This window comes from Methylobacterium sp. ARG-1, from assembly GCF_001262595.1.
Taxonomy (GTDB): Bacteria; Pseudomonadota; Alphaproteobacteria; order Rhizobiales; family Beijerinckiaceae; genus Methylobacterium; species Methylobacterium brachiatum.
Window position 1 is genome coordinate 56,178 of sequence record NZ_LHCD01000012.1, and the last position, 83,163, is coordinate 139,340.

Annotated in this window: 77 protein-coding genes (1 of these 77 cut by a window edge); 35 read left to right on the forward strand and 42 right to left on the reverse strand. The window is 69.9% G+C overall.

All coding sequences use genetic code 11. From position 1 onward, the window contains the following. From AKJ13_RS13440 to AKJ13_RS13450, 3 genes are all read right to left on the reverse strand, one after another. Positions 1–315, reverse strand: partial view of an MFS transporter gene (locus AKJ13_RS13440; RefSeq protein ID WP_050733796.1) — the 5' end (the start) only. 1,011 nt of this gene lie to the left of the window's left edge; the window shows 315 of its 1,326 coding nt (coding positions 1–315); its start codon is at positions 313–315; its stop codon lies off the left edge, out of view. A 144-nt stretch (positions 316–459) separates the two neighbouring features. Further along, positions 460–1,857, reverse strand: a complete 1,398-nt coding sequence (locus tag AKJ13_RS13445; protein WP_050733797.1) for a sigma-54 dependent transcriptional regulator — start codon at positions 1,855–1,857, stop codon at positions 460–462. Then, positions 1,842–3,314: an ATP-binding protein gene (locus AKJ13_RS13450; protein WP_050733798.1), complete on the reverse strand. Its 1,473-nt coding sequence runs from the start codon at positions 3,312–3,314 to the stop codon at positions 1,842–1,844. The genes AKJ13_RS13445 and AKJ13_RS13450 overlap by 16 nt, the downstream gene beginning before the upstream one ends. A 166-nt stretch (positions 3,315–3,480) precedes the next feature. On the opposite strand from AKJ13_RS13450, the gene AKJ13_RS13455 reads away from it, so the two are divergent. Then, on the forward strand, positions 3,481–3,843 hold the full coding sequence (locus AKJ13_RS13455; RefSeq protein WP_200905632.1) for an Hpt domain-containing protein: 363 nt from the start codon (positions 3,481–3,483) through the stop codon (positions 3,841–3,843). On the opposite strand, the gene AKJ13_RS13460 is transcribed toward AKJ13_RS13455, so the two are convergent. The 8 genes from AKJ13_RS13460 to AKJ13_RS13495 all read right to left on the reverse strand — a co-directional run bounded on the left by AKJ13_RS13460 (position 3,830) and on the right by AKJ13_RS13495 (position 13,855). After that, on the reverse strand, positions 3,830–5,071 hold the full coding sequence (locus AKJ13_RS13460; protein ID WP_050733799.1) for a PAS domain-containing sensor histidine kinase: 1,242 nt from the start codon (positions 5,069–5,071) through the stop codon (positions 3,830–3,832). The two genes, AKJ13_RS13455 and AKJ13_RS13460, sit on opposite strands and share 14 nt — an antisense overlap. Positions 5,072–5,328: 257 nt before the next feature. Continuing rightward, on the reverse strand, positions 5,329–6,960 hold the full coding sequence (locus AKJ13_RS13465) for an AarF/UbiB family protein (RefSeq protein WP_050733800.1): 1,632 nt from the start codon (positions 6,958–6,960) through the stop codon (positions 5,329–5,331). Between the two features lie 131 nt (positions 6,961–7,091). Next, positions 7,092–8,453, reverse strand: a complete 1,362-nt coding sequence (locus tag AKJ13_RS13470; protein ID WP_348270937.1) for an MFS transporter — start codon at positions 8,451–8,453, stop codon at positions 7,092–7,094. Positions 8,454–8,549: 96 nt separating this feature from the next. Further along, entirely contained in the window at positions 8,550–9,251 is a 702-nt protein-coding gene (locus AKJ13_RS13475; RefSeq protein WP_050733855.1) for a substrate-binding domain-containing protein, read from the reverse strand. 29 nt (positions 9,252–9,280) lie between these two features. Then, a complete protein-coding gene (locus AKJ13_RS13480; protein ID WP_050733802.1) occupies positions 9,281–10,120 on the reverse strand; it encodes an NAD(P)-dependent oxidoreductase in 840 nt (279 codons plus the stop codon). A 16-nt stretch (positions 10,121–10,136) separates the two neighbouring features. Further along, entirely contained in the window at positions 10,137–11,432 is a 1,296-nt protein-coding gene (locus tag AKJ13_RS13485) for an MFS transporter (RefSeq protein WP_050733803.1), read from the reverse strand. A 40-nt stretch (positions 11,433–11,472) separates the two neighbouring features. Further along, the gene (locus tag AKJ13_RS13490) at positions 11,473–12,534 is read right to left on the reverse strand and encodes a lactonase family protein (protein ID WP_050733804.1); all 1,062 of its coding nucleotides are present in this window, start codon (positions 12,532–12,534) and stop codon (positions 11,473–11,475) included. Positions 12,535–12,547: 13 nt separating this feature from the next. Next, positions 12,548–13,855, reverse strand: a complete 1,308-nt coding sequence (locus tag AKJ13_RS13495; RefSeq protein ID WP_050733805.1) for an alpha-hydroxy acid oxidase — start codon at positions 13,853–13,855, stop codon at positions 12,548–12,550. Between the two features lie 178 nt (positions 13,856–14,033). Between AKJ13_RS13495 and AKJ13_RS13500 the strand changes: the two genes are divergently transcribed. The 3 genes from AKJ13_RS13500 (at position 14,034) to AKJ13_RS13510 (ending at position 16,645) form a co-directional block, all read left to right on the forward strand. Continuing rightward, positions 14,034–15,077 carry a LacI family DNA-binding transcriptional regulator gene (locus AKJ13_RS13500; protein WP_244471596.1) on the forward strand — a complete coding sequence of 348 codons (1,044 nt, stop codon included), beginning with the start codon at positions 14,034–14,036 and terminating at the stop codon, positions 15,075–15,077. Between the two features lie 95 nt (positions 15,078–15,172). Next, complete coding sequence (locus AKJ13_RS13505) at positions 15,173–15,844, forward strand: aspartate/glutamate racemase family protein (RefSeq protein ID WP_050733807.1); 672 nt, start codon at positions 15,173–15,175, stop codon at positions 15,842–15,844. A 3-nt stretch (positions 15,845–15,847) separates the two neighbouring features. Next, entirely contained in the window at positions 15,848–16,645 is a 798-nt protein-coding gene (locus tag AKJ13_RS13510) for a TIM barrel protein (protein ID WP_050733808.1), read from the forward strand. Positions 16,646–16,657: 12 nt separating this feature from the next. On the opposite strand, the gene AKJ13_RS13515 is transcribed toward AKJ13_RS13510, so the two are convergent. The 3 genes from AKJ13_RS13515 to AKJ13_RS13525 all read right to left on the reverse strand — a co-directional run bounded on the left by AKJ13_RS13515 (position 16,658) and on the right by AKJ13_RS13525 (position 21,294). Further along, positions 16,658–18,760 carry a TonB-dependent receptor gene (locus AKJ13_RS13515; RefSeq protein ID WP_064774623.1) on the reverse strand — a complete coding sequence of 701 codons (2,103 nt, stop codon included), beginning with the start codon at positions 18,758–18,760 and terminating at the stop codon, positions 16,658–16,660. A gap of 286 nt (positions 18,761–19,046) precedes the next feature. After that, the gene (locus AKJ13_RS13520) at positions 19,047–20,084 is read right to left on the reverse strand and encodes a hydroxyacid dehydrogenase (RefSeq protein ID WP_050733809.1); all 1,038 of its coding nucleotides are present in this window, start codon (positions 20,082–20,084) and stop codon (positions 19,047–19,049) included. Positions 20,085–20,088: 4 nt separating this feature from the next. After that, on the reverse strand, positions 20,089–21,294 hold the full coding sequence (locus AKJ13_RS13525) for an amino acid aminotransferase (protein WP_050733810.1): 1,206 nt from the start codon (positions 21,292–21,294) through the stop codon (positions 20,089–20,091). Between the two features lie 230 nt (positions 21,295–21,524). Between AKJ13_RS13525 and AKJ13_RS13530 the strand changes: the two genes are divergently transcribed. From AKJ13_RS13530 to AKJ13_RS13540, 3 genes are all read left to right on the forward strand, one after another. Next, complete coding sequence (locus AKJ13_RS13530; protein WP_050733811.1) at positions 21,525–22,664, forward strand: branched-chain amino acid ABC transporter substrate-binding protein; 1,140 nt, start codon at positions 21,525–21,527, stop codon at positions 22,662–22,664. Between the two features lie 212 nt (positions 22,665–22,876). After that, positions 22,877–23,152 carry a translation initiation factor IF-1 gene (gene infA / locus AKJ13_RS13535; RefSeq protein WP_007561169.1) on the forward strand — a complete coding sequence of 92 codons (276 nt, stop codon included), beginning with the start codon at positions 22,877–22,879 and terminating at the stop codon, positions 23,150–23,152. Then, positions 23,149–24,114, forward strand: a complete 966-nt coding sequence (locus AKJ13_RS13540; RefSeq protein WP_050733812.1) for a DMT family transporter — start codon at positions 23,149–23,151, stop codon at positions 24,112–24,114. The genes infA and AKJ13_RS13540 overlap by 4 nt, the downstream gene beginning before the upstream one ends. Here AKJ13_RS13540 and AKJ13_RS13545 read toward each other — a convergent pair. Next, a complete protein-coding gene (locus tag AKJ13_RS13545; protein WP_050733813.1) occupies positions 24,084–24,389 on the reverse strand; it encodes a hypothetical protein in 306 nt (101 codons plus the stop codon). The genes AKJ13_RS13540 and AKJ13_RS13545 overlap by 31 nt on opposite strands. 163 nt (positions 24,390–24,552) lie before the next feature. On the opposite strand from AKJ13_RS13545, the gene AKJ13_RS13550 reads away from it, so the two are divergent. Together AKJ13_RS13550 and AKJ13_RS13555 are read left to right on the forward strand one after the other, a co-directional pair. Beyond that, positions 24,553–25,158 (forward strand): sulfite oxidase-like oxidoreductase, encoded by a 606-nt coding sequence (locus AKJ13_RS13550; RefSeq protein ID WP_050733814.1) that lies wholly within the window; start codon positions 24,553–24,555, stop codon positions 25,156–25,158. Next, positions 25,133–25,870 carry an FAD-binding oxidoreductase gene (locus AKJ13_RS13555; RefSeq protein ID WP_244471597.1) on the forward strand — a complete coding sequence of 246 codons (738 nt, stop codon included), beginning with the start codon at positions 25,133–25,135 and terminating at the stop codon, positions 25,868–25,870. The genes AKJ13_RS13550 and AKJ13_RS13555 overlap by 26 nt, the downstream gene beginning before the upstream one ends. On the opposite strand, the gene AKJ13_RS13560 is transcribed toward AKJ13_RS13555, so the two are convergent. Continuing rightward, positions 25,871–26,962 (reverse strand): calcium:proton antiporter, encoded by a 1,092-nt coding sequence (locus AKJ13_RS13560; protein ID WP_050733815.1) that lies wholly within the window; start codon positions 26,960–26,962, stop codon positions 25,871–25,873. Between the two features lie 299 nt (positions 26,963–27,261). Between AKJ13_RS13560 and AKJ13_RS13565 the strand changes: the two genes are divergently transcribed. After that, a complete protein-coding gene (locus AKJ13_RS13565) occupies positions 27,262–29,034 on the forward strand; it encodes a DEAD/DEAH box helicase (protein WP_050733816.1) in 1,773 nt (590 codons plus the stop codon). A gap of 51 nt (positions 29,035–29,085) precedes the next feature. Here the strand turns inward: AKJ13_RS13565 and AKJ13_RS13570 are convergent, their stop codons facing one another. After that, entirely contained in the window at positions 29,086–29,973 is an 888-nt protein-coding gene (locus tag AKJ13_RS13570) for a hypothetical protein (RefSeq protein ID WP_050733817.1), read from the reverse strand. A 282-nt stretch (positions 29,974–30,255) separates the two neighbouring features. On the opposite strand from AKJ13_RS13570, the gene AKJ13_RS13575 reads away from it, so the two are divergent. The 7 genes from AKJ13_RS13575 (at position 30,256) to AKJ13_RS13605 (ending at position 35,621) form a co-directional block, all read left to right on the forward strand. Next, entirely contained in the window at positions 30,256–31,731 is a 1,476-nt protein-coding gene (locus tag AKJ13_RS13575) for an ATP-binding protein (RefSeq protein WP_082316946.1), read from the forward strand. Then, positions 31,728–32,402 carry a response regulator transcription factor gene (locus tag AKJ13_RS13580; RefSeq protein ID WP_007561188.1) on the forward strand — a complete coding sequence of 225 codons (675 nt, stop codon included), beginning with the start codon at positions 31,728–31,730 and terminating at the stop codon, positions 32,400–32,402. The genes AKJ13_RS13575 and AKJ13_RS13580 overlap by 4 nt, the downstream gene beginning before the upstream one ends. A gap of 26 nt (positions 32,403–32,428) precedes the next feature. Further along, on the forward strand, positions 32,429–33,115 hold the full coding sequence (locus tag AKJ13_RS13585) for a TenA family protein (protein ID WP_050733818.1): 687 nt from the start codon (positions 32,429–32,431) through the stop codon (positions 33,113–33,115). Between the two features lie 16 nt (positions 33,116–33,131). After that, positions 33,132–33,914: a DJ-1/PfpI family protein gene (locus AKJ13_RS13590; protein WP_244471598.1), complete on the forward strand. Its 783-nt coding sequence runs from the start codon at positions 33,132–33,134 to the stop codon at positions 33,912–33,914. 108 nt (positions 33,915–34,022) lie between these two features. Continuing rightward, positions 34,023–34,484 (forward strand): TerB family tellurite resistance protein, encoded by a 462-nt coding sequence (locus AKJ13_RS13595; protein WP_050733819.1) that lies wholly within the window; start codon positions 34,023–34,025, stop codon positions 34,482–34,484. A gap of 15 nt (positions 34,485–34,499) precedes the next feature. Further along, positions 34,500–34,901 (forward strand): CidA/LrgA family protein, encoded by a 402-nt coding sequence (locus AKJ13_RS13600; RefSeq protein ID WP_050733820.1) that lies wholly within the window; start codon positions 34,500–34,502, stop codon positions 34,899–34,901. 3 nt (positions 34,902–34,904) lie between these two features. Beyond that, positions 34,905–35,621 carry an LrgB family protein gene (locus tag AKJ13_RS13605; protein WP_050733821.1) on the forward strand — a complete coding sequence of 239 codons (717 nt, stop codon included), beginning with the start codon at positions 34,905–34,907 and terminating at the stop codon, positions 35,619–35,621. A gap of 3 nt (positions 35,622–35,624) precedes the next feature. Here AKJ13_RS13605 and AKJ13_RS13610 read toward each other — a convergent pair whose 3' ends face one another. Then, entirely contained in the window at positions 35,625–36,722 is a 1,098-nt protein-coding gene (locus AKJ13_RS13610; protein WP_050733860.1) for an NAD(P)/FAD-dependent oxidoreductase, read from the reverse strand. A 304-nt stretch (positions 36,723–37,026) separates the two neighbouring features. On the opposite strand from AKJ13_RS13610, the gene AKJ13_RS13615 reads away from it, so the two are divergent. Then, positions 37,027–37,434 carry a MucR family transcriptional regulator gene (locus AKJ13_RS13615; protein WP_050733861.1) on the forward strand — a complete coding sequence of 136 codons (408 nt, stop codon included), beginning with the start codon at positions 37,027–37,029 and terminating at the stop codon, positions 37,432–37,434. Between the two features lie 39 nt (positions 37,435–37,473). Here AKJ13_RS13615 and AKJ13_RS13620 read toward each other — a convergent pair whose 3' ends face one another. The 3 genes from AKJ13_RS13620 to AKJ13_RS13630 all read right to left on the reverse strand — a co-directional run bounded on the left by AKJ13_RS13620 (position 37,474) and on the right by AKJ13_RS13630 (position 41,467). Then, complete coding sequence (locus AKJ13_RS13620) at positions 37,474–40,125, reverse strand: glucosidase (protein ID WP_050733822.1); 2,652 nt, start codon at positions 40,123–40,125, stop codon at positions 37,474–37,476. Positions 40,126–40,481: 356 nt separating this feature from the next. Next, positions 40,482–41,147, reverse strand: coding sequence for an HAD family hydrolase (locus AKJ13_RS13625; RefSeq protein WP_050733823.1), 666 nt, complete (start codon positions 41,145–41,147; stop codon positions 40,482–40,484). Between the two features lie 83 nt (positions 41,148–41,230). Continuing rightward, on the reverse strand, positions 41,231–41,467 hold the full coding sequence (locus tag AKJ13_RS13630; protein WP_050733824.1) for a hypothetical protein: 237 nt from the start codon (positions 41,465–41,467) through the stop codon (positions 41,231–41,233). 189 nt (positions 41,468–41,656) lie between these two features. Here AKJ13_RS13630 and trpA point away from each other — a divergent pair, with 189 nt between their 5' ends. The 4 genes from trpA to AKJ13_RS13650 all read left to right on the forward strand — a co-directional run bounded on the left by trpA (position 41,657) and on the right by AKJ13_RS13650 (position 45,906). Then, positions 41,657–42,496, forward strand: coding sequence for a tryptophan synthase subunit alpha (gene trpA, locus AKJ13_RS13635; protein WP_050733825.1), 840 nt, complete (start codon positions 41,657–41,659; stop codon positions 42,494–42,496). A gap of 72 nt (positions 42,497–42,568) precedes the next feature. After that, positions 42,569–43,465 carry an acetyl-CoA carboxylase, carboxyltransferase subunit beta gene (gene accD / locus AKJ13_RS13640; protein WP_050733826.1) on the forward strand — a complete coding sequence of 299 codons (897 nt, stop codon included), beginning with the start codon at positions 42,569–42,571 and terminating at the stop codon, positions 43,463–43,465. Positions 43,466–43,474: 9 nt separating this feature from the next. Beyond that, complete coding sequence (locus AKJ13_RS13645) at positions 43,475–44,800, forward strand: folylpolyglutamate synthase/dihydrofolate synthase family protein (protein WP_007561216.1); 1,326 nt, start codon at positions 43,475–43,477, stop codon at positions 44,798–44,800. A gap of 206 nt (positions 44,801–45,006) precedes the next feature. Continuing rightward, positions 45,007–45,906 (forward strand): porin family protein, encoded by a 900-nt coding sequence (locus tag AKJ13_RS13650; RefSeq protein WP_050733827.1) that lies wholly within the window; start codon positions 45,007–45,009, stop codon positions 45,904–45,906. 119 nt (positions 45,907–46,025) lie between these two features. Here AKJ13_RS13650 and trxA read toward each other — a convergent pair whose 3' ends face one another. Together trxA and addA are read right to left on the reverse strand one after the other, a co-directional pair. After that, positions 46,026–46,349, reverse strand: a complete 324-nt coding sequence (gene trxA / locus AKJ13_RS13655; RefSeq protein ID WP_007561219.1) for a thioredoxin — start codon at positions 46,347–46,349, stop codon at positions 46,026–46,028. 245 nt (positions 46,350–46,594) lie between these two features. Continuing rightward, positions 46,595–50,080 (reverse strand): double-strand break repair helicase AddA, encoded by a 3,486-nt coding sequence (addA, locus tag AKJ13_RS13660; protein WP_050733828.1) that lies wholly within the window; start codon positions 50,078–50,080, stop codon positions 46,595–46,597. A 211-nt stretch (positions 50,081–50,291) separates the two neighbouring features. Between addA and minC (AKJ13_RS13665) the strand changes: the two genes are divergently transcribed. The 5 genes from minC (AKJ13_RS13665) (at position 50,292) to AKJ13_RS13685 (ending at position 54,386) form a co-directional block, all read left to right on the forward strand. Further along, on the forward strand, positions 50,292–50,948 hold the full coding sequence (gene minC, locus AKJ13_RS13665; protein WP_047170773.1) for a septum site-determining protein MinC: 657 nt from the start codon (positions 50,292–50,294) through the stop codon (positions 50,946–50,948). 486 nt (positions 50,949–51,434) lie between these two features. Further along, positions 51,435–52,163: a septum site-determining protein MinC gene (gene minC, locus AKJ13_RS13670; RefSeq protein WP_050733829.1), complete on the forward strand. Its 729-nt coding sequence runs from the start codon at positions 51,435–51,437 to the stop codon at positions 52,161–52,163. 28 nt (positions 52,164–52,191) lie between these two features. After that, the gene (gene minD, locus AKJ13_RS13675) at positions 52,192–53,007 is read left to right on the forward strand and encodes a septum site-determining protein MinD (protein ID WP_007561227.1); all 816 of its coding nucleotides are present in this window, start codon (positions 52,192–52,194) and stop codon (positions 53,005–53,007) included. Next, positions 53,004–53,342: a cell division topological specificity factor MinE gene (minE, locus tag AKJ13_RS13680; protein ID WP_007561229.1), complete on the forward strand. Its 339-nt coding sequence runs from the start codon at positions 53,004–53,006 to the stop codon at positions 53,340–53,342. The genes minD and minE overlap by 4 nt, the downstream gene beginning before the upstream one ends. A gap of 159 nt (positions 53,343–53,501) precedes the next feature. After that, positions 53,502–54,386 (forward strand): alpha/beta hydrolase, encoded by an 885-nt coding sequence (locus AKJ13_RS13685; RefSeq protein WP_050733862.1) that lies wholly within the window; start codon positions 53,502–53,504, stop codon positions 54,384–54,386. Here the strand turns inward: AKJ13_RS13685 and AKJ13_RS13690 are convergent. The 3 genes from AKJ13_RS13690 to AKJ13_RS13700 all read right to left on the reverse strand — a co-directional run bounded on the left by AKJ13_RS13690 (position 54,367) and on the right by AKJ13_RS13700 (position 59,613). Continuing rightward, complete coding sequence (locus AKJ13_RS13690) at positions 54,367–55,812, reverse strand: cytochrome P450 (RefSeq protein WP_082316947.1); 1,446 nt, start codon at positions 55,810–55,812, stop codon at positions 54,367–54,369. The two genes, AKJ13_RS13685 and AKJ13_RS13690, sit on opposite strands and share 20 nt — an antisense overlap. A 120-nt stretch (positions 55,813–55,932) precedes the next feature. Continuing rightward, positions 55,933–58,581, reverse strand: coding sequence for an ABC transporter ATP-binding protein (locus AKJ13_RS13695; RefSeq protein WP_050733830.1), 2,649 nt, complete (start codon positions 58,579–58,581; stop codon positions 55,933–55,935). Between the two features lie 330 nt (positions 58,582–58,911). Next, the gene (locus AKJ13_RS13700; protein ID WP_082316948.1) at positions 58,912–59,613 is read right to left on the reverse strand and encodes an SDR family oxidoreductase; all 702 of its coding nucleotides are present in this window, start codon (positions 59,611–59,613) and stop codon (positions 58,912–58,914) included. Positions 59,614–59,981: 368 nt separating this feature from the next. On the opposite strand from AKJ13_RS13700, the gene typA reads away from it, so the two are divergent. Then, positions 59,982–61,808 (forward strand): translational GTPase TypA, encoded by a 1,827-nt coding sequence (typA, locus tag AKJ13_RS13705; RefSeq protein WP_050733831.1) that lies wholly within the window; start codon positions 59,982–59,984, stop codon positions 61,806–61,808. A 430-nt stretch (positions 61,809–62,238) separates the two neighbouring features. Here typA and AKJ13_RS32275 read toward each other — a convergent pair whose 3' ends face one another. The 5 genes from AKJ13_RS32275 to cysK all read right to left on the reverse strand — a co-directional run bounded on the left by AKJ13_RS32275 (position 62,239) and on the right by cysK (position 65,022). Beyond that, positions 62,239–62,391: a hypothetical protein gene (locus tag AKJ13_RS32275; protein WP_200905633.1), complete on the reverse strand. Its 153-nt coding sequence runs from the start codon at positions 62,389–62,391 to the stop codon at positions 62,239–62,241. After that, positions 62,384–62,701, reverse strand: a complete 318-nt coding sequence (locus AKJ13_RS13710; RefSeq protein ID WP_050733832.1) for a hypothetical protein — start codon at positions 62,699–62,701, stop codon at positions 62,384–62,386. The genes AKJ13_RS32275 and AKJ13_RS13710 overlap by 8 nt, the downstream gene beginning before the upstream one ends. Then, complete coding sequence (locus AKJ13_RS13715; RefSeq protein ID WP_050733833.1) at positions 62,701–63,039, reverse strand: hypothetical protein; 339 nt, start codon at positions 63,037–63,039, stop codon at positions 62,701–62,703. Before AKJ13_RS13715 ends, AKJ13_RS13710 begins: the two co-directional genes overlap by 1 nt. 125 nt (positions 63,040–63,164) lie before the next feature. Beyond that, entirely contained in the window at positions 63,165–63,575 is a 411-nt protein-coding gene (locus AKJ13_RS13720; protein WP_244471599.1) for a hypothetical protein, read from the reverse strand. 472 nt (positions 63,576–64,047) lie between these two features. After that, on the reverse strand, positions 64,048–65,022 hold the full coding sequence (gene cysK, locus AKJ13_RS13725) for a cysteine synthase A (protein WP_050733835.1): 975 nt from the start codon (positions 65,020–65,022) through the stop codon (positions 64,048–64,050). Positions 65,023–65,304: 282 nt separating this feature from the next. On the opposite strand from cysK, the gene AKJ13_RS13730 reads away from it, so the two are divergent. Next, positions 65,305–66,267, forward strand: coding sequence for a TAXI family TRAP transporter solute-binding subunit (locus AKJ13_RS13730; RefSeq protein ID WP_050733836.1), 963 nt, complete (start codon positions 65,305–65,307; stop codon positions 66,265–66,267). Between the two features lie 11 nt (positions 66,268–66,278). Here the strand turns inward: AKJ13_RS13730 and AKJ13_RS13735 are convergent, their stop codons facing one another. Further along, positions 66,279–66,809 (reverse strand): GcrA family cell cycle regulator, encoded by a 531-nt coding sequence (locus tag AKJ13_RS13735; RefSeq protein WP_007561252.1) that lies wholly within the window; start codon positions 66,807–66,809, stop codon positions 66,279–66,281. Positions 66,810–67,236: 427 nt separating this feature from the next. On the opposite strand from AKJ13_RS13735, the gene AKJ13_RS13740 reads away from it, so the two are divergent. Further along, positions 67,237–68,424, forward strand: coding sequence for a patatin-like phospholipase family protein (locus AKJ13_RS13740; protein ID WP_050733837.1), 1,188 nt, complete (start codon positions 67,237–67,239; stop codon positions 68,422–68,424). A 54-nt stretch (positions 68,425–68,478) separates the two neighbouring features. Here AKJ13_RS13740 and AKJ13_RS13745 read toward each other — a convergent pair whose 3' ends face one another. The 3 genes from AKJ13_RS13745 to AKJ13_RS13755 all read right to left on the reverse strand — a co-directional run bounded on the left by AKJ13_RS13745 (position 68,479) and on the right by AKJ13_RS13755 (position 70,740). After that, positions 68,479–68,607, reverse strand: a complete 129-nt coding sequence (locus tag AKJ13_RS13745; protein WP_007561257.1) for a hypothetical protein — start codon at positions 68,605–68,607, stop codon at positions 68,479–68,481. Positions 68,608–68,690: 83 nt separating this feature from the next. Continuing rightward, positions 68,691–70,103 (reverse strand): pyruvate kinase, encoded by a 1,413-nt coding sequence (gene pyk, locus AKJ13_RS13750; protein ID WP_050733865.1) that lies wholly within the window; start codon positions 70,101–70,103, stop codon positions 68,691–68,693. 139 nt (positions 70,104–70,242) lie between these two features. Then, positions 70,243–70,740: an SRPBCC family protein gene (locus tag AKJ13_RS13755; RefSeq protein WP_050733838.1), complete on the reverse strand. Its 498-nt coding sequence runs from the start codon at positions 70,738–70,740 to the stop codon at positions 70,243–70,245. Positions 70,741–71,025: 285 nt separating this feature from the next. Between AKJ13_RS13755 and AKJ13_RS13760 the strand changes: the two genes are divergently transcribed. Next, entirely contained in the window at positions 71,026–72,324 is a 1,299-nt protein-coding gene (locus AKJ13_RS13760; protein ID WP_050733839.1) for a lytic murein transglycosylase, read from the forward strand. On the opposite strand, the gene AKJ13_RS13765 is transcribed toward AKJ13_RS13760, so the two are convergent. The 6 genes from AKJ13_RS13765 to AKJ13_RS13790 all read right to left on the reverse strand — a co-directional run bounded on the left by AKJ13_RS13765 (position 72,325) and on the right by AKJ13_RS13790 (position 77,926). Next, the gene (locus tag AKJ13_RS13765; RefSeq protein WP_050733840.1) at positions 72,325–73,113 is read right to left on the reverse strand and encodes an aldolase; all 789 of its coding nucleotides are present in this window, start codon (positions 73,111–73,113) and stop codon (positions 72,325–72,327) included. Between the two features lie 102 nt (positions 73,114–73,215). Further along, a complete protein-coding gene (locus tag AKJ13_RS13770; protein WP_050733841.1) occupies positions 73,216–74,232 on the reverse strand; it encodes a biotin-dependent carboxyltransferase family protein in 1,017 nt (338 codons plus the stop codon). Further along, positions 74,229–74,966: an allophanate hydrolase subunit 1 gene (locus AKJ13_RS13775; RefSeq protein WP_050733842.1), complete on the reverse strand. Its 738-nt coding sequence runs from the start codon at positions 74,964–74,966 to the stop codon at positions 74,229–74,231. The genes AKJ13_RS13770 and AKJ13_RS13775 overlap by 4 nt, the downstream gene beginning before the upstream one ends. After that, positions 74,963–75,724 carry a 5-oxoprolinase subunit PxpA gene (locus tag AKJ13_RS13780; protein WP_050733843.1) on the reverse strand — a complete coding sequence of 254 codons (762 nt, stop codon included), beginning with the start codon at positions 75,722–75,724 and terminating at the stop codon, positions 74,963–74,965. The genes AKJ13_RS13775 and AKJ13_RS13780 overlap by 4 nt, the downstream gene beginning before the upstream one ends. 190 nt (positions 75,725–75,914) lie before the next feature. Further along, positions 75,915–76,316: a DCC1-like thiol-disulfide oxidoreductase family protein gene (locus AKJ13_RS13785; protein ID WP_050733844.1), complete on the reverse strand. Its 402-nt coding sequence runs from the start codon at positions 76,314–76,316 to the stop codon at positions 75,915–75,917. Further along, entirely contained in the window at positions 76,313–77,926 is a 1,614-nt protein-coding gene (locus AKJ13_RS13790) for a hypothetical protein (protein WP_244471600.1), read from the reverse strand. Before AKJ13_RS13790 ends, AKJ13_RS13785 begins: the two co-directional genes overlap by 4 nt. A gap of 618 nt (positions 77,927–78,544) precedes the next feature. Between AKJ13_RS13790 and AKJ13_RS13795 the strand changes: the two genes are divergently transcribed. Then, positions 78,545–79,234, forward strand: a complete 690-nt coding sequence (locus tag AKJ13_RS13795; protein ID WP_050733846.1) for a class I SAM-dependent methyltransferase — start codon at positions 78,545–78,547, stop codon at positions 79,232–79,234. Between the two features lie 297 nt (positions 79,235–79,531). On the opposite strand, the gene AKJ13_RS13800 is transcribed toward AKJ13_RS13795, so the two are convergent. Further along, the gene (locus tag AKJ13_RS13800) at positions 79,532–80,851 is read right to left on the reverse strand and encodes an O-antigen ligase family protein (protein ID WP_082316949.1); all 1,320 of its coding nucleotides are present in this window, start codon (positions 80,849–80,851) and stop codon (positions 79,532–79,534) included. Between the two features lie 668 nt (positions 80,852–81,519). Between AKJ13_RS13800 and AKJ13_RS31365 the strand changes: the two genes are divergently transcribed. From AKJ13_RS31365 to AKJ13_RS13810, 3 genes are all read left to right on the forward strand, one after another. Then, positions 81,520–81,738, forward strand: a complete 219-nt coding sequence (locus tag AKJ13_RS31365; RefSeq protein WP_144426244.1) for a hypothetical protein — start codon at positions 81,520–81,522, stop codon at positions 81,736–81,738. Between the two features lie 15 nt (positions 81,739–81,753). Further along, on the forward strand, positions 81,754–82,392 hold the full coding sequence (locus AKJ13_RS13805) for a hypothetical protein (RefSeq protein WP_050733848.1): 639 nt from the start codon (positions 81,754–81,756) through the stop codon (positions 82,390–82,392). Positions 82,393–82,465: 73 nt separating this feature from the next. Next, a partial coding sequence (locus AKJ13_RS13810) for an IS630 family transposase (protein WP_144426245.1) occupies positions 82,466–83,163 on the forward strand: 698 nt, incomplete at its 3' end.

The following is an 83,163-nucleotide window of genomic DNA, read 5'->3' on the forward strand; positions in this document are numbered from 1 at the left end:
ACTCGCGGTCACCGCGATGGCGCCGCCGATCACCACGGCGCGCTTGTGATTGGTGGCGTCGATGAGCGCGCCGGCCGGCGTCTGAGCCACGAGGCCGAGGATACCCGCGATAGTCATGACCAGGCCGGTGGTGGCCTCGTTCCAGCCCTGGTCCGGCCCGCGCACCGCGATCAGGTAGATCGCCAGATAGGGCCCGAGCCCGTCGCGCACGTCGGCCAGGAAGAAGTTGAGGGCGTCGAGGCCGCGCAGGGCCTTGGCGGAGGGAGCCCGGACGGTCGCGCCGCGCGCCGCGGCTCCGGTATCGGTCCTGTCCATCCTGCCCTGGCCTCCGCATGCATGCCGCCGCGGCCCACCCGCCCGGGCCGGCACGTGACGAGCTTGACGCCCACTTAATCCGTCAGTTCCCTGGAATCGTTCAAGATTGCGCGTTTCGGCGTGATTCTCAGGCCGCCGAGGGGTTTACCCCCTCCCCAGCGCGTCCGATGCGTCGGGATTTGCGACATGCACCGTCGTTTCTGCGGACAGATCCGTCCCCGGGCTCGCCAGCCCGTAGCGCTCGATCTTCGCGTAGAGGAGCTGTCGCTGGATACCGAGGCGGCGGGCGGCCCGGGCGCGGTTGCCGTCCGCCTCGCGCAGCGCGAGGGCAATCATGGTGCGCTCCAGGCGCGCGACGGCGCCGGGCAGGTCGCCGTCGAGCCAATCCGCGGGCAGGCCGGCCTCCTCGATCCGCGAGGCCGGCCGCTCGGCCGGCAGGTCGATGGCATCGGGGGCGATTACCCCGCAGCGGACCAGCACGGCCGCGCGCTCGACGACGTTGCGCAATTCGCGGACGTTCCCGGGCCAGCCATAGGCGAGCAGCCGCGAGGCCGCGCCGGCGCTGAGACGCTTGCCCGAGGGCGCGAGGAAATGCTCGGCCAGGGGCACGATGTCGGCCAGTCGCTCGCGCAGGGGCGGCAGCAGCAACGGCACGACGTTGAGGCGGTAATACAGGTCGGCGCGGAACAGGCCCGCCTCCACCAGGGCGGGCAGGTCACGGTGGGTCGCGGCCACCAGGCGGACATCGACCCGGGCGGCGCGGCCGCCGAGCGGCGTGACCATCCGGTCCTGGATCACCCGCAGGATCTTGGCCTGCATCGGCGGGGGCATGTCACCGATCTCGTCGAGGAACAGGGTGCCGCCCTCGGCCTGATGGAAGGCGCCGGCCCGGTCGCCGACCGCGCCCGTGAAGGCGCCGCGGACATGGCCGAAGAGCTCGCTCTCCAGGAGCTCGGGCGGGATCGCCGCGCAGTTGATCGGCACGAACGGCCGGCCCCGCCGGGCGGAATAGGCGTGGAGTGCCCGGGCCACCTCCTCCTTGCCGGTCCCGGTCTCGCCCTGGATCAGCACGGTGGAGTCGGTGTCGGCCACGAGCCCGATGGTCTTCAGGACCCGGCGCATGCCGGCGCTCGACCCGATCAGCCCGCCCTCCGGGCCCGTATCCCCCGGATCCGGGCGTGCGCTCGACAGCATGGAGTCGAGGTTCGCCGCGAGGTCGGCGCGGCCGACCGGCTTGGTGAGATGGTCATGCGCGCCGAGCCGCATCGCCTCGATCGTGTTGGCCGGGCTCGCGAAGGCGGTGAGCACGGTCACGGGCGGCCGGCCCGGCAGGGCGCAGATCCGCGCCAGGGTGGCCATGCCGTCGAACTCGCCGGGCATCCGCAGGTCGAGCAGCACCGCGGCGACCGGCGTCTCGCGCAGGCGCGCCAGGGCCTCCGCCCCGGAGGCGGCCGGCAGCGGGTGATGGCCGAGATCGGCGACGGTCTCGGCCAAACCCTCGCGCAGGGCGGAATCGTCGTCGACGATCAGGATGGTCGCCATGGCAGGTCCAGCACGAAGGTGGTCTCGGGCTCACCGTCGATGAGCCTGACCGCGCCACGATGCGCCAGAGCGATCTCGCGCACGATTGCGAGACCCAGCCCGGTCCCGTCCGGTCGGCCGGTCACGAACGGCTCGAACAGGCCGCCTCGGATCGCCGGATCGATGCCGGAACCGGTGTCGGACACCCGCAGGTGCAGGCGCACCGCGCCGTCGACGGTCACCCGCTCGGCGGCGAGGCGGACCCGACCGCCCGGGGGCGTGTGCTGAAGGGCGTTGAGCAGCAGATTGTCGAGGGCGCGGGCGATCTGAGGCCCGTCGATCTGCGGTCGGTCCCCCCGGGGCAAAGATTCCGCCGCGATCGCGATCCGGACGTCGCGAGCGCTCGCCAGATCCTCGTGCAGCCGGGCGCAATCGGCGAGCAGCGCGGCGATGTCGGTGGGGGTGCGGTTCAGCGTCCGGGCCTGGGTGAGACTGAGCAGGTCGCGCAGCAGGTGGTCGACCCGGGCGATCTGGCCGAGCACGCTCTCCAGAGCCACCGTGGCACGGGCCGGATCGCCGCTGACCAGGGCGTTCTCGGCCTTCAGCCGCATGGCCGCGATCGGGTTGCGGATCTCGTGGGCGATGCTGGCGGCGAGGCGGCCGACGGCGGCCAGGCGCTCGGCGGCGACCATTCGGGCGCGGGCCTCCCGCAGGCGCCCGCCCGCGGCGTTGAGGGTGTCGACCAGACGGTCGAGCTCGCGCTCGCCGGTCGGGTCGAGATGCGGCAGGTCCTCGCCGTCCGGCCGCGGCGCCGCCAGGGCGGCCTCCAGCCGGGCGATCCGGCCCGAGAACCCGTACAGGAACCACCCGAGGAAGGCCGCCGAGCCCAGCACCGTCACGGCCAGGAATCCGAGGCCTGCCAGGAAGCGGGTATAGGCCGGGCCGTCATTGACATGGGCGCGGCCCATGGTCCAGGCGGTCAGCCCGGCTTCCGGCCCGTGCAGGGGGCAGCCCTGGATCAGAAGGACCTGCGTGCGGCTCGGTCGGCGGAGCGACACCGCGTGGTCAACCCGCAGCGCCTGGGCGTTCACCCCCGCGATGCTCTCGCGCTCGGCCTCGGGCAGGTCGGTCTTCGGCCCGGTGCCCTCGTAGGTCGGATAGGCGTAGGCGACCGGTCCCTCCACGGAGCTCCAGACCCCGCCCTCGATGCCCGGATAGAGATCGAGCGCGGCTGCGACGGTGGGGCGGAGCTGGGCCCGGGCGATGCCGCCCTCGCTGCGGCGCGCCAGGGCGGCGTAGCGGTCGATGATCTCTCGGCAGGCGCGATTGACCGCGACCTCGGCCTGCGCAACCTGGACGGCGGTGGATTGGCTGTAGAAACCAAACATGAGGTAGGCCGTGGCCGCCGCCGAGGCCAGCAGCAGGAACCACAGGGCGAGCAGCCGGGCGCGCAGGCTATAGGCCGTATAGGCTGTCACGGCTCAGGGTCCTCCGGGGCGCCGGCCGCCCCCGGCCAAGCGGATATCCGGGTGGGCACGCTGTGGAAACGGTGGCAGAGAGGTGCGCGATTGAAATCGGCCGCTGGACCTCGCGGCGTTTGCGCGCTTCTGTCAAAGCGTTCTGCCAATCGGCTGCCGGAGACGGATGGTGTCACAATCCCTCGTCGATCGGGCCGCGCTCGACGAACTTGAAGGTGTCATCGGCACCGAGAAGCTCGCCCGCCTGCTCGACCGTTTCACCGCGAGCCTCGCCACGGCCTTCGACGGCGCGGAGCGGGGCGAGGCGGATTACGCCCGCGAGGCGCACACCCTCGTGTCGATGTCGGGCATGCTGGGCTGCGCCGAATTGAGCCGGGCGTGCCGGGATTTCGAGCAATCCGCGAAGGGCGGCGGCGATTTCGCGGCCGCGCTCGTGGACCTCCGCAAGCTGCGCGACGCCACCGTGACGGCCCTGCGCGATCTGCGCGACGACAAGCTGGCCGCCGAGAAGGACCTCACCCGGCCGTGACGGCGGCGAGCGGCGCCTCAAAGGTCAGCACCGCTCCGGTTGGTGGATAGCTCAGCTGCGCGGTGCCGCCGAAGCTGTGGGCGAGGCTCCGGGCGATCAGGCGCGTCCCGAACCCGGTCCGGGTCGGCGGGCTGACCGGCGGGCCGCCGACCTCCTCCCAGCGGAAGCGCAGGGTCGCGCCCTCGCCGGCGCCGGTGACGGCCCAGGCGATGACCACCTGCCCGGTGGGCACCGAGAGCGCGCCGTACTTGGCAGCGTTGGTGCCGAGCTCGTGCAGCATCAGCGCCAGGACCATGCCGTGGCGCGGGCCGAGCGTGACGTCGGCACCCTCCACCCGGAATCGGCCGGCGACGCCGTCGCCATGGAGCGACACCGCCCCCTCGACCAGCCCGACCAGGGAGGCCGCTGCGAAGGAACCCTGAAGCAGAACGTCATGGGCCTGGGCCAGTGCCAGAAGCCGGGCGGCCAGCGCCTCGCCGGCGGCTTCAAGCGAGCCAGCGTTGCGCAGGGTTTGCGCCGCCACCGCCTGGACCATGGCCAGGGTGTTCTTCATCCGGTGGGACAGTTCCTGCATCAGCAAGGTCTGGCGCGCCTCGGTGAGCTTCAGCTCGGTGATGTCGCGCGAGGCCGCCAGGATGCGGTCCGGGCGACCGGGCCGGCCGCCGACCGGGCTCACCGCGATATCCCACCAGGTCACGGTCCGGCCGGACTCGAGTTTGGCCTGGAAGCGGCTCGCGCCGCCGAGCCGCGCCTTGGCGAGTGACGCGGCGACCGCCTCCCGGTCCTCGTCGCGGATCCAGAGGTCGATCCAGGGGCGGCCGATCAAGTCCGCGAGGTTCCGGCCGCAGAGCCCGGCCGGACCGTTCTCGCCCGCAGTGATCAGGATGCCGTCGCAATCCAGGATCTCAAGGACATCGGCCGCGACCTGCAGCATCCCGGGGGCGGTCAGCGCGCCCGCCCAGGAGGGCGCGGACCAGGTCTCGACGCGTCCGGATTCCGGGTGATGTAGCGGTGGCGGCGCCGGAACCGGCTCACGCTCGAGGCGCCCGGATTCCAAGCGGCTCGCGGCCTCGATGATGCGGCCGAGCCGCCGGCTGCGCTGCCGCTCAGCATCGGCCTGTTTGGTCGCCTGCATCAGCAGGTCACGCAGACGCAGGTTCTCGGCTTCCAGCGCGGCGAGGCGTCGGTCCGTCCCGTCCGCCCGCGGCAACACGAGGCCCGCATCCATCGCTCGCCCCCGTCTCGGCTACCATTCCCCCGCGACGCAGGCGCCGCAAAAAACCCTTCGACGGTGTGGCGCGGCGAGGAGATGTCGAAGCGCGGGCGCGCCGGCGGATCGAACCGCTTCTGGTGACGCGCTCCGCTCGCGACCGCACGAAACGAAGGGTAGGCGAGGCTAGCACGATATCTGAGATAATCAAATGAGCCGTGTATTCGCCGCCGCCGGGCGACCAGAAGATCAAGTTCGGGTGGCGACGAAATTCGTCACTTGTTCCGCATCAATAGGACCAGCCAGCCGATCCCGAGGATGAAGATCACCAGGCCGATCGAGACGAAGACCGGCGTGCCGAGGTCGATCAGCCGCGGCGCCAGCTGGGTGGCGAAGGCCGCCACCACCAGGGCCACCGCGACCCGGGCCGCGGCCCGCTCGATGCCGCGGGTCACCTTGTCGAGGCCCTTCACCTCGATCTCGACGGTGACGCGGCCCTGTTTGAGGCGAACCAGCATCAGGTGGATCAGGGTCGGCAGCTCGGAGGCGGCGCCGTAGAGGCCGACGCCCAACGCCTCGGCCTTCTGCTTGAGGGCCCCCAGCGAGAACTGCGTCTGCATGCTCGCCTTGACCGTTGGGCCGGCCGCCGCGAACAGGTCGAAATCCGGATCGAGGTGGCGCATCACGCCGTCGGCGGTGACCAGGCCTTTGAACAGGATCGCCAGGTCGGTCGGCATGGCGAGGTCGTTCTCGCGGGCCATGTTCATAAAGTCGGTGAGCACGAGCCCGAGGTTGAGCGGGATTGAGGAGTGGCTCTCCACGAAGGACTGGGCCGAGACCTGGAGCCGGGTCAGGTCCGGGTTGCTGGTGCCGGTCCAGTCCAGCAGCACGGCCATCAGGCCGTCCGCGTCCTGCTTGAGCATGGCGCCGATCAGCACCAGCAGCTGCGAGCGCCGCCGCTGCGACAGCCGCCCGATGATGCCGAAATCGATGAAGCCGATCTTGTTGCCCGGCAGCGCCAGCATGTTGCCCGGGTGCGGATCGGCGTGGAACACGCCCTCGATCAGCGCCATCTGCAGGAAGGCGTCGGTGCCCTTCTGGGCGAGCAGCTTCTTGTCGAGCCCGGCCGCGCGGAGCGCCGCCTCGTCGTTGGGCGGGATGCCGTGGATGAAATCCTGCACCAGGACCCGCTCGGAACAATACTCCCAGTGGATCTTCGGGAAGACGATATCGTCGCGGTCCTCGAAGATCTGCGCCAGGAGCTCGCAGTTGCGCGCCTCGTTGAGAAGGTCGAGCTCGCCGTTCAGGCCCTCGGCCAAGTGCCGCATCTGCTCGCGCGGCTGGTAGCGGGCCATGTCCGGCCACTCGTTCTCGACGATCCGGGCGCCGTGGGCCATCAGGCGCAGATCCGCCTCGATAATTTTGCGCAGGTTCGGCCGCAGGACCTTGACGATCACGTCCTCGCCCGAGTGCAGGCGCGCCCGGTAGACCTGGGCGATCGACGCGGAGGCGATCGGGTTGGTATCGAACTCGGCGAACACCTCGTTGGGCGGCCCGCCGATATCCAGTTCGAGCTGCGGGCCGATCTGCTCCCACGGCACCGGCACGACCTGGCTGTGGAGCTTCTGCAGCTCCTCGGTCCAGGCCGGCGACAGCAGGTCTGGCCGGCTCGCCAGAACCTGTCCGAACTTGATGAAGGTCGGGCCCAGGGCCTCGATCGCCCGGCGCAGGCGCTCGGGCTCGGACAGGCGGGTGACGTCGACCCGGGGCCGGCGGCGCGGCAGCAGCGGCAGGTAGCGCAGCCCGAGGCGGTCCACGACGCGGGTGACGCCGAAGCCGATCAGGATCGTCGCGATCTCCGACAGCCTCTGACGGTCGCGGGCGGCAACGAAGGCTGTCTTCAGCATGAAAGGGGCGATCCGTTCGGACACGATTGGGCGTCCGGACAGCACGAGCATAAGGACTTTTTTGCGGTCGCGAAGCCCCGGATGCGTCCCACGGCGACATTAGAGCCGCCGGGGCCGTCAGCGTACGCGCGTTACGTTCGCGGCGCCGCCGGAAGGGGCAGGACGACAGCCGGCCGCCGCGCGTCGCCGAAGCGGGCATTGACCACCAGCAGCGTCACGACCACGGCCGAGAGGGCGAGCGCGGCCAGGAAGTACAGGCCGGCCTCGAAGCTGCCGGTGGCCTCGCGGATCCAGCCGACCATCGACGGGGCGACGAAGCCGCCGAGATTGCCGATGCAATTGATCAGCGCGATCCCGCCCGCCGCGGCGCTGCCGCTGAGGAACACGGAGGGCAGCGCCCAGAACGGCGCCTTGGCGCCGTAGAGCCCCGCGGCGGCGAGCGCCATGAAGGCAACCGCCCAGAGCGAGCCGGTGGCGAGGCCGGCCAGCGCCAGCCCGGTCGCCGTGAGGCCGAGGGCGGTCGCGAGGGTGATCCGGCGGTCGTCGTAGCGGTCGGAGATCCAGCCGACGGTGATCCCGCTGACAACGCCGAAGAGGTAGGGCACGGCGGTCATCAGGCCGGTCTGCATGTCCGACAGGCCGGTGCTCTTCAGGATCTGCGGCAGGAAGAACGCCAGGCCGAGATTGGCGCCGGTGTTGGCGAAGTAGATGAACGACAGCGCGATCAGCCGCGGGTCCGAGAGCGCCGTCCGCAGGCTGGTCCCGTGAGTGCCGGCGACGCTGCTCTGCTCGGAATCGATCAGGGTCTGCAGGGCGGTGCGGTCCGCCGGGGCGAGCCACAGCGCGTCCTTGGGCCGGTCTGGGATCAGCGCCAGGAACACGAAGCCGAACAGGGTGGTCGGGATGCCCTCCAGCAGGAACAGCCATTGCCAGCCCTTGAGGCCCAAGGCCCCATCGAGCTGCATGATCGTTGTCGAGAGCGGCGCGCCGATCGCCAGCGAGACCGGGATGCCCACCGCGAAGGCGCCGAAGATCCGGGCGCGATACGCTTTCGGGAACCAGTAGGTCAGGTAGAGGATCACGCCGGGATAGAATCCGGCCTCGGCCGCACCCAGCAGGAAGCGCAGGATCAGGAAGCTGGTCGAACCCTGCACGAACATCATCGCGGCCGAGAGCAGGCCCCAGGTGATCATGATCCGGGCGATCCAGCGCCGCGCGCCGACCTTCTCGAGGATCAGGTTGCTCGGCACCTCGAAGAGGAAATAGCCGATGAAGAAGATCCCGGCGCCGAGCCCGAACACCGCCGGCCCGATGCCGAGATCGGCGTTCATTCGCAGGGCCGCGAAGCCGACATTGATCCGGTCGATATAGGCCATGACGTAGCCCACGAAGAGCAGCGGCATCAGGCGAAAGAACACCTGCCGGACGATCCGGTCCTGTTCGCTGGCGACCATGGTGTCCTCGCTGTTTGGGTTGTTTTTGGCGGCTGTCATCGTGAGCGATGTGGCAGGCTACGGCGCGCAACCCCGAACGATGTGTGTCCCCGGGTTGCTTCGCTGCGCGCGCAAGGACGGCGGCCTCATTCCGTCTCAGAAAGCCGGCTCGAGGCCGCTGGCGCGGTAGGCGGCGGCGGCCTCCGGGGTGGTCAGCCCGGCGAGGAAGCGCAGGGCGCCGTCCCGGTCGGCGGCGCCGCGCAGGATCGCGGCCGCGAAGGTCGTGACCTCCTGGACCGGCTCCGGGAACGGCCCGACCACCTCGATGCCCGGCACCACCATCAGCTCACTGATCTGCTGGACCGCGATGTCGGCCTCGCCCGAGACCAGCTTCTCGGCGGTGAAGCCCTGCGGAATGATCGTCGCCCGGGCGTTGACCGCGTCTTCGAGGCCGAGCTGCGGCAGCAGGCCGGCGAAGTAGATCCCGCTGGCACCGGTGCGCGAATAGGCCACCGAGCGCGCCTCGGCGAGCGTCCGCTTAAGCGCCTCGACGCTGCCGATATCGGGATGCGCCGCCCCGGCCTTCACGGCGATGCCGTAACGGGAGCGGACCGCATCGATCCGGGTCTCCGGCTCGACCTTTCCGGCGGCGATCAGCCGGTCCATGGCGTCGGAGAGCACGAACACCGCGTCGGCGGTTTCGCCGGCCTCCAGCGCCTTCATGATCACCGCGGTGGGCGCCCAGTCGATCGCCGCCCAGCCGCCCGCCGCCGCGAAGGCGGGGACGACATGGGCGTCGAAGGCGCCCCGCACCACCAGGGCGCATTTCAGCCGCGTCGCTTGCTGCTCGTCCGCCATGCCGGCTCCCATCGTCTCGGAGGCTGTGATCACCGGGCGGTCGGCTCGGTGCGGGAATAGTCGAGGGCGGTGAAGCCGCCGCCCTGGTAGCGCTCGATCACCGGGTTGCCGCTGGTCTTGCCTTCCAGCGCCGGGGCGTAAGAATCGGCGCTGTCTTGCGGCGCCCAGCCGATCACGTCGCGGCCGTCCCGGCGCCACCAGGTCATGCGGCTGTTGTTCGAGGCACCCCAGATCACCACCGATCCCTTCGGCCCGAGGCTCGGGGCCAGGGTGGCGCGGGTGATCAGCCGGGTCAGGTCGGCATAGGACAGCCAGGTCGCCAGCATCCGGGCGTCGATGGGCTCCGGAAAGCAGGAGCCGATGCGCAGGAAGACGCTCTCGACCCCGTGCTTGTCGCGGTACAGGCCGCCCATCATCTCGCCATAGGCCTTGGACAGGCCGTAATAGCCGTCCGGCGCCAGGGCACAGTCGTCGTCCAGCACCTCTTTCCGCTCGTGGAACCCAATCGCATGGTTCGAGGAGGCGAACACCATCCGGGCGCGCTCCCGCCGGGCCGCCTCGTAGGCGTGGTAGAGTCCGCGGATGTTGGGGCCGATCACGGTCTCGAACGGGTGCTCCACCGAGATCCCGCCGAAATGCAGGATCGTGCCGCAACCCTCCGCCAGGCGCAGGATCGCCGGGCCGTCCTCGAGGTCGGCGAGCTGGAAGCGCGCGCCCTCGGGCAGCGGGTCGGGGAAGGGCACCCGGTCGGTTAGGCGCAGCGTCCAGCCCTGCGCGCCGAGCGCCTTCGTCAGAACCCGTCCGAGGGCGCCCGAGGCACCGGTGAGCAGGACGGGCTTTTGCGGGATCGTATCGGGGGATGCGCTCATCGGGTTCGCTCCGGGTTCAGGCGGTCTTCACCGCGTTGAGGGGAGGAGCCGCCTGCGGGCGGCGCGGACGTTTCACGAAGATCGCCATGGCGATGACGCCGGCCGCGGCGATCAGGGCGGCGATGACGAAGGCGCTGGCATAGCCCCCGAGATACTGCACGGCGAATCCCGTCGCGGTCGGGCCGATAATGCCCGAGATGTTGCTCAACAGGTGGATGAAGCCGCTCACGCCGCCGACCCGCGCCTCCGGCACCAGCTCGTGGATCGTCGCCCAGCAGGATTGCACCGAGCTCGTCAGCATCAGCACCGCGAGTGCGATCAGCGAGACGGCCACCGCGGCGTTCGGCGCGGCGTTGACGGCGATCAGCGCGACGCCCGCGATGGCGAGCGGCACGATCGTGGTGATCTTCCTTGCCGCCAGCTTGTCGTCCATGCGCTTGTACAGCAGGTCGGCGACGATGCCGCCGCCGACATAGCCGACGAAGCCGCAGGCCCAGGGGATCGAGGCCACGAACGCCATCTGCTGCACCGGCATGTGCAGGGCGTCGGTGAGGTAGCTCGGGAGCCACGAGAGGAAGATGTAGAGGGTATAGTTCACCGCGAACATGCCCAGCCCCAGCGACAGCGTGCTCGGCAGGAACAGGTAGTCGCGCAGAGACCGCTCGTGGTCGGAGGCGGCGAGGTGCGACACGGCCCGGCTGCGCTCGACCAGCGCGATCTCCTCCGCGGAGACCCGGGGATTGTCCCGGGGCCGGTCGGTCATCAGGATGCGCCAGGCCACTACCCAGACCAGGCCGACGGCTCCGATCACGATGAAGGCCACGCGCCAGCCGTACTGGATCGCCAGCAAGCCGACCACGGGGGCCGCGATGGCGCTGCCAACCGTCTGGCCCGAGAAGGTGAAGCCGATGGTCCGGGCCGTCTCCTCGCGGGGAAACCAGGTGGTGATGGTCCGGTTCGTGGTCGAGTTCATCGGCCCCTCGGCGAAGCCGAACAGGGCGCGGACCACGAACATCTGGGCGAAGCCGGTCACCGCGCCGGTGAGCATGCACAGGACCGACCAGGCGGTCGCCGCCCAGGTGTAGACGCTGCGTGGGCCGTAGCGGTCGGCGAGCTGGCCGCCCACGAAGGCGAACAGGGCGTAACCGAAGAAGAAGGTGCTGAAGATCACGCCCAGCTCGGAGGGCGACAGGTTGAGGTCCTGCTTGACGAAGGGCGCGGCCACGCCCAGCGCGGCGCGATCCATGTAGTTGATGATCCCGGCGATGAAGAGCAGCGTCGCGATCAGGAACCTGTATCGTTTGGCGAACATCGGGTTTCCTCCGGGATCATCATGTTTTTGTTTTGTATTTTTAAAGGAACGCGATCGTGCAGGGGCTCGGGCTCTGGCGTGAGCCCGTCTGGGTGAGGCCGCCGCTGCCGGGGTCGATGGCGAATTCGACCAAGCCGTCGCCCTGCTCGTTGGCGACCAACAGGTGGCCGCCCTCCGGCGCGAGCGTCATGAATCGCGGGTCCCGGCCGCCCGAGGGCGTCCAGCCGGCCGGTTCGAGGCGGTCGCCCTCGACCCGGAAGCGCGCGATCCCGTCCTGCCCGCGGTTCGAGGCGTAGACGAAGCGCCCGCAGGGTGTGACCACGATCGCCGCCGCCGTGCTCGCGCCGAAGAAGTCCGGCGGCCGCGTCGGGACGAGGTCAAGCGGCGTGAGCGTCCCGGCCTGCGCATCCCACCGGCAGGTCGCGACGGTGGAATCCAGCTCGTTGACCAGGAAGGCCAGCGCCCCGCCGGGGTGGAACGCGATGTGGCGCGGGCCGGCGCCCGGGCGCAGGACGGCCTCGGACACGATCTCCAAACGGTCGCCGTCGAGGCGCAGGATGAAGACCCGGTCGAGGCCCTTGTCGGGGACCAGAACGTGGCATCCGTCCGGCGACAGGACAACGTGGTGCGGGTGTGCGGCCGCCTGCTCGGTCCGGTGCGGGCCGGGCTCGCCCGGCATCGGCAGGACCTGTGTGGCCGGCTCCAGGCCGCCATCGGAGCGCAGGGGCATCAGGGCCACGGTGCCGCTGGCGTAATTGGCCACGATCAGGAACCGCCCGCTCGGGTCGATCGCCTGGTGGACGCTGTTGGTGCCGCCGGTCTCCGCGCTGCCGAGGTTGGGCAGGGAACCGTCCGGCGCGACCGCGAAGGCGGTGGCCGCCGCGCCGTCGCCCTGGACCGTGTAGAGCACCGAGCGGGCCGGGTCGGTGACTAGGAAGGACGGGTTGTCCAGCCCGTCGACCCGGCCGAGATGCGTCCAGCCCTCGAGCCCGGCCCCGACCCGGTAGATGTCGATGCCCCGGCCCCGGGCCCGGCGCCGCGCGGTGGTGAAGCAGCCGACGAAGGCGAGGCCGAGGGGGGAGCGGAGCGCATCGTCGGTCATGCCATTCTCCGGGTCAGCTTCGCCGCGGGACGCGGCGCAAGAAGTCCGGGTTGAGCTCGGACAGGCGGTTGATCCCGATCAGCGCCATGTCGCGGTTCAGCTCCTCCTTGAGGATCCGCATGGCGTGCTCGACGCCCGCCGCCCCGCCGAGCGCGGCGCCGAACATGAACGGCCGGCCGAGCAGGACGAAGTCGGCACCGAGGGCCAGGGCCTTCATCACGTCGGTGCCGCGGCGGATGCCGCTGTCGACGATGATCTTCAGGCTGCCCTTCTTCGCGGCGATCTCCGGAAGCACGTCGAGGGGCGCGATGGCGTGGTCGAGCTGGCGGCCGCCATGGGTCGACAGGATGACCCCGTCGGCGCCGCAGCCGCGGGCGATCTCGACATCTTCCGGGGCGAGCAGCCCCTTCACCACCAGGTTGCCGGACCACCGTTTGCGGATCGCCTCCAGGTTTCTCCAGGAGAGCTGGTCCCGGGCGATGGTGTTGCGCACCGCGCCCTGCGACATCATCGGCGGGCCGCGCTCGGCTTCGGTGTTCTCGAAATGCGGGGCGCCGTGCTTGAGGAAGGTCCGGGCGACGGTGCCCAGCAGCCAGCGCGGGTGGGTCGCGCTCTGCCACGCGACCTTGGGCGTGACCTTGATCGGCATCGAGAAGCCGCTGCGGGTGTTGTGCTCGCGGTTGCCCAGAGTCGGGGTGTCGGCGGTCACGACGAAGATGCGGTAGCCGGTGGCCGCGACTCGGTCGAGCAGGCGGTCGATCCGGGTCTGGTCCCCCGGCAGGTAGCCCTGGAACCAGGCCTGCGGGTTCTGGGCGTAGACGTCCTCCAGCTTGATCAGCGAGGAGGCGCTGAGGATCATCGGCAGGTTCATCCGCCGCGCCGCCTCGGCGAGCACGATGTCGCCGCGATAGGCGATGAACGCGGCCCCGCCGAGCGGCCCGACCCCGAAGGGTGCCGCGTAGGTCTGGCCGAAGAGCTCCGTGGCCGTGTCGCGCCCTGACGTGTCGCGCATCAGCCGCGGCACCAGAGCGTAATCCGCATAGGCGCCGCGGCTATGGGCCAGCGCCGCTCCGGTCTCCGCACCGCCGGCGACGTACTGGAAGATCATGTGCGGCAGGAGCCGCCGGGCGTGGCGCTCGAAATCGTCGAGCGCGAGCAGGTCGCGGAACCGGTAGGGCGTGACCGCGTCGCTGCGCTTGAGGCTGGTGACGAGGGCCTGCGGGCCGGCAATGCCGGGCGCCTCGGCATCCGCCCGCCCCACCGTGGCCGAGTCGCGCATCGTCGCCCCCGGGCCGGAAGCCGGCTGGTCGAACGTCGCCATCCGCTCCTCCCTGGATTCCGCCGCCGTTCGAATAAACCGGCGTCGTGCGGTTCTTGAAAGCGCTTTCAGATAGCCAACGCCAGACCGGAGTGTCAATATACTGCCAGTCGCTATCGCTGGCCGCGGAGGCATAGCGGCGATAGGGTGTCATGGGGACAGTCGGATTTCAGTGCTGGGCGTGCCGGAAGAGATCCTCGAACCCCTGTCGCGCGGCCCGGTGGCGCGGGACGTGGCCCATCGGGCCGGGGTCTCCACCGCGACAGTCTCTCGGGTGCTGAACGGCTCGGCCGGGGTCCGGGCCGACAAACGCGCGGCCGTGATGCGGGCCGCCCAGGATCTCGGCTTCGTCGCCAACGGCGCCGCCCGGGCCCTCTCGACCCGCCGATTCATGGCGGTGGGCGCCGTGGTGCCCAACATCGAGAACGAGGCCTTCGTCCGCGTCCTGTCGAGCTTCCAGGAGCGGCTGCGGCAGGCCGGCTACACTCTGGTCGCCGCCAATGCCGGCTACGACCTCGAGGACGAGCTGCGCGAGGCGACCTTCCTGCTGGAGCGCGGCGTCGACGGGCTGATGCTGGTGGGCGACATCCACCATCCGGATCTCCATGCCCGCATCGCCCGGCACGGCATCCCGATGGTGCAGACCTTCAGCCTGTCGCGGGAGCGGCCGTGCGTCGGCTTCGACAACGCCGCCTCCGCGGCCCGGGCGGCGAACTACCTCGCGGATCTCGGCCACAGGCGGATCGGCGTGATCTCCGGCCTGCGCAAGGACAACGACCGCGGCGGCGCCCGCGTCACCGGCATCGCCCAGGCGCTGGCGGCCCGCGGCCTGCGCCTCGCCCCAGAGCACGATATCGAGATCTCCTACGGCATCGGCGGCGGCCGCGACGGCTTCCGCCAGATGCTGGCCGGCGGCCCGCCGCCCACCGCGATCATCTGCGGCACCGACCAGATCGCCTTCGGCGCCATGATTGAGGCCCGGGCCCGGGGGCTCGACGTGCCCGGCGACCTCTCGGTGATCGGCCACAACGATTCCGACTTCGCGCCCTTCCTCGACCCGCCGCTGACCACGATCCGCATCCACTCCGCCGAGATCGGCCACGCCGCCGGCGACCACCTCATCGCCCGGATGCAGGGCCGCCCGGTGGTGCGTCTCACCCAGATCGACGCCGAGCTGATCCTGCGCGCCAGCACGGCGCCGCCGCGCAAGCCCAACGGCGCCTGATGCGGATCGGCGATATCTTGCCACCGTTTTGAAATCGCTTACAAGACGCTGAACGGCGACCGGACGCCCAACCGCGCCACATCCCGGGAGACAGCATGGCCCCCCGCATCGTCCTCCTGCACGCGACGCCGGTCGCGATGGCCCCGATCCAGGCGGCCTTCGCCGAGCGCTGGCCCGAGGCCGAGACGGTCAACCTGCTGGATGACGGCCTGTCCCTCGACCGGGCCAAGGAGCCCGGCGAGATTTCCACGGGCATGGTCGACCGGTTCGTCCGGTTCGGGCGCTACGGCCACGACATGGGCGCCGACGGCATCCTGATCACCTGCTCGGCCTTCGGGCCGGCCATCGACCGGCTGAGCGAGACCGTGCCGGTGCCGGTGCTCAAGCCCAACGAGGCGATGTTCCGCGCGGCCATCGCGCAAGGCCAGCGCATCGGCATGCTGGCGACCTTCGGCCCCTCGATCGGAACCATGACCGATGAGTTCGAGGACTTCGTCGGCCAGTCTGGCCGATCCGCGACCCTGCGCACGATCCTGGTGGACGACGCCATGGCGCGCCTGCGCGCCGGCGACGCCGAGACGCACAATCGGCTCATCGCCGAGCGGGCACCGGAACTCTCCGATTGCGACGCGATCATGCTGGCGCATTTCTCGACCTCCCGGGCGGCCGAGGCCGTGCGCGCCGCCGTCGCTATTCCGGTCCTGACCGCGCCGCACGCGGCGGTGGACCGGATGCGCGCCATGATCGAGACGGTTGAGAGGGCCTGATCCATGAAGCTCGGTGCCTTCTCCGACCGCCTGAGCGGCCATTGCGGCTTCCTGTTCACGGAACTGCCCTTGTCCGAACGGTTCGCGGCCGCGGCCAAGGCCGGGTTCCGGGCCGTGGAGCATCCGAACCTGTTCGCGACACCGGCCGCGGAGGTTGCGGGCTGGCTCGAGCGGGCCGGCGTGCCCCTGGTCCAGACCGGCTTTCCGGCAGGCGACGCCTCCAAGGGTGAGAAGGGCTTCGCCGCCCTGCCGGACAAGGTCGCCTATTACCGCTCCACTATCGCGCCGACCCTGGACTATGTGGAGCAGCTCGGCTGCCGGATGGTCCACCCGATGGCCGGCGTCCGGCCAGCCGGGGCCGAGCCCACGCGGCTGTGGGAGACCTATCTCGACAACCTCGCCTTCGCGGCCGACGCCGCCAAGGCCCGGGGCATGACGGTAATCGTCGAGCCGATCGGCCCGGGCTCCATCGCCGATTACGTGATCGACGACCCGCTCAAGGCTGTGGAGGCGATCCGGGCGATCGGCCGGGACAACGTCAAGCTGCTGTTCGACGCCTATCACTGCGTCTGCCTCGGCCACGACCCGGCCGCGCTGATCCGGGCGCACGCGCCGCTGATCGCCCATGTCCAGATCGCCGACAATCCGGGCCGTCACGAGCCCGGCACTGGCACCATCGCGTTCGACCCCATTTTCGAGGCCCTGGAGGCGGTGGGCTATGCCGGCTTCATCGGCTGCGAGTACCACCCGGCCGCCGGCACCGAGGCCGGCCTCGGCTGGATGCGGGCGGCATCGGTGTAGGGCCGGCAGCTCTCAGAACCGTGCCGCGACGCCGCCCATGATGGTGCGCGGCTGACCCGGTGTGGCGTAGCGGTTCTGGAAGGCGCGGTCGTAGTAGGTCTCGTCGAGCAGGTTGTCGACGTTGAGGTAGACCCGGACGTCCGGCGTGATCTGATAATACGAGATCAGGTTGACCACCGTGTAGGCGGGCATCGTGAAGGTCGACAGGGCCGTTCCGGCGGCGCGCTTGCCGACGACGTTGAGCCCGCCCCCGAAGCCGAGCCCCCTCAGGTCGCCGCCCTGGATCTCGTAGACCGCCTGCATGGCGAAGCTGTTGGCCGGGATGTTGGCGAGCCGGGTTCCGACCGGAATCGAATTGTCCCGCGCCACCGCCGCGTCGACATGGGTGTAGGTCCCGATCGCGCGCAGGCCGGGTGCCACTTCGCCCGCCACGGTCAGGTCGAACCCGCGGCTCTGCACCACGCCGGCGGCGACGCTGAAGGCGGAATCGACCGGATCCGTGGTCGGGACATTGGTGCGGCGGATGTCGAACACGGCCGCGGTGGCGTTGAGCCGCCCGTCGAGCAGCCCGACCTTCACGCCCGCCTCGTAGCCCTCGCCCCCCTCGAATGCGAGGGGCTGGCCGCGCCGGTCCACGGCGGTGCTGGGCTTGAACGAGCGCGCGTAGTTTCCGTAGACCGAGACCGCGTCGGACAGGTCGTAGACGAGGCCGAAACGCGGCAGCGCCTCGGTGCCCCGCAGGTTCGTGGTGCGGTTTGTGATGTAGGACGTCGAATCCTGGCCGACATCCTCGACCCGGACCCCGACCAGGGCATGCAACTGCGGCGTGATGTCGATCTGGTCCTGGACGTAGCCCGCGAAGCTCTCGGTGTGCTGCAGGAAATTGGTTATGGTCGGCAGGCTGCGCGGCAGGGCCTGGCCGTAGCGGGGCGCCAGCAGGTCGAGCAGGAAGGGATAGGTGGCGGCGTTCGAGCGGTCGAAGCGTTCCCGGTAGCGGTAGCGGTCGTATTCGAGGCCGAGCAGCAGCGTGTGGTGCAGGAAGCCGGTATCGAACTTGCCGGCCAGGTTGACCTGCAGATCGGTGTCGGACCAGTTGAGGTCGCGCCATTCCAGGTTCCGGCGCAGGGTGCGGCCGTCCGGCAGGAAGCCGTTGGCCGCAGCGCCGACGCCCCAGCTCTTCAGGCTCCCGCCCAGCACTTGACCGCCGGCCGTCAGGACCCAGTCCTGGTCAAACCGGTGCTCGATCCGCAACTGGCCAAGGGCGTCCTGGACCACACTCGGCGGCAGGCCGGGCTCCCCGAGGAAGCGGGAGCGCGGCACGTTGCGCAGCCGGCCCTGCAGGGGGACGATACCGCGGTCGAAGGTCGTGCCGGTGCTGACGAACGCCCCCTCCAGCGTGATCGTCGTATCCGCGCTGGGCTTCCACGCGATGACGGGGGCGACGTGGTAGCGGTCGCCGCTCACGTAGTCGCGGAAGCTGCCGTTGTCCTCTACCGCGCCGGTGATGCGGGCGAGCACCTGGCCGTTCTCGTCGAGCGCCCCGGTGGCATCGAAGGTGCTGCGCTTGGCGCCGTAGCCGCCGTACTGTGTGCCGATTGCCAGCGAGCGCTCGGCCAGGGGCTGCTTGGTCACGATGTTGAAGGTGCCGCCGGGATCGCCGCGGCCGTACAGGAAGGCCGACGGCCCCTTGAGCACCTCGATCCGCTCGATCGCCACGATATCGGGCGTGTTCGGGTAGCCGCGATTGATCGGGAAGCCGTTGCGGTAATATTCGAATACGGAGAAGCCGCGGATCGTGACTTCGCTCAGGCCGAGGCCGCCGAAATTGTTGGAGCGGCCGACGCCGGCCAGATCGAGGGCGGTGTCGATCCGCGTCGCGGCGGCGTCCTCCAGCACCTGCCGGGTCACCGGCACGATTGTCTGCGGGACATCGCGCAGGGGCGTGTCGGTGCGGGTGGCGCTGATCGTGGTCGCAGGCGCGTAGCCTTCCGGAGCCCGGGCGGGGCCGCCTTGGCCGGTGACCGAGAGTTCCTCGAGCTGGACCTCATGATTCGCGTCGACGGCAGGTTCCGCCCAGGCTTCTTGCGCGCCCAATAGAACGGAACTTCCGATCATGATAGCGAAAGCGGCGAGCTTTGTTATCCAATACGGTGTGTTCAGTTCAAATCGAGTAAGTTCTGTCGACACGTTCGCAAGCCAAGACACTGCCAGGCCGCCGAGATGGTCGAGCGGGGCCCGTGCGGTCAAGCTTGCCGGCTGAGATGCCGGGTATCGAAAACTTGGAATGACTTCGATCTAGTAGGCGAACAGCTTACAACGACTCAAAGCTGCTGCACGCCGTCACCGCTCTGTTGCTGCTGAGCAACAAAGCGGAAGGCCGCTGCGCGCGAGTCCGGCTTTGCTACGGGGTGCCGAGCAGCCGCGCCCGGCGCTCCAGCACCGCCGGCCAGACCTCCGGATTGACCAGCCGCGGCGGAATCTCGCCCCGCAGGAGGCCGATGATCTGCTCGGCGCCCCAAGAGGCCACGTTGCGGCGCGCCTCGTGGGTGACGCCGGCGGTGTGGTAGGTCGCCACCACGGTGTCGAGCCGGAGCAAAGGCGAGTCCAGAGGCGGCGGTTCGGGCGCCCAGACATCCAACCCGGCCCCGGCGAGATGGCCGGAGACCAGAGCCTCGGCGAGCGCGGCCTCGTCGTGGATGCCGCCGCGCGCCGTGGTGATGAACAGGGCCCCGGGCTTCATGGCCGCGAAGGCTTCGGCGTCGAAGCTGCCCCGGGTCGTGTCGTCGAGCGGGCAGTGCAGGGACACGATGTCGGATTCCGCCAGGAGCCGCGCCCGGTTCACCGGCTCGGCGCCGCGCGCCCGGATCTCGTCCGGGGAGAGCAGCGGGTCGTAGGCCAGGACCTGCATGTCGAAGCCCTGGGCGAGCTTGGCGACCTCCCGGCCGGTATGGCCGATGCCGACGAGCCCCAGGGTCGCGCCGCCGATCTCGTGGCCCATCAGCGATTCCCGCGAGAAGCCCCGTTCCGTCCGCAGCAGCCGGTCCGAGACGCAGATCTTGCGGGAGATCGCGAGCATCAGGCCGATGGCCAGCTCCGCCACCGAGCGGGCATTGCCGCCGACCTGGTTGACCACCGCGACGCCGGCGCGCGTGCAGGCAGCCGCGTCCACCGTGTCGAAGCCCGCCCCGCCCGAGGACACTGCGAGCAGGTTCGGGCAGCCGGCCAGCAATTCATCCGTCACGTGCCAGCGGCGGGGCAGCTCGTCCCTTGCCGGCGAGACGTGGAAGACATGCGCCTGCGCCAGCAGGGCCTCGAGCGTCTCCGCCGGGCCCTGCAGGTCGCCGACCTGCAGGTCGATGTCGGGCTCGGCCCTCAGTCGCGCATCGAAGACCGGGTTGATCCAGAGATTGAACCGGCAGACGCGCTTGAGGGCCGCCACCGGGTCAGCCCTTCACGACGGCGTCGATGGCATCGACCACGTGGTCGATGTTGTGGGTGTTGACCGCCGCCACGCAGATCCGGCCGGTCTCCAGGGCGTAGACCTCGTGCTCCTCGCGCAGGCGCGTGGCCTCCTCGGGGCTGAGCCCGGTGTAGGAGAACATGCCCTTCTGCGCCTTGATCGCGTCGAAGCCGCGCTCGGGATGGCGCTGCTGCAGGCTGTCGGCCATGCGCACCCGCATCGAGCGGATCCGCTCGCGCATCTCGGCGAGCTCCCGCTCCCAATCGGCGCGCAGCTCCGGATCGGTCAGCACCATCTCGACGATGGCCGCGCCGTGAGTCACCGGGTTCGAGTAGCTCGCCCGCACCAGCCGCTTGGCTAGGGCCTCGACCTTGGTCTTCATGGCCGGGTTTTCGGCCACGATCGTCAGGGCGCCGACGCGCTCGCCGTAGAGCGAGAACGACTTCGAGAACGACGAGGCGACGAAGAATTCCTGGCCGGATTCGGCGAACAGCCGCACCGGCGCGGCATCCGCGTCGAGGCCGTCGCCGAAGCCTTGGTAGGCGATGTCGAGGAACGGGATCAGGCCGCGCTCGGCCAGCAGGGGCGCGAGGTCGCTCCACTCGTCGGGCGTCAGGTCGGCACCGGTCGGGTTGTGGCAGCAGGCGTGCAGCACCACGATCGAGCCCTTCGGCAGATCCTGGAGGTAGGCGCGCATCGCCGGGTAGTCGACGCCCCCGGTCTCGGCCGAGAAATACGGGTAATCGACGACCGTGAAGCCGGCCTGGGTGAACAGCGCCTTGTGGTTCTCCCAGCTCGGGTTGCTCACCGCCACGGTGGCACCGGGATTGAGCCGGGCGAGCACGTCCGCGCCGGTCTTGAGGGCACCGGTGCCGCCGATGCTCTGGAGCGTCGCGGTGCGGTTCTGCTTCAGGATCGGGGCGCCCTCGCCGAACAGCAGGGCCTGGACCGCGTCGCGGAACGGCTTGGTGCCCTCGATCGGCCGGTAGGTCTTCGGCAGGCCCTTCTCGATCCAGCGCTTCTCGGCGGTCTGGACGGCGCGCAGGCGCGGCACCTTGCCGTCGGCATCCGTGTAGACCCCGACCACGAGGTTGAGCTTTTTGGTGCTCGTATCAGCGTTGAAGGCCTCGAACAGGCGCATGATCGGGTCGAGCGGCGCGTCCTGGATGCCGGCGAACAGCGAGGTCATGATCGTCAATCGTCCCAGAGGGGCTTCGATGCGGCGCGTGCGGGCGGTTCTATCCAAAGTCGCGGGCCGGCCGACGCCCTTATTTCCCACATCGCGCCTGCCCGCCAGCGCTCTTACGCGCGGCAGCATCCCGATCCGTTCAACGATGAACGGGTTCTGAAACCGCGGGGCGTCCGGACCGAGCCCGATGAGTGCTTCCCGCGGCGGCCGCCCGACTTTAACGTGGATCGATGAAGCACGCTCTCGCCCCGATCCTCGCCGGCCTCCTGATGACGGCGCCGGCCGCCGCTCAGGCGCCGGTGCGGATCGGCCTGTCGGCGCCGCTCTCGGGGCCGGATGCCGCCTTCGGGCTGGGGCTGCGGCAGGGCGCCGAACAGGCGGTGGCCGACATCAACCGCGCCGCGGGCGGGCGGCCAAGATTCGCCCTCGTGCCGGCCGACGATGCCGGCGACGCCCGGCAGGCGGTCGCGACCGCGAAGAAGTTTGCCGCCGACGGCGTGCGGCTCGTCATCGGGCCGTTCGAATCCATCGCGGTCGCCGCCGCGACGCCAGTCTACGAGGAGGCGGGGGCCCTGCTGGTCACGCCGGGGGCGACCTACACGCCGCTGACCGGCCGCGGCGCGTGGAACCTGTTCCGGTTGGCGCCGAGCGATGCGCAGCAAGGCCGGGCGGCGGGAGCCTATCTCGCCAAGGCGTTTGCCGGACGGCGCATCGCGATCCTCAACGACCGCTCGACCTTCGGACGCGGGCTCGCCGAAGCGGTGTCGGCGCGCCTGAAGGAGGCCGGCGCCCCGGAGGTGCTGTTCGACGGCTTTCCGCGCGGGACCCGCGACCTCGCCGATCTCGTCGGCCGTCTGAAGGCGGCCCGGGTCGAGGCGGTGTATTTCGGCGGCCTCGCGCCGGAGGCGGCGACCCTGCTCCGTGCCCTGCGTGAGGCCAATCTCGGCGCCACGCTGGTCGCCAGCGACGGGATCCTCGACCCCGCCTTCGCGGCTGCGGTCGGGCCGGCCGGGGAGGGGACCGTGATGACCCTGCCGCCCGATCCGCCGCGCCTGCCCGACCCCAAGGGCAAGCCACCGGCGCGCGGGCCCGAGGCCGAAAGCGTGGCGGCGTCGGGCTACGCGGCGGTCGAGCTGCTCGCCCAGGCTTTGGAGCGCGCCCGCGCGGCCGATCCGAAGGCCGGCCGGGTCCCGGAGGGTCGCAAGCTCGCCGACGCCCTGCGCAGCGCCCCGCCGCTGCGCACGATTCTCGGTCCGGTGGGGTTCGACTCCCGCGGCGACCGCACAGGCGGCACCGTCGCCCTGCGGATCTGGCGCCGGACCCCGGAGGGACGCCTCGATTACGCCGGCAACGACGTTCCGGGACCTTGAACACCGACGAATCATGTCCACGACTCAGGGCACGGATGAGAGCATGACTTGCAGCGGGATCGTGTGACGACTACATGCGGGCGGCGTCGCTCAGCAGGCGCGGACCGTCCGTCGGATCGGATCCGCGCCCTGCGGCGTTTCCCGAGCTTGATGACAGCCGTAGAAGTTTTGCCGGAACGCCTGCTGCCGGACGGTCCGACTGGAGAAGGTGCATGGCGAAAGAAGAATTGATGCAGTTCGACGGTCTCGTGATTGAGATCCTGCCGGACGCGCGCTACCGCGTGCAGCTCGACCAGGGCCACGAGATCGTGGCCTACACGGCCGGCAAGATGAAGAAGAACCGCATCAAGACGCTGGCGGGTGACCGGGTCACGGTTGAGATGTCGCCCTACGATCTGGAGAAGGGCCGCCTCGTGTTCCGGCACAAGGACGAGCGCTCCGCAGGCCCGCGGCCCCAGGTCCGGGGCGGCCAGTTCCGCCGCCGTTGACGTCCGCGCGCGCGACCTGGGTCTCCTCGGTCGCGCCGGCCTATCTGCTTCTCACACTTACTTCCCTGCTCTGGGCCGGGAACGCGGTCAGCAGCCGCTGGGCGCCGGGCCATGTCTCCCCCCAGGTCATCACGACCCTGCGCTGGGCGGTGGCCTGCACGGTGCTGGCACCGTTCGCGGCCCGCCGGCTCGCCGCGGAATGGCCGCTCCTCCGCCCGCACTGGCTGCGCATCCTGCTGATGGGCGGCCTCGGCTACACAGCCTTCAACTGCCTGTTCTACGCGGCCGGCGTCCATACCGGCGCCGTCAACCTGGCCCTGTTCCAGGGCGCGATCCCCGTCCTGGTGATCGTGCTGAACCGGCTGGCCTACCGGGTGCCGGTGACCCTCGGGCAATTGCTCGGCGTGGTCCTGACCCTGATCGGCGCCGGGATCGCGGCGACCCACGGCGACTGGACGGTCCTGACCCGCCTCGACTTCAACCGCGGCGACGTGCTCGTGTTCGGGGCCTGCCTGCTCTACGCGGGCTACACGATCTTCCTGCCGACGCGCCCGAAAGTCTCGGCTTTGGCCTTCTTCGCCGCCATGGCGATCGCCGCCTTCGTGACCTCGCTGCCGCCGCTCGCCGTCGAATGGGCCACCGGGCACGCGGTCTGGCCGGGGCTGGAGGGCTGGGCGATGGTCGCCTTCGTAAGCCTGGGGCCGTCGCTTCTGGCGCAGTTGTTCTTCATGCGGGGGGTCGAACTGATCGGCCCGAACCGGGCGGGCCTGTTCGTCAACCTCGTGCCGATCTTCGGCGCGATCCTCGCCGTCCTGCTGGTCGGCGAGCCGTTCGGGGCGGTTCAGGCCGTCGCCCTGGCTCTCGTGCTTGGGGGGATCGCCTGTGCCGAGCGCCTGAAGCCGGCGCTGGCCGCGGCGACCCCAGAAGCCGCTTATTCGCAGACGCGCACGCGTCGGATGTAGACGTCGCCGTAGGGATCGATGGTGCGGCGGCGCTCGAAGTGGCAGACCGGGCCGTAATCCTCTTCCACGTAGACCGGCGGCGGGGCGCGGTAGACCGGGCGACCCGGGTAGTACCCGTTGTTGGCCGACGACGCGATGGCGCCGCCGACCGCGAGGCCGCCGAGCACGCCGAGGGCAGCCGCGCCGCCAGCGCCGATCCCGTCACGGGCCTGGGCGGCCGGCGCGAGGGTGGCGAGGCTCCCGACGACTAGGCTCGTCGCGAGAAGGTACTTCATGACATTCCCCCTGTTGGGTGCGATTCGGTCGGACATAGGCTGACTACCACATCTCAGCTTTGGGGCGTTTGTTCGGCCGCAGATCCCGACTTGACGTGGGGTGTTCCGACGCACCAAACCCGGGGCCGGCGCGTCAGAACAGCAACCGAGAGTGGGGGCCGGCATGGTGACACGAGGCTTCGTCGGGCGCAGGCAGGCGCCCGAGGCGGGTGCGCGGATCCCGCCCGGCCAATATCTCACCGAGGATTTCCCGATCCTGCAGATCGGCCCCAACCCGACCGTGGATCTCGCCACCTGGCGGTTCACGCTGCGCGAGGGCTCGCGGCCGATCAAGACGTGGAACTGGGCGGAATTCGAGGCGCTGCCGCGGACGACCTGGCAGGGGGACATCCACTGCGTCACCAAGTGGTCGAAATTCGACACCGCCTGGGAGGGCGTGAGTTTCGACGACCTGCTGGCCGATGCCGGCATCGCAGCCCCGACCGCCTTCCTGCTGGCGGAATCCTTCGATGACTACACCACCAACGTGCCGGTGGCCGACCTCGTGAACGGCCGGGCTATGGTGGCGACCCGCTATGCCGGCCAGCCGATCCACCCGGATCACGGCGGCCCGGCGCGGCTCCTCGTGCCGCACCTCTACTTCTGGAAGAGCGCCAAATGGGTGAAGGGCCTTCGCTTCACCCAGACCGACACCGCCGGCTTCTGGGAGCTGCGCGGCTACCACATGTACGGGGATCCCTGGCGTGAGCAGCGCTACACCGGTGACTGAGCCGATCGTCTTCCGCTGGCACCAGGCCGAGATCACCGCGATCGCGCCCGTCACCCCGCAGGTGAAGAGCTTTCGGCTGCGCTCCGAGCTCGCCCAGGCCTACCGTGCCGGCCAGCACGTTGACGTCCGGCTGACCGCCGAGGACGGCTACCAGGCCCAGCGCAGCTACTCGATCGCCTCGGCGCCCGACGGCAGCGGCACCCTGGAGCTGATGGTCGAGGCGCTGCCCGACGGCGAGGTCTCGGGCTGGTTCTCGCAGGCCGCCGAGGTCGGCGATCGGATCGAGCTGCGCGGGCCAATCGGCGGATCCTTCTCCTGGGACGGTCCCGATGGCGGCCCGCTGCTGCTGGGGGCCGGCGGTTCCGGCGTGGTGCCGCTGCTGGCGATGCTGCGCAGGCGCGCTCTGGTCGCGCCGCAGATCCCGGCGGCCCTGATCTACTCCGCCCGCACCCGCGAGGAGGCGATCGCGCTCCCCGAGCTGGAGCGCCTCGCCAACGACGGCACTGGCTTCTCCCTGCACCTCACCACCACCCGGGATGCCGGCGGCCGGCGGATCGACGCCGCCCTGGTGACCGGTGCCCTGGCGCGGGTCGGACGCCCGGAAAAGGTCTTTCTCTGCGGCTCGAACCGCTTCGTCGGGGCAGCCTCGGACCTGATCCTGGCAGCGGGCGTCCCGGCAGGGGTGATCCGCACCGAGCGGTTCGGCAGCTGATCAGGGGCTGAAGATCAGCACGAGGTAGACGAAGAACACCACGAGGTGCACTGCGCCCTCCAGCACCGTGGTGCGCAGGCCCGAGAAGGTCTGGGTGCTGAGGATCAGCGTCACCGCGAGCAGCGTCATCTCGGTGGGCTTGAGGCCGAGCACCACGGTCTGCCCGGTGAGCAGGCCGATCGTGAGGATCGCCGGCACGGTGAGGCCCACCGTCGAGGTCGCCGCGCCCAGGCACAGGTTGATCGCCCGCTGCAGCTCGTTGCGGGCGATGGCCCGCAGGGCCGAGATCGCCTCCGGGGTGAACACGATTGCGGCGATCAGCACGCCGCCGAGCGCCGAGGGCGCGCCGAGGGCCGCGATGCCGTGATCGAGGATCACCGCGAGGCTCTTGGCCAGCAGGACGATCGGCACGACGTTGGCGAGCAGCAGGACCACGTGCTTGCCGATGGCGCCGGCTGAGCGCGCCCCCGCGGCGGCCTCCGCTTCCGCTGCCTCATCGGCATCTTGGAAGAAATCGCTGTGCCGGCTAGTCTGGATCAGCAGGAACACGCCGTAGAGCGCCAGGGTGAAGACCGAAAAGGCCACCGCCTGAAGGGTGGTCAGCGTGCCGTCGGCGGTGGAGCTGGTGAAGTTCGGGATGATCAGCGCGATGGTGGTCAGCGGAATGATCACCGACAGGAAGGCCGAGGCCCCCTGCAGGTTGTAGCTCTGCTGGTGGTGGCGCAGGCCGCCCATCAGCAGCCCGAGGCCGACCACGCCGTTCAGGACGATCATCAGCACCGCGAACATCGTGTCGCGGCCCAGCGTCGGCGCCTCCTTGGCCGAGAGCATCACGGCGGAGATCAGCGCCACCTCGATGATCACGATCGACAGGGTGAGGACCAGGGTGCCGAGCGGTTCGCCCAGCCGGTGCGCCAGGTCCTCCGCCTCGTGCACAACCCCGAAGGCTGACCAGACGATCACGGCCAGAAGCCAGGCGAACAGCCCGCCCGCGAACCAGGGCTGCGCCAAATCGCCGAGCCAGCCCTTTCCGAACCACGCGAAGGCGAGAACCGTCGCCCACGCCACCGCCAGCCGCAGGGCTCCCGTCATGGTCTTGGTCGTCTCCGCTCGGATCGCCTTGATGCGGCAATGCGCACAGTCAGGCCGTGTCTTAGGTCAGACGAACGGCACGGCCAGGGTGGGCGGAGCGCGACCGGCATTTTGACGTGGACGGCGACCGCTCGCCCGCCGGACTCAGTCCGCGCAACCGGCCCATGCCGTGGCGGGAGTGGTCAGCGGGCCCGGTTGGCGCTACCATCTAGGAACCCGAATAAAGTCCGGTGCCTGATTCCTCCGCCGCGCGATGGCGCGCTGCCGGGCGCGGCGCGGCCGTTGAGAGTTTCCGTCACTTGCCCTTCCCGACCCTGCCCGCCCCCCTCGCGCGGGCCCTGTCCGAGCGCGGCTACGCCGATCCCACCCCGGTCCAGGCCGCGGTGCTGGAGGCGGCTGCCGGCGCCCGCGACCTCCTTGTCTCCGCCCAGACCGGCTCCGGCAAGACCGTGGCCTACGGCCTGGCCATGGCCAACATGCTCATCGGCCCAGAGGCCGGCGAGGCCGAGATGCTGCCGCCCCCCGGTGCGCCGCTCGCACTGGTGATCGCTCCGACCCGCGAGCTGGCCCTCCAGGTCCAGCGCGAATTGCTGTGGCTCTATGCTCCGGCCGGCGGGCGGGTCACCGCCTGCGTCGGCGGCATGGATCCCCGCCGCGAGGCCCGGATGATGGCCGACGGCACCCATATCGTGGTCGGCACCCCCGGCCGCCTGCGCGACCATCTCGAGCGCCGCAACCTCGATCCGACCAACCTGCGGGCCGTCGTCCTCGACGAGGCCGACGAGATGCTCGATCTCGGCTTCCGCGAAGACATCGAGTTCATCCTCTCGGCCACCCCGCCGGAGCGGGCAACTTACCTGTTCTCCGCGACCCTGCCCAAGGCGATCGAGGCCCTGGCCGAGCGCTACCAGCGCAACGCCCTGCGGCTGGCGATCAAGGGCGAGAGCAAGGGTCACGCCGACATCGCCTATCGGGCGGTGCGGATCATGCCCCGGGAGACCGAGCACGTGGTGCTCAACCTCCTGCGCGAGGCCGACGCCCCGACCGCGATCGTCTTCTGCAACACCCGCAACGCGGTTCGCCATCTCCAGGCGAGCCTCACCGAGCGCGGCTTCTCGGTGGTGGCGCTCTCGGGCGAGCTCGGCCAGGGCGAGCGCAACGCCGCCCTCCAGGCGCTCCGGGACGGCCGGGCCCGGGTCTGCGTCGCCACGGACGTCGCCGCCCGCGGCATCGACCTGCCCTCGCTCAGCCTCGTGATCCACGCCGACCTGCCGCACGATGCCGAGGTGCTCCAGCACCGTAGTGGGCGCACCGGCCGCGCCGGCCGCAAGGGCACCTCGGTGCTCCTGATCCCGAATTCCCGGCGCCGCCGCGCCGAGCAGATGTTCGCCATCGCCAAGGTCAGCCCGGATTGGTCCGGCCCGCCCTCGGCCGACGACATCCGGAAGCTCGACGGCGAGCGCATGCTCTCCGACCCGCTCTTCTCCGAGCCGCCGGCCGAGGAGGATGTCGCGCTCGCCGGGACCCTTCTCGCCAGCAAGACCCCGGAAGAGCTCGCCGCCCTGCTGGCCCGGGTCTACCGCACCCGCCTGCCGGCCCCGGAAGAGGTCAGCGATCCGGGCGAGGGCCGTGCGCCCCGCGGCACCAACGAGCGCCCGCCCTACGATCCGATGAATCCCGAGCAGATCGCCGCCCTTGGGCCGGCCGTGTGGTTCCGGCTCAACCTCGGCCGGCGCGACAATGCCGATCCGCGCCGCCTGCTGCCGATGCTCACCCGCCGGGGCGGCATCGGCCGCCAGGAGATCGGAGCGATCCGGATCTTCGACCGAGAGACCAAGTTCGAGATCCGCGGCAACGCCGCCGCGCGCTTCGCCGAGGCCTTCGCCCGCAACGGCTCGCCGGAGATCCAGGTCGAGGCGCTGGCGGGGGACGCAGCCCCGGCCGAGCGCAAGAGCGCGCCGGGCGGCCCGAAGGGGTTCGCCAGCCCACGGGCCGGCAAGCATCAGCGCCACGCCGAGCGGTCCGGTCCCCGGTCCGAGTCCAAGCCGGGCCGGAATACCGGCCGCAGCTGACCCTGTTTGGATCGACTTGCGGGGGCATCGACGCCCCCGCTGTCGATGGTCTCAGAAAACTTTCTTGACCGCGTCGCCGAGCGCGTCGACGCTTTCCCGCAGCTTCCGGCCGGCGGGCGCCAGCGACGGCAGCTTGATGCCGAGCACCTCGGTCTCCTCGTCCGCTGTATCGGCCTGCGCGACCGTCGCGGGTGCAGCGCCGGGTTTCACACTGGGCTTGGCAGCGTCCGCGGCCTTTGCGGCGGCGGGCGGCTTGTGCGCCGCGACCGCCTTGCGGGCGGGTTTCTCCGGCGGGGCTGCGGCCGGAGTCGCGGCAACCGGCTTGGCCGCGGGGGCAACCGGGGGCACGGCGACGTCGCGCGCCTTGACGGTCTCGGAAGCGCGCGGAGGCTGGAGCGCCGCGGTCCGGGTCGGCGGCAGCGGCACGACCACCTGACGGGTGGCGATCGGCGTCACCGGGGTCGGAGTGGGAATGCGCTTGGTCGGCACCTCGGGCATGGCCACGCTCCGGGCCGGCGTCGCTGCGGCGACGGGCGCGGCAGAGGGCGTGATCTTGGCGGGCGCCGGGACGACCGGGCTGGCGGGGGCGGGCGATAGTGCGGGCGCCAATGCCTCCGGCAACGCCACCATGCGCAGGGCCGGCTTCTCCGGTTCCGCGGGCTTCGAGGCGATGGGCGCCGCGGGGGCGATCCCGGCGACGGCTGGCAGGCCGTCCTTCAACTCGGGCCAGTCGGCGGCCCGGCTCATCGGTGCGCGCTTGATCGGCGTGGGGGCGGCCAGTCCGGCCATCAGGTTCGAGGCGGCGACGCCGAAGCCTGCAATCGCACTTGCGCCGATGAGCCCGGCGAGGACGAGCTTCAAGCCGGGCTTGCGGCCGGGACGTGGCTCCGGCGACCGATGCGGTCTTCTGTCGGACGGGTCCAGGGCGAGATCGTTCATGATCCGGGGTCTCTGACACGGTGCACGACACGCGCGACCGGGCCCCCCATGACCGGCCGCCGCTCTCCATCACGCTGGAGATGGATCGACTCTGCCGTCGATAGAGAAACCGCAATACGGCGCAAAGATGTCGCCGCCCATTGCAGGCCCGGCCAGTCGAGGCTCGGCTATCCACAAGATAAAGCGAAGCCGCTTAAGAATCCGTATTCGGTTCCGCCCTGCTGGCGCGACCGGGAAGGGGTGGCGGATCGGCCTTCCCGATGCCGGGCGGGATGGGGCGGCATGGACTTCGACGGAGCGCTCGTTATGCGTCTGCCGGTGGATACAAGAGCAACCGTGATTTCGACGCCTGACGCCGCGCCTGCAAGTCGACGGGCCGGCTTCCGGCCCTGGGCCGATTGGTCGACCCGCGCGCGCCTCGTCGCCGTGGTGCTGTTCATCGATGCCTTGGCGGCGCTGATCTCCTGCGGGGTGATCGTGCTGAACGCCCGCAATGCGGTGCGCGTGGAGACCCGTGCCTCGCTGGCCACCGTCGAGTCCCTGGTCGCCGACACGATCCGCCTGTCCGACGCGGCCTCGCCCGACACGCTGCTGCAGACGCTGGACCTGCGCTTCAAGACCCTGCGCCACGTCCGCGTCGCGGTGCTCGACGCGGATGGCGATCAGGTCGGCAGCCCGATGTCGCCGCACCGGTCCGAGCGCGAGGCACCCCGCTGGTTCGCCGAGCTGATCATGCCGCCGATCGAGCGCCATACGCTGCCGATCGTCGTCAACGGCCAGAGGCTGGGCACCGCGCAGATCACCACCCAGCCGATGGACGAGATCGACGAGATCTGGGGCTATGCGAGGGCGCTCTCGATGACCACCCTGGCGATCAACGCGGCGATGCTGATCGCGCTCTACCTGGCGCTCGGCCGAATCCTGGCGCCGCTGCAGGGGCTCGGCGACGGCCTGACCCAGCTGGAACATCACGATTACACCGCGCGCCTTGAGACCCCGGGCGCCCGCGAGCTGGCGGTGATCGCCGCGCGGTTCAACAAGGTCGCCGAGGCCCTGAGCGAGGTCCGCGCCGCCAACGGGCGCCTCAACCGCCAATTGCTCACCGCCCAAGACGACGAGCGCCGCCGCACCGCGCTCGAGCTGCACGACGAGTTCGGCCCCTGCCTGTTCGCCCTGGAGGCCAACGCGGCCTCGATCGCCCGGATCGCCTCCGGGCCCGCCGAGCCCGATCGCGAGAAACTCGCCGCCCGGGCGGCCGAAATCAGCGCCATCGTCGGGCAGGTCCAGACCGTCAACCGGGAATTGCTGAACCGCCTGCGCCCGCACGGGCTCGGGCAGGCGCCGCTGGCCACCTGTCTCGACCTGCTGCTGCGCGGCTTCGGCCAGCGGCATCCGGGCACGACCTTCGTGGGGACGTTCGACGGCCTAGCCCGCGGCTACGGCGACCTCGTGGATCTCACGGTGTTCCGCTGCGTGCAGGAGAGCGCGACCAACGCGGTCCGCCACGGTGGCGCCACCCGGGTCGAGGCCGAAGCCACCGAGGTCGAGGGCCAGCTGCGCGTCACGATCCGCGACGACGGCAGCGGGATCCCGGCCGAACACCGCACCGGGCTCGGTCTTTCGGGGATGCGCGAGCGTGTCGAGGCGTTGGATGGTACCTTCGGCCTTGACAATGACGGCCCCGGAGCAATCGTCCGGATCATGATCCCCGTTCCGCCCGAGCGGGTCGACGAGAACAACAACGCGCCGAGCGCATGAACGCCATCGCCTCCCAGATCGACGCCGCCGCGACACGCTTGCCGGTCCTCGTGATCGACGATCACCCGATCGTTCTCCAGGGCTGTCGACGGGTCCTCGAGGATTCCGGGGTCGAGACCATCGCGGAGGCGACCACGGTGGTCGGCGGCTACCGGATCTTCCACCGGCTGCGGCCGCCGGTGGTGATCTGCGATCTGACCTTCCAGGGCAGCGGCATGGCCGGGCTCGGCCTGATCCGACGCATCCGCGCGGTCGCCCCGGAGACGCGGATCCTGGTCTTCAGCATGCACAACGATCCGGTGATCGTCGCGCGGGCGCTGGAGGCCGGGGCGCTCGGCTACGTGCTGAAGGACCACGCCTCGGCCGAGCTGTTCGAGGCGTTCGGCAAGGTCCGGGTCGGCGAGGTCTATCTCGACCGCCGGCTCGCCACCGAGGTGGCGATGCTGCGCGCCGACGCCCGCCGCACCCCGGAATCCCAGCTGACCCCTCGGGAGCAGCAGATCCTGGCGCGTCTCGCGCAAGGGCGCTCCTACGGCGCCATCGCGGCCGACCTGTCGGTGAGCTACAAGACCGTCACCAATGCCTGCTCGCAGATGCGCCAGAAGCTCGGCGTGCGGACCCTGGCCGAGCTGATCCACGTCGCCGTCACGCACGCGCAGCGGCAGGGATAGCGTCCGCGATTGAGGAGGATGCGCCTTTGACCGACGGTGACGGTGGCCCGAATGCCTTCTCGCAGGCAGCCTGGGCGCGCAACGCGGCGGCCTACGAGACGATCCGGACGATGCCGTTCAACGCGGAGCTCGCCGCCGGTACGCTGCCGCAGGCCACGTTCCGACACTACATAGTCCAGGACGCGCATTACCTGATCGGCTTCGGCCGGGCGCTGAGCCTCGCCGCCGCGAAGGCCCCGGACCCGGACGGGATCGTCCAGTTCTCCCGCGCCGCGCAGGACGCCATCGTGGTCGAGCGCGCGCTGCATGGCGGCTTCTTCCGCGATTACGGGATCGGCCCGGAGGCCTTCGCGGGCACGCCGCTGACCCCGGCCTGCCACCACTACATTTCCTACTTGGTCGCCACCGCCTATGCCGAGCCGTTCGAGGTCCTGTGCGCGGCCCTGCTGCCGTGCTTCTGGATCTACAAGGCGGTGGGTGACGACATCTTCGCCCGCGCCGCGCCAGACAACCGGTATCGCGCCTGGATCGACACCTATGCGGGCGAGGATTTCGCCGATGCCGTGGCGGGCATGATCGCCGCCACCGACCGCGCGGCGGACTCGGCCTCGCCGGCCCTGCAGGCGCGCATGCACGGCGCGTTCACGCAGGCGACGCGGCTCGAATGGCTGTTCTGGGACAGCGCCTACCGGGATGCGTCTTGGCCGTTGTGAAGCGCCCGGCCCAGGCGTGACTTCGCCGGACCTCAGCCGCCGGGCCATGGTCGCGGCCGCCGCGGCCGCTGCCGCCTTCGGGCCGGTCCGCTTGGCGGCCGCCGACGCGCCGGGCCCGATCCCGCAGGATCGTCCGGTCCGAATCGCCATGGTGCTGTATCCGGGCATGACCGCCCTCGATCTGGTCGGTCCGCAGGCGCTGCTCGCCGGCCTCGCCCCCGGCAGCCTTTACCTCGTTGCAGAGGCCGAAGGTTCCGTCGCCAGCGATACGGGCCTGAGCCTCGTGGCGACGCATACCTTCGCGACCTGCCCGCCCGATCTGGACGTCCTGTTCGTCCCCGGCGGCGACGGCACGCCCGACCAGATGCGCGACGCCGCGCTGCTGGCCTTCCTGCGCGCGCGTGCGCCGCGCACCACCTGGGTGACGAGCGTCTGCACCGGGTCGCTGATCCTCGGGGCGGCCGGCCTGCTGAACGGCTACCGCGCCACCTCGCACTGGTGCGTGCGCGACGCCGTCCTGCCGCTGCTCGGCGCCGTGCCGGTGGCCGAGCGCGTCGTCTTCGACCGCAACCGCGCCACCGGCGCCGGCATCTCGGCCGGGCTCGATCTCGCTTTGGCGCTCGCCACCCGCCTGCGCGGCCCCGACTACGCCCGCACCGCGCAGCTCGTCGCCGAATACGCCCCGGAGCCGCCGTTCCAGGCCGGGACCCCCGCGCAGGCCGGGCCGGCGATCCTGCGCGCGGCGGACGCGATCCTGGCGTCGCTCGTCGCGGGGGCGACCGAGGCGGCGCGGGGCTGAGACCGCCAAAACGATGCAGCTGTGCCACGCTGGCCGACGACGTGATCCGGCATCCTTGACGGCGTGTCCCACGAACCGAACTGTGCATCAGGAACCCCCGGAGCCGACATGTCCCTGATCGCACGCCTGCGCGCCTACGCGACCGAGGCCCTCGGCGTCGGCGCCACCGAGCCGGTGGACGACACCCACCTCGCCGCGACTGCGCTCCTCGTGCACGTCGCCCGGGTCGACGGCATCCTGGCGCCCGCCGAGAGCGAGCGCCTGTCCCGGCTGGTGCAGGGCCACTATGCCGAGGGGCCGGATGCCGCCCGGGCGCTGATCGCGCGCGCCACCGCGGTCGATGCCGAGACCCGCGACCTGGCGAGCCTGGTCGAGATGATTCCCCACGAGGCCAACAAGGCCGAGCGGCAGGATCTCCTGACCATGGCCTGGTCGGTCGCCGCCGCGGACGGGAACGTCGACGAGTTCGAGGAGGCGCTGGTCGAGCGCCTCGGCCGGCTGCTCGGCTTCGACGAGGCGGCGATCGCTGCGTCCCGTCGAACCGGGCAGCGGGGCGTCGGCGCCGTCTAGCGGCCCGGTCGGACGATGATCGCGAGCCTGGCGCTGATCCTGCTCGCCCAGCTCCTGGGCGAGATCCTGGCCCGGGGCGCCGGCGTGCCGGTCCCGGGGCCGGTGATCGGCATGGGTCTGATGTTCGGCTTTCTGCTCCTGCGCGACAGCCGCCTCGGCCTGCCCCGGATCCTGCCCAAGCCCCTCACCGACGGCACCCTCGAGACCACGGCCCGGGGGCTCCTGATGAACCTGTCGCTGATGTTCGTGCCGGCGGGCGTCGGCGTGGTCGGCCGCCTCGACCTGCTCCGGGCCCAGGGGCTCAAGCTCGCCATCGTGCTCGTGGTCTCCACCGCCCTGTCCCTGCTGGTGACCGTGCTGGTGTTCCGCGCGGTCGCGTCCCGGGTCGAGCGGCGCCGGCCCGACGGGGAGGCCTGAGCGGTGCACGGCGACTTCTCGCTCTGGGTCTATCTGGCCGGCACGCCGCTGCTGTGGCTGACCGTGACCCTAACCTCCTACGTCCTGGCCGACCGGATCGCGGCCGCCACCGGTCGGCACCCGATCGCCAACCCGGTGCTGATCACGGTGATTTTGGTCGGCACCGTCCTGGCGGTAACAGGCACGCCCTATCCGACCTATTTCGAGGGTGCGCAGTTCGTCCACTTCCTGCTCGGGCCGGCGACCGTGGTGCTGGCCATGCCCCTCTACGAGCGCCGGGCCACGGTCCTGCGCGCCCTGGTGCCGATGCTGGCCGCGCTCCTGGCCGGCGCGGCCACGACGCTGGCGGTCGTCATCGCGCTGGCGCGGCTCCTCGACATCCCGCAGCCGATCCTGATCTCGCTGGCGCCGAAATCCGTGACTTCGGGGGTGGCCATGGGCATCGCCGAGGCGCTGGGCGGCGACCCAACGCTCACCGCGATTCTGGTGATCCTCACCGGGATCATCGGGGCGATCCTGGTGACGCCGCTGATGAACCTCCTGCGGATCCGCGACATGCGCGCCCGGGGCTTCGCGGCCGGGCTGGCCGCCCACGGTATCGGCACGGCCCGGGCCTTCCAGGTGAGCGAGACCGCCGGCACCTTCGCGGGCATCGCCATGGGGCTCAACGCCTTCCTGACCGCGATCCTCGCACCCCTGGCACTACACCTGCTGTTCTGAGCCTCAGGCGTCGAGCCGCCCGGCCACCGCCTCCGCCAGAGACAGGCTCGAGGTCAGCCCCGGGCTCTCGATCCCGAACAGGTGGACGATCCCGGGCAGCCCGTGCTCCTCCGGTCCGTCGATCCGAAAGTCTGCCGCCGTCTCGCCCGGGCCGGTGAGCTTGGGGCGCAGCCCGGCATAGTCCGGGTAGAGCGCCCCGTCCGGCAGGCCCGGCCAGTAGCGGCGGATCGCACCGTAGAAGCTGTCCGCGCGGGCCGGGTCGACCCGGTAGTCGAAGCCCTCGACCCATTCCACGTCGGGTCCGAACCGGGTGCGGCCTGCGAGATCCAGGGTGAGGTGGATGCCCAGGCCGCCGTCGATCCGCGGCGCGGGATAGATGAGACGCGAGAAGGCCGGCTTGCCGGTGCAGCCGAAATAATTGCCCCGCGCCAGGCGCAGCACCGGCACGCGCTCGACCGGATAGCCCTCCGTGCGTGCGGCGAGCGCGGGCGCCCCGAAGCTCGCGGCGTTGACCACGGCGTCGAAAGCCAGCTCGACCGGCTCGCTGCCGCCGAAAGCCGCGAGCCACTGTCCGTCCCGGTGGGACAGGCGCTCCACCGGCGTGCGCAGGGCCAGGGCGCCGCCGTGATCCTCGAACACCCCGAGCAGCGCGAGCATCAGCGCGTGGCTGTCGACGATCCCGGTATGAGGCGCGTGCAGCGCCAGGGTGCAGGCGAGGTTGGGCTCCAGGCGCTTCGCCGCTGCGGCGTCGAGCAGTTCGAGCCCGCGGACGCCGTTGGCCTCGCCCCGCTGCCGGATCGCCGCGATCGTGTCGGCTTCGGCATCGTCGCCCGCGACGATCAACTTGCCGCAGGCCCGGTGCGGCACCCCGTGGTTCGCGCAGAAGTTGTATAGCTTCTCGGCGCCATCGACGCAGTGTTGGGCGCGGGCAGAACCGGACGGGTAATACATGCCGCCATGGATCACCTCGGAGCTGCGGGCCGACACGCCGGTCCCGAACGCCTCCTCGGCCTCCGCTACGATGACAGCGTGCCCGCGCAGCGCGAAGGCCCGCCCCACGGCCAGGCCGACCACGCCGGCGCCGACGACCAGAACCTCCATCTCCGCCACCCTCGATGATCGCCCCAACAGGGCCGGTGGGTCCTCAATACCGCACCCATGCCGTCTCTTAGGCCCGCATGTTGATTCGGCGTTGACCGTATTCATCAATTCTAAGTAGAAACCTGCGCCAATTAGATGCTCGCAGTGGTTGTAAGCGTAGCGAGCGGGCGCATAATGCCGCCACGCGCTGCCCGGAGGCGGACCGGATTTCTGTTCCGGGCTCCGTCATCGGCCGCCGACAGCACAGCAGCCTAACGACCCGACAAAGCCGCATCGTCCGACCGAGAAACCTTAGGAGATGACCATGCAGACGACCTCGCCGAGCGTCGAACTCGCCGCAAAGATCCTAAGCGCCTACGTCACCAAGAACAGCGTGCCGGCGGGTGCCCTGCCCAGCCTTCTGTCCGAGGTGCACCGCTCGATCACCGCGCTGGATGCGCCGGTCGAGCGTCAGGTCAAGCGGCCGACCGAGGCGCAGATCCGCGCGTCGATCCGGCCCGATACGATCATGAGCTTCGAGGACGGCAAGTCCTACAAGGCCCTGCGCCGGCACCTGACCCTGCGCGGCCTCACCCCGGAGGCGTACAAGGCCAAGTGGGGCCTGCCGGTGGATTACCCGCTGGTCTCGGCGGCCTACAGCGCCCGGCGCTCGAAGATCTCCCGCGAGATCGGGCTCGGCCAGAAGCTGCGGATGCAGCAGGCGGCCGAGTAGGAGCGGGGCCCATCGGGTCGATCGAGCCGGCCGTGCCCGTCACGGCCGGCTCTCTGCTGTCGAGACCTCCTGGATCAGGAGCGCCACGAGGCCGGACCAGCCGGTCTGATGCGAGGCGCCGACGCCCCGTCCGTTATCGCCGTCGTAATACTCGTAGAACAGGACCAGATCGCGGAAATGCGGGTCCTCCTGCTCGATCCGGCTCGTTCCGTAGACCGGCCGGTGCCCGTCCGGGCCGCGGATCGAGAGGCTGATGAGGCGCAGGGACAGCGTCTCCGCGATCTCCCGGAGCGAGTAGGTCCGCCCCGAGCCGGTCGGCGCCTCCACACGGAAATCCGGGCCGTAATAGGCGTAGAACTGCCTCAATCCGGCGATCAGCAGGTAATTCACCGGCATCCAGACCGGCCCGCGCCAGTTGGAATTGCCGCCGAACAGGCGTGAGCGCGATTCCGCCGGCTCGTAGGCGAGCCCCATGTCCCGGCCGTTCCATGGGAAGCAGAACGGTGTGTCCGCGTAGCTGCGCGAGACCGCCCGCAGACCGTGCTCGGACAGGAACTCCGCCGGATCGAGGGCTCGGTGCAGCAGCGCCTTCAGCCGGTGGCCGCGCAGCAGCGACAGCAGCACGGTCTGGCCTTCGCCGGGCTCATTCCAGCGCGAGACCAGGGCGGCCAGATCGGGGCGGTTCCTGAGGAAGAACGCCATCCGGTTCCGGAGGGAGGGCAGCTTCTCCAGATGGCGCTCGCTGATCGTCGTGACCGCGAAGATTGGGATCAGCCCGACCATGGTTCGCACCCGGATCGGCAGGCGGTTCCCGTCGCGTGCCTCGATCACGTCGTAGAAGAAGCCGTCCGCCTCGTCCCAGACGCCGTCGCCGGTCGCCGCGGCGATGAGCAGGAAATGCTCGAAGAACTTCTCCGCCATGTCCTCGTAGGTCGGGTCCTGCATCGCCAGCTCGATGGCGATGCGCATCAGGTTGAGCGCGTAGGCTGCCATCCAGGCGGTCGCGTCGGACTGGGTGAGGGTGGCGCCGTCGCCGACCGGCTTCGATCGGTCGAAGATGCCGATATTGTCGAGCCCGAGGAAGCCGCCCTGGAACAGGTTGCGGTCGTCGGAATCCTTGCGGTTGACCCACCAAGTGAAGTTCAGGGTCAGCTTGTTGAAGATGCGCTTCAGGAAGACGTGGTCGGGCGTGCCGGTGAGCGCCCGGTCGATCTCGAACACCCGCCAGGCGGCGAGCCCGTGGATCGGCGGGTTGGCGTCCCCGAACCCCCATTCGTAGGCCGGAAGCGCCGCGTTCGGGTGAGCATAGGCCTCGTCCACCAGGAGCAGTAGTTGGTTCTTGGCGAAGTCCGGATCGATCAGCGAGAACACGATCGCCTGAAGGGCGAGATCCCAGGAGGCGAACCAGGGATATTCCCAGGCATCCGGCATCGAGATGATGTCGTTGGCGCGCAGATGCGCCCAGTCGGCGTTGCGGCCGTGCCGGCGCGCGGGGGAGGGGGCCGGCTGGGCCGGATCGCCGGCCAGCCACTCGCGCACGTCGTAATGATAGAGCTGCTTCGACCACAGCATGCCGGCCAGCGCCTGCCGCTGCACCAGCCGCATCTCGGGATCGGGGATTGACTCCTGCAGGGCGTCGTAGAACGCGTCCGCCTCATCCGCGCGGGCCGCGAATACCGCGTCGAAATCCGCGAAGGGCTCGCCCGGCGCGGTCTCGGGGCGCAGGCGCAACCGGAGAATGCGCGACTCCCCGGGGCTGAGATGCAGGTGGTAGCGGGCGGCGCATTTCGTGCCGGACAGGTGGTTGGCCGCCCCGGCCTCGCCCTGGACGACGCGTCGGTCGATCCCATCCTTGTAGAAGCCGGCCTCCGGGCCGCTGCCGAACAGCCGGTGGGTGTTGGTCTCGTTCTCGGTGAACAGCAGCTCGGCCGCGCCCTCCGCGTAGAAGCGCATCGGCGCCACGCCCGGATGACGCGCCCAGACCGACCCGTCCGAGCCGGCGGACAATTCGGGCTTCTCGGTCCCCGCCTTCCACGACCACAGGTTCCGGGCCCAGAGCTGCGGCAGCAGCGTGAGGTCGGCGGGCTCGGGACCGCGATTGGTGGTGGTGACCCGCATCAGCAGGTCGTCGGGGCCGGCCTTGGCGTAGGCAATCTCGACGTCGAAGTAGCGGCCTTCGTCGAACAGGCCGGTGTCGAGGAGCTCGAATTCCGGGTCGTCCAGGCCGCGGCGGCGGTTCTCCTCGACCAGGCGCTGATAGGGGAACGCGCTCTGCGGGTACTTGTACAGCATCCGCATGAAGGCGTGCGTCGGAATACCGTCGAGGTAGTAGTACAACTCCTTCACGTCCTCGCCGTGGTTGCCCTCGGCGTTGGTGAGGCCGAACAGGCGCTCCTTCAGGATCGGGTCGCGCCCGTTCCACAACGCGAGCGCCAGGCACCAGTTCAGGTGCCGGTCGCCGAAGCCGCCGATCCCGTCCTCGCCCCAACGATACGCCCGGGAGCGGGCATGGTCGTGGGGCAGGGAATCCCAGGCCTCGCCGTCGGCGCTGTAATCCTCCCGCACCGTGCCCCATTGCCGGTCGCTGAGATACGGACCCCAGCGCCGCCAGGCCGGGTCGGTGCGCGCCTGCACCAGCCGCTGCCCCTCCGCAGTCTCGAAGAGGCCCGGGACGCCGTTCGGCTTGGTCATACGGTCGATGCTCCCGCGCGATGTTGGGATTTGCGCCCGGATACTGCCGTGGTTCGGCGGGGAGAAGTCAACGCTTGCCGGCAACGTGACCCGGCGATCGGGCCGTCCGTCCTAAACGTCTATCGTCGCCGCAACGCGGGCGCGAAAACAGACCGCGTTATTCCGGGGCGCCGCAGGCGAGCCCGGAATCCAGAGCCACAGGCCGTCAAAAACCGAGATCTGTCGCCGTATCTGGATCCCGGGCTCCGCTAGGCAGCCCCGGGATGACACCGTGCGTGCACCGGCAATTGTGGCGCCTGGACTCTTGGTGACCGTATGTCGTCCGTAACTGCCCCTCTCGATCGAATCGAGCACCGTCAGCCAACGGACAAGACGCGCAACCCGTCCGGCGCCGCATCGACCGTCAGCGCCCGATAATCCGGGATCGTGGCGTGCCGTGTCTCGATTGGCGCATGGTGGGTTGCCGAGACCACCACGACGGTGGCTCCTGCCGCCTCGCCGGCCTGGATGCCGGCTGGGGCATCCTCGAAGACCAGGCAGTCCGCGGCCGCGACGCCCAGGCGCTCGGCGGCCAGCAGGAAACAATCCGGCGCGGGCTTGCCCCGATCGATGTCCTCGGCGGCGACGAGCAGGGCCGGGACCGGCATGCCGGCGGCGTCCAGGCGGCGCAGGGCGAGCTCCCGGGGTGCCGAGGTGACGATCGCCCAGCGCTCGGGCGGCAGGGCTTGCAGGAACGTGCGGGCGCCCGGGATCTCGGCGATGTCGCCGACATCCTCGATCTCCGCCCGGGTGATGGCGGCGGCCTCGGCCTCCGGATCGACACCGGGCAGACCGAGCCGGCGGATCGTGTCCACCGAGCGGACCCCGTGGATCGTCGGAAGGAAACGCGCGACGTCGAGGCCGTGACTCTGTGCCCAATGCGTCCAGGCCCGCTCCGCCGAGGCGATCGAGCTGATGATCGTCCCGTCCATGTCGAACAGGAAGGCGGCGAAGCGGCGCGTCGGGAGGTCTTGGGTCGTCATGCCCGAGGGCTACGCGGGCCGGGGCGGGCGGGCAACCGCGCCGCACGCACGGCCGCTGCCCGCCCGGTCCCCGTTGACCGGCCTCAGGACTCCCCGGTCTCGGAGCCGGGTGCCTGCCGGTTCGCCGCGTGGTCCTGGTACTGCTCGGTCTGGACCGCCTTGCCGTCAAGCCCGCGCTCGTCGCTGTGGCGGGATTTGTCCCGGTTGCTCAGGACCTCGTTCTCGCCGAGCACGCCGTCCGGCAGATCGGTCATGCCGCCGCTGCCCGAGCCCTTGCCGTGACCGCCCGGGCCCATGTGGTGCTTGTCGGCCTTCGCCATGTCGCGCTCCTCATCATCCTGGGGGTGTGGACGCCGGGAGATGGAGTCCGCGATCGGCAGGACAAGGCGGGGGCGGCCGTCTCCGTGGCCGCGGGGGCGAGCGCTTCACGGGCCGACGCCGATGGTGTAGCGCGGAGATAATCCTGGGCCGGATCCGGTCCCGACGTCGCGAAAACCCGTATCAGATCCATGCCGAGCCGCATCGACGCCACCTTCGCCCGTGCCCGCGCCGAGAACCGGGCCGTCCTGGTCACCTACGTGATGGCTGGCGATCCCGACCCGGAGACCTCCCTGGAGATCCTGAAGGCGCTCCCCGGTGCCGGCGCCGACATCCTGGAATTCGGCCTGCCTTTCACCGACCCGATGGCCGACGGCCCGGCGATCCAGGCCGCGGGCCTGCGTGCCCTCAAGGCCGGCCAAGGCGTGGCCGGCACGCTCGACCTCGTCCGCCGCTTCCGCGCCGAGAACGACGGTACGCCGATCGTGCTGATGGGCTACTTCAACCCGATCCACACCTACGGGGTCGAGCGGTTCCTCGACGACGCGGTTTCCGCCGGGGTCGATGGGCTGATCGTGGTCGACCTGCCGCCGGAGGAGGATTCGGAGCTCTGCCTGCCGGCGCTTGCCAAGGGGCTCGCCTTCATCCGGCTCGCCACGCCGACCACCGATGAGCGCCGCCTGCCGGCCGTGCTCGCGAACACCGCGGGCTTCGTCTACTACGTGTCGATCACCGGAATCACCGGCACGGCGACGCCGGATTTCGGCAAGGTCTCGGAGGCGGTCGCCCGCATCCGCCGCCACACCGACCTGCCCGTGGTGGTCGGCTTCGGGGTGAAGACCGGCGCCCACGCGGCGGCGATCGCCAAGGGCGCCGACGGGGTCGTGGTCGGCTCGGCGCTGGTGGACACCCTGGTCCGCTCGCTGGATTCCGAGGGCCGGCCGCAGGCCGGCACGGTCCCGGCGGTGGTGGAGCTGGTCCGGGAGCTCGCCGCAGGCGTCCGGGCGGGCGGGGTCGAGCGGGCCGCCTGAACCGCGCGCCCTGGCGGCGGGGACCGCACCACCTGATATCAGCGCGAGCTTGAAGCGAACGGACGCGAGTCGATGGTCGAACCGATGAACTGGATCTCGGAGGTGGTGCGCCCCCGGATCAAGACCCTGTTCAAGCGCGAGACGCCCGAGAACCTCTGGGTCAAGTGCCCGGATACCGGCCAGATGGTGTTCCACAAGGAGGTGGAGGCCAATCACTGGGTGATCCCGGGCTCCGAGCATCACCTGAAGATGAGCGCCACCGCGCGCCTCAAGATGATGTTCGACGAGGGCACCTGGCTCGACGTGGCGCTGCCCGAGGTCGCCACAGACCCGCTGAAGTTCCGCGACGAGAAGCGCTACGTCGACCGCCTCAAGGAGGCCCGGGCCAAGACCGGTCTGCAGGACGCGTTCAAGATCGGCTTCGGCCGGGTCGGCGGCCTGCCCATGACCCTGGCGGCGCAGGAATTCGGCTTCATGGCCGGCTCCCTCGGCATGGCGGCCGGCGAGGCCTTCGTGCGCGGCGCCGAGACCGCCCTGGAGAAGCGCACCCCCTACGTGCTGTTCTCGGCCTCCGGCGGGGCACGCATGCAGGAAGGCATCCTGTCCCTGATGCAGATGCCCCGGACCACCGTGGCGGTGCGCCGGCTCAACGCCGCGCGTCTGCCCTACATCGTCGTGCTGACCAACCCGACCACCGGCGGCGTCACCGCCTCTTACGCGATGCTCGGCGACGTGCACCTGGCCGAGCCGGGCGCGCTGATCTGCTTCGCCGGCCCCCGGGTGATCGAGCAGACCATCCGCGAGAAGCTGCCGGACGGATTCCAGCGGGCGGAATACCTGCGCGAGCACGGCATGGTCGATCAGGTGGTCCACCGTCACGCCCTGAAGGAGACGATTACGCGCCTCTGCGGCCTGCTGACCAACGCCGCGACGAGCGATGCGCCGGTCCCCGCCCAGGCAGCGGCCTAGCCGGCCGCGATGGCATCCTCCGACGCCCTCATGGCGCGATTCCTCGCGCTCCATCCGCGCACCATCGACCTGTCGCTGGGGCGGATCGAGCGGCTGCTGTCCCGGCTGAACCATCCGGAGCGGCGCCTGCCGCCGGTGATCCACGTCGCCGGGACCAATGGCAAGGGCTCGACCATCGCGTTCATGCGGGCGATCCTCGAAGCTGGGGGCCTGGCCGCGCATGTCTACACCTCGCCCCATCTCGTCCGGTTCCACGAGCGGATTCGACTTGGCGGGATCGGCGGCGGCCAGTTCGTGGACGAGGACCGGCTGGCCGACGCGTTCTCGCGCTGCGAGGCCGCCAATGCCGGCGAGCCGATCACCATGTTCGAGATCACCACGGCGGCGGCTCTGCTGCTGTTCTCGGCGAGCCCGGCCGACGTGCTGCTCCTTGAGGTCGGGCTGGGCGGGCGGCTCGATGCCACCAACGTCATCGCCCAGCCGGCCTGCGCGGTCGTGACCCCGATCGGCCGCGACCATGCCGAGTATCTCGGCGACACGGTCGAGTCGGTGGCCGCCGAGAAGGCCGGAATCTTCAAGCGCGGTTGCCCGGCCGTGATCGCCGCCCAGGACTATGCCGAGGCCGACGCCGTCCTCTGCCGGCACGCCGAGGCCGTGGGGGCGGGGCCGATCCTGATCGGAAACCAGGATTTCTCCGTCCACGAGGAGCGCGGCCGGCTCGTCTACCAGGACGAGACCGACCTGTTCGACCTGCCGCGGCCGCGCCTGGCCGGACGCCATCAGCTGGTCAATGCCGGCACCGCGATCACGGCTCTGCGGGCGGCCGGGTTCGGCGATATCGGCAACGCCGCCCTGGAGCGGGGCCTCACCGAGGTCGATTGGCCCGGCCGGCTGCAGCGGCTCGGACGCGGTCGGCTGGCCGCGCAACTCGATCCCGGCGCCGAGCTGTGGCTCGACGGCGGCCATAACATAGACGGCGGCCGGATCCTCGCCGCCGCCATGGCCGATCTCGGCGAGCGCAGCGACGTGCCGCTGGTCCTGATCGTCGGTCTCCTCAGCACCAAGGATGCCGACGGGTTCCTGCGCAACTTCGTCGGTCTGGCCCGGGCGCTCATCGCGGTCCCGATCACCACCTCGATGGCGGCGCGGCCGGCCGAAGAAGTAGCGCGAATCGGTGAGGATGTCGGCCTGTCGACCCGGACGGCGCCGAGCATCGAGGCTGCGCTGGCCCAGGTGAAGGACATCGCCTTCGAGCAACCCCCGCGAATCCTGATCTGCGGCTCGCTCTACCTGGCCGGGCTGGTCCTGGCGGCCAACGACACGCCGCCTGTGTGAGGCGCGTCATGCCTTAGTCTTGGGCACTGGCTTTTTCGCGAAGGTTTGGTTAGCACCGGGTAATCGCCGTCGATTCGCCGCATTCGACGCCGCGAAATCGCTCCCACGGCCACGCTTTCCCCTGGCTGTGGCCGCGAAGCTACATCCTGCATAGGTTTGATCCCCTAGCTTCGGGTTCGATCGGGCTTGTGATGGGGATCACAGACATGAAGACGCTTCTCACCTCTCTCGCGGCGTTCACCGCGCTCACCGCGGCGGCCTCCGCTGCCGACCTGCCGCGTCGCGCCGCGCCGCCGCCGGTGTTCACCCCCGTTCCGGTGTTCACCTGGACCGGCTTCTACTTCGGTATCAACGCTGGCTACGCTTTCGATGCCAGCGACACCGACAGCAACCGCGGCTTCGTCCAGACCGGCGGTAGCCCGGCCGTGCTGACCGCCGGCGGTCTCGCCCCCTATCAGGCGCTTGCGCCGCTCGGCTCGTCGCTGATCTACAACCGCAATAACCGCGAAGGCTTCTCCGGCGGTGGCCAGATCGGCTACAACTACCAGTTCACCCCGGGCTCGGGCGTCGTGATCGGCTTCGAGGCCGACGCGCAGTACCTCGATTTCGGTGGCCGTCCGCGCTACGCCACGAACGCCGCCGCCATCAACCCGGGCTTCATCCCGGTCAACGGCACCCTGAACACGCTGGACTTCTTCGGCACCGTGCGCGGCCGTCTCGGCTACGCCTTCGACAAGACCCTCGTGTACGCCACCGGCGGTTTCGCTTACGCCACCGGCGACCAGGGCACCCAGGGCGTCGCCTTCCAGAACTTCGCTGGCCGTCGCGACGACTTCAAGACCGGCTACACCGTCGGCGGCGGCGCTGAGTTCGCGCTCCCCACCGACTCGTTCCTGAACTTCTTCCGGTCGTCGGCCGTGACGTTCAAGGTCGAAGGTCTGTACGTGAGCCTCGACCGCAACCGCACCGGCCTGCCGCTGGTCGGCGCTGCCCTCAACACCGGCACCGTGCTGCCGGTCTACGCCGTCACCGGCAACACCAGCCGCAACACGAACGACTTCGCCGTCGTCCGCGCGGGCCTGAACTACAAGTTCGGCTCGTACTAAGACCGAACGATTGGTCCCGGGCGCCAAGCCCGGGACCACGGGATTGGGTCCCGAAACCGAGAAAGCCCGGCCTTGCGGCCGGGCTTTCTTTTTGTCGTTGCGTCGAAGGGGTCAGTGGCTCAGGCGACCTGTGCGCCGATCCACCGGGACAGGTCGCCCTTGGGGGCGGCGCCGACCTTCTGATCGACCCGCTCGCCGTTCTTGAACAGCAGCAGCGTCGGGATCGAGCGGATGCCGTACTGGGCGGCGATCTGCGGATTCTCGTCGACGTTGACCTTGGCGATCTTCACCTTGCCTTGGAGATCGGTGGCGATCTCCTCGAGCGCCGGGCCGATCTGGCGGCAGGGGCCGCACCACTCCGCCCAGAAATCCACCACGACGGGCTCGGCGGACTTGAGAACGTCCTGCTCGAAGCTCGCGTCGGTTACTTTCACCGTCGCCATAACGTCACCTTTCGGAACTGGCCGCCAGTCGGGCGGCCTCGGACGGGCAGGGGCCCGCGCGGTTCGACCAGAATTGGCGACGCCCCACCGCCCGGTCAAGCAGTCCGCCCACCGATGCATGGGGGCGCCTCGAGGCGCGCATTGCGATGTGCGCTGGCACATGTCGGCCGGGGGGACGCGGGAGAAGGCCCTTCCGGAGGATGGCGCCGTGTTGCGTACGCCTTCCTCGAAAACCGCTCCCCCCGTCAGCCCGCGATTCCCGCCTGGTCCAAAGCCGCGCGGATATCGTCGCCGCTCAAGGTCCGGATCACCGGCCCCGAGGTCCAGATCAGCATCGGGCGAATCGTGCGGTCCGGATAGATCTGGCCCAGCAGCTTCGCGTAGAGCGCAATCTGGCCGGCTTCTGCGGGGGGCAGGGGCTCGTCCTCGGCCGGGGGGCGCCCGGTCTTGAAGTCGGCGATCCGGATCGTGTCGGCGGACACGGCGAGGCGGTCGACCCGGCCCTGCACCACCCGCTCGGCGCCGCCGGTACGGACGCGGCCCGTGAGATTCACTTCGGCGCGGGCGTCGGGGGCAAACAGGGGGGCGAGGTCGGGATCGTCGATCAGGCGCAGCACCGAGCGGACGATGCCGTAGGTCACCGGGCGCGGCAGGCCGGGTGCCCGGGCCCGCACGAAGGCGAGGCCGGCCGATTCCCGGCGCTCCGTCTCGATCCGAGGCAGGTGCTGCAGCAGGGAATGGATCAGGATGCCGCGGCGGCGCGCCTGGGCATCCGCCAGGCGGGGCGGCGGCACCCGCGAGCCGTCGGCCGCCTGGAGGGCACCGGACGGATTCAGGATCGGGATCTCCGGCTCCGGCGGGACCGGGCTGCGCAGCCAGTCCGGCTCGGGCATGCGGGCCGCCGCCTGTGCCGGGATCTCCGGCGGGCGGAGCGTCTCCGTGCCCTCCCGCCACAAGGTCGCGGGGCCGTAGGGCAGCTCCAGTGCCTGGCCGGCGCCGAGGGCGGCCTCCAGGCCGGCCTGGACCATCCGGCACCAGGCCGCCTCGCTCTCGCGCTCGTGGCCCCGGAACGGAGCCACGATGAGCCGGTCGGCCGCCCGGGTCATCGCGACGTAGAGCAGACGGTTGTGCTCCTGCCGCGCCCGGGCGAGCAGGGCCGCGCGGGCCTCGCCGGTTGCGGCGCAATCCTGCGTCTTCCCGCTCGACCAGACCGGCGGCAGCGCGGCACCGTTGGCGGCGAGCGGCAGCAGCGGCGGGTCGTTGCGCCCCAGCGGCTCGCAGCCATCTAGGACCACGACCACCGGCGCCTCGAGGCCCTTGGCCCCGTGCACGGTCATCACCCTTACCTCGTCGCGGCCCGATTCCATGTCACGCTTGACCGTGTGGCCGGCCTCGGTGCCGACATAGCGGGCCAGGAAGCCGCCGAGCGAGGGCGCGTCCTCGCCGGTCTCGGCCTGGGCGGCGGCGGCCAGGAACACGTCGATGGCGTCCCCTGCCTCGCCGCCAAGCCTCGCGACCAGCTTCGCCCGGCCGCCCTGCGGCCCGAGGAGCCGCGCGTAGAAGCCGAACGGGCCGTGGAGCCCTGCGAGCGCGATCCAGTCCGAGAGCGCGGAGAGGCCGCGGATCGCCGCCGGATCCCCGGCCTCGGCGTGGCGGTGCAGGGCATCCTCCAGGGTCTCCGACAGGTCGCGGCGAGCGGCGAGCCGCACCAGATCCTCGTCGGTGAGCCCGACCAGCGGCGTCTTGAGCGCGGTGGCGAGCGTCAGGTCGTCGGCCGGCAGTAGCCCCGCCCGCCCGGCGGCGACGAGGTCGGCCACCGCGATATGGGCGGAGACTTCCAGCCGGTCCTGGCCGGCGACCGGGACGCCGAGATTCTTCAGGGCGCGGATCACCTCCTCGAAGGCGGGCCCGCGCTTGCGCACCAGGATCAGCACGTCGCCCGGGCGCCAGACCCGGCCGGTGGCGTCGCCCTGGCTCGTCCAGGTCCGCACCGCCTGCGCCACCCGGCGGGCCGTGACGATCGCTGGGGCGCTGGTCTCGGGGGCGTCCACCGGCGCCGTCCACGCATCGGGCTCCGGTGTCGGCTCGGGCTCGGCGATCGGCCACAGCTCCACCGCTCCGGGCGCGCCGGGCCGGGCGCTGGCATGGACCGTCCGCCGCGCGGAATCCTCGAAGGACAGGCCTTCGTTATGCGCGTCGAGGGCGAAGACCGCGTCGACCGCCTGGAGGACCAGGCCGGTGGAGCGGAACGACAGGGTCAGCGGCACATCCTCGAAGGTGAGACCGGCCGCGCGCGATTCCTGGATCCAGGACGCCCGGGTGAGGGCGAATTCCCGCGGCTCGGCGCCCTGGAAACCGTAGATCGACTGCTTCGGGTCGCCCACCGCGAAGCGGGTCCGGGTCCCGGCCCGGGCGCCCTCGCCGGCGGCGAATTCCTGGGTGATCGCCCGCAGAATCTCCCACTGCTCAGGGTTGGTATCCTGCGCTTCGTCAACCAGCACATGGTCGATGCCGCGGTCGAGCTTGTACAGCACCCAGCCGGCTCCGACCCGGGCCAGCAGGTCGAGCGCCTTGTGGATCAGGTCATCGAAATCCAGCGCCCCGAGCCGCGCCTTCTGGGCCTCGACCCGGCGGTGGATCTCGGCCGCGAGCTGGAACAGCGCCTGCGTCCGGGCATGGGCCCGGGCGGCGCGCAGGCGATCGAACAGCGGCGCCAGCCGGTCGCGCTCGGCGATCAGGCATTCCTTCACCGCCGCCGGGACGCTCTTGGTGCCCAGGCTGCTGTCGGCCTTGGGCTCGTCCTTCTGGGTGAAGAACACCCCACGGTAGAGATCGAGCGCCTCGGACCGGTCCGCCAGGCCCTCCGATTGCACCCGCTCGGCCTCGGCCGCCGCCAGCGCATCGGCGAGCTTCTCGTCGTTGGCCTTCCCGGTGCGCAAAGCCTCGATTAACGCCGCTCGATCCTCGGGGCGGCAGCCCGGGCCGCCCTCCAGGATCGCGGCCTCGAGCGCCTCCGCGTTCTCTTCGGCGGCAAGCCCCAAAGCCCCGTGCAAGTCTTCGAAGGACCGGTCCATCCGGGCCCGGTCGCCGATCAGACTCCGCGCGCGCAAGGCAGAGCGGATCGCCGCCCGCAGGGTGTCGCCGGTGGCCTCCGGGGTGACCCGCGCCAGCGCGGCGCTGAGCGGCGTGTCGCCGTTCGAGACCGCATCGGCCAGCACGTTGGCCATCTCGATGTCGAAGATCTCCCGGGCCTTGGTCTCGTCGAGCACCACGAAGCGGGCCGGCACGTTCGCCTCGAACGGGAACATGTGCAGGAGCCGCTCGCACAGGGCGTGCAGAGTCTCGATCTTAAGGCCCCCCGGCGTCTCCACCGCCCGGGCGAACAGCCGCCGGGCCATGCGCAACCGCTCCGCGTCGGCCCGCTCCCCAGTCAGCGCCTCCAGCTCGGCGGCGAGCGCGGAATCGTCCAGCGTCACCCAGCGGCCGAGTAGGCGGAACACCCGGATCGCCATGTTGGCGGCCGCCGCCTTGGTGAAGGTCAGGCACAGGATCCGGCCCGGAGGCGCGCCGTCGAGGAGCAGCCGCACCACCCGGTCGGTGAGCACCTTGGTCTTGCCGGCCCCGGCATTGGCCGAGACCCAGGCCGAGGCCCGCGGATCGGCCGCCCGACGCTGATTGGCCTGGGTCAGGTCGTCGACGACGAAGGGTCTGGGCGCGTGTACGCTGCTCAACGGTCTCGTCCGGATTGGGCTGGCCGACCTCTCTACAACAGAAATGCACCGGCGGGCCGAGCAAGGCGTCACACTGCGCCGAGCGGGATTGCCCCGGGCGCAGCCGCGCCGCATGGATGCGTCAGACATCCTCACGCCACCGAAAACGCCCGTGACCCAGCCGACATCCGAGCCGGCGCGCCCGCCGATCCGCTTCCGCGGCCGCTCCTTCATGGCCACTGTGCTGGCCCCGATACCGCCCGTGGCCGAGTGGTTCGGCGACCTCGACGCCCTGAACCGGCGCGCGCCCAACTTCTTCGCCGGCCGGCCGGTGATCCTCGACCTCGCCGGGCTGAAGCTCACTCGGGAGGATCTCGACGGCCTGCTCGCGGAACTCGCAGCCCGCAGGATCGCGATCCTGGGCATCGAGGGCGCGCCGCCGTCGATCCTCACCCCCGAGCTGCCGCCGGCCCTGTCGGGCGGTCGCCCGGCCGGCGAGGTCGCCACACCGGGCGAGGAGACGCCGCCCGAGCCGGCGCTCAAGGAAAACGCCGCGCGCTCGCTGATCCTCGACGCGCCGGTGCGCTCCGGCCAGACCGTGCTGCATCTCGAGGGCGACGTGACCGTGCTCGGCGCCGTCGCCTCGGGCGCCGAGGTGATCGCCGGCGGCTCGATCCACGTCTACGGCGCCCTGCGCGGCCGGGCGGTGGCGGGCGCCGCCGGCAACCCGGGCGCGCGGATCTGGTGCCGCCGCTTCGAGCCGGAACTGGTGGCGATCGACGGCCTCTACCGCGCGGCCGACGACCTCGACCCGGCCTTCCGCGGCCAGGCCGTGGAGGTTCGGCTGGTGGAGGATGCGATCAAGCTGGGTTTGTTTGAGCGGGGATGAGGAAAGCGGGCGGCGTGGCCGCGCGTTCGCCGCTCAGCCAACGGCACGCGCGGACGCAGGGACAGAGCCTGAAGGGGGGAGAACCAGCCCGAGATATTGATGAACATGCGAAGGATCGGGCCAAGCTGCGCCGGGATCGCGTGGGCTTCCAACCGCGGTAAGCGGTGCGCGCGGTGATGTTCAGCGTCCCGCGAATATCGCGCATGACAGATTCACCGCACAGGTCCCAGCAATCGCGTCGCATCGGTAAATGCGATCCGCGCTAAGAGCTTAGCCAGGATCGACCCTGCGCGGTCGCGTGGTACGATCCGACGGTGCGAGCCCGAAACCATGCGGTGGTGGGCCGCCTCTGGCCGCGGGCCGCACCGACCCCTGGGTCCGCCGATCCCAGGATCCCGGCAGAATTTGCCGACCGGATCCAAAACTTAACCCTTCGGTAACCATGCCCGCCGTCAATGGTCCGGTAAGGACTCTTAACGGGCCGACATGAGCGAAACCCTCCCCGAGCCGATCGAAGACCCGGAGACCGCCCCAGCGGCGGCTCCTGCGCCCCGGCCGCTCAGCCTTCGCGGGCGGGCGTTCAAGGGCCTGGCCCTCACCCCCGAGCCGCCGCTTCCAGAGTGGCTTGCGGGTCTCGACGCGGCGCTCAAGCGCTCGCCGACCCTGCTGAAAGGCCGGGCCGTGATCCTGGACTGCGCCCAGCTCAAGCCTGAGCCGGACGCGCTCGAAACGTTAATGAACGAGCTCAAGGCCCGCGGCATCGCGGTCCTGGGGATCGAGGGGATCGACGCCGTCGCGTCCGGATTCCCGCCGCTGCTGGTGCAGGGGCGCCCGTCGGACAAGGTCGAGGTCCCGGCGGCTCCCGCCGAGCCGGAGCCGCAGGTGGTCACGTCGATCACCGTCGAGGGTTCGGTGCGCTCCGGACAGAGCGTGATCAACCCGACCGGCGACGTCACCGTGATGGGCTCCGTCTCCTCGGGAGCCGAGATCCTGGCGGGCGGGTCGATCCACGTCTACGGCGCCCTGCGGGGCCGTGCGATCGCCGGTGCGGCGCGCAACCCGCGGGCACGAATCTACTGCCGCAAATTCGAGCCCGAGTTGCTGGGGATCGACCGCCTCGTGCGGACGGCGGAGGACATGGGCACGGCCCTGCGCGGCAAGGCCGCTCAGGTCTGGCTCGATGGCGGCAACATCCGAATGGCAAGCTTAGACTAGTAAGCTCAGGATCAAGGGAGATCGACGCGTGGCAAAGGTTCTCGTCGTCACATCGGGCAAGGGCGGCGTCGGCAAGACGACGACGACCGCGGCCCTCGGAGCGGCCCTGGCGCAGGGCGGGCAGAGCGTGTGCGTCGTCGATTTCGACGTCGGCCTGCGTAACCTCGACCTCGTCATGGGTGCCGAGCGCCGGGTGGTCTACGACCTCATCAACGTGGTCAACGGCGACGCCAAGCTGCCGCAGGCCCTGATCAAGGACAAGCGGCTCGACACCCTGCACCTGCTGCCGGCCTCGCAGACCCGCGACAAGGACGCGCTCACCGATGCCGGCGTCGCCCGGGTGATGGAAGAGCTGCGCGAGCGGTTCGACTGGGTGGTGTGCGACTCGCCGGCCGGCATCGAGCGCGGCGCCCAGCTCGCGATGCACCACGCCGACGTGGCCGTGGTGGTGACCAACCCCGAGGTCTCCTCGGTACGCGACTCCGACCGGATCATCGGCCTCCTCGATTCCAAGACCGCCAAGGCGGAGAAGGGCGAGGAGATGGAGAAGCACCTGATCCTCACCCGCTACGACCCAATGCGGGCCGACCGCGGCGACATGCTTAAGACCGAGGACGTGCTCGACATCCTGTCGATCCCGCTGCTGGCGATCATCCCCGAGAGCCAGGAGGTGCTGCGCGCCTCGAACCTCGGCTGCCCGGTCACCCTCAACAACCCCCTCTGCGCCCCGGCGCGGGCCTACGCCGATGCGGCGCGCCGGCTGAAGGGCGAGGACGTGCCGATGAGCATGCCGACCGAGCGGAAGTCCTTCCTCGACAAGCTGTTCATGCGGAGGGCGGCATGAGCATCCTCGGTATCTTCCAGAAGCGCAATTCCGGCGCGGTCGCCCGCGACCGCCTGCAGCTGATCCTCGCCCATGAGCGCGCCGAGTCGGGTCGCCCCGACCTGGTGATCCAGCTCCGCGAGGAGATCCTGGCGGTGATCGCCAACCATGTCTCGGTCGAGCCGGACAAGGTGAAGGTCACCCTGGAGCGCGGCGAGGGCGTCTCGACGCTGGGCCTCGACATCGAGCTTCCGCTCGGTGCCTCGGCCAAGCTCGATGCGAAGCTGGCGGCCAAGCTCGCCGAGGTCGCGGCGAACAAGGTCGGACGGAAGCCGGCCGCCAAGAAGGCCGCTTGAGCCCGGCCGCACGCGCCACCGCCGACACGAACCTGCGCGAGCCGCGCCCGCTGAGCCGGGTGCGGCTTCGCCTTTTCGAGGGGCCTCGACCGGCAGCGCTCCCGCCCCATCTCGTCCGCACGGCGGCGGCTGACCGTCGACCGCGTCGGGGAATTGACCGTGCCAAGCGCCACCACGGATGACGGTGTCCGACTTCATTACGAAGAGAGCGGCACCGGCACGCCGCTGATCTTCGTGCACGAATTCGCCGGGGATCACCGCAGCTACGAGGCGCAGCTGCGCCATTTCGGCCGGCGGTACCGCGCGATCGCGTTCAATGCCCGAGGCTACCCGCCCTCGGACGTGCCGGAATCCGTCACGGCCTACTCGCAGGCCCGTGCCGCCGACGACATCCTGGCGATTCTCGACGCCATCGGGGAGCCTCGGGCCCATGTCGCCGGGATCTCGATGGGTGCCTTCGCGACCCTGCATTTCGGGCTGCGCCACCCCGATCGCGCCCTGTCCCTGTGCCTCGGCGGCTGCGGCTACGGCGCGGAGCCGGACCGGCAGGAGATGTTCCGTGCCGAGGCTGAAGCCACGGCGGAGATCCTGCGGCGCGACGGCATGGAGGCCTTCGCCGAGCGCTACGCCTACGGGCCGACCCGCGTGCAGTTCGAGACCAAGGACCCCCGCGGGCACGCCGAGTTCAAGCGCATGCTGGCGGAGCATTCCGCGACCGGCTCGGCCAACACCCAGGCCGGCGTCCAGAAGGGGCGGCCCTCGCTCTACGACTTGCAGGACGCCTTGGCGCAGATCTCCGTGCCGACCCTGATCGTCTCGGGCGACGAGGACTGGCCCTGCCTCGCCCCGAGCCTGATGCTGAAGCGGGTCATCCCGTCGGCCGCCCTCGCGATCCTGCCCAATACGGGCCACGCGCTGAGCGTCGAGGAGCCGGACGCCTACAATCACCTGCTCGATGCGTTCCTGGCTCAGGTCGAGAGCAGACGCTGGCCGATGCGCGACCCGCGGGCGGTCTCGACGACCATCACGGGGATCCGGGGCTGAGCGGATCCCGCGGGATCAGCCGGAACTTGGCGAAACGCTGCGGCTGGGTGGTAACCACCGCGTGCGGCAGGATCGGCTCGCGGTCCTCCAGCTCCAGCCGGAAGCGGGCGAGCAGCCGCGCCAACGACAGGACCGTCTCGATCAGCGCGAATTGCGCACCGATGCAGACGCGCGGGCCCGCCCCGAACGGCAGGTAGGAGAAGCGGGCCGGCGGTTTCGCCCCGGGCAGGAAGCGGCCGGGGTCGAAGGTCTCCGGATCGGACCAGAGCGTCCGGTGCCGATGGAGCACCCACGGGCTCACCATGACGATGTCGCTCTTCTTCACCGGGTGACCCGCGATCGTGTCGGGGCCGAGGGCCCGCCGGACGATGACGAAGGCCGCCGGGTAGAGACGCAGCGTCTCGTCCACCGTCGCGCGGATGAGCGGCAGCCGCCCGTCGCTCTGGCAATGGGTCGGGTCGGTGAGGTCGGCCGCTCGCGCCTCGGCGGCGAGCCGCTCCTGCAATTCGGGGGCAAGCGCCAGCATGTAGGCGGCCCAGAACAGGGTCCCGGCCGTGGTCTCGTGGCCGGCCAGGATCATGGTCGCCACCTGATCGCGCAGCTCCGCGGCACTGAACGGGGCGCCGGTATCCGGGTTGCGGGCGGTGGCGAGCAGGTCGAGCAGGTCGCCGGAATGGCCCGCCTCGCGTGTCACCGCCTGGCGCGCCGCGACGATCCGGTCGAGGAACGGGATCCAGCGTCGCCGGAAGCGCGACCGGGACCAATCGAGCGGCACCGGCCAGCCCGGCGGGATCACGATATCGAGGAGATGCGGCCGGCCGATCTTGATGCTGTACTCGGCGATGAAATCGCGCAGCTCCGGGCCGTACTGATCCATGCCGACCGAGAACATGCTCCGGCCGGCGATCTCCAGAGCCAGCCGGTGGAAGGCCATGAACAGGTCGATCGGACCCGCCGCCGCCTCGGCAACGATCCGCTCCATGCCGTCGTCCACGGCGGCGGCGATGTGCGGCACCAGCCCGTCGATCGCCCGGGGCGTGAAGGCTGGCGCCAGGGTCCGGCGCTGGTGGCGCCACGCCGAGCCCTCGCTGATCAGCAGCCCGTCGCCAAGGATCGGGCGCAGGATCCGCACCGTGCCGCTGGTGCGGGCGTAGTTGGCCTGGTTCTCCACCAGGAAATGGCGGATCGCCTCGGGATCGCTCAGCACGTAGCTCGACCGGCCGAGCAGGCCGCGGCGGGTGATCGGTTCCTCGAAGGCACGCCGGGGAAAGCCCGCCAGACCGTTGTCACGGATCGAGCGCAGATAGGCCGGGAGCGGCAGCTCGTGCTCCGCCAGGGCCGGGTGCGGCGGCACCAGGCGCGGCAGGCCGGCGAGGCTCGGGCGGGTCCGGGCAGAACTCGCGATCGCGTCCGATAATTGGGGCATGTCGGACATCCTGTGCTGGAGACGGCCCGCACTGTAAACCGCCGGGCGACGCGGGTCGTGGGTCGCGGCTGATCGAACGCGCACGCCACCGCAGCGGTGTCCAGGCCGTCAGCGCGGGGATCATTCGGCTGCGTTGCGCAGGCGGGATTCGTTGGGCCGCAGCGGCAGCCGCGCGGGGAAACGGGCGACGTCGGCCTCACCGGACACGCTGGCGACCAGGCTGGCACGCGGCAGGACCGCCGCGGTCACGTCGAGCAAGGTCTCGACGCCACGCTCCAGCTGCTCGCTCACCCGGTCCACCACCAGGATCTCCGGGTCGCGCAGCAGCGCCCGGCCCAGGCCGATCCGGACGCGCACCCGATCGGTGAGGAGCTGGCCGCGATTGCCGACCTCCTTGTCGAGGCCGCGTCTCTGGACCGGGCGCTCGAGGTCGAACTGGCGGAACACCGCCCGGGCCTCGCGCTGGATGATCGCCTCGCCGTGCATCCGGGCCGTGTCGATGCGGCCGAACAGCAGGTTGTCGAGCACCGTGCTGCGCGGGTTGATCCGGTTGGGATCGTAGGATTCGATGTCGCAGCCGTCATGGCCGTGCATGAACGCCTGCACTACGCCCCGGGCACCGACGATGCGGAGCTTGAGCGGCTGGTCGAGCAGGCCAAAGCGCATTCGCGGCTCGACATAGGCGAGCGCCAGCGCCAGGAACGCGACGCTGTCGGCCTCGTCCAGGCGGCCCTCCGCGGGCAGGCGGGCGAGCCGGCGCAGGTAATCCGGCAGCGCGTCCGGGGTGATCAGCGAGAAGCGTCGGAACAACGGGTGACCGGGCGGCACGTCCGCGAAGATGTCCTTGAGGTTCTGGGCGATCGCCACGCCCATGCGGTCGAGGTCGTCCAGCAGCTTCACCCGCTCCAGCGCCTCTCGGAACAGCCGCACGCCCGCGAGCCGCCGCGGATCCGTCAGGCTCGGGTCGCGCGGCACCCCGAACATCAGGTTCTCCGCCACCGTCGCCTGCTGGTTGTAGGTTCCGCGGGAGAACGGGATCACGAGGTCCGCGAGCCCGCTTCGGGCGAAATGCTCGCGCAGATGTTCCCTGGCCGCGATCATGCGCTGGCCCGCTGGAGTATCGTGGACCACCGTGCTGAGGGCGCCGAGGCCGAACCGGTACAGGTCGTCGCCGAGATCGAGGCGGAAAAGCAGGTCGAGCAGGCGCTCGTCGAGTTCCCGGGCATCGCGGACGCCGAACCGGCCGTAGTCGATCCACGGATCGTCGATGCTGTCGGCGGGGTTGCCGGTCTTCACCGCCTCGTTGATCCGCGTCTTGCTCAGGTCGATGCCCTTGGTCCGCAGCGGCTTGATCCGCAATCCGTAGAGCAGGTTGTCGCGTACCGTCCCGGGGAACAGGACCGGTTCGAGATCCGCGAAGGCGATGCGGCGGGACCGGGTTGCGCGCGGCAGGGTGGACAGGTCGTGATCGCCGATCCGCACCGTGCCGCTGGGGGGAACGCGCAGGCCGGCCAGCACGCGGGCGAATTCCTGCGCGACCGGCCCGGGGGGAACCAGGGCGAGCTGGCCGGGCAGGTCGGCCTGGATGTCGCCGACCTCGATCGGCAGGCCCCCCTGGGGATCGCGCAGCGCCAGCGCCTCGACCCGCAGCGGGCTGCCGAGCCGCGGCGGCGACCCCTGGATCGCCCGCTCCGCGGGCTGGAGGCGCTGCGGCCCGAAATGCGCCGCCACGGTCTCGTACTTCACCTCGACGTCGAGGCGCTGCTGGTCCCAGTCGATCAGTTCTTTCAGGGGCGGCGGCAGGTCGCGATAGGCGGCGAGCACCGCCACGAGCTGGCCGATATCGAGCTCGCCCTTGAGCGCGAACACGCCGCCGATGGCGTAGAACAGGAACGGAGTAACCTGTGCGAGCAGGTTGTTGAGATACTTGACCGCGAATTTCCGGCGGTAGATGCGCAGGCGCAGGTCGTAGAGGCTGTAGAGCCGGCCCCCGATCTCGGCCCGCTCCCAGCGGCCGGTGTCGTTGAGCGTCACCGCCGGCAGGCCGTCGAGCACCTCGGCGACCCGGCCGGCCAGGTTGCGCGAGGCGATCTGGCGCTGGCGGCTGAGCAGGATGATCTGGCGCCGCAGCCGCGGGATCACGGTCATCTGCACCGCCACCATCCCGCCGGCCGCGAGGCCCAGCCAGACGTTCTGCATCATGATGAAGGCCAGGGCGGTCGCCGCCTGGGTGCCGAGGAAGACCGGCACCACGATCGCGTCGCCGATGAAGGAGCCGATCGGCTCGACCTCGTCGCGGATGATCGTCGCCGTCTCGGACGACTTCACCTCGCGCTGCGCCTCCGGGGTGAAGCGCAGCATCAGCGAGAATAGCTGGAAGCGCAGCCGGCGCAGCATCCGCTCGCCGAGGATGCCTTTCTGCAGGTTGATCCAGAACTTGAAGGCGCCGTTGATCAGGACGAGCGCCAGGAACAGGGTCGACAGGCCCAGCAGCAGCTCGAACCGGTCGAACTGAAACCCCTCGAACAGCCGCGTGGTCCCGCCGCCGAGCGGAGCCGGCCAGTCGATCGTGATCTCGAGGAACGGAGCGGTCGCCTCGCCATGCGCGAACGCCTTGCCGGTGATCGCGTCGTTGACGATGCGCTTCGGCAGATCGAGCGACGCGAAGTAGAATGGCAGCGACGCCAGGACCACCGCGCAGATCTTGAGCTGGTCGGCCTTGGAGTAGCGCCAGATATACGGGAAAAGTCGCGGCTCAAGCTCGCGCATCGCGTCCGTCCGGTGTGCGCCCGTACTGGCGGAGTCGATGCGGGTTTGTCGTGCGCCCGCGCACAGATCCGAGCCGGAACGCCATTGAGGGTCGCAGTTCCATTCAAAAGGCCTGCCGGGGAGCGGGGCTTCGGGGGCGCGTCAACGGACCGGTGCCCCCGGCCGGGCCCGAGGAATTGGGCTCCGGCAGCGCTGCGTCCGTCGGCGCGACTCCGCTTCCCCGATGCGAGACAGCAGCGTCATTGCAGCGTCATATAGGGCAACAGGGCCGTAGGGCGGCACTGCTACGGCTCAGAACTTGCGCCTGCGCAATCCGCGCGGGACGCCGGATCAGATCGAGCGGGTCAGGCCGCCGTCGACGCGCAGGTTCTGACCGGTGATGTAGGCCGCCCCGTCCGAGGCGAGGAACGCGATCGTGGCGGCGATCTCGTCCGTGCTTCCGTAACGGCCCATCGGGACGCTCTGCCGGCGCTCCTCCGTGGCGGGCAGACTGTCGATCCAGCCGGGCAACACATTGTTCATCCGGACATTGTCGGCCGCGTAGGTGTCGGCGAACAGCTTGGTGTACGCGGCGAGCCCCGCCCGGAACACCGCCGAGGTCGGAAACATCGGACTCGGCTCGAAGGCCCAGGCGGTCGAGATGTTGATGATCGCGCCGGCACGCTGCGCCTGCATGACCGGCGTCACGAGGCGCGCCGGCCGCACCACGTTCAGGAGGTAGGTGTCCAGGCCGGCGTGCCATTGCGCGTCCGTCATGTCGAGCAACGGCGCCCGAAGCCCGTGGCCGGCGCTGTTGACCAAGACGTCGATCCGCTCCCACCGGGCCATCGCCCCGCCGACCAAGCGCTCCAGATCCTCGGTCGATTGGTTCGAGCCGGTGATTCCAAAGCCGCCCAGCTCCTGCGCCAGCGCCTCCCCCTTGCCGGACGACGACAAGATCGCGACCGCATAGCCCTCGGCCGCGAGCTTCCGGGCGGCCGCCGCCCCCATGCCGCTGCCGCCTGCTGTCACGAGAGCCACCTTCTTGCTCACAGCGTTCGCTCCATTCTCGTCCGGCAATGCGACCGACGTCGGGGCAGGGGCGGCGAATCGCCACCGCCGGCAAACCGAGTCCGTCTACGGCACCGGAGCCGTCGAATGCAGCGACTTCTCCTGAAAACGTCGCGCCATGCAGACTTCCGGCACGCCTACCGCGACGTATCCGACAGAAAAATCCTGGCGCCACGTGTAGTTTAGCCGGGTACGACGCACGCGACGAAAGGCCGGCATGTGCGCGACGGCCTTGCGGGCGGACGCGTGGGCTTATATTGCGACGCAACCACCACGACCGTACCTCACCCGGCGCGGACGGCCGCGCCGCGCGGCCGCCAGGGAGCCGGCACAACCCGTTTCGGGCCGCCATGAATCTGCGCAACATCGCCATCATTGCCCACGTCGACCACGGCAAGACGACGCTCGTCGACAAGCTGCTGGCCCAGTCCGGCACCTTCCGCGAGAATCAGCGGGTCGAGGAGCGGGCGATGGACTCCAACGACCTCGAGAAGGAACGTGGCATCACAATCCTGGCCAAGGCGACCTCGGTCCTCTGGAAGGATACCCGCGTCAACATCGTCGACACCCCCGGCCACGCCGATTTCGGCGGCGAGGTCGAGCGCATCCTGTCGATGGTCGACGGCGTGATCGTGCTGGTCGACGCCGCCGAAGGGCCGATGCCGCAGACCAAGTTCGTGGTCGGCAAGGCGCTCAAGATTGGCCTGCGTCCGATCGTGGCGATCAACAAGGTCGACCGGCCGGACGCCCGCATCACCGAGGTGGTGAACGAGGTGTTCGATCTCTTCGCCGCCCTGGACGCCACCGACGAGCAGCTCGACTTCCCGATACTCTACGGCTCGGGCCGCAACGGCTGGATGGCAGACAGCCCGGAGGCCGACCCGTCGGTGGGCCTAGAGCCGCTGTTCGAGCTGGTGCTGAAGCACGTCCCCCCCGCCAAGGTCGAGGAAGGGCCGTTCCGGATGCTCGGCACCCTGCTTGAGGCCAACCCGTTCCTCGGCCGGATCATCACCGGGCGCATCGCCTCCGGCACCGTGAAGCCGAACCAGCAGATCAAGGTGCTCTCCCGCGACGGCAAGGTGGTCGAGACCGGCCGCGTGTCGAAGATCCTCGCCTTCCGGGGCCTGGAGCGCGCGCCGATCGATATCGGCGAGGCGGGCGACATCGTCTCCATCGCCGGCCTGATCAAGGGCACCGTGGCCGACACCTTCTGCGATCCGCAGGTCGAGACCCCGATCCAGGCCCAGCCGATCGATCCGCCGACCGTGACGATGTCGTTCATCGTGAACGACAGCCCGCTCGCCGGCACCGAGGGCGACAAGGTCACGAGCCGCATGATCCGCGACCGCCTGTTCAAGGAGGCTGAGGGTAACGTCACGCTTAAGATCGAGGAGGCGGCCGACAAGGACTCGTTCTACGTGTCCGGCCGCGGCGAGTTGCAGCTCGCCATCCTGATCGAGACCATGCGCCGCGAAGGCTTCGAGATCGCGGTCTCGCGTCCCCGGGTCGTCTTCGAGAAGGACGAGGATGGCAACCTGCTCGAGCCGATCGAGGAGGTCGTGATCGACGTCGACGAGGAGCATTCCGGCGTCGTCGTCCAGAAGATGTCTGAGCGCAAAGCCGAGATGCTGGAGATGCGGCCGTCGGGCGGTGATCGCCTGCGCCTCGTGTTCCACGCCCCGACCCGCGGCCTGATCGGCTACCAGGGCGAGCTGCTGACCGACACCCGCGGCACGGCGATCATGAACCGCTTGTTCAAGGCCTACGAGCCCTTCAAGGGCGAAATCGCCGGACGCCGCAACGGCGTGCTGATCTCGAACGACAAGGGCGAGGCCGTGGCCTACGCCATGTGGAACCTCGAAGACCGCGGCCCGATGATGATCGAGCCGGGCTGGAAGGTCTATCAGGGCATGATCATCGGCGAGCACAACCGCGAGAACGATCTCGAGGTGAACGTGCTCAAGGGTAAGAAGCTGACCAACATCCGCACCACCTCGAAGGACGAGGCCGTGCGCCTGACGCCGCCAATCCGGATGACCCTGGAGCGCTCGCTCGCCTGGATCCAGGACGACGAGCTGGTGGAGGTCACGCCGAAGTCAATCCGCCTGCGCAAGACTGTGCTCGATCCCAACGACCGCAAGCGCGTCGAGCGCTCGTCGAAGGATACCGCCGCCTGAGCTGAAGGGCGCGCGGCGACCGGGTAGTCACGGCCCGGTCGTCGGTGGGAACCCCTGTCCTGCCACGTTGACCCATCGAATGCTGCCGCCGAGCCTATGGGCTCGGCGGATCTGTTTCGAGAGGGCTGCGTGAAACCCACGGGTCCGACGCCGGAGCCGGCGAAGGGCGCCTGCCGTCGCGCTCGGCCTCAGCCCACGGCGTCGGCGAGGATAGCGCGGGCCAATGGATCGCCGCCGAAAACGGTGGCAGGGCAGGGCGCTGTTTCGCACCAACGGGATGGGGGTCGGCACACCTGCGCCGAGGCCGAATGATGCACCGGATCGGATCGTCCGGGCGGTCCAGCCGCTTCGCGTCCCGCTGTCTTGCGGGAAGGACCTCATGCCGACCTGGAGACGCATGCCTCTGGGTCGGCTGCGCCCGCCAGGATCCTCAGCTGCTGCCCGGATCGGTCTCGTCGTTCTGACTCTTGCCGCCCTGCGGACCCATCCCGGGCTTACCGTCGGTCTTCTCGTTCGGGTCCTTCACCCCGTCGGGCGCCACGTTGGCCGGCTTCTTCGGTTTCGGATCGTCACGCTCACTCATTCCTGTTCTCCTGCTCGACGCGATAGTGGCCGTCGGCCACTTTTTGGTCAGCAGCCGGGCCCCGTGACGCTGTCTGGTCGGAATGGCCGCCCGACGAGCCGCCAATAGCGGGCGGTGCGCGTCCGGCCTCGCCGGATTTGCCCCAGCCCTCCTTGGATTCGGTCTTGGCCGCTCCGCCGGCGCCCATATCGGTGATCGCCGCCTGCTCGGCGGTCTGGTGACCACCGCCGGCCGGGTGCTCGCCCGGTGAGCCGACCGTATCGTCGGGCTTGCGCGTGACGGTCCCGGAATCGCTGGTAATTCTGCCCATCACCGCTTCCCGTCATCCTCGCCGACCGCGGCGGTCGCCCGGTCGATCGCTTCGCCCAAATTCGAACCCTTCCCGGACGCGGTACCGAAATCGCCCTGCAACTTCCTCAGGTTCTCGGGCGGCGTCTCGGCCTCGGTTGCGTCCGTGGCGTCCGAGCCCGGCGTGCCGGAGGCGATCCGGGCTGCCTGGGCGTCGCCCCCCGGGTCCCGCTTCAGATCGGTCTGGGTGTTGGCCGCCAATCCCACGTCGAGGGGTGAATCCTGGCCGAGATCCTGGCCGTTGCGGTCCGCGTTGGCGTTGAAATCCTTCAACGACGGCCGCTTCGTCTGCTCTGCCATGGCGTCTGCCTCTCCTGTGTCGCGCTGTTGCGGGACAACGGGGGCGGGAGACCAGAGTTGCGTCGGGCGTTCCGATCCCCGGCGCCGGCAGTGCTCCGCCTGCCGTAATCGGGGCGGCTGCGGCTTCAGGGCCCGACGATCCTGGGTGCCACGCCCTGGACGAGCGCCCGAACCGAATCCTCGGCGTGGCCGGGGCTGTCCGCCTTGGCCTGGATCGTCAGAAGGTCGCCGTCGCGCAGGATCACCGCGGTCGATCCCCCGCCATTCCCGAGCGCGTAGACCGTGATCCATCCGACCGCCGGGCTGACCGGCAGGGATGAGAGGCGGCAATCGGGGTTCTGCTTGATGCAGAGCGATTCGAGCTTGGCGAAGGACGTCTCCCCGGATCGCACGCGCTTCTCGGTCCCGTCGGTCAGCCGTCCGAGCTCGATGTCGACCGTGGGCGAACCCTTGCACGGCGAACACGTCATGGTCAGGCTCAGCGGCGTCGCCTGCACCGACGCCTTCGGGTCGATCGCGATCCTGACCTGATCCACGACGGCCGTGAGATCGTGGCTCGCAAAGCCTTGTGCTTGCGCCGTCTGAGCAAGCAGGCAACTGATGAGAACGAGAAGCCAGCGCATGCGAGTCAGTCCGTCCGGTGCCGGATCGTCGGTGGAACGACGGCCAGCGATCCAGATGACCTATGCGCGCGGTTTTTCCAAGCTTCTAATCCAAGAATGGTGCCGCTCAAGGCGCATGGCTCAGTCAAAGTGAGAGGAAAGTGGCTGCGGTTGCGTTAAATCTTCAGATTTTATCGACCGTAATATCTTTGGTATCGATTTCAGTCGGCAATAGATATTCTGTCATCTGCGGTAGTAAATGGGTTGTAGCAATTGAATACTCAAAACTAACTTAAGCACGGTATCGTCTCGGCTTCCCGCAAAAGGAAAAGCCGCGCCGGCCCTATGGGGTCGACGCGGCTGGAAACGTCAGCGTCGGCGCGAGGCGCGCCTCCGCAAAACCGTGCTAGCCGATGCCGTCGAACAGGGCCGACGAGATGTAGCGCTCGGCGAACGAACAAGCGATTGTGACGATCCGCTTGCCCTGGAATTCCGGCCGCTTGGCCAGTTCCAGCGCGGCCGCGACGTTGCCGCCGGTCGAGATGCCGCCCGGGATACCCTCCAGCCGGGCCAGCGCCCGCGAGGTCTCGAAGGCGGTATCGTTCGAGACCTTGAGCACGCCGTCGAGGATGTCGGTGTGCAGGTTCTCCGGGATGAAGCCCGCGCCGATGCCCTGGATCTTGTGCGGGCCGGGCTGGCCGCCGGAGATCACCGGGGAATCCACCGGCTCGACCGCGAAGACCTTGAGGTTCGGCAGGCGCGGCTTCAGCACCTCGCCGACGCCGGTCACGGTGCCGCCGGTGCCGACGCCGGCCACGAACGCATCGAGCCGACCGCCGGTATCGGTCCAGATCTCCTCCGCAGTGGTCTTGCGGTGGATCTCGGGATTGGCCGGGTTCGAGAATTGCTGCGGCATCACCGAGCCCGGAATCTCCTTCAGGAGCTCCTCGGCCTTGGCGATGGCGCCCTTCATACCCTGCGCGCCCGGTGTGAGCGCCAGCTCGGCGCCCAGGAAGGCCAGCATCTTGCGCCGCTCGAGGGACATCGTCTCGGGCATCACCAGGATCAGCCGGTAGCCCCGGGCCGCGGCCACGAAGGCCAGCGCGATGCCGGTGTTGCCGGAGGTCGGCTCGACAAGCGTGCCGCCGGGCTGCAGCTTGCCTGAGGCCTCCAGCGCGTCGATCATGTTGACGCCGATGCGGTCCTTCACGCTCGCGATCGGGTTGAAGAATTCGAGCTTCAGCAGGATCTCGGCGTCGACGCCGTGCTCCTTGGGCAAGCGGTTGAGGCGCACCAGCGGGGTGTTGCCGATGGTCTCGGTGATCGAGCCGTAGACACGGCCGTGACCGACCTTTGCCGGCGCGTTGAGGGAATCGGCCATCGCGGAACTCCTGCAGGTGTCGGGTCGGATCAATGTCGGGTCCGGCGGGCCCGAGCCAAGGGAAGCGCTGGCTCGCTGCCGGACACGAGGCTGCGATATCGCGTCACCGAAGCCGGGGCAATCAGGCTAAGTGTCCTGTACGAAAGTTCTTTTTGCCGACGCTGGGGAATACCCGAAATCGTGGAAGAAGGTCTCTGATGCGCCGGCCTTTTCTGGAATATCGTTCTCCGGATGAAGGCAGGTCCCCGCGGACGCCCGGGGGCGGACGACCAGGATGCTCAAATGAAGCGCCATTTGGCTGATGGCCGCGGTCCGACTCGCCGCGCCGGGTTGCTCACGGCCTTGGGCCTCCTCGTCGGCCGGTCGGCCCATGCGGCGGAGCCGACGCGCGTCATCCTCGCCACCGCAACGCCGGGCGGCGGCTTTCCGGCTTTCGGAGATGCCTTCGTGGCGGCGGTCCAGGCGGCGGATCCCGATCTGATCATCGAGGCACGGGCTAGTGGCGGCTCGGCGGAGAATATCGGGCTGCTGCGTGCCGGCCGGGTCGACCTGGCGTTGGTCCAGGGAGAATACGCCACTCCGGCCCTGGCCGAGCCCGGCGGGCTCACGATCCTCGCGCCGATGTATCCGACACCCGGCCTGTTCGCCGTGCCGGCGGGAAGCGCGATCCGTACCGTTGACGACTTGCGCGGCCGGCCCGTTGTGCTCGGCACGCACAATTCCGGCCTCACGCTGATGGGCCGCAGCGCGCTCCAGGCTTCGGGGCTCGATCCCGAACGCGACATCCGCCCGATCCTGCTAGACCGGGCCGGCGACGGGCCGCCGATGGTGCTGGACGGGCGCGCGGACGCACTCTGGGGCGGAGGGCTCGGCTGGCCAGGCTTCCTCGCCCTGGCGCACGCGTCCGGCGGCGCTCGGTTCTTCGGACCGTCCGAGCCCGGCATCGCCCGCCTCGCCCAGCCGGGAGCGACGCTTCAGCGGTTGACGGTCCCGCCCGGAAGCTTTCCCGGCCAGGTTGATGCGATCGAGACGATCGGCTCCTGGAGCCTCGTTCTCGTCCGGCCCGGCTTCACGGCCGACACGGCCTACCGGATCGTCAGCGCCCTGGCCCGGTCAGACATGGCGGCGCGCCACCCGCAGGGCTCGGCGAGCCAAGCGAAGAACCTCTCCGGGATCGTGCCGGCCGCGCAGATCCATGACGGCACCCGTCGCTACCTCAGCGAGACCGGGGTCCCGATCCGCTAGAGCACACGATCCTAGCGGAACGAGGCGACGCGCCGGTCGCGCTTGCGCTCCGCGGCTGGCTGATAGGCGATCTCGGCGTGATGCGTGCAGTAGGGCAGGCCGGTGATCGAGCGGGCGCCGCAAAACCGGAATTCCGGCGTGGTCGGATCGCCCAGCGGCCAGCGGCACATGGATTCCCGCAGGTCCATGATCGTGACCCGCTGTGACACCGACAGCGCCACGGGCTCCGGTGCCGCCGGGGCGGGCGTCGGGAAGACCGGCGCGGGGCGATGCGAGAGGATCGCCACCGGCTCGGGCGCCTGGGTCTCGACCACCGCGATGGCGGTCTCGATCTCCACGGCCTTGGCGGCCTGCGGCGCAACCTGAGCTTCCTCGCCACCCCGGGCACGACCGCCCAGGCCGAGGCGATGCACCTTGCCGATCACCGCGTTGCGTGTGACGCCGCCGAGTTGCGCCGCGATCTTGCTCGCGCTCTGCCCGTCTTCCCACAACCGGCGCAGGAGCGCCACGCGATCATCCGTCCAGCTCAGGCCCGCTTCCATAGTCCCCCTCCGCCCCCTGCGGCCCGCGCGCTGTGACTGGGCGACGATCTGCGGTCCGGGTCGGCCAGGAACCTCGGCCGGAAGGCCGTGCGGACCGCACCCTTGCGCGTCACCCATGCGCGTCGGCTGCCGCATCGCGTGCGACACCCTGTCTCGTCAGGCCACGACCGGACCCTAGCGCGGCGCTCGCGACGCTTGCAAGGGCGGCCTCGAGACCGAGACCAGCCCTGTCCACCGGCAATGGCCGCCGCATCGGGGAAGGTGGTTACCGTCGCCGCGTGCTCGCCTCGGCCCGGCCGGGCGTGGCGCCGGCGTCACAGGCCGGAGCAATCGCATCGAATGCTCAGCGTGACCGGAACGTGGTCACGGCCAAGCTGCTTTCGTGTGGCAGAAGGGGCGAGCGTTGCTGTTATTTAAGGTGAGGACGATGGGTTACCGTCAGGGGGCGCTGCGGGCGCTGGTCACGCTCGGGCTGGCCGGCCAGGTCGCGGCCTGCGGCAGCGTCCCGCGCACTGCCTACACGGCCGAGCAGGCGGCCTTCGCCAGCGTGCCCGGCATCCCGGGCGCGCGGGTCTATGCCGACGCCTCGGTCGAGACCATCGCCGAGCTCGCCGGAAATCCGCAGCGCCGGTCCGCCGGCTTCAACTACCTGGCATTGTCGGGCGGCGGCGGGGACGGCGCCTACGGGGCCGGCGTGCTCAACGGCTGGACCGCCTCCGGCACCCGTCCGGAATTCACGCTGGTCTCGGGCGTCTCGACCGGCGCGCTGATCGCCCCCTTCGCGTTCCTGGGCCCGGCCTACGATCCGTACCTCACCGAGTTCTACACCAGCGGCGTCGCCGGCGAATTGGTGACCTCGCCCAACCTCGCCAACATCGTGTTCGGCTCGGGCCTGTTCGGGGACGGGCGGCTGCGCAACCTGATCGGCCGCTACGTCACGCCGGAGCTGCTCACGGCCATCGCGGAGGAGCACGCCAAGGGCCGGCGGCTCATGGTGGTCACGACCAATCTCGACTCGCAGCGCGCCGTGATCTGGAACATGGGCGTGATCGCCTCGAGCGGCGCTCCGAACGCGCTGGAGCTGTTCCGCGACGTGCTGGCCGCCTCGGCCAGCATCCCGGCGGTGTTCCCGCCGCAGATGATCGACGTGACGGCCGCCGATTCGCGCTTCCAGGAGATGCATGTCGACGGCTCGGTGGTCACGCCCGTCTTCACGCTCCCGCAGACGCTGCTGCTGCGTGACGGCAGGATCCGCACCGGTGGCAAGGCTAACATCTACGTGGTGATCAACGGCCGTCTCGAGCCGGATTTCGAGGTGACGAAGAACAACACCCTGTCGATCGTCGAGCGCTCGTTCACGACGGCGAGCCGTGCCCGCTCGCGCGCCACACTGTCGGCGACCTATGCGCTCGCGCGCAACAACGGGATGGGCTTCAACCTCACCTATATCGACGAGAACGGCCCGAAGGTGTCCGCCGCCAAGGGCTTCGATACGGCCTACATGCGGGCCCTGTATCAGGAGGGGCTGGAAAAGGGCCGGACCGGCACCTTCTGGCAGCACACCGTCCCGGCTTCGCCGACCCTCAAGCAGACCGCGAACGCGGTGGCGAACTGACGGCGTGAGAGGTCAGCGCCGCGCGCCCTTGCGGGCGCGCGGCGAGCGGGCCCCTTACTTGCCCAGGATCTTGGTGACCAGACGGCCGATCGGCGTCGCCGTGCTGGCGTTCCGGTCGTCGCGGTCGATGGGGCGGTTCTCGTTGCCGAGAAGCTTGGTGACGATGCGTCCGATCAGGCTCATGGCTCTCTCCGGTATTCGCGCCAAAACGGCGCAGCTTGTCCATTAACGGACGATGCGCGGGCGACGTTCCCCGGCCCCCGGCCTCACACCTGCATCAGGCGAATGTTGTTGGTGTTGCCCACCGTATGGAACGGGATGCCGGCGGTGACGACGATGATGTCGTTCGGCTTGGCGAAGCCTTCCGCCTGCGCGTGCAGGCCGGCCTTGGCGGTCATCTCCTCGTAGGAATCGACATCGTCGGTATGCACGCTGTGCGCGCCCCAGAGCAGGCACAGCCGGCGGGACGTGGCGAGGCTCGGCGTCAGCGCCAGGATCGACGAGGCGGGGCGCTTGCGGGCGACACGCGCCGCCGTCGTACCGCTCGTCGTGTAGGTCACGATCGCGGCGGCCCGCACCGCCTCGGCGAGATCCGCGGTGGCGGTCGCCACGGCATGGGGCGGCGTCTCCTCCTCGCCGGGCTCGGAGGCGGCCACGATCGAGTGGTAGAGCTTGTGGCCCTCCACGCTGCGGATGATCCGGTCCATCATCGATACCGCCTCCACCGGATATTTCCCGGTGGCCGATTCCGCCGAGAGCATCACCGCATCGGCGCCGTCGTAGATGGCCGTGGCGACATCGGAGGCCTCAGCCCGGGTCGGTGCCGGCGCCTGGACCATCGAGTCGAGCATTTGGGTTGCCACGATCACCGGCTTCACGGCGAGCCGGCAAGCGCGGATCAACTCCTTCTGCCGCCCGGGCACGTCCTCGTGCGGGATCTCGACGCCGAGATCGCCGCGGGCGACCATCACGGCGTCCGAGAGCCGGATGATGTCGTCGATCCGCTCCAGCGCCTGCGGCTTCTCGATCTTCGACATGATGCCGGCGCGGTCGCCGATGATCCCGCGCGCCTCGATCACGTCGGACGGCTTTTGGACAAAGGACAGGGCCACCCAATCGACGCCGAGTCCGAGCCCGAAGGCGAGGTCGGCCCGGTCCTTCTCGGTGAGCGGCGACAGGTCCAGCAGGGTGCCGGGCAGGTTGACGCCCTTGCGGTTCGAGATCGGGCCGCCGGTCACCACCTCGGCGGTGATCGAATCCCGGTCCGGCCCGACGACGCGCACCCGCACACGCCCGTCGTCGATCAGGAGTTCCTGCCCGGGTACGACCGCGGCGAAGATCTCCGGGTGGTGGAGCGGAATGGCCTGCTTGTCGCCTTCGGCTCCTTCGAGCACGAAGCGGATCGTCTCGCCGGCCACGAGGTCGAGGCGGCCGCCTTGCAGCGTACCGATCCGGATCTTGGGGCCTTGCAGGTCCTGCAGGATGCCGATCGGGCGGCCGACCTCGCGTTCCAGCGCCCGGATCGCCGCATGGACCTTGGCGTGATCTTCCTGCACCCCGTGGCTGAAATTGAGCCGGAAGGTATCGACCCCGGCGAGGAACAGAGCGTGCAGCCGGTCGGGTGCGGAGCTTGCGGGACCGACCGTGGCGACGATCTTGGCGTGGCGGTGACGACGCATGCGGGTCTCTGCCTTGAACACGACCTCCGGGAATCGGCCGGGCGATCGGGCCCGCCGACGCTGCTCACATTGTTAAGGATGCGCACGGAGGCGAGCTTTTTCTGCTGCACCGCGTCAATTGCCTGTGCGGACTGGCCGCCTAGCGGGCGACTTCGCGGGCGATGCCGGCGAGGCCCACGTCGTAGACGCCGGTGATGTCCTTGACGGCCTCCGCGTCGGTCAGGCCCTCGGCGTCGAAGGTGGCGGTCCAGATCACGGTTGAGCCCGCGCCGTTCGGCCGAACCGCCAGCGTCGCGTTGTAGGAGCGCACCGGAAGCGGGCCCTGGATGAAGCTGTAGCTGTAGCTCATGGCCGCCTCGTCGCGGGCGGTCTCGACCTCGACGATCGTCCCGAGCCCGCCTTTGGTCACGAGGCCGCGGATCTGCGCGCGGATGCCGTCGTCGTCATCCTCGCGCGACAGGATGCAGCGCTCGACCTGCGGGTGCCACAGGCTGATGGCGCAGAACTCGCCGACCAGCGCCCAGACCGCCGCGGGCGGCGCCGGGATATCCCGGCTGCGGGTGACTTCCAGGGCGCAGGCCGGACCGGCGCTGAGCAGGGCTGCGATGCCGGGCACGGCACGGACGGATCGCTTCACGGTTGGGTCTCCGCCGGATGTCCTGACCGAAAGTAGGGCTTCTGGTGAAGGAAACCCATCCTGGCCCTGGCGGCCGATCCCTGGAAACCGCCGGGCTCAGCCGATAAGACGGCACGGGGTCGATCGCTCGGCCGCTCGCCGTCATTGCGAGCGCAGCGAAGCAACCCAGTGCGGCGCGCGGTCTTCGAATGTCGCGTTTCCCCCGGTTGCTTCGCTGTGCTCGCGATGACGGTGGGACGCGCTTCGACCGGAAACCGCATGTCAGGCTTGGAGCCGGAGACTTCGATGGACGATCGCATCAAGTCGGCTTCCCCATCGCGGCACGGCAGGCATCCGGGGTTGTGCGCCTTCAGGCTCGGGATCGCGGCCCTGGCGCTGGCACCGGGGCTCGCCGTCGCGGCGCCGGAGCCGGCGCCGCCTCCCGCGCCCGCCCCATCCTTCGAGACGTGCCGCACCGATCTGATCGCCTGGGCGACCGCGCACGACGTACCGCAGGCGGTCGCGCAGGCGCAGCTCGGCGGCCTGGAGCCGGACCCGGACGTGCTGGCCGCCACCCAGAACCAGGGCGAGTTCGTCCGGCCGATCTGGGACTACATCGACGCCAGCGTCACGCCGGCGCGGATCGAGGCGGGCCAGCGCAAGCTCGCCGCCTTGGCAGGGCCGCTCGCGGCGATCGAGACCCAGTACGGCGTGGACCGCTACACTCTGGTTGCCTTCTGGGGCGTGGAATCGACCTACGGAACCGTGCTCGACAATCCCGGCGTGGTGAAGCCGGTGGTGCGCTCGCTCGCGACCCTGAGCTGCGGCGATCCCACCCGGGCCGCCTACTGGCGCGACGAGCTGACCGCCGCCCTGCAGATCCTGGCGCGCGACGAGGCGCCGCTCGACCGGATGCCGGGCGGCTTGACCGGGTCTTGGGCCGGCGCCATGGGCCATACCCAGTTCATGCCGACCGTGTACCAGCGCCACGCAGTCGATTTCGACGACGACGGAAAGCGGGACATCTGGACCTCGGCACCGGACGCGCTCGCCTCCACGGCGAATTACCTGCGCGCCCATGGCTGGCGATCCGGCGAGGGCTGGGGCTACGAGGTCGTTCTCCCGGAGGGGTTCGACGCCGCACGCGCCGATGAGACGACACCGCGCAGTCTCGCGGCCTGGCGGGACCTCGGCGTTAAGCCTGCGCATGACCGTCCGATCGCGGATGAGTCTGCGCAGGCGACCCTGATCCTTCCGGCGGGCATCCGCGGCCCCGCCTTCCTGCTCCAGCCGAACTTCGCGGTGATCCTGCGCTACAACACGGCGCTCGCCTACGCGCTGACGGTGGCGCTGCTCTCGGACCGCCTGCGCGGCGATCCGGGTCTGTCGCACGACTGGCCCCGGGGCGACCGCGCCCTCACCGGCGACGAGCGCCGCGACCTCCAGACCCGGCTGACCGAGCGCGGTTACGCCACCGGCGGCGTCGACGGGAAGATCGGCCCGAAGACCCGGGCGGCCCTGCGGGCCTATCAGGGCTCGCAGGGTCTGCCGGCGGACGGCTACGCCGATCCCGCTCTGCTGGAGCGGATCCGGACGGCGCCCTGATCAGGCCAGGAAGGCCGGCTCGTCCCGGGCCAGCACGCGCTTGACGCTTTCCAGGTGCAGCCGCGCGCTTTCGGCGCGTCCGGCGGCTTCCTGGGCGGCGACGTGCTTGACGATCTCCTCCGGCACGACCTTCAGGGTGCGTCCCGTGCTCATGGCGAGCACCTGCGCCTGCGCGGCGCGCTCCAGGTAGTAGAGGTCATCCCAAGCCTCCGCGATGGTCTCGCCCAGCACCATCACGCCGTGGTTCTTCAGGAACACCACGTCGGCGTCGCCCGCGCTTCGGGCGATCCGCTCGCCCTCGCGGGAATCCAGCGCCAGCCCGTTGTACTCTTCGTCCACGGCGATGCGGCCGTGAAAGCGCAGGGCGGTCTGCCCGGCCCAGAGCAGCGGCTGGCCCTCCAGCATGGCCAGAGCCGTGGCGTAGGGCATGTGGGTGTGGAAGGCGGCCCGGGCCTTCGGCTTCAGCCGGTGCAACTCGGCATGGATGTGGAACGCCGTCGCTTCGGGCTGGCCGTCGCCCTCCACGACGTTGCCGTGGAAGTCGCACAGGAGCAGGCTCGACGCCGTCACTTCGGCGAAGGCCAGGCCGTAGGGATTGACCAGGAACAGGTCCGGCCGCTCCGGCAGGACCGCCGAGAAATGGTTGCAGATCCCCTCCTCGAGGCCGTTGCGCGCGGCCCAGCGCAGGCAGGCGGCCAGGTCGACCCGGGCGCGCCGGACGCTATCCGCGTTGAGGGGCTCGTTGCTGCGCAGGGGCGGCGTGCTCGAAGCGGTGACGGCGTGCGCCATGCGTGAGGGCTCTCTCTCGGTTCGGATCTGGGTCGCCGGACTCGGTCGGCCCGGCATGTTACGCGGTCCTGCGGCGCGGTGAACCACCCTGCGCCCCGTCGATCAGGCGCGCCCATCGGTGACGCCATCGACGAGGTTGAGCCCGAGCAGGAAATCCGACGCGAAATCCGTGCGCACCACAGGCTCGCGCGGCACCGGCGCGCGCAGCGTGTCGCGCTCGGCCCGGCGCGCGGCCACCGCTTCCGCGACGGTGACGCTCCGGAACGACAGGAGCGTCCCGCCCTGCGCCTGGGCGAGACGCCCGAGATCCGGGCCGATCACGGTGGCGATCTTCGGATAGCCGCCGGTGGATTGCCGGTCGGCCATCAGGATAATCGGCAGGCCGTTGCCGGGCACCTGGATCGCCCCCATCGCCACGCCGTCCGAGACGATGTCGTGACCCTTGGCGTGCTTGAGCGGGGTCCCGTCCAGGAAACAGGCCATGCGGTCGCCGCGCGGCGAGACGGTCCAGGGGCCGGCGAGGAAGGCGGCGATCTGGTCGGGGGCGAAATAGTCGTCCTGCGGGCCGAGCACGACCCGGATTTCCCTGGGATCCCGGCCGAGCCAGGGGGCGATCAACCGGTGCGGGGAGACCTCGCCGGGCCTGGCCTCGGCCACGGCAAGGCGGTCGCCGGCCGCGAGTCCGCGCCCATTCAGGCCGCCGAGGCCGGAGCGGGTATGCGTCGCGGTCGATTCGAGAACCGGCGCCACGTCGATGCGCCCGCGCACGGCGAGGTAGCCCCAGGCGCCCGAGGCGCCGGCGCGGACTGTCAGCGTCTGACCGGGTTCGAGCGTCACCGCCACAGCATCCGGCAGGGCCGCGCCGTCGAGGGCGATCCTGAAGCTCCGGGACACCATCGCGATCCCGACAGGGCCTCGCTCGGCCGTGACCGTCAGGCCGCCGGTGGAAACCTCGATGGCGGTGGCGTCCAGGGGATTGCCCACCGCGCGGTTGGCAGTCGCGTGCATCAGCGGATCCATCGGACCCGCGGCCGTGATGCCGTAGCGCAGGTAGCCGTGCCGGCCGCCATCCTGCAGCGTGATGCCGGGGCCCGCGGCCTCGACGACCAGGGCGGTCATCGGCGAGCCTCCGCGCGACGGGCGACACGCTCGCCCGCCGCTTCCCGCGCATCCAGCGCAGCGAAAGTCGCCGCATCGACCGGCTCGAACCGGATCAGGTCGCCGGCGCCTACGAAGAAGCTCTCGTCGCGTTCGGGAGCGTAGAGCCGGGCCGGGGTCGCGCCGATCACGTACCAGCCGGTCGGCATCGGCACCGTCGCCACCGCCGCGAGGCCGCCGCCGATCACCACGGCGTTGCGCGGATGCGGCGGACGCGGGCTCGCCCGCCGGGGCACCGCCAGAGTTTTGGGCAGGCCGCCGAGATAGGCGAAGCCCGGCGCGAACCCGTACATGTAGACCCGGTAGGTCGCGCCCGCATGGGTCGCCACCACAGCATCGGGCGGCAGGCCGGTGCGCTCGGCGACCTGGCCGATATCCTCCCCGTGCGGAGCGTCGTAGCAGCAGGGCAACGTCCAGAGGGTCGCCGTGCCGGCGCGCGCGGAGGTCTGTGCGGCCAGTGCACGGACGCGGGCAACGAGCGTCTCCCGATCGAGCACCAGCGGATCGTAGTGGAGCATCAGGGAGCGGTAGGTCGGCACGCGCTCGCGCAGGCCCTCGGGCGGATCGGCGCCGAGGGCGTCGTCCAAGGCCAGGACGCGATCGCTGATGTCGGGATCGACCGTGCTGCCGAACTCCACCACCAGCGCCGCCTCGCCGGAATCGAGCAGCCGCGGCTCGTGCTCGGCGTCGCTCATGGGCGGAATGGCGCCAACGTGACGCCGGCGCCTTCCAGCCGGGCGCGCACCGCCCGGGCCGTGGCGACGGCGTGGGCGGAATCCCCGTGAACGCAGATCGAGCGGATCGGCGTCGGCAGCGCCTTGCCGGAGGCGGTGAGGATCGCCCCGCCCTCGACCATGCGCAGGACCCGCTCCGCGGCCGCATCGGCCTCGGTGATCAGGGCACCGGGCTGGTTGCGCGGGATCAGCAGGCCCGCCTCGGTGTAGCCGCGGTCGGCGAAGATTTCCTGGTGGACTTCGAGGCGGCACGCCTCGCCCGCCTCGACTTGGGCGGTGAGCGCGATGGCGAGCAAAGCCAGGTCCCGGTCGACCGCCCGGACCGCCTTCGCGATCGCGTCGGCCACCGCGCGATCCTCGGCGGCGAGATTGGCGAGCGCCCCGTGCGCCTTCACGTAGGTGATCCGGTGGCCGGCATAGGCGGCGAGCGCCTGCGCGGCGCCCACTTGGTAGGCGACCAGCCGCTCGATCTCGGGCGGGCTGAACGGCATGCGCCGCCGTCCGAAACCCCAGAGGTCGGGAAAGCCCGGATGGGCGCCGACCGCCACGCCACGGTCCTTGGCCAGTGCGAACGTGCTGGCCATGATTTCGGGATCGCCCGCGTGCAGGCCGCAGGCGACGTTGGCCGAAGTGACGATGCCGAGGATCGCCGCGTCATCGCCGCAGGCGTAGGCGCCGTAGCCCTCGCCGAGATCGGAGTTCAGGTCCACGCTGGCCAACGGACTCGTCCCCTATGTGCTGCGCACCGGCCCGGGCAGGTAGCGCGCATCGCGACCGGATGGTGCACCTTCCACACCGCCCACGTTCAGAAGTCGAGAGTATCGTGTCGAAGGACGGCGCGCGAGCACCAGCAAGGCCGATGCCGGGGACCGTCGACGGTTCAGAAACCGGTCGCGCGGGCCGGAGGCTTCAGCGCGGCAGGCCGGGATCCGGCCGGGCGATCAGCCCGCGGCCGAGGAGCGCGAGCGTCGCGCGCCGCCCGAGCTTCATCGCCGGATAGAGCAGGCGAGCGCGGGTCGGGCTCCGGAGCAGCCGCGACAGCACCCGGCCGATTGCGCCTCTGTCCTCGCTCAACGTCGAGAGCAGGACCAGAGCATCCGGCCCATAATACAGGCTGCGGCCGTGGCGCACGACCATGCCGTTGTCGAGATCATAACCGCGCCGGGCCAGATCCTCGACCAGAGGGCCGCCGGCCCGGGCATCGACCAGCGCCACGGTGCCGACCGACCGGCGCAGGGCCATCAGGCGCACGTAATTGCTGCAGAACGGGCATTCGCCGTCGTAGACGACGGTCAGATTGGCGTCGCTCATGGCCTCAGCTCGATCCGATGCTCGGCTTGCGAGACCAGCCGCCGGACCGGCACGCCGTCCTGCATGCCGAGGCAGACGGATTCGCGCCGGTAGATGTAGGCAACGACGTCGTTCAGGGCCACGCCGTCGAAGCTCGCCCCGTGCTGCAGCGGTACGAAGAAGTGGTGCGGGTAGAGGGCGTGGGGGAAGGATCCGAGCGTTTCCGCAATCCTGCTGACCAGGCCGTGATAGCCGCGGATATAGGCGTCGACGGCGGGCCGATCGATCTCGTTCTTCGAGAGGTCCTGCCCGGCGCCGTCCCGGGCGGTCAGGACCGGGACGTCGCATGTCAGCGAGGCCAGCACCTTACGGTAGACCTGCGTTCCGCCGTTCGGGTTGTCGAGGGCGAAGGCGGTCTCGGCGTCCGGCGATCCGTAGGCCATGTGGGCGAAGGGATACGAGTAGAAGGTGAAGAAGTTCGTCGGGACGTAATGGCGTCCGCCATCCTTGTCGACCGCCTGAAAATACATCTTGTTGTTCGCGGCGGTGTCGTACCAACCCAGCCGCGCCTGGGTCATGAAGCTGTTGTCGGTCAGGATGAACAGCACCGAGAGGACTCCCACCAGCAGCGGCGGCCGCTGATAGTGCCGGCTGACGACAACGGCGCCGATCGCCAGGTTCAGCAGGATCCAGGGGGCGAAATTGGCGCCCATGACGATCACGATGGACAGGTGCATCGCGTCGAAGCCGAGGAGCAGGAGCAGGAGCCAGCGCCGCGGCATCAGGATACCGACAAGCGCCGCGCCTTGCGCGAGCAGGATGAGCGCGTTCGTCACCGCTCCGCCCTGGTTCAGGACCGCCCGCATGCCTTCCACCAGCCAGGACCAGCTCGCGTAGAACACGTGATTGTTGTCGAGACCGACGCTGAACAGTTTCGCGGGGTCGTTGGCGAGCAGCCAGGATGTCGGGCCGGCATCCAAAGTCACCTTTGCCAGGAACGATGAGTAGTAGTTGCCCAGATGGATGCTGATCGCCGCGGCGATCAGGATTTTCGAGAACAGCGCGCGCGCCGTCGCCACGTCGCCTCGCGCGGACTCGGTCAGGTCTGGCCGGGCGCGCACGCGATCGGTCACCGCGATGACGGCGAGGCCGGCCAGCAGGCAGAAGCTGACCTCCGCCAGCGGGACAACATCGATGATGTGCCCGTGCCAGAGGCCCGTCACCCGGCTGACAGCAAGCTTGCTCCAGACCAGATAGGCTGCCCCGACGACGCCGAGCGACGGCCAGCGCAGGCACAGGATTCCGGATGCCGCCGACGCGATCCAGAGGCCCACGATGGCCCAAAGCGTTATCGTCGCCTTGAAACCGTGCTCGACCATCGGGAAGAGCGGGTAGTGAACGAGTGCGTAGGCGCCCGAGATCACGCCGATCAATTGGAGCAGCCGAACCGCGGCTGTGTCAGAAGCGGCATAGGTCCGACGGAGCATCGTGGCGGCGAGCACCAACGGCAGGACCATGATGTAATAGTTGTTCCGCTCGTCGATGACCCGGGACAGCTTGATGATCGTCAGGAGGGCGGCGATCTGCGCGAGCAGGATTAGGTAGGGCCGCGCCTGTGCGAAGGAGACCATGCCCGCCAGCCGGGATTCCCGGAGCCGGACAGTACCGTTCGGATCCAAGGCTGAAAGAGATCTGATCATCGTCAATCTTCGCTGCCAGCTTCGCGGGGCGGACGCAGCGGCAGCGCGGCGGCCGGGTGGCTCCTGAAGGCGCTGGGGCCGTGGGACCCGCGGGGGGGGCATCACCCCTGTGCGCGCGATCCTCGAGCGTTCCAGTGCTTCGACGGCGAGCGTGCCACGGTCGCGGTCCGGACCAAGCGCAAAGTCGGCGGATGCCGGCTACGCCTTTCGGTGTGAGCCGGCGAACAAAGCCAAGCTTCGCGGTCCGTTTCGGCGCATCATCCGGCCAGCGCGAGGGGGTTTGCGGTTGTCCGGGCGAGCGGCCCCATGGCGGGTCCCAGATACCTCGTGCGGCCCGGCGTCTTTATCCGAAAGGATGACCTGTCTCGCCACTCGAACGCCTGCGAAATGGGTTCGCTCGTGTCCCGAGCCGCCGCGCCGGCTCAGAGTGCCTTCACCGCCCCGATCCGGCGATCACTGACATGACGCGCGCGAACAGTTCAGGGGCATCGCCGGCCACGCGACGAGGGGTGCCACGCACGCGACGCGATCGAGACAGGAGGATATGAGATGCTACTGATCAAGCAGAGCGCCGGCCGGTTCCTCGCCCAGCGGCCCGCCCTGCGATCGTCGATCAAGGAGCTGGTCGAACTGGCCTTCTGGCGGAAGACCCTGTGGAAGTCGAAGGGGCGCTTCTACAACGCGCATCTGGTGCCGTTCTACACGACGTTCTTCGGCCTGGATCGCGAGTTCTATGCCGGCAAACGGGTCCTTGATGTCGGGTGCGGCCCGGTCGGAAGCCTGGAATGGGCCACCGGGGCTCTGGAGCGGGTCGGCCTCGATCCGCTGGCCGATTCCTACGTGAAGCTCAATCGCGGCCTCCACCAGATGCGCTACGTCGCGGCGCCGAGCGAGAGCATTCCGTTCCCCAGCGGCCGGTTCGACGTCGTCACGATGTTCAACGCCCTCGATCACGTCGAGGATGTCGGTCGCACCGTCGGCGAGCTCAAGCGTGTCTGCGCGCCCGGCGGGACGATCCTGCTGATCGTCGAGATCAACCATCCTCCGACCGTCACCGAGCCGCACCTGCTGGACATGAGCATCGTCGACGAGTTCGACGAATTCACCGTCGCACGCATCGAGGTGTTCGGGATCCGGGACGACCACGATGTCTACGGCAGCCTGACGGACCGCCATCCGTTCCCGGGCTCGGATAAGCCCGGCATCCTCTGCCTGCGGCTGACCAAGAAGCTGAACTGAGCGGTCTCGTGCGGGGCTCCGGCCGGGCAAAGCGCCCCGACCGGAGCCCCATCTCTCGACGCTATTGCGGCGACATGGTCCCGTAGTGCGAGGCTTCGTCAACGAAGACCGTGGTGCCTGCCATGCGCACGTCTAGGAACCTGCGGCCGGCAGCGAGCAACGGCTGCAGGAGGCGGCTGCCCTTCACAAGGCCGCGGGCTTTCGAAAGGCCGAAAACGCTTCACGCGAAGCGTGGGAGCTTCAAGCGCCTCATCCTCGCGCGTCTCGACGCCGGTTCACGCGACCGGCAGCGGATCGTCAGCGCGCCCGCGGTGACCGCAGGACCGGCAGGATCGCGGCCATCAGGAATTGATGCACGCCGTGGTTCACGAAGAGCGGGCATTCGAAGCAGATCAGCACGGTGATCTGCGCGAGGAACAGGATCGGCCAGGCTTCCACGTAGCCGGGTGAGCGAGCGAAGTGCCGGATGATTCGACGCGCCGTATCGAGCAGGACGCAGGCGAAGACGAGCAGGCCGACGGTTCCGAAAGCTACGGCGATGTCGATGAAGTTGTTGTGGAAGAACCAGACCTTCTGCTTGGTGGTGAAGTGGAGATAGGGGGCCGTGGTAATCGGGCTTTCCCAATAGGCCTTGTAGCCGATCCCGATGAAGGGCTCCCGCCAGAACTGGTCGATCCCGAATTGCCAGAGGATCGTACGCCCGGTGAGCGTCGTGTCCTTTCCGAGATCGGAGAGGAGGCTCGTCGACAGGGCAGCCCCGTGGGTCGCCGCAATCAAGATGCCGATGCCGGCAAGCGCGATGGCCACGCCGAGGCAGAAGCCCGTGACGAGGTTTCCCTGGCGCCACGCGATGATGACGACGAGTGGCGCGAGCCCGAGGGCACCGGCCACGAGGGCGGTGGCGGAATGGGACGATGCGAGCAGCCCCAGCGCTCCGAGAAAGGCGGCACCGGTCAGGAGCCGGTGCCAGCCCTGGAGGAACAGGCACGCGGCGCAGAGGAGCTGGAGGCTCATCAGGCTCCCCAGCACGTTCTTGTGCGAGTAGACGCCGGACCATTCGCCGCTGAGCCCGCGGGTCATGCCGGGGGCGGCCACGCCCAGCACGACCGACAGGATCTGCCCCCCGAGCAGCCCGAAGAAGACGATCCGGACGATGCCCGACAGTCCCACCGTGGCGCGCAGGGCGATGCCGGCCACGATCGTGGCGAGCAGCTGGAGACCGTGATAGGCCGTGATGCCCGGTGTCAGGGACCAGGCCGCCGACAGCATGGCCAGCGCTGGCCAGAGCAGAAGGATCGGTCGGCTTCCGAACAGCGTGCTGGTCAGATCCCGCCGCAGGACCAGGAAGGCCAAGGCAGCCAGGTCGGCGCCGAGCCAGACGGCCTTATCGAGTCCCGGAAGCTTGAGCTGCTCGCCGCTTAACGGCGCCAGCAGGATCAACAGGATCCAGGGGATGGCGGCGAGCCCGAGGCGCGGCAAGTCAGCGGGGCGGGTCCGGCGTCGCGCGCTCCGTCCGGAGGGCCGCTCCATTGCCGCCCCCGGGGCGCCGGTCGCAAGCCAGTTCAGCCCGGCGGCGTGGTCAAACCCGAAGCCAGCCGTGTCTCGACGCAAAGCCATTGCACCCCGTCCCGAACCTCCCGGTCGCCGCCGTCGGACGGAGGTGTCGGGGGCTCCCTGCGAAGGGCAGTCTATCGAGGCGCTGTGCTGGGCCGAATCCGCCAATCGAGGTAGGCCGGCGGAGTGATTGGCCCGACCAGCAGCTTGGCTAAGCCGTCCCATCCGGTTCGGCATCCGACCCACGAACGCGGTGCGTCTGCGTTTCGCAGCACCCGCTGAGACGGAGGCCCTCGTAAGTGCCGCGTCGGCGAGCGGATAGCTCTTCGGATCGCGAGATCTCGGTCTCGCGCCGTGCGGGGCATAGTCCGGATGGCGCAGTCAGGTGATCAAACTTGCGCGTTCGCAAGCCCGTTCAACGATGACAGGAAAGCGTATGGAGCGGGCGATCGGGATCGAACCGACGACATTCAGCTTGGGAAGCTGATAAGGCCCTTTCGGGCAGGTCCGGCTGACTCCGTCGACAGTTAACTCTCATATTGATAACAAACGGTTTTTCGCCCTCCTACGCAGCTCCTGGCGCATCTCCGCGGGTAGGGACGAAACAGTCCCCCAAACAAGGGAAGAAAGAACGAGGGAAAGGAACAAGGTCTGAATCGCTCGATGCATCAGCGTTTGATCGGTTCTGGGAGGCCTAACCGCGCAAGGTTGGCAAGGCCGCGGCGCAGCCCGTGTTCGAGCGCATCATGCGCGACCAAAAGGCGACGCCGAAGGAGCTGATCACCGGCGCCGAGCGCTTCGCGGCTGAGCGGGCCGGCGAGAATCCAACGTTCACGGCTCACGCAAAGACCTGGTTGAACGCCGGCAGGTGGGCTGTGACGAGCCCGCACCGCGGCATGCGCCGTCACGGCCGAACGGCCGGCAGTCGTTTAGCGCGATCGAAGCCCTGATGAGGAACCTCGACCATGGCGACTGAGCCAAGCTCCGGTCGCACTGTCGCGCGGGCCGGTCGGAACCCTCTGCTCGACGAGCAGACCCATCTGCGGGTTGAGCGTCTGCTGACCGAGATCGGTCCGATCGATTGGTGCGCGGTCGCGCTCTCGAACCCGTATGCCTCGGTGCTTCGAAGCGACCGCGCTGCTATGGGCCACGCGCGCAGGGATCTGGCCGCGATACCATCCGAGGCGACGCTCGATCGGATTTCGGCTGTGGTCGCGGCGGCTCTCAGCCAACTTCCGGACAAGGCGCCCACTGCGGCGGTCGCGGTCTTGTTTGACACTATGCCCCGGCAGCCCGCGAACCCGGCCACCTACCTCAACGCGCTGTGCTTCGATCTGGTCGAGCTCAGATTCCAGCCAGCTGTGGTCGCAGCGGCGTGTCAGGAACTGCGCCGCACGGCGACATTCGTCCCAGTCATCGGCGAGGTGATCGCGGCCTGCAGGACGGTGCAGGAGCGCTACGTCTCGTTGCAACGGCTCACGGCCCATGCACGCGAGGCTCATGCTTATTTGCAGGCAGCCATCACCGAGGCTGAGCGCGAACCGCCGACCAGACCAAAGCCATGGCCCCGGCCCGACGCACAATCAGGTGAAGCCGACAGGTGATGGGCGAAACCGCTCTAGTGCACTGACGCGGTCAGAGGATTCACGGGGGGCGTGATGCATGCGAGTCTGGGCGATGGCTCAGACCGTCTGCGTGCTCCTCGACGACGCCACCAAGTTGGCGTTGTCCACGATCGCCGGTGATCGATCCCGCCCGCTCAAGCACATCCTGCGGGCGCGCATCGTCCTGCTCTCGTTCGAACGCTTGAGCGTGCAGGACGTGGCTCGGCAGGCCGGCGTCAGCCGGCCCGCAGTCTGGCGCTGGCAGCAGCGCTTTGCCGAGGAGGGCGTTGAGGGCCTGCTGCGGGACAAGACCCGCCCACCCGGCACCCCGCCGCATTCCACCCACACAGTGGCGAAGGTGCTGGCGCTGACGTGTTCGGAACCGCCGGACGAGGTCACGCACTGGACCGGCCGCGCCGTCGCTGCGCGGACCGGCATCTCACTCCGCTCCGTGCAGCGGATCTGGCAGGAGCACCGCCTGCAACCGCATCGAGTGCCGACCTTCAAGCGCTTCCACGACCCGGCCTTCGCCGAAAAGGTCGAGGATGTCGTCGGTCTCTATATGCAACCGCCCGCCCACGCCGTCGTGCTGTCCATCGACGAAAAGTCCCAGATCCAGGCTCTGGAGCGAACCCGTCCCAATCGGCCGCTCGGGCTTGGGCATCCCGCTGCTCAGACGCACGACGACACCCGCCACGGCACCACGACGTTGTTTGCCGCCCTCGACGTCCTGGAAGGCACCGTGCTCGGCCGCTGCATGCAGCGCCATCG

Bases quoted from the DNA above. Each gene is read 5' to 3' on its own strand.
- AKJ13_RS13645 (WP_007561216.1), top strand. From the start codon at position 43,475: ATGGCATCCTCCGACGCCCTCATGGCGCGATTCCTCGCGCTCCATCCG.
- AKJ13_RS13485 (WP_050733803.1), bottom strand. From the start codon at position 11,432: ATGTTCGCCAAACGATACAGGTTCCTGATCGCGACGCTGCTCTTCATC.
- AKJ13_RS13625 (WP_050733823.1), bottom strand. From the start codon at position 41,147: ATGACGACCCAAGACCTCCCGACGCGCCGCTTCGCCGCCTTCCTGTTC.
- AKJ13_RS13630 (WP_050733824.1), bottom strand. From the start codon at position 41,467: ATGGCGAAGGCCGACAAGCACCACATGGGCCCGGGCGGTCACGGCAAG.
- AKJ13_RS13550 (WP_050733814.1), top strand. From the start codon at position 24,553: ATGGTGACACGAGGCTTCGTCGGGCGCAGGCAGGCGCCCGAGGCGGGT.
- AKJ13_RS13710 (WP_050733832.1), bottom strand. From the start codon at position 62,701: ATGGGCAGAATTACCAGCGATTCCGGGACCGTCACGCGCAAGCCCGAC.
- AKJ13_RS13505 (WP_050733807.1), top strand. From the start codon at position 15,173: ATGGCCCCCCGCATCGTCCTCCTGCACGCGACGCCGGTCGCGATGGCC.
- AKJ13_RS13740 (WP_050733837.1), top strand. From the start codon at position 67,237: ATGGGTTACCGTCAGGGGGCGCTGCGGGCGCTGGTCACGCTCGGGCTG.
- AKJ13_RS13790 (WP_244471600.1), bottom strand. From the start codon at position 77,926: ATGGTCTCCTTCGCACAGGCGCGGCCCTACCTAATCCTGCTCGCGCAG.
- AKJ13_RS13690 (WP_082316947.1), bottom strand. From the start codon at position 55,812: ATGCCCCAATTATCGGACGCGATCGCGAGTTCTGCCCGGACCCGCCCG.
- trpA (WP_050733825.1), top strand. From the start codon at position 41,657: ATGCCGAGCCGCATCGACGCCACCTTCGCCCGTGCCCGCGCCGAGAAC.
- AKJ13_RS13650 (WP_050733827.1), top strand. From the start codon at position 45,007: ATGAAGACGCTTCTCACCTCTCTCGCGGCGTTCACCGCGCTCACCGCG.
- accD (WP_050733826.1), top strand. From the start codon at position 42,569: ATGGTCGAACCGATGAACTGGATCTCGGAGGTGGTGCGCCCCCGGATC.
- AKJ13_RS13730 (WP_050733836.1), top strand. From the start codon at position 65,305: ATGAAGCGCCATTTGGCTGATGGCCGCGGTCCGACTCGCCGCGCCGGG.
- trxA (WP_007561219.1), bottom strand. From the start codon at position 46,349: ATGGCGACGGTGAAAGTAACCGACGCGAGCTTCGAGCAGGACGTTCTC.
- AKJ13_RS13615 (WP_050733861.1), top strand. From the start codon at position 37,027: ATGCAGACGACCTCGCCGAGCGTCGAACTCGCCGCAAAGATCCTAAGC.
- minE (WP_007561229.1), top strand. From the start codon at position 53,004: ATGAGCATCCTCGGTATCTTCCAGAAGCGCAATTCCGGCGCGGTCGCC.
- AKJ13_RS13600 (WP_050733820.1), top strand. From the start codon at position 34,500: ATGATCGCGAGCCTGGCGCTGATCCTGCTCGCCCAGCTCCTGGGCGAG.
- AKJ13_RS13490 (WP_050733804.1), bottom strand. From the start codon at position 12,534: ATGACCGACGATGCGCTCCGCTCCCCCCTCGGCCTCGCCTTCGTCGGC.
- AKJ13_RS13470 (WP_348270937.1), bottom strand. From the start codon at position 8,453: ATGACAGCCGCCAAAAACAACCCAAACAGCGAGGACACCATGGTCGCC.
- AKJ13_RS13525 (WP_050733810.1), bottom strand. From the start codon at position 21,294: ATGACCTCGCTGTTCGCCGGCATCCAGGACGCGCCGCTCGACCCGATC.
- AKJ13_RS13465 (WP_050733800.1), bottom strand. From the start codon at position 6,960: ATGCTGAAGACAGCCTTCGTTGCCGCCCGCGACCGTCAGAGGCTGTCG.
- AKJ13_RS13620 (WP_050733822.1), bottom strand. From the start codon at position 40,125: ATGACCAAGCCGAACGGCGTCCCGGGCCTCTTCGAGACTGCGGAGGGG.
- infA (WP_007561169.1), top strand. From the start codon at position 22,877: ATGGCGAAAGAAGAATTGATGCAGTTCGACGGTCTCGTGATTGAGATC.
- AKJ13_RS13570 (WP_050733817.1), bottom strand. From the start codon at position 29,973: ATGAACGATCTCGCCCTGGACCCGTCCGACAGAAGACCGCATCGGTCG.
- AKJ13_RS13800 (WP_082316949.1), bottom strand. From the start codon at position 80,851: ATGGCTTTGCGTCGAGACACGGCTGGCTTCGGGTTTGACCACGCCGCC.
- AKJ13_RS13785 (WP_050733844.1), bottom strand. From the start codon at position 76,316: ATGAGCGACGCCAATCTGACCGTCGTCTACGACGGCGAATGCCCGTTC.
- pyk (WP_050733865.1), bottom strand. From the start codon at position 70,103: ATGCGTCGTCACCGCCACGCCAAGATCGTCGCCACGGTCGGTCCCGCA.
- AKJ13_RS32275 (WP_200905633.1), bottom strand. From the start codon at position 62,391: ATGAGTGAGCGTGACGATCCGAAACCGAAGAAGCCGGCCAACGTGGCG.
- AKJ13_RS13735 (WP_007561252.1), bottom strand. From the start codon at position 66,809: ATGGAAGCGGGCCTGAGCTGGACGGATGATCGCGTGGCGCTCCTGCGC.
- AKJ13_RS13445 (WP_050733797.1), bottom strand. From the start codon at position 1,857: ATGGCGACCATCCTGATCGTCGACGACGATTCCGCCCTGCGCGAGGGT.
- AKJ13_RS13765 (WP_050733840.1), bottom strand. From the start codon at position 73,113: ATGGCGCACGCCGTCACCGCTTCGAGCACGCCGCCCCTGCGCAGCAAC.
- AKJ13_RS13795 (WP_050733846.1), top strand. From the start codon at position 78,545: ATGCTACTGATCAAGCAGAGCGCCGGCCGGTTCCTCGCCCAGCGGCCC.
- AKJ13_RS13745 (WP_007561257.1), bottom strand. From the start codon at position 68,607: ATGAGCCTGATCGGACGCATCGTCACCAAGCTTCTCGGCAACGAGAAC.
- minC (WP_050733829.1), top strand. From the start codon at position 51,435: ATGAGCGAAACCCTCCCCGAGCCGATCGAAGACCCGGAGACCGCCCCA.
- AKJ13_RS13575 (WP_082316946.1), top strand. From the start codon at position 30,256: ATGGACTTCGACGGAGCGCTCGTTATGCGTCTGCCGGTGGATACAAGA.
- AKJ13_RS13475 (WP_050733855.1), bottom strand. From the start codon at position 9,251: ATGGCGGACGAGCAGCAAGCGACGCGGCTGAAATGCGCCCTGGTGGTG.
- AKJ13_RS13515 (WP_064774623.1), bottom strand. From the start codon at position 18,760: ATGATCGGAAGTTCCGTTCTATTGGGCGCGCAAGAAGCCTGGGCGGAA.
- AKJ13_RS13610 (WP_050733860.1), bottom strand. From the start codon at position 36,722: ATGGAGGTTCTGGTCGTCGGCGCCGGCGTGGTCGGCCTGGCCGTGGGG.
- AKJ13_RS13695 (WP_050733830.1), bottom strand. From the start codon at position 58,581: ATGCGCGAGCTTGAGCCGCGACTTTTCCCGTATATCTGGCGCTACTCC.
- AKJ13_RS13495 (WP_050733805.1), bottom strand. From the start codon at position 13,855: ATGGCGACGTTCGACCAGCCGGCTTCCGGCCCGGGGGCGACGATGCGC.
- AKJ13_RS13805 (WP_050733848.1), top strand. From the start codon at position 81,754: ATGGCGACTGAGCCAAGCTCCGGTCGCACTGTCGCGCGGGCCGGTCGG.
- AKJ13_RS13460 (WP_050733799.1), bottom strand. From the start codon at position 5,071: ATGGATGCGGGCCTCGTGTTGCCGCGGGCGGACGGGACGGACCGACGC.
- AKJ13_RS13480 (WP_050733802.1), bottom strand. From the start codon at position 10,120: ATGAGCGCATCCCCCGATACGATCCCGCAAAAGCCCGTCCTGCTCACC.
- AKJ13_RS13455 (WP_200905632.1), top strand. From the start codon at position 3,481: ATGGTGTCACAATCCCTCGTCGATCGGGCCGCGCTCGACGAACTTGAA.
- AKJ13_RS13775 (WP_050733842.1), bottom strand. From the start codon at position 74,966: ATGAGCGACGCCGAGCACGAGCCGCGGCTGCTCGATTCCGGCGAGGCG.
- AKJ13_RS13560 (WP_050733815.1), bottom strand. From the start codon at position 26,962: ATGACGGGAGCCCTGCGGCTGGCGGTGGCGTGGGCGACGGTTCTCGCC.
- AKJ13_RS13580 (WP_007561188.1), top strand. From the start codon at position 31,728: ATGAACGCCATCGCCTCCCAGATCGACGCCGCCGCGACACGCTTGCCG.
- AKJ13_RS13760 (WP_050733839.1), top strand. From the start codon at position 71,026: ATGGACGATCGCATCAAGTCGGCTTCCCCATCGCGGCACGGCAGGCAT.
- AKJ13_RS13595 (WP_050733819.1), top strand. From the start codon at position 34,023: ATGTCCCTGATCGCACGCCTGCGCGCCTACGCGACCGAGGCCCTCGGC.
- AKJ13_RS13770 (WP_050733841.1), bottom strand. From the start codon at position 74,232: ATGACCGCCCTGGTCGTCGAGGCCGCGGGCCCCGGCATCACGCTGCAG.
- AKJ13_RS13530 (WP_050733811.1), top strand. From the start codon at position 21,525: ATGAAGCACGCTCTCGCCCCGATCCTCGCCGGCCTCCTGATGACGGCG.
- minC (WP_047170773.1), top strand. From the start codon at position 50,292: ATGGCCACTGTGCTGGCCCCGATACCGCCCGTGGCCGAGTGGTTCGGC.
- cysK (WP_050733835.1), bottom strand. From the start codon at position 65,022: ATGGCCGATTCCCTCAACGCGCCGGCAAAGGTCGGTCACGGCCGTGTC.
- AKJ13_RS13715 (WP_050733833.1), bottom strand. From the start codon at position 63,039: ATGGCAGAGCAGACGAAGCGGCCGTCGTTGAAGGATTTCAACGCCAAC.
- typA (WP_050733831.1), top strand. From the start codon at position 59,982: ATGAATCTGCGCAACATCGCCATCATTGCCCACGTCGACCACGGCAAG.
- AKJ13_RS13545 (WP_050733813.1), bottom strand. From the start codon at position 24,389: ATGAAGTACCTTCTCGCGACGAGCCTAGTCGTCGGGAGCCTCGCCACC.
- AKJ13_RS13510 (WP_050733808.1), top strand. From the start codon at position 15,848: ATGAAGCTCGGTGCCTTCTCCGACCGCCTGAGCGGCCATTGCGGCTTC.